At 64.4% G+C, this 115,343-nt stretch carries 99 protein-coding genes and 1 pseudogene (1 of these 100 running past the window's edge); 49 read left to right on the top strand and 51 right to left on the bottom strand.

Features of this window, described 5'->3' with window-relative positions:
* The 17 genes in view from tssA to PCJ21_RS18295 are tightly spaced (at most 40 nt apart) and all read left to right on the top strand, a layout consistent with a single transcriptional unit that may run on beyond the window.
* On the top strand, positions 1-1,119 hold the 3' portion of the coding sequence (gene tssA, locus PCJ21_RS18375) for a type VI secretion system protein TssA (protein ID WP_269932875.1). Its footprint begins 33 nt before the window's first position; 1,119 of the gene's 1,152 nt are visible here — the last part of the coding sequence; the start codon falls outside the window, past its left edge; its stop codon occupies positions 1,117-1,119.
* Positions 1,120-1,125: 6 nt separating this feature from the next.
* On the top strand, positions 1,126-1,665 hold the full coding sequence (tssB, locus tag PCJ21_RS18370) for a type VI secretion system contractile sheath small subunit (RefSeq protein WP_269932874.1): 540 nt from the start codon (positions 1,126-1,128) through the stop codon (positions 1,663-1,665).
* 3 nt (positions 1,666-1,668) lie between these two features.
* Positions 1,669-3,171, top strand: coding sequence for a type VI secretion system contractile sheath large subunit (gene tssC, locus PCJ21_RS18365; RefSeq protein WP_269932873.1), 1,503 nt, complete (start codon positions 1,669-1,671; stop codon positions 3,169-3,171).
* A gap of 27 nt (positions 3,172-3,198) precedes the next feature.
* Complete coding sequence (locus PCJ21_RS18360) at positions 3,199-3,663, top strand: Hcp family type VI secretion system effector (RefSeq protein WP_269932872.1); 465 nt, start codon at positions 3,199-3,201, stop codon at positions 3,661-3,663.
* Positions 3,650-4,399, top strand: a complete 750-nt coding sequence (gene tssE, locus PCJ21_RS18355; protein ID WP_442866042.1) for a type VI secretion system baseplate subunit TssE — start codon at positions 3,650-3,652, stop codon at positions 4,397-4,399. Before PCJ21_RS18360 ends, tssE begins: the two co-directional genes overlap by 14 nt.
* Before the next feature lie 2 nt (positions 4,400-4,401).
* The gene (tssF, locus tag PCJ21_RS18350) at positions 4,402-6,276 is read left to right on the top strand and encodes a type VI secretion system baseplate subunit TssF (RefSeq protein ID WP_269932870.1); all 1,875 of its coding nucleotides are present in this window, start codon (positions 4,402-4,404) and stop codon (positions 6,274-6,276) included.
* Positions 6,240-7,298 carry a type VI secretion system baseplate subunit TssG gene (tssG, locus tag PCJ21_RS18345; RefSeq protein WP_269932869.1) on the top strand — a complete coding sequence of 353 codons (1,059 nt, stop codon included), beginning with the start codon at positions 6,240-6,242 and terminating at the stop codon, positions 7,296-7,298. The genes tssF and tssG overlap by 37 nt, the downstream gene beginning before the upstream one ends.
* Positions 7,295-8,734, top strand: coding sequence for a type VI secretion system-associated FHA domain protein TagH (gene tagH, locus PCJ21_RS18340; protein ID WP_269932868.1), 1,440 nt, complete (start codon positions 7,295-7,297; stop codon positions 8,732-8,734). The genes tssG and tagH (PCJ21_RS18340) overlap by 4 nt, the downstream gene beginning before the upstream one ends.
* 3 nt (positions 8,735-8,737) lie before the next feature.
* On the top strand, positions 8,738-9,190 hold the full coding sequence (gene tssJ, locus PCJ21_RS18335; protein WP_269932867.1) for a type VI secretion system lipoprotein TssJ: 453 nt from the start codon (positions 8,738-8,740) through the stop codon (positions 9,188-9,190).
* Positions 9,191-9,230: 40 nt separating this feature from the next.
* Positions 9,231-10,565 carry a type VI secretion system baseplate subunit TssK gene (tssK, locus tag PCJ21_RS18330; protein ID WP_269932866.1) on the top strand — a complete coding sequence of 445 codons (1,335 nt, stop codon included), beginning with the start codon at positions 9,231-9,233 and terminating at the stop codon, positions 10,563-10,565.
* 4 nt (positions 10,566-10,569) lie between these two features.
* Positions 10,570-11,895 (top strand): type IVB secretion system protein IcmH/DotU, encoded by a 1,326-nt coding sequence (gene icmH, locus PCJ21_RS18325; protein ID WP_269932865.1) that lies wholly within the window; start codon positions 10,570-10,572, stop codon positions 11,893-11,895.
* A 3-nt stretch (positions 11,896-11,898) separates the two neighbouring features.
* Complete coding sequence (gene tssM / locus PCJ21_RS18320; RefSeq protein WP_269932864.1) at positions 11,899-15,429, top strand: type VI secretion system membrane subunit TssM; 3,531 nt, start codon at positions 11,899-11,901, stop codon at positions 15,427-15,429.
* Positions 15,411-15,950: a type VI secretion system-associated protein TagF gene (gene tagF / locus PCJ21_RS18315; RefSeq protein ID WP_269932863.1), complete on the top strand. Its 540-nt coding sequence runs from the start codon at positions 15,411-15,413 to the stop codon at positions 15,948-15,950. The genes tssM (PCJ21_RS18320) and tagF overlap by 19 nt, the downstream gene beginning before the upstream one ends.
* Complete coding sequence (locus PCJ21_RS18310) at positions 15,950-17,056, top strand: DUF2169 family type VI secretion system accessory protein (protein WP_269932862.1); 1,107 nt, start codon at positions 15,950-15,952, stop codon at positions 17,054-17,056. The genes tagF and PCJ21_RS18310 overlap by 1 nt, the downstream gene beginning before the upstream one ends.
* Entirely contained in the window at positions 17,053-18,078 is a 1,026-nt protein-coding gene (locus PCJ21_RS18305; RefSeq protein WP_269932861.1) for a beta-ketoacyl synthase N-terminal-like domain-containing protein, read from the top strand. Before PCJ21_RS18310 ends, PCJ21_RS18305 begins: the two co-directional genes overlap by 4 nt.
* Complete coding sequence (locus PCJ21_RS18300) at positions 18,075-19,157, top strand: PAAR-like domain-containing protein (protein WP_269932860.1); 1,083 nt, start codon at positions 18,075-18,077, stop codon at positions 19,155-19,157. Before PCJ21_RS18305 ends, PCJ21_RS18300 begins: the two co-directional genes overlap by 4 nt.
* A 12-nt stretch (positions 19,158-19,169) precedes the next feature.
* Positions 19,170-20,087 (top strand): hypothetical protein, encoded by a 918-nt coding sequence (locus tag PCJ21_RS18295; protein ID WP_269932859.1) that lies wholly within the window; start codon positions 19,170-19,172, stop codon positions 20,085-20,087.
* A 15-nt stretch (positions 20,088-20,102) separates the two neighbouring features.
* On the opposite strand, the gene PCJ21_RS18290 is transcribed toward PCJ21_RS18295, so the two are convergent.
* Genes PCJ21_RS18290 through tssI form a run of 3 tightly spaced genes read right to left on the bottom strand, consistent with a single transcriptional unit; the run spans position 20,103 to position 23,202 of the window.
* A complete protein-coding gene (locus PCJ21_RS18290) occupies positions 20,103-20,438 on the bottom strand; it encodes a hypothetical protein (protein ID WP_269932858.1) in 336 nt (111 codons plus the stop codon).
* Positions 20,438-20,863: a DUF6484 domain-containing protein gene (locus PCJ21_RS18285; protein WP_269932857.1), complete on the bottom strand. Its 426-nt coding sequence runs from the start codon at positions 20,861-20,863 to the stop codon at positions 20,438-20,440. The genes PCJ21_RS18290 and PCJ21_RS18285 overlap by 1 nt, the downstream gene beginning before the upstream one ends.
* An 11-nt stretch (positions 20,864-20,874) precedes the next feature.
* On the bottom strand, positions 20,875-23,202 hold the full coding sequence (gene tssI / locus PCJ21_RS18280; protein WP_269932856.1) for a type VI secretion system Vgr family protein: 2,328 nt from the start codon (positions 23,200-23,202) through the stop codon (positions 20,875-20,877).
* A gap of 154 nt (positions 23,203-23,356) precedes the next feature.
* Between tssI and tagH (PCJ21_RS18275) the strand changes: the two genes are divergently transcribed.
* The 6 genes from tagH (PCJ21_RS18275) (at position 23,357) to PCJ21_RS18250 (ending at position 33,368) form a co-directional block, all read left to right on the top strand.
* Entirely contained in the window at positions 23,357-24,472 is a 1,116-nt protein-coding gene (gene tagH, locus PCJ21_RS18275; RefSeq protein ID WP_333474408.1) for a type VI secretion system-associated FHA domain protein TagH, read from the top strand.
* 270 nt (positions 24,473-24,742) lie between these two features.
* Complete coding sequence (gene icmH, locus PCJ21_RS18270; RefSeq protein ID WP_269932855.1) at positions 24,743-26,176, top strand: type IVB secretion system protein IcmH/DotU; 1,434 nt, start codon at positions 24,743-24,745, stop codon at positions 26,174-26,176.
* Positions 26,173-29,721, top strand: coding sequence for a type VI secretion system membrane subunit TssM (tssM, locus tag PCJ21_RS18265; protein ID WP_269932854.1), 3,549 nt, complete (start codon positions 26,173-26,175; stop codon positions 29,719-29,721). The genes icmH (PCJ21_RS18270) and tssM (PCJ21_RS18265) overlap by 4 nt, the downstream gene beginning before the upstream one ends.
* 116 nt (positions 29,722-29,837) lie before the next feature.
* Positions 29,838-30,605, top strand: coding sequence for a PP2C family protein-serine/threonine phosphatase (locus PCJ21_RS18260; protein WP_269932853.1), 768 nt, complete (start codon positions 29,838-29,840; stop codon positions 30,603-30,605).
* Between the two features lie 31 nt (positions 30,606-30,636).
* Entirely contained in the window at positions 30,637-31,053 is a 417-nt protein-coding gene (locus PCJ21_RS18255; protein ID WP_442866041.1) for a DUF1036 domain-containing protein, read from the top strand.
* On the top strand, positions 31,050-33,368 hold the full coding sequence (locus tag PCJ21_RS18250; RefSeq protein ID WP_269932852.1) for a peptidoglycan DD-metalloendopeptidase family protein: 2,319 nt from the start codon (positions 31,050-31,052) through the stop codon (positions 33,366-33,368). Before PCJ21_RS18255 ends, PCJ21_RS18250 begins: the two co-directional genes overlap by 4 nt.
* An 81-nt stretch (positions 33,369-33,449) precedes the next feature.
* On the opposite strand, the gene PCJ21_RS18245 is transcribed toward PCJ21_RS18250, so the two are convergent.
* Positions 33,450-34,205, bottom strand: a complete 756-nt coding sequence (locus tag PCJ21_RS18245) for an SDR family NAD(P)-dependent oxidoreductase (RefSeq protein ID WP_269932851.1) — start codon at positions 34,203-34,205, stop codon at positions 33,450-33,452.
* Between the two features lie 548 nt (positions 34,206-34,753).
* The gene (torT, locus tag PCJ21_RS18240) at positions 34,754-35,836 is read right to left on the bottom strand and encodes a TMAO reductase system periplasmic protein TorT (protein WP_269932972.1); all 1,083 of its coding nucleotides are present in this window, start codon (positions 35,834-35,836) and stop codon (positions 34,754-34,756) included.
* Positions 35,837-35,985: 149 nt separating this feature from the next.
* On the opposite strand from torT, the gene torS reads away from it, so the two are divergent.
* Complete coding sequence (torS, locus tag PCJ21_RS18235; RefSeq protein WP_269932850.1) at positions 35,986-38,907, top strand: TMAO reductase system sensor histidine kinase/response regulator TorS; 2,922 nt, start codon at positions 35,986-35,988, stop codon at positions 38,905-38,907.
* Positions 38,908-38,921: 14 nt separating this feature from the next.
* Here torS and torR read toward each other — a convergent pair whose 3' ends face one another.
* Positions 38,922-39,647 carry a two-component system response regulator TorR gene (gene torR / locus PCJ21_RS18230; protein WP_269932849.1) on the bottom strand — a complete coding sequence of 242 codons (726 nt, stop codon included), beginning with the start codon at positions 39,645-39,647 and terminating at the stop codon, positions 38,922-38,924.
* A gap of 190 nt (positions 39,648-39,837) precedes the next feature.
* On the opposite strand from torR, the gene PCJ21_RS18225 reads away from it, so the two are divergent.
* The 4 genes from PCJ21_RS18225 to greA all read left to right on the top strand — a co-directional run bounded on the left by PCJ21_RS18225 (position 39,838) and on the right by greA (position 44,635).
* Complete coding sequence (locus PCJ21_RS18225; protein ID WP_269932848.1) at positions 39,838-40,791, top strand: ABC transporter substrate-binding protein; 954 nt, start codon at positions 39,838-39,840, stop codon at positions 40,789-40,791.
* 95 nt (positions 40,792-40,886) lie between these two features.
* Complete coding sequence (locus tag PCJ21_RS18220) at positions 40,887-41,915, top strand: quaternary amine ABC transporter ATP-binding protein (RefSeq protein ID WP_269932847.1); 1,029 nt, start codon at positions 40,887-40,889, stop codon at positions 41,913-41,915.
* Entirely contained in the window at positions 41,912-43,900 is a 1,989-nt protein-coding gene (locus tag PCJ21_RS18215; protein WP_269932846.1) for an ABC transporter permease, read from the top strand. The genes PCJ21_RS18220 and PCJ21_RS18215 overlap by 4 nt, the downstream gene beginning before the upstream one ends.
* A gap of 252 nt (positions 43,901-44,152) precedes the next feature.
* Positions 44,153-44,635 carry a transcription elongation factor GreA gene (gene greA, locus PCJ21_RS18210; RefSeq protein ID WP_269932845.1) on the top strand — a complete coding sequence of 161 codons (483 nt, stop codon included), beginning with the start codon at positions 44,153-44,155 and terminating at the stop codon, positions 44,633-44,635.
* A gap of 89 nt (positions 44,636-44,724) precedes the next feature.
* Here the strand turns inward: greA and PCJ21_RS18205 are convergent, their stop codons facing one another.
* Positions 44,725-45,834 (bottom strand): metal-dependent hydrolase family protein, encoded by a 1,110-nt coding sequence (locus tag PCJ21_RS18205; RefSeq protein ID WP_269932844.1) that lies wholly within the window; start codon positions 45,832-45,834, stop codon positions 44,725-44,727.
* The gene (locus PCJ21_RS18200) at positions 45,831-46,019 is read right to left on the bottom strand and encodes a hypothetical protein (RefSeq protein WP_269932843.1); all 189 of its coding nucleotides are present in this window, start codon (positions 46,017-46,019) and stop codon (positions 45,831-45,833) included. Before PCJ21_RS18200 ends, PCJ21_RS18205 begins: the two co-directional genes overlap by 4 nt.
* Positions 46,020-46,429: 410 nt before the next feature.
* Between PCJ21_RS18200 and PCJ21_RS18195 the strand changes: the two genes are divergently transcribed.
* The 3 genes from PCJ21_RS18195 to PCJ21_RS18185 all read left to right on the top strand — a co-directional run bounded on the left by PCJ21_RS18195 (position 46,430) and on the right by PCJ21_RS18185 (position 48,522).
* Positions 46,430-46,606: a hypothetical protein gene (locus PCJ21_RS18195; protein WP_269932842.1), complete on the top strand. Its 177-nt coding sequence runs from the start codon at positions 46,430-46,432 to the stop codon at positions 46,604-46,606.
* A gap of 233 nt (positions 46,607-46,839) precedes the next feature.
* Positions 46,840-48,009 carry a site-specific integrase gene (locus tag PCJ21_RS18190; RefSeq protein ID WP_269932971.1) on the top strand — a complete coding sequence of 390 codons (1,170 nt, stop codon included), beginning with the start codon at positions 46,840-46,842 and terminating at the stop codon, positions 48,007-48,009.
* A gap of 264 nt (positions 48,010-48,273) precedes the next feature.
* On the top strand, positions 48,274-48,522 hold the full coding sequence (locus PCJ21_RS18185; protein ID WP_269932841.1) for a lipoprotein: 249 nt from the start codon (positions 48,274-48,276) through the stop codon (positions 48,520-48,522).
* A gap of 143 nt (positions 48,523-48,665) precedes the next feature.
* On the opposite strand, the gene repC is transcribed toward PCJ21_RS18185, so the two are convergent.
* The 4 genes from repC to PCJ21_RS18165 form a co-directional block, all read right to left on the bottom strand.
* Positions 48,666-49,874, bottom strand: coding sequence for a plasmid replication protein RepC (repC, locus tag PCJ21_RS18180; protein ID WP_269932840.1), 1,209 nt, complete (start codon positions 49,872-49,874; stop codon positions 48,666-48,668).
* Positions 49,875-50,125: 251 nt separating this feature from the next.
* Positions 50,126-51,169 carry a plasmid partitioning protein RepB gene (repB, locus tag PCJ21_RS18175; RefSeq protein WP_269932839.1) on the bottom strand — a complete coding sequence of 348 codons (1,044 nt, stop codon included), beginning with the start codon at positions 51,167-51,169 and terminating at the stop codon, positions 50,126-50,128.
* Positions 51,170-51,179: 10 nt separating this feature from the next.
* On the bottom strand, positions 51,180-52,373 hold the full coding sequence (gene repA / locus PCJ21_RS18170) for a plasmid partitioning protein RepA (RefSeq protein ID WP_333474407.1): 1,194 nt from the start codon (positions 52,371-52,373) through the stop codon (positions 51,180-51,182).
* A 360-nt stretch (positions 52,374-52,733) separates the two neighbouring features.
* Positions 52,734-52,979 (bottom strand): WGR domain-containing protein, encoded by a 246-nt coding sequence (locus tag PCJ21_RS18165; protein ID WP_269932837.1) that lies wholly within the window; start codon positions 52,977-52,979, stop codon positions 52,734-52,736.
* Positions 52,980-53,200: 221 nt separating this feature from the next.
* Between PCJ21_RS18165 and PCJ21_RS18160 the strand changes: the two genes are divergently transcribed.
* Positions 53,201-54,193, top strand: coding sequence for an MDR family oxidoreductase (locus PCJ21_RS18160; RefSeq protein ID WP_269932836.1), 993 nt, complete (start codon positions 53,201-53,203; stop codon positions 54,191-54,193).
* A gap of 98 nt (positions 54,194-54,291) precedes the next feature.
* Here PCJ21_RS18160 and PCJ21_RS18155 read toward each other — a convergent pair whose 3' ends face one another.
* From PCJ21_RS18155 to PCJ21_RS18120, 8 genes are all read right to left on the bottom strand, one after another.
* Entirely contained in the window at positions 54,292-56,304 is a 2,013-nt protein-coding gene (locus PCJ21_RS18155; RefSeq protein WP_269932835.1) for a putative 2-aminoethylphosphonate ABC transporter permease subunit, read from the bottom strand.
* 1 nt (position 56,305) lies between these two features.
* Positions 56,306-57,484, bottom strand: coding sequence for a putative 2-aminoethylphosphonate ABC transporter ATP-binding protein (locus PCJ21_RS18150; RefSeq protein WP_442866040.1), 1,179 nt, complete (start codon positions 57,482-57,484; stop codon positions 56,306-56,308).
* Positions 57,485-57,561: 77 nt separating this feature from the next.
* On the bottom strand, positions 57,562-58,584 hold the full coding sequence (locus tag PCJ21_RS18145) for a putative 2-aminoethylphosphonate ABC transporter substrate-binding protein (RefSeq protein WP_269932834.1): 1,023 nt from the start codon (positions 58,582-58,584) through the stop codon (positions 57,562-57,564).
* Positions 58,585-58,811: 227 nt separating this feature from the next.
* Positions 58,812-59,648: a DMT family transporter gene (locus tag PCJ21_RS18140; RefSeq protein ID WP_269932833.1), complete on the bottom strand. Its 837-nt coding sequence runs from the start codon at positions 59,646-59,648 to the stop codon at positions 58,812-58,814.
* 163 nt (positions 59,649-59,811) lie between these two features.
* Positions 59,812-61,269, bottom strand: a complete 1,458-nt coding sequence (phnY, locus tag PCJ21_RS18135; protein WP_269932832.1) for a phosphonoacetaldehyde dehydrogenase — start codon at positions 61,267-61,269, stop codon at positions 59,812-59,814.
* A gap of 156 nt (positions 61,270-61,425) precedes the next feature.
* Entirely contained in the window at positions 61,426-62,682 is a 1,257-nt protein-coding gene (gene phnA, locus PCJ21_RS18130; protein ID WP_269932831.1) for a phosphonoacetate hydrolase, read from the bottom strand.
* A 126-nt stretch (positions 62,683-62,808) separates the two neighbouring features.
* Entirely contained in the window at positions 62,809-64,011 is a 1,203-nt protein-coding gene (locus PCJ21_RS18125) for a 2-aminoethylphosphonate--pyruvate transaminase (protein WP_269932830.1), read from the bottom strand.
* 128 nt (positions 64,012-64,139) lie between these two features.
* Positions 64,140-65,807, bottom strand: coding sequence for a Na/Pi cotransporter family protein (locus PCJ21_RS18120; RefSeq protein ID WP_269932829.1), 1,668 nt, complete (start codon positions 65,805-65,807; stop codon positions 64,140-64,142).
* A 322-nt stretch (positions 65,808-66,129) separates the two neighbouring features.
* On the opposite strand from PCJ21_RS18120, the gene PCJ21_RS18115 reads away from it, so the two are divergent.
* The 3 genes from PCJ21_RS18115 to PCJ21_RS18105 all read left to right on the top strand — a co-directional run bounded on the left by PCJ21_RS18115 (position 66,130) and on the right by PCJ21_RS18105 (position 68,308).
* Positions 66,130-66,999 (top strand): LysR substrate-binding domain-containing protein, encoded by an 870-nt coding sequence (locus PCJ21_RS18115; protein ID WP_269932828.1) that lies wholly within the window; start codon positions 66,130-66,132, stop codon positions 66,997-66,999.
* 253 nt (positions 67,000-67,252) lie between these two features.
* Complete coding sequence (locus tag PCJ21_RS18110) at positions 67,253-67,909, top strand: TerC family protein (RefSeq protein WP_269932827.1); 657 nt, start codon at positions 67,253-67,255, stop codon at positions 67,907-67,909.
* 228 nt (positions 67,910-68,137) lie between these two features.
* Positions 68,138-68,308: a hypothetical protein gene (locus tag PCJ21_RS18105; protein ID WP_269932826.1), complete on the top strand. Its 171-nt coding sequence runs from the start codon at positions 68,138-68,140 to the stop codon at positions 68,306-68,308.
* 28 nt (positions 68,309-68,336) lie between these two features.
* On the opposite strand, the gene PCJ21_RS18100 is transcribed toward PCJ21_RS18105, so the two are convergent.
* Positions 68,337-68,717: a YciI family protein gene (locus PCJ21_RS18100; protein WP_269932825.1), complete on the bottom strand. Its 381-nt coding sequence runs from the start codon at positions 68,715-68,717 to the stop codon at positions 68,337-68,339.
* 189 nt (positions 68,718-68,906) lie between these two features.
* Between PCJ21_RS18100 and PCJ21_RS18095 the strand changes: the two genes are divergently transcribed.
* Positions 68,907-70,529 (top strand): ABC-F family ATP-binding cassette domain-containing protein, encoded by a 1,623-nt coding sequence (locus PCJ21_RS18095; protein WP_269932824.1) that lies wholly within the window; start codon positions 68,907-68,909, stop codon positions 70,527-70,529.
* A gap of 12 nt (positions 70,530-70,541) precedes the next feature.
* Here the strand turns inward: PCJ21_RS18095 and PCJ21_RS18090 are convergent, their stop codons facing one another.
* Positions 70,542-71,450 carry a LysR family transcriptional regulator gene (locus tag PCJ21_RS18090; protein WP_269932823.1) on the bottom strand — a complete coding sequence of 303 codons (909 nt, stop codon included), beginning with the start codon at positions 71,448-71,450 and terminating at the stop codon, positions 70,542-70,544.
* 137 nt (positions 71,451-71,587) lie between these two features.
* Between PCJ21_RS18090 and gstA the strand changes: the two genes are divergently transcribed.
* The 3 genes from gstA (at position 71,588) to PCJ21_RS18075 (ending at position 73,476) form a co-directional block, all read left to right on the top strand.
* A complete protein-coding gene (gene gstA, locus PCJ21_RS18085) occupies positions 71,588-72,214 on the top strand; it encodes a glutathione transferase GstA (protein WP_269932822.1) in 627 nt (208 codons plus the stop codon).
* Positions 72,215-72,216: 2 nt separating this feature from the next.
* Positions 72,217-72,546: a DMT family transporter gene (locus PCJ21_RS18080; RefSeq protein ID WP_269932821.1), complete on the top strand. Its 330-nt coding sequence runs from the start codon at positions 72,217-72,219 to the stop codon at positions 72,544-72,546.
* 270 nt (positions 72,547-72,816) lie between these two features.
* Positions 72,817-73,476 (top strand): dihydrofolate reductase family protein, encoded by a 660-nt coding sequence (locus PCJ21_RS18075; protein WP_269932820.1) that lies wholly within the window; start codon positions 72,817-72,819, stop codon positions 73,474-73,476.
* 36 nt (positions 73,477-73,512) lie between these two features.
* On the opposite strand, the pseudogene PCJ21_RS18070 reads toward PCJ21_RS18075, so the two are convergent.
* Positions 73,513-73,677 (bottom strand): annotated as a pseudogene (locus PCJ21_RS18070) (GntR family transcriptional regulator); the annotation flags it as partial.
* A 362-nt stretch (positions 73,678-74,039) separates the two neighbouring features.
* Here PCJ21_RS18070 and PCJ21_RS18065 point away from each other — a divergent pair.
* From PCJ21_RS18065 to PCJ21_RS18040, 6 genes are all read left to right on the top strand, one after another.
* Positions 74,040-75,293 (top strand): sarcosine oxidase subunit beta family protein, encoded by a 1,254-nt coding sequence (locus PCJ21_RS18065; RefSeq protein ID WP_269932819.1) that lies wholly within the window; start codon positions 74,040-74,042, stop codon positions 75,291-75,293.
* Positions 75,294-75,301: 8 nt separating this feature from the next.
* Complete coding sequence (locus tag PCJ21_RS18060) at positions 75,302-75,571, top strand: sarcosine oxidase subunit delta (protein ID WP_269932818.1); 270 nt, start codon at positions 75,302-75,304, stop codon at positions 75,569-75,571.
* Entirely contained in the window at positions 75,568-78,444 is a 2,877-nt protein-coding gene (locus tag PCJ21_RS18055) for a sarcosine oxidase subunit alpha family protein (protein ID WP_269932817.1), read from the top strand. The genes PCJ21_RS18060 and PCJ21_RS18055 overlap by 4 nt, the downstream gene beginning before the upstream one ends.
* Positions 78,437-79,003 (top strand): hypothetical protein, encoded by a 567-nt coding sequence (locus PCJ21_RS18050; protein ID WP_269932816.1) that lies wholly within the window; start codon positions 78,437-78,439, stop codon positions 79,001-79,003. Before PCJ21_RS18055 ends, PCJ21_RS18050 begins: the two co-directional genes overlap by 8 nt.
* A gap of 162 nt (positions 79,004-79,165) precedes the next feature.
* Positions 79,166-79,291, top strand: a complete 126-nt coding sequence (locus PCJ21_RS18045; RefSeq protein WP_269932815.1) for a hypothetical protein — start codon at positions 79,166-79,168, stop codon at positions 79,289-79,291.
* Positions 79,292-79,488: 197 nt separating this feature from the next.
* The gene (locus PCJ21_RS18040; RefSeq protein ID WP_269932969.1) at positions 79,489-81,684 is read left to right on the top strand and encodes an esterase-like activity of phytase family protein; all 2,196 of its coding nucleotides are present in this window, start codon (positions 79,489-79,491) and stop codon (positions 81,682-81,684) included.
* A gap of 74 nt (positions 81,685-81,758) precedes the next feature.
* On the opposite strand, the gene maiA is transcribed toward PCJ21_RS18040, so the two are convergent.
* From maiA to hmgA, 3 genes are read right to left on the bottom strand one after another with little or no spacing between them, the layout of a single operon-like run.
* Positions 81,759-82,397: a maleylacetoacetate isomerase gene (gene maiA / locus PCJ21_RS18035; protein ID WP_269932814.1), complete on the bottom strand. Its 639-nt coding sequence runs from the start codon at positions 82,395-82,397 to the stop codon at positions 81,759-81,761.
* A gap of 5 nt (positions 82,398-82,402) precedes the next feature.
* Positions 82,403-83,419, bottom strand: a complete 1,017-nt coding sequence (locus tag PCJ21_RS18030; protein ID WP_269932813.1) for a fumarylacetoacetate hydrolase family protein — start codon at positions 83,417-83,419, stop codon at positions 82,403-82,405.
* Between the two features lie 13 nt (positions 83,420-83,432).
* Positions 83,433-84,731 carry a homogentisate 1,2-dioxygenase gene (gene hmgA / locus PCJ21_RS18025; protein ID WP_269932968.1) on the bottom strand — a complete coding sequence of 433 codons (1,299 nt, stop codon included), beginning with the start codon at positions 84,729-84,731 and terminating at the stop codon, positions 83,433-83,435.
* A gap of 134 nt (positions 84,732-84,865) precedes the next feature.
* Between hmgA and PCJ21_RS18020 the strand changes: the two genes are divergently transcribed.
* Complete coding sequence (locus PCJ21_RS18020; RefSeq protein WP_269932812.1) at positions 84,866-85,312, top strand: MarR family winged helix-turn-helix transcriptional regulator; 447 nt, start codon at positions 84,866-84,868, stop codon at positions 85,310-85,312.
* A 134-nt stretch (positions 85,313-85,446) separates the two neighbouring features.
* Here PCJ21_RS18020 and PCJ21_RS18015 read toward each other — a convergent pair whose 3' ends face one another.
* A complete protein-coding gene (locus PCJ21_RS18015) occupies positions 85,447-85,914 on the bottom strand; it encodes an Lrp/AsnC family transcriptional regulator (protein WP_269932811.1) in 468 nt (155 codons plus the stop codon).
* Between the two features lie 125 nt (positions 85,915-86,039).
* Here PCJ21_RS18015 and hppD point away from each other — a divergent pair, with 125 nt between their 5' ends.
* Positions 86,040-87,155 carry a 4-hydroxyphenylpyruvate dioxygenase gene (gene hppD, locus PCJ21_RS18010; RefSeq protein ID WP_269932810.1) on the top strand — a complete coding sequence of 372 codons (1,116 nt, stop codon included), beginning with the start codon at positions 86,040-86,042 and terminating at the stop codon, positions 87,153-87,155.
* Positions 87,139-87,750, top strand: coding sequence for a hypothetical protein (locus tag PCJ21_RS18005; RefSeq protein ID WP_269932809.1), 612 nt, complete (start codon positions 87,139-87,141; stop codon positions 87,748-87,750). The genes hppD and PCJ21_RS18005 overlap by 17 nt, the downstream gene beginning before the upstream one ends.
* Positions 87,751-87,756: 6 nt before the next feature.
* On the opposite strand, the gene PCJ21_RS18000 is transcribed toward PCJ21_RS18005, so the two are convergent.
* From PCJ21_RS18000 to PCJ21_RS17960, 9 genes are all read right to left on the bottom strand, one after another.
* Positions 87,757-88,020, bottom strand: a complete 264-nt coding sequence (locus tag PCJ21_RS18000; protein WP_269932808.1) for a hypothetical protein — start codon at positions 88,018-88,020, stop codon at positions 87,757-87,759.
* A 7-nt stretch (positions 88,021-88,027) separates the two neighbouring features.
* Positions 88,028-88,726, bottom strand: coding sequence for a hypothetical protein (locus PCJ21_RS17995; protein ID WP_269932807.1), 699 nt, complete (start codon positions 88,724-88,726; stop codon positions 88,028-88,030).
* A gap of 63 nt (positions 88,727-88,789) precedes the next feature.
* Positions 88,790-90,187, bottom strand: coding sequence for an APC family permease (locus PCJ21_RS17990; RefSeq protein WP_269932806.1), 1,398 nt, complete (start codon positions 90,185-90,187; stop codon positions 88,790-88,792).
* A gap of 10 nt (positions 90,188-90,197) precedes the next feature.
* Complete coding sequence (locus PCJ21_RS17985; RefSeq protein WP_269932805.1) at positions 90,198-90,365, bottom strand: hypothetical protein; 168 nt, start codon at positions 90,363-90,365, stop codon at positions 90,198-90,200.
* A 12-nt stretch (positions 90,366-90,377) separates the two neighbouring features.
* Entirely contained in the window at positions 90,378-90,761 is a 384-nt protein-coding gene (locus tag PCJ21_RS17980; protein ID WP_269932804.1) for a hypothetical protein, read from the bottom strand.
* Positions 90,762-90,772: 11 nt separating this feature from the next.
* On the bottom strand, positions 90,773-91,090 hold the full coding sequence (locus PCJ21_RS17975) for a hypothetical protein (RefSeq protein WP_269932803.1): 318 nt from the start codon (positions 91,088-91,090) through the stop codon (positions 90,773-90,775).
* Positions 91,091-91,368: 278 nt separating this feature from the next.
* Positions 91,369-92,016 (bottom strand): response regulator transcription factor, encoded by a 648-nt coding sequence (locus PCJ21_RS17970; protein WP_269932802.1) that lies wholly within the window; start codon positions 92,014-92,016, stop codon positions 91,369-91,371.
* An 83-nt stretch (positions 92,017-92,099) separates the two neighbouring features.
* Positions 92,100-93,404 (bottom strand): serine hydroxymethyltransferase, encoded by a 1,305-nt coding sequence (glyA, locus tag PCJ21_RS17965; protein ID WP_269932801.1) that lies wholly within the window; start codon positions 93,402-93,404, stop codon positions 92,100-92,102.
* A gap of 43 nt (positions 93,405-93,447) precedes the next feature.
* Entirely contained in the window at positions 93,448-96,141 is a 2,694-nt protein-coding gene (locus PCJ21_RS17960) for a phosphoenolpyruvate carboxylase (protein WP_269932800.1), read from the bottom strand.
* A gap of 369 nt (positions 96,142-96,510) precedes the next feature.
* Here PCJ21_RS17960 and PCJ21_RS17955 point away from each other — a divergent pair, with 369 nt between their 5' ends.
* Complete coding sequence (locus PCJ21_RS17955; protein WP_269932799.1) at positions 96,511-96,885, top strand: hypothetical protein; 375 nt, start codon at positions 96,511-96,513, stop codon at positions 96,883-96,885.
* Positions 96,886-97,091: 206 nt separating this feature from the next.
* Here PCJ21_RS17955 and PCJ21_RS17950 read toward each other — a convergent pair whose 3' ends face one another.
* The 15 genes from PCJ21_RS17950 to PCJ21_RS17880 form a co-directional block, all read right to left on the bottom strand.
* Entirely contained in the window at positions 97,092-97,724 is a 633-nt protein-coding gene (locus PCJ21_RS17950) for a sarcosine oxidase subunit gamma (RefSeq protein ID WP_269932798.1), read from the bottom strand.
* The gene (locus tag PCJ21_RS17945) at positions 97,717-100,731 is read right to left on the bottom strand and encodes a sarcosine oxidase subunit alpha family protein (RefSeq protein ID WP_269932967.1); all 3,015 of its coding nucleotides are present in this window, start codon (positions 100,729-100,731) and stop codon (positions 97,717-97,719) included. The genes PCJ21_RS17950 and PCJ21_RS17945 overlap by 8 nt, the downstream gene beginning before the upstream one ends.
* A 47-nt stretch (positions 100,732-100,778) precedes the next feature.
* Positions 100,779-101,087, bottom strand: a complete 309-nt coding sequence (locus tag PCJ21_RS17940; RefSeq protein WP_269932797.1) for a sarcosine oxidase subunit delta — start codon at positions 101,085-101,087, stop codon at positions 100,779-100,781.
* Positions 101,088-101,103: 16 nt separating this feature from the next.
* Positions 101,104-102,357 carry a sarcosine oxidase subunit beta family protein gene (locus tag PCJ21_RS17935; RefSeq protein WP_269932796.1) on the bottom strand — a complete coding sequence of 418 codons (1,254 nt, stop codon included), beginning with the start codon at positions 102,355-102,357 and terminating at the stop codon, positions 101,104-101,106.
* A gap of 80 nt (positions 102,358-102,437) precedes the next feature.
* Positions 102,438-103,781, bottom strand: a complete 1,344-nt coding sequence (gene glnT / locus PCJ21_RS17930) for a type III glutamate--ammonia ligase (protein WP_269932795.1) — start codon at positions 103,779-103,781, stop codon at positions 102,438-102,440.
* 28 nt (positions 103,782-103,809) lie between these two features.
* Positions 103,810-105,138 carry an FMN-binding glutamate synthase family protein gene (locus PCJ21_RS17925; RefSeq protein ID WP_269932794.1) on the bottom strand — a complete coding sequence of 443 codons (1,329 nt, stop codon included), beginning with the start codon at positions 105,136-105,138 and terminating at the stop codon, positions 103,810-103,812.
* A gap of 8 nt (positions 105,139-105,146) precedes the next feature.
* Complete coding sequence (locus tag PCJ21_RS17920) at positions 105,147-105,884, bottom strand: GXGXG domain-containing protein (RefSeq protein ID WP_269932793.1); 738 nt, start codon at positions 105,882-105,884, stop codon at positions 105,147-105,149.
* A gap of 4 nt (positions 105,885-105,888) precedes the next feature.
* Positions 105,889-106,785 (bottom strand): class II glutamine amidotransferase, encoded by an 897-nt coding sequence (locus PCJ21_RS17915; protein ID WP_269932792.1) that lies wholly within the window; start codon positions 106,783-106,785, stop codon positions 105,889-105,891.
* Between the two features lie 310 nt (positions 106,786-107,095).
* Positions 107,096-107,821, bottom strand: coding sequence for a helix-turn-helix domain-containing protein (locus tag PCJ21_RS17910; RefSeq protein WP_269932791.1), 726 nt, complete (start codon positions 107,819-107,821; stop codon positions 107,096-107,098).
* Between the two features lie 297 nt (positions 107,822-108,118).
* A complete protein-coding gene (locus tag PCJ21_RS17905) occupies positions 108,119-109,417 on the bottom strand; it encodes a glycerate kinase type-2 family protein (RefSeq protein ID WP_269932790.1) in 1,299 nt (432 codons plus the stop codon).
* The gene (locus PCJ21_RS17900) at positions 109,417-110,391 is read right to left on the bottom strand and encodes a 2-hydroxyacid dehydrogenase (protein WP_269932789.1); all 975 of its coding nucleotides are present in this window, start codon (positions 110,389-110,391) and stop codon (positions 109,417-109,419) included. The genes PCJ21_RS17905 and PCJ21_RS17900 overlap by 1 nt, the downstream gene beginning before the upstream one ends.
* A 161-nt stretch (positions 110,392-110,552) precedes the next feature.
* On the bottom strand, positions 110,553-111,452 hold the full coding sequence (sucD, locus tag PCJ21_RS17895) for a succinate--CoA ligase subunit alpha (protein ID WP_018430922.1): 900 nt from the start codon (positions 111,450-111,452) through the stop codon (positions 110,553-110,555).
* Positions 111,453-111,464: 12 nt separating this feature from the next.
* On the bottom strand, positions 111,465-112,649 hold the full coding sequence (locus PCJ21_RS17890; RefSeq protein WP_269932788.1) for a malate--CoA ligase subunit beta: 1,185 nt from the start codon (positions 112,647-112,649) through the stop codon (positions 111,465-111,467).
* A gap of 13 nt (positions 112,650-112,662) precedes the next feature.
* A complete protein-coding gene (locus PCJ21_RS17885) occupies positions 112,663-113,628 on the bottom strand; it encodes an HpcH/HpaI aldolase/citrate lyase family protein (protein WP_269932787.1) in 966 nt (321 codons plus the stop codon).
* A gap of 11 nt (positions 113,629-113,639) precedes the next feature.
* On the bottom strand, positions 113,640-114,830 hold the full coding sequence (locus PCJ21_RS17880) for an aminotransferase class V-fold PLP-dependent enzyme (protein ID WP_269932786.1): 1,191 nt from the start codon (positions 114,828-114,830) through the stop codon (positions 113,640-113,642).
* Between the last annotated feature and the right edge of the window lie 513 nt (positions 114,831-115,343).

Genomic DNA, 115,343 nt, shown 5'->3' with positions numbered 1-115,343 from the left:
GACGGTGCGAACCCGTCGGGAGAGGATTTGCGCAACGATCCCCGCTTCCACGAGCTGGAACGGCTGATCGACCCGCCCGACGAAGTCATCCACGACGACAACAACAAACCTACGAGCGAAGTCGCCGTCGCGGTGGACTGGCAGGCCGTGTTGCGCAAGGCCGAGGAGCTGCGACCGGCAGGCCGCGATTTGCGCCTGCTCATCATCGTCACGCGCGCGCTGACCAACGAACAGGGGCTGGCAGGCCTTACCGAAGGGTTGACGCTGATGGCGCAGACCTTTGACCAGCATTGGGAAACGATGCACCCCGCCCTGCGCCCGGCGTCGACGCCGCGCGACATGGCGCTGCGGCGCATCAACACGCTGCTCGACCTGCAGAACGCCAATACCGGTCTCTTGGGCAACCTGCGCCGGATGAAGTTTCTCACCCCGCGCGGCTTCGCGCCGATAAGTGGGCGGGACCTGGAGCAGGGGGCGCTCGACGACCGCCTGATGCTGCAGGAGGCAGCGCAGGGATTGAGCAATTCCGAGCGCTCGGCCTTGTCCGTCGCCCACGAGCAATTGCTCGCCCGGTTGCGCGGCGGCCTTGCGGCGCAGATCGACCAGCAGCCCGATGTGGTGGCGGCGCTGACGACGGACCTGCGCGGCGCAATCGCGGCACTCGATACCCTGGACAAGACTTTCAATGCGCGGATCGAAACATCAGGACCGGCAGTGCCCGTCCTTTCGCGGTTCCTCGAACGGATGCTGAGCACCATGCAGCGAGGCACCCGAACCGCGCCGGCCGCAGAACCGGCGGCTGCCTCGCCGGTTGTGCCGGCCCCGGCCGTCAATGGCCATGACCGCACCCATGCGCCCGCGCCCCAGGCGGCGGCCACACTGCCCGACCGGATCAATTCGCGCGACGACGTGGTCAAGTGCCTCGACCTCGTCATCGCCTTCTACGACCGCACCGAACCCTCCAGCCCGATCCCCCATCTCGCGCGCCGCGTCCGCCGCATGGTGCCGATGGATTTCGTCGAGCTGATGGAAGACCTCGCCCCCTCCGGGTTGAAGGAGTTCCGGCTTCTGGCCGGGGTTCCCGAAACGAAGAAGACGCCCCAGAAGGATGAAAGGTAAGCAGGCATGCCAGCTGAAAGCAAAGCTAAGGTCATCGAGCGCAATCGGGCACCGCGCGTGCAGATCGCCTATGATGTGGAGACCTACGGCAGTCCGACCACCATCGAGCTGCCTTTCGTCATGGGCGTGATGGCCGATCTCTCGGGCGCGTCGCAGACCAGGGAAGCCATGAAGTCGGTTCAAGACCGCAGCTTCGTCGACACCGACGCGAACCGGTTCCCGAAATTCATGGAAGCACTCGGGCCGCGGGTGAAGGCGCGGATCAAGAGCACGTTGCCAAGAGCCGAAGGACAGGAGGGTGAGGAAGAACTCGCCGTCGACCTTACCTTCGCCAGCATGGGCGATTTCGCGCCCGACAAGGTCGCCGAGCAGGTGCCGCAGTTGGCCGAGATCCTCAGGATGCGGCGCCAGCTCGTCGAGCTCCTCGGCTTCATGGACGGCCGGGTGGATGCCGAAAAGCGCATCGCCCAGCTACTGAACAACGAGCCGCTGCTCGGGCAGATCGCCGGCCAGGCCCTGTCCGGTGACGACAAGGCGGAGGGCTGAGCCATGGCCGAGCAACAAAAGAGCACCACGGTAGCCGAGGCCGAAGCCATCGATCTTGGCGAGTTTGGCGAACTCCTCGAAAAGGACTTCAAGGTCAAGAAGGACGACAGCGAGAAGCTGCAGCAGTTGGTCCGCAACCTTGCGCTCGCCGCCAAGTCTCGTTCCGACACGACGACGATCTCGTCCAACGCGATCAAGTCGATCAAGTCTCTCATCGCCGGCATCGACAAGGTGCTGACGAGCCAGGTGAACGAAATCCTGCATGCGCCCGAGGTGCGCGAGATGGAGGGCACCTGGCGCGGCCTCTGGTATCTCGTCAACAACACCGAGACCGACCAGAAACTGAAGATCCGGGTGATGAACATCTCCAAGGAGCAACTGGCCGACACGCTCGAGGATTTCGAGGGCCAGATGTGGGACCAGAGCCCCATCTTCAAGAAGGTCTATACGGACGAGTATTCAATGTTCGGCGGTGAACCCTTCGGCTGCCTCATCGGCGCCTACGAGTTCTCCAACCATCCGCGTGACGTCAGCCTCCTGCGCAACATCTCCGGCATCTGCGCCTCGGCGCACACGCCGTTCATCGCCGCCGCCTCGCCACGGCTGTTCCGCATGGACAGCTGGCAGGAGTTGCCCAATCCGCAGGACCTGCAGCAGATCGTGTCGAACCCGGCCTACGCGTCGTGGCAGTCGCTGCGCGAAAGCGAGGACGCGCGCTACATCGGCCTCGCCATGCCGCGCGTGCTGGCACGCCTGCCCTATGGCGCGGAGACGGTCCCGGTGAAGGGCTTTGCCTTTGAAGAGGAAGTGCAGGGCGACCATCACAAATATGTCTGGATGAACGCCGCCTTCCCGATGGGCGTCAACATCAACCGCAGCCACAAGCTGTTCGGCTGGGGCACGCAGATCCGTGGTGTCGAGAACGGCGGTTCGGTGATCAACCTGCCTGTTCACAACTTCCCGACCGACGACGGCACCGTCTCGATGAAATGCCCGACAGAAGTCGCCATCGACGACCGGCGCGAGGCGGAACTTGCCAAGCTCGGGCTGATGCCGATCCTGCACCGCAAGAACACCGACGTCGCCGCCTTCATCGGTGCCCATTCTTTGCAGGACGACGAAACACGGGCGGGACGGCTGGTCGATCCCGACGCCCAGTCCAACGAACGGCTGAGCGCCAACCTGCCCTATTTGTTCCCGGTCTCGCGCTTCGCGCACTACCTCAAGGCGATCGCCCGCGACAAGATCGGCTCGTTCAAGGAGCGGTCCGACATGCAGGTCTGGCTGACCGAGTGGATCAACCGCTACGTGCTGGCCAACCCCGCCTTCGCCGACGACAAGGCGCGCGCCAAGCGTCCTCTCGCAGCTGCCGAAGTCCAGGTGGATAGCGTCGAGGGCCGCCCCGGCTACTACAACGCCCGCTTCTACCTGCGGCCGCATTACCAACTGGAAGGAATAAACGCCTCGCTTCGGCTCGTGTCGGAGCTGCCTTCGGTCAAATCCTGATTTTGTCCTTGAGCCACGGAGAGCGAAATGCCTGATACCAGAACCAAGATCGACGGTTTCCTGAAGGTTCCCGACATTCCCGGCCCGAGCGTGCGCGACGGGCATGAGGAAGAGATCGAGGTCCATGGCGTCGACTACACCATGGTTGCACCGCACGATCCGAACTCGCTGTCGCGGCGCGGCCGCGTCGCACTCGGCATGATCGAGTTCACCAAGCACTACGACATGGCCTCGCCCTACCTGCAGAAGGCGTTGTTCGAAAACACGCTGATGGACGAGGTGGTGTTTTCCTGCCGGCGCACGATCGAAGGCGAGACCAGCGACTATCTGGTGGTGACGCTGAGCGATGCCTCGGTGGTGACCTATCACATGCATCCGAGCGAGGACGAACCTGACGTCATCGAGGACAGGGTGGCGTTCGCCTACAAGACCATCAAGTTCAATTACGACGACAAGCATGAGGTCGAGATGGATGTCCATATCGGCAAGTGAACCTCATGCACGACGCAATGCCGCGGCCACGGGCGGCAGCCCGCGAGCCAAGCGCGAGGCGGTCCAGCCGTCGCTCTGGGACCGCTTGGTCAATGACATACCTGGGCTCGCCTCCGAGATAGGCGAGCTGCAACGGGCATTTCAGGATGAGCTGGGGACGGAGCGTCTGGACGCGCTCGTCAGCGGTGGCCGGCGCGTGATCGATTCCGACCCGGATCTGAACTCAGAGCAGAAGAGCAGGCTCAATCGCCTCGTCGAACAGAACCTCCGCCGCGCCGAACTCGAGAGTCGCGGCGTGGTGGTGTCTGCACGCGTCCTGCGCGAGGCCGTGCGGCGCGACATCGAGGCGCTGTTCAACACCGAGCGCTTCGAGTCCTCGCCCCTGCTCTCCGACCTCGAACTCGACCATGTCTCCACGGGCCCGCCGGCCCTCGATGACTTCCCCGAGGTCCGGCGCAGCGTCGTCAACTATGGCGTACCTTCATTTTCTGGCCGCTCATCCCGCGACTTCGACCGCGACGTGTTGGCCCGCGAAATCCGCGCCGTGCTTGCCACTTTCGAGCCCCGCCTGAAGGAGAGCGCCACCAAGGTGACGGTCAATCTCGGCGACAAGACCGGCCTGAAGATCGAGATCGACGGCGTGCTGATCATGACGCCGACACCCGAACGGCTACGGCTGCGCACGACGATAAATCTCGACAACGGCGTCGCCCGCACGGACCTCAAGGACGGCTGAGCATGGATAGGGTCTTCCTGGAATATTACGAGGAGGAACTGACCCACATACGCAGCCTTGCGGCCGAATTCGCCGACATGCACCCGGCGGTTGCCCGCAACCTGTCGCTCGATACCGTTCCCTGCCCCGATCCCTATGTTGAACGCCTGCTCGACGGCGTCGCTTATCTCGCCGCGCGCACGCGGCTGAAGGTTGACGCCGAGCGCTCGCGCTTCGCGCGCAGCATCCTCGAAGTCCTTTACCCAGACCTGCTGACGCCAGCGCCAGCAACCACCATGGCCGTGCTGAAACCCGGCCAGCAGGTGCAGACCATGAATACGGGCCACGTCGTTGCCAGGGGTACGCGGCTGGTGTCCAGCCTGCAACCCGGCCTGTCCACGCGCCTCACCTTCACGACCGTCCAGGACGTAACCCTTTGGCCGATCGAAATCTCCTCCGTCGGCTATTTCCAGGATCGGAGCGCGTTGGCCACGGCCGGCATCGCGCCCGTCACCGGCATGGCAGGCGAGGCGGCATTCAGGATTACGCTCAAGCGCACCGGCAAGGGAAAGCTGTCCGAACTGTCCCTGGACGGGCTCGATCTGCATCTTGCCGGGCGCACCAAGGCGCCCGTGCTCTTCGACACCATCTTCGGCGTCTGCTCGGGTATTGCCGCTCGTCCGGAGAGCAAGACCGGAAAACTCTCGCCCCTGCCACAGCCAGAGATGGCCGGCATAGCCGACGCCGAAGCCCTGCTGCCGCGCACCCGCCCGACCTTCGAGGGCTACAGGCTGCTGCGCGAATACTTCATCATGCCGGAGCGCTTCCACTATGCTCGCGTGCGCGGCCTTGCGCCGGTCGTGAAGAGCTGCGAGGCAGGCCTCGAAATCATCTTCCTGCTGCGCCGCCCGGTTTCGGAACTCGCCGACCTGTCTCCTGCCGATATCGAGCTGTTCGCCACACCACTGGTCAACCTGTTCGAACGCGAATGCAACGTCATCGAACTGGACAACAGGCGAACCCGCCAGGTGCTCCACGCCGACCGCACCCGTCCGCGCGACTTCGAGATCTTTCGCGTGACACGGGTCGAGGACGCCGAGGCCGACGGTCCCGACGCCGAAATACCGGCCCTCTTCAGCCTCGGCCAGAACCGTGGCAATGGCTGGGTCTATTCGACCGAGCGGCGCCCGCGCCGCGCCACCGAGGACGAGCGGCGCGAAGGCATCACCCGCACCTCCTACTCCGGCGACGACGTCTTCATCGCCGTCTCGCGCCCAGTCGACTCCGAGACGGCGCGGCCTCTTCGCCGCATCGAAATCACCGCGCTTTGCACGAACCGCGACCTGTCCATTCTTGACGACACCCCGTCGCTGACACTTGAAAGCGGCGATCCGGTCGAAGCGGTCAGGCTTCTTGGTGTACTCAGGACACCGCAGCCTTCCATCCCCGCGACCCTTCCCGCCGGCACCGATGGCGAGTCCCGCGCCGACGATCTCGCCTGGCGGTTGGTGGCCCAGTTGTCGCTGAATTTCCTCAGCCTTGCCCAGGAAGGCCGAGGATCGGACCCTCTGCATGCGCTCCTCGACCTCTACGCCGATCGCGGCGATCCGGGGCTGGCACGGCATGTCCGCTCGGTCGTCAGGGTAGAATCCCGCCCGGTCGTCGAGCGCCTTGCGATCCCGGGGCCGATTTGTTTCGGCCGCGGCATCGAAGTCCTTCTTCACGTCGACCAGTCGGTCCTGTCGGGCCAGAGCAGCCTGCTTCTGAGCGCGCTCCTGTCTCGTCTCTTTGCCCGTCACGCGGGGATCAACGGCTTCGTTCGCACGCGCACGCGCCTGCTTCAGAGACAGGAGGAGGTGCTATGGCCAATGACGCCCGGCAATCGCTTCCTGATCTAGCGGCCCCGGTCTCCGAGGCCTATGACTTCTTCGAGTTGCTGCGCCGGCTCGAGAGGCAGGACAGGCTGTTGTTCGGCCATTCCGGGCGACCGGAGCGGGAGCCCGCCAGGCTCGGCCAGCATATCCGTCTCGGCTTCGCGACGCAGGACGTCGTCTCCTTCCATGCTGCGTCCGAAAGCGCGCCGGCGCGCGTGACGGTTGCCAACATCGGCTTGCTGGGACCTGAGGGACCGCTGCCGCTGCACATCACCCGCTGGGTGCTGGATCGTCTGTCGCAGCGGTGGTTCGCAGGCGCGGACGCACATGAGACGCGCGACACCACCTTCGTCGACTTCGTAAACATCCTGCAGCACCGGTTGATCGCACTGTTCTATCGGGCCTGGGCCGACGCGCATCCCGGCGTCCAGGTCGAGCGATCTGCCGGCGGGCGCGTGGTTTCGATGCTCGGCGCCATGGCCGGCATCGGCCTTCCGGGAACAACGAGTTCCGGCGAACCGGGCATGGACACGGTCAAGCTGCGCCAGGCCGCGGCGTTGGCCAGCCAGCTAGACGGACCCGAGCGCCTGACCCTGTTCGTCGCGGAGGCCTTCAAGGTGCCGGTCCGCCTCAAGGAGTTCGTGGCGGCGTGGCTGGCTGTACCGGCAGCGCTGCAGTCCCGCCTCGGTCAAGCCTATGCGAGCCTCGGCAACGGCGCCGCAATCGGACCGAGGACCTTCAGCCGCCAGGGCCGGATCGAGTTGCGCATAGGGCCGCTCGACATCGAGACATACCTGGCGTTCCTGCCCGGCAGCCGGAAGCTCGCCTTGTTGAAGCACGCCATCCGCGACCTTATCGGCGAAGGTCTCGACGTCGACCTCAGGCTTGTGCTCGCACGACAGGACGTACCCGCCGCGCGCCTCGGCTCCGCCCGGCTCGGCCGAACGGCGTGGCTTGCGCCTCCCGAGGAAAGGGACGATGCTGAGGACATGCGCCTTCGGACAATTGTCGGTTGGCGTCCCGAACTGGCGGGAGTCGGGGCATGAGCTTGCTTCTCACGCTTGAGCAGGGACCACGCGCACAAGCCGTGCGCCAGGCCCGGCTGGATACGGGTGAACTGGTGATCGGTCGCAGTCCGGAAGCGGACTGGCAGATCGACGATCCCGACATGTTCGTCTCGCGGGCCCACTGCCGGATAAGCTCCCGTCCGGGCGGCTATATCATCACGGACACATCGAGCAGCGGCCTGTTCATCGACGGTGCCGGCAGTCCCCTCGGGGCGGGCAACTCGGCCGAGTTGCACGACGGCATGCGCCTCAGGCTGGGAGACTATGTGGTCGGCGTCGAGTTGCCTGAAAGTGCTGCGTCGGTGTCAGTACTGCCATCGGCGTCGCGCGCGCCTGTCAGCATCGGCAGCGACGATTTCTTCGCAACGAAATCGGAGGAGGAGCCGCAGCGCCCGCGCCCTGCCGACCTGCCAAGCCCCTTCGAGCAACCCGACACGGGAGCCTTCCGGGCCTACGAACGCAGCGATGGACGGCAAAGCTCCCCGGCTTTCGACGACCCCTTCAGCCTCGACCCCGTCGCAACGCCTTCGCCGACCAGCATCGCCGAGCCCGAGGCAATGGCAACGGCAGCATTCAACGACCCATTCGGCCTGGGGTCACCCGAACCTGTCGGGCAAGCCCCCGTAGAGCCGCCTCGCCAGCACATCACTTTCGACGACGAACCGGCGCTGCGAGCACCACCATCTCCACCTTCGCCCGCGCCGACCTTCAAACCGGAGCCGGCCAGCGAGAGGCGCCCGCGCCCATGGGAACGGCCTGTCCGCCACGCCGAAAGTCCGTCTTCCCCACCGCAAGGGCAACCCCCACCAAAGCCGGTTGCACCACCCCGCAACCCGTCGCCGTCGGACGAGGCCCTGCGCGCCGCCTTCCTGCGCGGCGTTGGCCTCGACGACGCCTCGGCATCGAGCCGCGACCCGATTGCCGAGATGGAGAAATTCGGCCGCGAGTACCGGCTGATGATGGACGGCCTGATGCAGCTGTTGCGCAAACGGGCCGAGGAAAAGGGCAACGCCCGCATCGAGCAGACCGTGGTCGGCTCCTCCGAGGTCAATCCGCTCAAGTTCCTGCCCACCGTCGATGACGTGCTGGGCACGATCATGGCCGAGCGCAGCCCGGGCTTCCTGGCCGGCGAGCCAGCCATCAAGGACGCCATTCGCGACCTTGCCCATCACCATATCCGTGCCTGGCGCGGCTTGCAGGGCGCGCTGCGGCGCATGATCGACCGGTTCGATCCCGCTGCGCTCGAAGCCGAGCTCAAGTCGAGTTCCTCGTTCGAGACGCTGCTGGCTGGCGGCCGCAGCGCCAAGCTCTGGGACATCTACAAGAAACGCCACCGCGAGATCGCCCAGAGCGCTGAGACGCGTTTCATGGGCGAGATCGGCGCTGATTTCCGCAACGCCTACGAAGAGGAGTGACGCATGATCGACCGGCGCGACTTCATCCTTGCCCTCGGTGCGACAGGATTGCTTGCTGCCTGCCAGAGCGGACCGCCGAAACCCTCCACGGTAACGGTCAATATGAGCGGGCAGGCCGGCATGAACCCCGGCCCCGACGGCTCCGACCGTCCCGTCACGGTACTTGTCATGCGTCTCAAGGACACCGGAAAATTCAACTCGGCCGACTATTTCGCCCTGCAGGGCGATGCCGGGACAGCGCTTGGCGGCGACCTTATCGGCGTCGACCAGATAGCCGTCGCGCCCGGAAAAGGCGCGTCCAGGACCATCACGGTGGAACCGGAAGCGGCCGCACTCGGCTTCGTCGCGCTCATCCGCGAGCCGGGCGGACGCAACTGGCGGACGACGAAATCGGTCTCGCCGGGATCGACGATGACCGTCTCGGTGAAACTGGGCAGTGGAGGCATTTCGGCCTGACCGGGCCGCGTGCAAACCTATTTGACGCAGTGGGTGGCGCATGACCGACGCAAACAGAGTGCTCTGGTCCGAGGGACTGTTCCTGAGGACACAGCATTTCCAGCAGCAGGACCGCTTCCTCGAGGCGTCGGTCCGCGGCGCCCTGCAGGCCGGACAACTCCAGACGTTCGGCTTCCGGTCGCTGATGCTGGATCCTGCCCTGCTGGAGGCAGGACAGGTGGCCATCACGTCGGCACGGGGCATCTTTCAAGATGGCACGCCATTCGCGATCCCGGACATGATGGACCCGCCCAAGCCGATCGCGATCACCACAGAAATGGGCGCCGGGTCGATCCTGGTTGCGCTGCCACTCGAACCATCAGGCGGCGCAGGCTTCGACCCGGCCCATGCCGAGCCCAGCGGCGCGCGCTATCGCGGCCGCATCGTGACGGTACGCGACGCTGTCCAGGGCGGCGCCGATCCGGAAGAAATCGAGATCGCCCGTCCGCAGGCGATCCTGCTTGCCCCCGGCAAGGCCATCGGCGGCTACACGGCATTGCCCGTCACCGAGATCAAGGGGCTAAGGGCCGATGGCGGCGTGGCAGTGGACGAAACCTTCTTGCCGCCCACGCTGGCGACAGGTGCGGTCGCCTGGTACGCGCAACTGCTGCTGGAAGTTATCACCGGCCTCGACCAGATCGCCGAGGCTCACGCCAAGATGGTGCTGGGCGGGCCTGGGCGCAGCGTCGAAGACCTCATGATGCTGCATCTTGCCAATGCCGCGCGTCCTCGCCTGGCTCACATGCTGGCACAGGACATCTTTCACCCGGCCGATCTCTACATGGAACTGGCCGGCCTTGCGGGTTCCATGGCGACTTTCGGGTCAAGTTCGCGGCGGCTGGCCGAGTTGCCGGCCTACGACCACATGGCCCCGGGACCGGCCTATCTGGCGCTGGCGGAAACGCTGCGCTCGCTCATCCTCAGCCTGCGTTATGTCGAGCCCAAGTCACGCGCCCTGCCGGTGATGCGGCATTCGACCAATGTCTGGAAGGTGCGCATCGACAACCCCAAGGTGCTTGTCTCGAGCCGCATCGTGATCCGAGTCGGCTCCGAGCTGTCGGAAGACGCCCTGCGCAAGATCTTCGTCAACCAGGCAACCGTTGGCGCCGCCAGCGAATTCGAAGGCCTGTGGAAGTCGCGTCTGCCCGGCATCCCGTTGAAGCCGCTGCATTCGCAGCCCCGCGAAATCCCCTATGACGGCGACCGGCTGTGCCTCGAACTCGACCAGAAGAGCGAGCACTGGGCCTCGCTGCTCGACGCACCGGGTTTCGTCATCGGCGTATCCGGTGTGCTGCCGAGCGAGCCGCAGGTCGACTGCTACTCGGTGAACAGGTGACGCGATGAGCCAGGACGATCCTTTCGGCCTGTCGGAGGATCGTGAGCGGACCCGCATCCGCATGGTCGGCTCACCCATGTCGCGGATGGCTGTCACACCCGGCTCATCGGTGCCGCTGCAGCGGGCCCGTGCCCACCCCAACAAGCTGGTCGATGCGTTCTCCGCCCTGCTCGAATTCGCGCCCGAACTCGAAAACGCGCTGCCTCCCGATAACCCCGAGACCTTGCGCACCCGCCTGCTCGAAGAGCTGGTCAGGGCCCGCGACGCGGCTGTTGCGTCCGGTTCATCGCTTGAACGGGCCGACCAGGCGGCGTGGTCGGTAGCAGCCCTGCTCGACGATCTTGCCCTTAACACGCCCTGGGGCGGTGCGAGCGCCTGGCCGCGCCAGCCGCTGGTGGTGATGCTGCGCGGCGACGTCGATGCCGGCTCGCAGTTCTTTTCCCGCCTCGAGGAACTCGAACGGCATCCCAACCGCGACAGGGAATTGCTCGAGCTTCAATATCTCTGCATGGCGCTCGGCTTTCGCGGCAAGTTCCGCATCCCGGGTCGGGCCGGTGACCGGTCGATCAATGCTGTCAGGGTGGCTGCCGCCCGCTTTCTGCGCGACGCCGATGCCGCGGACGCGCCCTTGTCGCCCAACTGGAAGGGCGTCGTTGCCTCCGACGAGCCGCAGCGTTTCGTCATCCCGATCTGGGTGATGGGCGTCATCGCTGCGGTACTCGCCACAGGCATCTATGTTGCCTTGTCCATGGCATTGAGCAACCAGGCGACGCAGCTGCCGGCGCTGGTGCGCGCCCTGCCGCCAGCCGACCGCGCGGAGATCTTGCGCACCGCACCCCAGCCCGAAACGCCGGCGCCGGTGCAGACGGTGGATTTCGCGCTGCTGCCGGAATTCGCCGCCGCAGCCCCTGAAGGCCTGCGACCGGCGCTGAAGGGAGCCGAAAGCGTGTCGCTCGCCCGGCTGGTCATCCAGGCAACCAACCCCGAGCTGTTCCAGTCGTCGCGGGCGGAGCTGACCGAAGGCTTCGAGCCGCTCATCGTCTCCATCGCCAAGGTCATCCGCGAAAACGAGGAGCTGATCGGCAATGTCACGGTCGTCGGCCACACCGACGGCATCCCCCTGCAGCGAACCAATCCGCTGTCGACGAACCAGCGGCTGTCGGAGGCGCGCGCGGCCACCATCGCCGACCTGCTGGTCCAGAACGGCGTGCCGTCCGACCGCGTGCGCTCGGAAGGGCGCGCCGCCACCGATCCGGTTGCCGACGACGGCACCCGCGAGGGTCGCGCCCTCAACCGGCGCGTCGAAGTGCTGGTCGAAAAGAGGCTGTGACAGATGTTCATCCTGCGCTTCCTCTGGTCGGTGCTGACGTCGAGATGGCTCTGGACGCTGATCGGGCTGGCGCTGCTTTCGCTCATCATCTGGATATTCGGGCCGATCGTCGCCATCGGCCGCAGCTTCCCCTTCGCCTCCGAGACGGTCCGCATCGGCATCATCGCGGGACTCGTCATTTTCTGGCTGGTCTGGCTCATCATCGCCCAGCGGCGGGCCATCCGCGCCAACAGGATGTTCGTGGCCGAAATCGCTGCTCCGCCTATCCAGCAGCTCACGCCCGGCGAGGAAAGCGTGGCTGCCGTCGGCGCCAAGTTCCAGCAACTGATGGACGAATTGAAGCGGCGCAAGCTCGGCGGCCGCAAGTTCCTGCGCGACATGCCCTGGTATGTCATCGTCGGGCCACCGGCCACCGGCAAGACCACGGCGCTGCGGCAGTCCGGCCTCAACTTCCCGATCGACCTCACCGACGACCTGCATGGCGTCGGCGGAACCCGCAACTGCGACTGGTTCTTCGCCGAGAATGCGGTGCTGATCGATACCGCCGGCCGCTACGTGCAGCAGGAAAGCCAGCCCGACGTGGACGCCGTCGAGTGGCTCGGCTTCCTCGACCTGCTCAAGAAGCATCGCGGCCGCCGCGCGCTGAACGGCGTCATCGTGACCCTTTCCATCGACGCGCTGTCCGAAGGCGACGAGGCGATCAAGGCGCATGGGCGCAAGATCCGGCGACGGCTGGCCGAGCTGAACGAACGGCTCGAGATCCGCCTGCCCGTCTACCTGATGCTCACCAAGGCCGACCTGATCAAGGGTTTCGAGGCCTATTTCGGCGGGCTGTCGACGACGGCGCGCGAACAGGTCTGGGGCGCTAGCTTCGCGCCTGACGCACGCGTCGACAGCAAGATGGTGGCGACGGAAATCTCGACGCTGGCGCGAGCGCTGGAGCAGCGCATGGTGCCCCTGCTCGAGGGCGAGGATAGCCTCGCCCGGCGCGCCGAGATCTTCAGGTTCCCGGCACAGGTGAACAGCCTGGCCGAGCCGATTCGACTGCTTGCCGAGACCATCTTCGGCGAAAGCCGCTACGAGGACACCGCCTGGCTGCGCGGCATCTACCTGACCTCCGCCACCCAGGAAGGCGCGCCCATCGACCGGCTCACGGCGGCTCTGTCCTCATCCTTCGGCCTGCCGCCACAGCGAGCCATGGCGCAGCCACGCGTCGAGCGGCGCAGCTTCTTCCTCAAGAACCTGCTCACTGAAGTGATCTTCAAGGAGGCCGGCCTCGGCGTCTTCGACCCGTTCGCGCAGCAACGCCGGACATGGATATGGCGCGGCGCGGCGGCGGCGGCGGCGGTGGCGGTTCTGGTCGCCGGAACGATCTTCGGCCTGTCCTATCATGACAGCCGCAACGCCATCACCGCCCAGGCCAGCCAGTTCGAGGCACTGCAGGCGCCGCTCGCTCCTTTCGCGACCAGCCCGGCGCCAGTCGACGCCCCCGACATCGACGCAGCGCTCGCGGCCATGACCGAGGTCGTCAACAGCAGGACTGCCCCACCCGCCGGCCTGCGCGACCTGATTGGCCCGACCGCTTCGCCCGAACTGCTGCGCGCGCAAACCGACGCCTACAACCATGCCCTGCGCAACATACTGGAACCGCGGATGGTGGCCCTGCTGGAAACCACCATGTGGCGGCAGGTGCGCGACCCCGAATTCATGCTCGGCGCGCTCAAGACCTACCGGATGATGACCGGACTGTCGCAGATGGAAACGGATTTCGCCCAGGACTGGTGGGTCAACAAGCTGCCGGAGTTTGCGCCTGTCGCCGCCTTCCCGACACCCGACGCCGAAGAGCACCAGCTTGCCGCGATCAGCCGGATGGCGGTCGACGACAGCTACGTCCAACCCGACCAGGCGCTGGTCGCCGAGGCGCTGAAGAGCGTCTGCACCATCTCGCTGCCGGCACGTGCCTACAGTCAGCTCTTGGCCGATCCGGCAGTCAGCGAACTGAAGGAATGGATCCCCGCCAACTTCGCCGGGCCAAATGGCTCGAAGGTCTTCGCCCGCCGCTCCGACAAGACCTTGCGCGTCGGCCTGCCGGGCGCCTTCACCTATGCCGGCTTCCATGGCGCGGTGCTCGACCGGGTCGAGGAAGTCGCCGGCCAGGCGGCGCTCGACCGGGCCGTCTTCGCCGGTGGTTGCGAGGAGAACGCCGAGACTTCGGTTTCGGCTCTCTCCGAAGACATCCTCAAGCTCTACTACGAGGATTTCATCGCCCAATGGGACAGCCTTCTTCGCGACATCCGCCTTTCCCCGCTGACCGACCTCAACGTCGCCAGCCAGAACCTGAAGGACCTGTCGAGTGCGGACTCCGCGCTGAAACGCCTGGTCACGGCCGTGGTCCACGAGACCGACCTGACGCGCTCCGACGAGCCCGCTGACGACAAGGCCGGCTCCAAGGGCGCGTCCAAGCTTCTCGGCAAGCTCGGCAAGGTCGGCAAGCTGGCCAAGACCGGGGCCAAGCTGTTGCCGCGGGCCGGTTCCGCCGACGAGGTCGACATGACCGGCTCGCTGGTCGCCGAGCACTTCAAGCCGCTGAAAGGCGCGGTCGCTGAGGTTGACGGCCAGCCGCCCGCGCTTGACGCCGCGGTCGTGGCGCTGACTGCCTTGTCGAACGTGCTGCAGACGGTAACCGCCAATCCGGACCCACAGGACGCGATCAAGAAGCAGGGTGGCTTGGCCGAACTCACCGGTGCGGTGGCGCGCCAGGCCCAGATCCTGCCCGATCCGATCGACGACTGGCTCGGCGGCATCGCCGGCGACACCAGCGGCCTCACCGAAAAAGCCGTCACTTCGGAACTCAACGCCATCTGGCGCGCCGACGTCTTGCCGTTCTGCCAGGCGGCGCTGGCCGACCGCTATCCGTTCAGCCCTGCCAGCGCCGTCGACGTCAACGTACGCGACTTCGCCCGCCTTTTCGGGCCGGGCGGCCTGATCGACGCATTCACCAACGACCACCTGATCGCCTATGTCGACACCGCCACCCAACCGTGGAAATGGCGCGCCGACTTCGGCCTCGATTCCTCCGCCCTTGCCGCCTTCGAACAGGCAAGGCGCATCCGCGACGATCTCTTTCCTGGCGGCAGCGGCCCGGTGATGAACTTCACCCTCGAGCCGAAGGACCTCTCGCCGTCGGTGTCGCGCATGACGCTCAACCTCGATGGCCAGACGCTCGCCTATTTCAACAATGCCACGCGCCCGCAACCCATGACCTGGCCGGGCAAGGATGGCACCGGGGCGATCTCGCTCGCCTTCCAGCCGATCGATGGTTCGCCCGAGGTGATCGTCAACGAGACCGGGAGTTGGGCTTGGCTGCGCCTGCTGATGAATGGCCGCTTCGCCGCGACCCCGCTGCCCGACGTCTACAAGCTGCGGCTCGGGGCCAAGAATTTCTATGCCGATTTCGAGCTGAAGGCATCGAGTGTCGAAAACCCGTACAATCTGCAGATGTTCAAGAGGTTCACATGCCCGCCGAACATCTGACCACCGGCTTCTACGGCAAGATCCCCGCCACCGGCGACTTCGTCGGTCGCGGACTGCCGGGCGGCTTCGTCCGTACCTGGGACCGGTGGGTCGCCGCGAACCTTGCCCCGCTGCAATCGTCAGGCACCTGGCCCGACCATCTCGGCCTGCGCTTCATCATCGGCCCCGACGCCAATGGGCCCATGGCCGGCATCGTCATGCCGAGCCGGGATCGCGCGGGCCGGCGCTTCCCGTTGACCGTCGCCTCTCCCGTATCCGTGCCTGCCACCGGCCTGGCGTCGACCGCATCGGAATGGTTTGCCGCAGTCAAGGAAGTTGCCGACCTGGCGAGACAGGGAGAACTCACGGCCGACGAGTTCGGCAGGGCGCTGGCCGAATTGCCGTTTCCCGATGCCGACGCAGAAGGCAACACCGTCTTGGGCATCGCGCTCTGGGCCGAAGGGACTGAACCGGTCGAAGTCGCCCCGGACGCTCCGATCAGTGCGCTTGAGCCGTTGCTCGTCAGCCGGGGTGCCGCCTGATGGAAGTACTCAACCAGACAGGCTATCCGCACCAGTTCACCGCAGCGACCGATGTCGCGGGGCACGACTGGCTGGTTGTCGTGGTGAAGGGGACGTTCGACTTTCCCGACAAGCCCGGCGGCGAACTCCGCAAATCGAGCGAGCAGGTTCCGCTGGTCTTCGCCGACACGCAGACGGGCGAGCCGGGCTATTCGGCGACCCTGTGGGAAACCGATTTCGCCTTCCGCAAACCGCGCTGCGACGTCATCGCCAATGGTTGCGCCTATGCGCCGGGGGGCCGCCCGGCAGAGCGCGTGCCGGTCGGCATCAGGGTCGGTAACTGGTCGAAACTGTTGGAGGCGGTGGGTCATCGCGAATGGCGCGCCGTTGGCCCGGTCTTCACTGCCACCGCGGCTCAGCCGTTCCTGAAGATGCCGATCACCTACGACAACGCCTGGGGAGGCGTCGACAAGCTGGACCCGGCAGACAAGATGCCTGGGGTCTACGCCACCAATCCCGTCGGCACCGGCTGGTCGCGCACGAGGAACCAACACCTCGTTCCCGGATTGCGTTTGCCCAACACGCAGAAGGTGGGCGAGGAAATCCGTTCGCCCTTCGGCGACTACGCGCCGATGAGCTTTGGCCCCATGGGACGCGGCTGGCCAGGGCGCATCGAATTTGGCGGCACCTACGACGACAACTGGACCAGGAACATATTTCCGTTCCTGCCGCCGGATTTCGACGAGCGCTACTTCCAGATGGCCCCGCCGGACCAGCAGATCGACAATCCGCGCGGCGGCGAAGAGGTGCAGCTGGTGAACCTGACGCCCGACGGCCGCGTCAGCTTCCGTTTGCCGGACACGTCGCTGCCGATGGCGCTGTTCGAGAACGACGCGAAGGTGGTCGATACGCGCGTTCTGCCCGACACGATCCTGCTTGATCCCGAACGCCGCAGGTTGTCGCTCGTTTGGCGCCTGTCGCACAGGCTGCACCGGACGATCCTGGATTTCTCAGAGTGCTGGGTTGGCGTGCCGACCCCCGGCATGTTGCTGGCCCGGGCGACCGGCAAACGCTACATCCGCAGGTTCGACATGCCATTGCGCGACGACCGCTCGGAGGCTGCATGAACGCCGGCCTCGAGATCGTCTCCATAGGCATGGTGACAGCCGTCGGGCTGGATGCGCCGTCGAGCTGCGCTGCGATGCGGGCGCGATTGGACGGCTTTCAGGAGACACGGTTCCTCAGCACGCCCGAAGGCTGGTTGACAGGTGCGCCGGTGCCGCTTCCCCGCAACTGGATCGGCGAAAAGCGTCTCGCACATCTGGCGGCAGGCGCCATCGTCGAGGCTTACGAAGGCGCGCCGGGGGCACGTGGACAAACCGCGCTCCTCCTCTGCCTGCCGGAAGAGGGCCGGCCCGGCCGCTCGGTGCGTGACAATTCGACCCTGATGCGGCGCATCGGCGAGATCATCCAGATCGCGCCCCACAGCCAGTCCCGCATCATAGCGCATGGCCGGCCATCGGGGCACGTCGCCTTCGATCATGCCCGGCGGCTGCTAGCGTCCGGCGATGTGCCTTATGTGATGATCGCCGGCGTCGACTGCTACCTGACCGCCCCGACGATCTCCCATTATCTCAAGGAACGCCGCATCCTGACTGCGGACAACGCCAACGGTTTCATTCCAGGCGAAGCTGCCGCTGCGGTGCTGTGCAGACGGTCGGGCAGCGGGGGCTTTCAACTGTTCGGACTTGGCCTCGCGCGTGAACCGGCCTCCATCTACAACGCGAAGGACCTGCCCCTGCGGGCGGACGGGATGACGGCCGCCTATGACGCCGCCTTTCGCGAGACGGGCATCGACATGAGCCGGCTCGGCTATCGCATCTCGGACCTTGTCGGCGAGCAGTACTGGTTCAAGCAGACGGCGCTCGCCTCCATCCGGCTGCTGCGCGGCCGGCACGCGTTCCAGGATCTGTGGTCGCCGGCGGAGTCGCTGGGCAATATCGGCGCGGCGGCGGTTCCAATCATGGTGGGCATGGCCTGGACGGCGGCGGCCAAGGGCTACGCCGCCGGCAATCCGGTGCTCATCGAGGCCTCCTCCGATGACGGCGCGTGCGGCGCCGCGGTCTTCGCCTCGAGGAGGGCGGCATGACGGTCTATGCCAACGGCCTCGAGGTGGCCTGCAAGGTGCAGGCCAACAAGATCATCGCCGCCTTTCCGTATGTCTGCTTCACGCCACCCCAGACGCCCGCGACACCGCCCGGCGTGCCGGTGCCCTACCCTACCTTCAGCATGGACGACGACACCGACAGCGGCACAAGCACGGTCAAGATCGGCGGCAAGACAGTCACCCAGAAGAACAAGTCCTACTACACGAAGTGTTCGGGCAACGAAGCCGGCTGCGCGCCGAAGAAGAACATCATCACTTCGGTGAACCGGGGCAAGGAATACGCCCACGCCTGGTCCGGCAACGTCAAGATGGATGCCGAGCCGATCAGCCGCTTCTCCGATCTGGGCTCCAACGACCACGCCTCGCCGATGGCCGGCGGGATGCCCATCCTGAGGGTCGCGACGGCAACGGCGGGTGACTTCAAATGCAGCATGCTCGGGATAAAGCCGTACGACCAACTGGAGTGCGATCCGGGCTACGAGAAGGAACATACCACCGAGGTCCGGTTCTTCACCGTCCAGGGCGTGCGTGACCTGACGCTCGACTGCTGCAAGGACTACGACGAGCAAAAGGCGCCGTGCATCTGCATGAAGGCCAAATGGATGCCGGGCGAGGCCGCGAAGGCCAGGAAGGCCGGCTACAAGGGCCAGAAGGTCATCGGCAAGAAGGGCAAAACGGGACACAATCTCAAGACCCAGGACGCGGCCAAATGGATCAAGGACAACGACAGCGGCAAGCTGGGGGACTTCAACGACGTGTGCGCGAAGGCCACCGTGAAGCACATGAAGGACCCCGAAATCCCGAAGGAGATCCATAGCAAGGTCGCGCAATGCCTGAAGGACAAGAATGCCGACTACCAGAAGAAGAACATCAAGTCCAATGATGTGAAGGAAAAGACGCGGTGCCACGGGTCGTGCCCGAAGGCGCAGGACCAGGCGAAGAAAGCCTCGAAAGCGCGCAAGAAGCTGAAGGATGCCGCCGTGAAGGCCGGCAAGGATCCGAAGAACGTGACTGTCACGGCAGCCGATGTTGGAGAATCCAGCAAGGAATGCCCCAAATGAGGTGGTTGCGAGATGGCCGGAAAGCTGACCATGACCAAGGACGAGCTCGAAGACTTCATCGATGACGAGGACACTACGATCGAATGCATCCAGGTCGCCCCGATGGGCGACGGCAAGGTCGCGATCCTCTTCCTGCTGAGCAACTCCGACTACGATCCGACGGTGTCGGTGATCTTCACCGTCGACGACTTCAACCCGAAGACCGCAAAGGGCGTCCTCGTGACTTCCGAATGGCTGACCTCGCTTTCGGCTTCGCCATCGGGCGAGCTGTTTGCGCTCGAGGCGACTGTCTGGGTGTGGCGCTATGCCGGCAGCGAATGGACCCGGGACCGGGTTGGCGATGTGAGCTTCCGCCAGGTGTGGGCGGCCGGCCCGAGCGGCCCGATGATGGCAGGATCCGAAGGCGGCGCAGTCCGATTGGTGGGGAGCGACTGGCAGCGCATCACACCAATCAACGACGCCGAGTACATGGACCTTCACGGCGACGCCAGGAACGGCGTCTGGGTGTGCGGCGATTCCGGCAGCGTTCACAAGCTGGCGGGCTCGACGTGGGAAGCGCTCGAACTGCACCGCCAGGACCACTTCTACGGCATCGACGTCGCCAGCGACGGTACGATCAGGGTCGCCGGCGGGGATGGCGTGTGCCTGCGGATCGTCAACGAAGAAGCCATCGAAATCGAACCTGTCGACAGGACCACTCACCTCGCGGTGCGGACCTTCAAGGGCAAGGCCTATTGGGGTGACGAAGGCGGCCTGGGCGTCGAGGACGGCGAGTCGATCGTTCTCCTGGACGCGGAGATCGGCACCGCCTCCGATCTCAGGACAGACGGCGAGTTCTTGTATGTGGCCGGCGTCGACGCCTGGCGCTTCGACGGCAAGAAATGGAAGACGCTGGCCCTCGAATATCGCAACGGCTTCAGGCTGGTCTGATCGAACGCTGTCCTGTCAGACGCCATTGGCGGCCAGGTAGGCCCGCACCTTCTCGACATCGAGTTCCCCGATGGTCCTTGGCGCACCGGTCTGCAGCATTCTCAACACGAACAGTTCCCCGGCTTCGGGGTACTCGGCGTAGACCTCCTCGGCGATTTTTTGTCCCGCCTCGCCAGCAACGCGCAAGCCGTCGATATGGGCGTCCAGCCGTTCGACCAGTCGAGCCAGACGCTCCTCGTCCATGTCGGGATTCTCGTTCGGGTGCAGCAGATGATGGTCGTAGACCGTCCACAGGAACGCTGCCATTTCCGCATGCTGCCGCACGATTTCGCGCAGAACAATCTTCGGCATCAGTTTAGATTGATCGAGCCGCCACGGATGCGGTTCGCGGCGCTGGCGTGGCTGGTCACATAGGTGCCGCGAATTGTGATGTGGCCGTCCTTGTCCATGATGATCGTGGCCTTGCCGCAGCGCAGCTCTATGCGCTCTTCGCCGATAATCTGGACCTTCTTGCCGTCCCGAATGACCTGTGGCGCTTTTGGCCGGCGGATCGGATCGACGATGCGCCCAACAACTAGCGGGCGGCCGACATCGCCATTTTCAAAGAGCAGCGCCACCTCCGCGCCAATCATCTCGGAGTTCATCTCGGTCAGGCTGCGCGCCCTTATGGCGGTGTCCTTGGCATTACCGGGAAAGACGACAAGGGGCGCCTCGCCGTCGAAGCCCAGGAGTATGCCGATCACCACGCCTTCGACCCGCTTCAATGTTTTGGTCATCGCAACCGCCCTCAGTTCTGCTTGATTTCCGAGCCTTTCATGGTGATCACGCTCGACGCCTTGACGTTGATCTTGCCCGATCCCTTGATGCTGATGTCCTTGCCTTCGATGGTGATCGTTCCATCCTTCTTCATGGTGATGGTCGACGAGCCGCATTTCAGAGCAATCGCGTCGCCGGCCTCGATCAGGAACGTCTTGCCGACGTTCATCTTTCCGTCCTCGCCGATCTGGACCATGCTCGCCTTGGCAATCCTCAGTTCGAAAGCTCCTCCGATCTTGGTGCCGTCGTCCTTCGCGATTTCCGTGCGCCGCCCCGCGCCGATCTGGCTCTTGTGATCCTTCGCGATGTTGAACGTCTGACCGCCGCCGACCGTCACATCCTGGTTCGATGCGATGTTCCAGCTGTCGCTTGCCCCGATCTGGTGGGTCTGGGCCGCACCTACGGTGACCGCGCGCGTCGAGCCGATCGTATTCGTCTGGGCCGCGCCCACCGAACGCGTCTCCGTCGCCCCAACGGTGTCGACGCGCGCGCCACCCACCGTGATCGCCTGGGCGATGGCGACCGTCTGCGCGTGGTTGGCGCCGATTGTCTCGGTCGAGTTGGAGCCGATGCTGATCGTCTCGTTGGAGCCCACCGTCAGCGCCCTGTTCTTGCCCACCGTTTCCGTATCGTTCGAACCGATATTGGTTGTCTGGTCGACGCCAACCTTGACTGTCTTGTTGTTGCCGACGTCCTCGTCGAGGTTGTGGCCGACGGAATGCCTGGCGTCGTGGTCGATGCGGTCCGACTGGTCGTGCTGCACGAGCTTGGTGCGGTCGTTCTTGATCAGCAGGTTGTGATCCTTCTGCGCCTGGAAATTGACCAGTTCCGAGCCGGCCTTGTCCTCGAACATCAGCTCGTTGTAGCCGCCTCCACCCTTCGAGGAGTTCGACTTCCAGCCGGACTGCGTGGCGCTCCCCGGCAGGCCGTAGGGCGGCATCTGGGAAGCATTATAGACGCGGCCGGTAATGATCGGCAGATCTGGATCGCCCTCGATGAAGTCGACGATCACCTCCTGGCCGATACGTGGAATCTGGATGAAACCCCAGCTGCTTCCGGCCCAGGTCTGCGACACACGCACGAAGCAGGAGCTGTTCTGGTCCTTCTTGCCTTCACGGTCCCAGTGGAACTGCACCTTAACGCGGGCATACTTGTCGGTGAAGATCTCCTCGCCCGACGGGCCGACAACGGTTGCCGTCTGCGGCCCGCGCATGATCGGCCTCGGCGTGATCCGCGGCGGGCGATAGGGCAGGCCGGTCGGGGCGACGCCCAGGACCACCGTAAAGCTCTCGCCCCCGGTCTCGACACCGCTGTGGTAGCCGGGATCGAACACCCGGTACTCGGCGCTGACCACCAGGTACTCTTCGTTCTGGTCCTCGCGCGGAAAACCTTCGAGCTTGAACGTGCAGCCCGAGAACAGTCCGCGCACGGTGCCGGCCGCGGCGATGCGCCGATGCACGGCCTGCAATTCCTCGCGACGGACGAGCGCTATGGCGTCGCCGCGCCCGACGTCGAGATGCGCGCCCGGCTGGCGATAGTTCTCGCCCGACGCCTGCTTGTGGCCAAAGGCCTGGTCGGACTTCGCCATCAAGTCGGCGCCCGGCTTCTGGAAATCGTAGTCGGTATGGGCATAAGCGCCTGGGCGAACCGAACTGCCGGGCACCCATTCGGTAATGTACTCGACGTCGCGGCGCGCGCCCCGCCCCTCGAAATGATAGGGCACCTTGTCGTAGCCCGGCGCGGGCTTCAGCTTGTTCATCGCATCGGCGAGGATCAGCTTGTGCTCGCCATCGCCATGCTCGAAGAAATACATCACCCCTTCGTGCTCGAGCAGGCGCTGCACGAAATCGAGGTCGCTCTCGTCGAACTGCACGCAATATTCGCGCGACGGATAGGAGCCCTGCAGCCGCTTCTCGAACTTTGCCACGCCATATTTTGAAAAGATCTTCTCGACGATCTCGATGGCCGTCATGTTCTGGAAGATGCGGCAGTCGGTGGTGTTGCCAAGGAACCAGAGCCAGGGCCTGACAGTGGCCTCGTAATAGGCGAGCCTGTCCTCGATGCGGGTGAGCCGGAAATCCGAAACCAGGCCGCTGAACCAACGCGCCGGCTTAGACTCGCCCTCCACCGACACGGACCCGCCCAGCATCTTGAGCGGATCGATGTCGGGATCGCTGCTGGCGAACCCCACAGTATAGGCAAAGCAGCGGCTGATCTCGTCGCGCCCGGCAAGATGGGTAAAGGTCAGCGCATCGCCGCCGAGCGGTGTCCGAACGACTGTCGCACGATCGTTAGCCATGGCGTCGTGCCTCTCCAGGGGATCGCCGGACCTTCGCGCGGAGAGCTTAGCATAAGTCCTTTGACCCTCCCAAGTCCTGCTTCGCCAGGCTGGTAAACATGCCTTCTAGAAATCGCGCTGTGCTCGACTGGCCGCAAGCTGCTAGAATAACAGCGTGAATCTGACCGAGGCTGCTTGCGAGCCGGGATCTGGCGGGCAATTCCTGATGCTCATCAACCTGACCATCGAGAATGTCGACAGGCTGCCGAATGGCGGGCCGATCACCTTCAGTTCGAATGCCCGTGGCTTCGCCATCGGCCGCGACAAGCGCGACTGGAACCTGCCCGACCCCGATCTGTTCATCTCCGGCCTGCATTGCGAGGTGCGCTTCGACCGCGGCGCCTTCTGGCTGCACGACGTGTCGCGCAACGGCACGTTCCTCAACGGCTCCGACCAGCGCATGAGCTCGCCCTATCGCCTTGCCGACGGCGACAGGCTGTGCATCGGACGCTACATCGTGGCGGTGTCGCTGGAAGGCGGCGAGCCGGCACGTCGCGCGCCTGACGCATGGGGCTTCGAACAGGCGCCGCCCCAGCGGTCCGACCCGTTCTTCGGCGTGGCGGCAGAGCAGGTCGCGCCAAGGGCACGACCGCAGGAGAGCCGAAGCATCGACCAGGAACAGGCAATGCGGCCGGCCCCGCCTGCCGTCGGAAAGCAGGCCGATGCGGCAGAATTGCTACGCCTCATCGCGGCCGGCGCAGGTGTCTCGCCCGATGTCTTCCAGCAACGCGATCCACGCGAGGTGGCAGCCGAGATCGGATCGATCCTCCGGCTCATGGTCGATGAGCTGTCCCAGATGCTCAAGGCGCGGGCGGCTGCAAAGGCTTTGGCCAGGACAAGCCAACGCACCATGATCGGCGGCGTGGACAACAACCCGCTGAAGTTCGTGCCACGCGCGGACGAAATCCTCGACATCATGTTTGCGAGACATCGGGCCGGATATCTGGATGCGCGCCAGAGCGTCGAAGAGGCATTCCGCGACCTCAAGGCGCACGAGATCGCGACCTACGCCGCCATGCAGGCCGCACTGTCGCGCCTGCTTTCCGAGCTTTCGCCCGATGCCATAGAGGCGAAATCCCCGGGCGGCTCGTTCGTCTCCAGGAAGGGACGAGCGTGGGATACGTTCGTGGCGACCTGGGACGCGCGGGAAGCTGCGCATGAGAACGGAATGCTCGACGTGTTCCTCGCCTATTTCAGCGAGGCCTATGCAAAATCGTCGAACAAGAAATAAGCGAGCGTTGGGCTTCCGTTAGAGCGCCGTGCGTCCGAATGGACGCACAAAGGACGCTCTTACACTTACTGAGTTGGCGCATCGTGCTTTCCGAAAATCGGGTCCGATTTTCGGGCCGATGCGTTAGCCGTTCCCCGGCTCGACCGGTTCCCTTGGACAAGGCCTTGCACTACCATGCCGGCTTCAGCAGCCGGGCGCGGAAAAGCTGCCGCGCGCGACGTGACAGCGACGGTGCGGTTGCGTTGCCGGCGCGAGGGCGGGTGAGCGGCAATGGGTTCGAAGGACAATCCTTCCGGCTCTGGCGGCAGAACGATCGTCCGCGGTTCCGCGCGCCGTGACGACACGCCCGATTCTGTCCCGGCCGCGGACCCGACGGTCGTCTATGTGGCCGGCACGACGCCCCCGATCGGAACCATCATCTCGCAGGCAAGGCCCCCGACCGGACGGCCACCAGCCAACGGCTCCTCCCCTTCGCACGCCAGGAGCGACCTGCTGGAGAGCCTGCTCGACCTCGACTACCCGGCGTCCAATGGCATGTTGGCAGCTGCCGCGCCGCTGCTGATGCTGATCGGCCATCTGCGCGTGCAAGGCACCAAGACAGAAGTCGGCGAAGTCGCGCGGCAACTGGCCGCCGCCATCGACGAGTTCGGCTGGAGGGCCGCCGAGCTGGGCCTCGACGACGACATCGGCATCGCTCGATACGTGCTTTGCGAGACCGCGGATGACATAGCCAGAAACCTTCCGGGCATCGGCGCCGCCGCGTGGGCGCCGCACAGTCTGTTGTGGCGGCACTACCAGGTCGAAGCGCCGGGAAACGGCTTCTTCGACGCGCTGAACACGGTGCTGGCCAACCCGCAGGAACGCTGCGACCTGCTCGAACTGATCCATGCCTGCCTTTCGCTGGGCTTCGAAGGGCCGTATCGCGGCACGACGCGCGGCGATACCCTCGAGCCGGTACGACGCGACGTCTACGAGGCGATCCGATATTTCCGGCCGCACCAGGGGGGGCTCTCGCCACGCTGGCAGCCCATGTCCGTCGGGCCAGCACGCCCACCGCGAAGGGTGCCGGTGTGGGCGTTCGCGGCAGCAGCCATCGCACTGGTCGCGGGCACTTTTTTCTGGATGCGAACCATTGTCACCGACCGGGGCGAAGCTGCCGCACAGCAGCTGCTGTCGCTCGTCCCTTCTGGCCCGATCACCATCGAGCGAGCCCAGGTCGCGGCTCCAACTGTGGAAGAAGCGCCAGCCCCTCGGACGTCGCAGATAGAACGCATCCGCTCCGCCCTCGCCAAGGATATTGCCAACGGCGCGCTCAGCGTCGCCACCCGGGGCGACTTCGTCGTCATCGACATCGACAACAGCCTGCTGTTCGACCCCGGCGCCGTGGACACCAAGCCTGATTTTGCGGCCGTCGCCAGTCGCATAGGCGCAGCCCTCGATGGCGAGCGTGGCCCGGTCGAGATCGTCGGCCACACGGACAACATCAGGCCGCGGCCGTCTGGACCCTTCAAGTCGAACCATGACCTGTCCATGGCGCGGGCGGAGGCGGTCAAGGCCGTGCTCGCCCCGACCGTGCAGGACCCTTCCCGCATCGGTGTCGACGGCAAGGGACAGGACGAGCCCATCGCCGACAACTCGACTCCGGAAGGCCGGGCAAGGAACCGGCGGATCGAGGTAATGATCCCCAGGGAGGAAACCCTGTGAGCCGGCGCGCGGTCCGGCAGCGCAGCCCGGCACCGTCGGCCGGCATCCTGCCGCTCGTCGTCAGCGTGGTCGCCTTCGCTGGCTTGGCGGCAGCGGTCTGGTATGCCGGGCCACTGCTCGGGCCGGGCGACCAGCGACCGCTGTCTTCTGCCGGCGCCCGCGTCGCACTCATTGCTTTGGTCGCGGTTGTGGTCGCCGGCTATTACCTGCGACAGCAGCTGCTTGCCAGCCGGGCCCAGAGGGCCATGGCAACCGCCATGTCCAGCGGCGCTCAAGGCACCGACGCCGCGCTGCTGGAAAAGGGTATGCAGGACGCTCTCGCCGCGCTCAGCCGCTCGGGCGGCAGGCGCAACTTCCTCTATGAGGTGCCGTGGCACCTGATCATCGGGCCGCCGGGCGCGGGCAAGACAACCGCAATCGCCAATTCCGGCCTGCCCTTCCCGCTGGCCGTTTCCGGCGCCGCGCAATCCGTTCCCGGCATTGGCGGCACGCGCAACTGCGACTGGTGGTTCACCGATAGGGGTGTCCTGCTCGACACGGCCGGCCGCTACACCACGCAGGACACCGATGCCGACCGCGACCGAAAAGGCTGGCTGGAATTCCTCGCACTGCTCAAGAAGCACCGCGGCGTCCAGCCGATCAACGGCGTCATCGTCGCCGTCAGCGTGGCGGATCTGCTGACGTCCGGCCAACGCGAACTGGACGTTCTGGCAACGGAGATCCGCAATCGCCTGGGCGAGCTGCACGAGCGCCTGAAAATCGACTTCCCCGTCTATGTGCTGTTCACCAAGGCCGATCTCGTCAGCGGCTTCATGGAGTTCTTCGGCGAATGCAGCGAGGCCGAGCGCCAGGCGGTGTGGGGCGCGACGTTCCAGCCGGTCGACAGGACGCGCAATCCGGTGGGCGATGCGCCGGCCGAGTTCGACGAGCTGATCCGGCGCCTGTCGCAGGGATTGCCTGACAGGCTGCAGGAGGAGACGGACCCGGCCGCACGCATCGCCGCCTTCGGATTCCCGGCGCAGATGGCGTGCCTCAGACAGCGTAGCATTGCTTTCCTCGAAGCCGTTTTCGGTGGCGACAACCCTGCCGGCTACGTGCCCCGCGGCTTCTACTTCGCGTCCGGCACCCAGGAAGGCACCCCCATCGACCGCATTCTCGGCGCTATCGGCAAGAGCTTTGGCCACGACACAAGCGACCAGCTGTCAGGCACCGGCAAGAGCTTCTTCCTGCACGACCTGCTGGCCAGGGTCGTTTTCGCCGAGGCCGGCTGGGTGACCCGCGACCGCGGCGCCGACCGCAGGTTCCGCCTGGTCAGGCATGCCGCTATCGGCGCGGTCGTGCTTGCGACGCTGGCGACACTTGGTGTCCTGGGCATCAGCTTCAAGGCCAATCGGGACCTGGTACGGGCGACCGCCGAGGGGGCAGCGGCAGTGCGCGCAGCGGCGGCGCAGCGACTCGAAGCAACCACCGTGGCCGACAGCGACCTGGCAACCGTCCTGGACGGTCTGGAGGGGATCCGAGGCTTGCCTGCCGGCTATGACACCACCAATCAGCCTGCCTCGCTGCGCGAAACCCTCGGGATGGACCAGCGCTCGCGGCTCGCTTCAGCGTCGCAGGAAGCCTACCGGCAAGCTCTGGAGCGGCTGCTTCGACCGCGCCTGATGCTGCATCTCGAACAGAGGATCCTGGCAAACCTTGGTGATCCGACAGGCCTCTATGAGCTGCTGAAGGTCTACCTGATGCTGGGCGGGAAAGCCCCCAAGGCCGACGACGAGATGATTGTCGCCTGGATGATGCGAGATTGGGAGCAGAACCGTTATCCCGGCCCGCAGAACCGTGATGGCAGGCAGGCGCTTGAAAAGCACCTGCGGGCAATGCTTGCGCTCGATGACGCCCATGATCCGTCCGTGGACATGGACCGCTCCCTCGTCGAGGCCGCACAACGCTCCCTCGGCCGCATGACGGTCGCAGATCGCGCCTCGGCGCTCATCGCCGCCGCGGTATCGGCCAAGCGGCCACAGGACTTCGCCTTTGTCACTGCGGGCGGCCCCGAAACCAAGCTGGTCTTCGACATGGTCGACGGCAGCGACCTCGGTTCGCTCCGCATACCGGGCATCTACACAAACAGCGGCTTCAACAACGTTTTCCTGGCGCAACTGGCAGGAATTGCCGGCCGGCTCACCGACGACCAATGGGTGGTCGGCACAAGTACCGAGCAGGAAGAGGTCGTGCAGGAACTGCCGCGGCTCGGACCCGACCTGCTCGAGCGCTATGACCGGGAGTTCGCCGCAGCCTGGAACAGTGCGCTCGACCGGCTGAAGTTCCAGCCGATGGTGGCGGACAAGGCGCAGTTCCTGGCACTCTCGGCGGCAGGCGCCCCCAACTCTCCCATCGCGCAGCTTTTCGAAGCCATAGCACGGGAAACGGCGCTGACCCGTAGCGGTGATCCTGCTTCCACCGATCCGGCGCGATCCGACGGCCTTGCCGCAATCGGCATCGAGATGCCGGGCCGCAAATCCAACACCCGCGCCGGGTCGGCGCCGGCGAGCGGAACGGCGGTCGTTCCGGGAGCCAGCATCGAGGCGCAGTTCCGCGCTTTCCAGTTGTTGGTCGACGGTCGTCCCAGCCAGCGCCCGATCGATGCCCTGGTTCAGAATTTCCGCGCCATCCATCAGAGCCTCACAATTGCCGCCGCCGCGCCAACCCAGGCAGACCGGGTGAACACCAACCTGCAGCTCCAGATCTCGAACCTGCGCGCCAACGCTTCGCGCGTTCCCAAGGCTCTGCAGCGTATGATCCTCGCAGCGGCAGACGAATTCGAAGGCGATGCCGCCCGGGCCTCGCTCGAGCAGATGCGCAAGTCGCTGGCAGAACTAGTGGCCGCTCCCTGCGAAGAGGCGCTCGCCAACCGCTATCCGTTCTCCGCCGGAAGTGCTGACGACCTGCCGGTCGCCGACTTCACGCGCCTGTTCGGGCCGGCCGGGCTGTTGGATCGCTATTTCGCCCAGAACCTCGCTCCCTATGTCGACGTCTCCGGTGAGAACTGGTCGTGGAAGCAGGGCAACAGCCTCGGCCGCGATGTCTCAGCTAGCGCACTGAGACCATTCCAGCTGGCGGCAACAATCCGCGAGGCATTCTTCCCGCTGGGTGGAACGACGCCGGTTGTCAACATCACCGTCACGCCGTTCTCGCAGCACAACGATGTCGACATGGCCCTGCTGAACGTCAACGGCCAGGTCGTGCAGAGCTACCAGACCGGCAACAGCCCGGTCGTCATCGTCTGGCCCGGCGGGACAGCAACCGGTCAGGCGAGCATCAGTTTGACGCCCGAGCTCGCCGGGCGGGACTCCTCGATAAGTTTCGAGGGGCCCTGGGCGTTGAAGCGGCTTTTGGACACCGCCACGACATCCGCCAAGGACGACAAGGTCGAGCTCCGCTTCGTCATCGGCGGTCGCGACGTCGCCTACACACTGCAGGCAAATTCGCCAGGAAATCCGTTCTCGCTGCCGGCGTTTTCGGCCTTCGTCTGCCCCCGGACCCTTTGAGCAAAGGCCGGTAATGGGCGTTTGATTTCGGTGTTCTAACGTCCGCCCCTGTGGCAGACTGAAGGACGGTAACAGGCAGCTACCGCAGAGGGGCGCCAGGCTGGCGCCAGAGGCAATTGGCTGATGTCGCGCTTGCCTTCGACAGTTACGGCGTAACCCACAAGGGTTGCGTGCGCCAGACCAATGAAGACAGCCTGCTGCTCGAGCCCGGGAGCGGGGTCTGGGTAGTTGCCGACGGGATGGGGGGCCATGACGACGGCGAGTTTGCCTCGGCAAGCATAGTCGAACATCTCGCCACCATCGGCATTGCCAGTTCCCCGCCGGATTTGCGCGCCCGCTTCGAAGACCGGCTCGAGCGCGCCCACGACCAGATCCGCCTGATCTCCGCCGAGCGCGGCGTCACCATCGGCTCCACGCTTGCGGCGCTGCTGGCGATGGACGGCAAGTTTGCCTGCCTCTGGCTCGGCGACAGCCGCATCTATCTCGTGCGCGACAAGGCCATCTCGCAGCTCTCGCACGACCACACGGAGGTGCAGGAGCTGGTCGACAAGGGCGCCATTTCGGCCGAGGAGGCGCGCACCTGGCCGCGCCGCAACGTCGTCACCCGGGCCATCGGCGTCAACGACGAGATCGCCCTCGACTTCCATCAGGGCGACATCAAGCCGGGCGATGTCTTCGTCCTGGCGACGGACGGTCTCACGGCCCACGTGCTGGAGGAGGAAATCGAAGCTGCGGCGGCGACCGCATCCCCGCAGGCTGTCTGCGCCGAGCTTCTGGAGAAGGTCCTCGCCCGCGGCGGCACGGACAACGTCACCATCGTTGTGGTGCGAATAGTGGGGGCGACGGATGGCGCGGCTCCGATGTCCTTCGCAGAAGGCCGCTAGCCGTCCGCGCCTGCTGTCGGCGCGCCGGTGGGTGCTCAACCTTGCCTGTGCCGCAGCGAGCGCCGCGTTCCTGACCGTCCTGTCGCCCGTCCAGGCGCATGCCGAGTTCACGGTCTGCAACCAGACCCTGGATGTGGTCAACCTGGCCGTAGGGCAGCAGAGCGACGGCTCTTTCCAGACGGAAGGCTGGTGGACCGTCGGGGCCAACCAATGCGTCAACGTGATCCGTGAAGAGCTCGCAAACCGCTACATCTACATCTACGCCACCGACGTCTTCGGCAACGCGGTTCTTGATGGCTCCACCGACATGTGCGTCGAGCGCCGCCGCTTCGTCATCCGCGGCACCGACGACTGCTGGGTGCGCGGCGAGGTGGCAGCGCGGTTCTATGAGGTCGATACGCTCCAGCAGGCGCGCTGGACATTCTTTCTGACCGCCCGCGCGCCATGACGCACGGCATCGACACCAGTTTCCGGCGGAGAAAGCTCGAGCGGCAGGCTCAGCTCAAGAAGTCGCGGTCGAAGAAGATCGTCGCGGCGGCCGGGCTGCTTTGCCTGCTCATCTTCTCCGCCGGAGCTTATCTCGGCTACGGCTACTGGTTCGCTGCCGACTATGAAGGAGACCTGCAGCCGACCGAGGAAGCCGATGTGGTGCCCGCAGACGCCGGCGTCTACGTTCCCGCCATCCTCGACCTGGCCGGCGATCCGATGTGGATCAACCTGTCGCACGAGGCAGGTACCGGGAGCAGGCGCCAGTCGGTGGCGAGGCCGCTGGAACTCGGCGCCGACGGTGTTTCCCCCCAGGTCGCGTTTCTCTCCGACACCATGCTGTCGACCAGCGAGCGCTTCATGACGACGATCCCCTCGTCACAGGAAGACTTCGCCTTCTTCCAGGCCCAGCGCGGCACTTCCGTTGCTCCTGCCGAGGAGCCGGCGGTGCAGGCACCGGAAGCGACTGGCGATGAAACAGCCAGCGGCGATGCCGATCTAACCGACGATGCCGGCGCCGGCTGGGGCGAGACCATCGACGAGGGCGAGGCTCCCCTGCCGGCCTTCGAGAAGACTGCGGTCGAAGACAACACGAGCATCGCAACCGTCACGCCCCAGGTCGAGCGGTTCGAGCCGACGCAGGACATCTTCGTCAAGGTGCTGACCGCGAGAAGCCTCGAGAGTGTCGCGCTTGAGGCGCATTTCGCCGCCGACGAAGCCAAGCTCGCCGCCGACGCCCTGAAAACCCAGTTTGCGTTGACCGGCCTCCAGCCCGGCTATGTCGTCGCCATGCGCGGCTTCATGCCGCGCCGCGATGCATCAGGCTTCGCCCTGATGCAGGTCTCGGTCTATGCCATGAGCAAGTATGTCGGCACCGTCGCGCGCAACTCCAGCGGGCTGTTCGTCTCCGGCGTCGACCCTTGGGTACGCGATGACCTGTTCAACTATTCGGGCCGCCCCGAGACCGGCGCGCACAAGCGCCAGTACCGGCTGCTCGATGCGATCTATTCAACCGCGGCCCGCAACGACGTGCCGACGAGCGTGCTCGGCGAGGCAATCATGTATCTCTCGCGCGGTCACGACCTGAATGCCTTCGCGACAGAGAAGCAGCGTCTGGTGCTGCTTTATTCGGAAACGCCGCGCGGCAAGGATGGCCTCGGCGGACGGGTTCTCTATGTCGGCGTGCTCGGCGGCGGAACGAACCTCGAATGTTTCGTGTTCCGGGAAGGCGAAGGCGACTTCGCCTGCGTTACCCCAGACGATCAGGTACGTTCGCCGGCTGCGGCCAACGGCATGATGACACCCGTCAACGGGGTCATGACGTCGACTTTCGGTCCGCGCATGCACCCCATCCTCAAGACGGTCCGCATCCACAAGGGCGTCGACTGGGCGGCCCCCGTGGGCACGCCGATCGCCGCCGCCTTCGACGGCCAGATCGTCTTCGAAGGCGACGGCAAGGGCTATGGAAACCTGATCCGCATTTCGCACGCCAACGGGCGCGAGACGCGCTATGCCCATATGCAACGCTTCGCGGCAAACATCACCGTGGGAATGACGGTCAAGGCAGGCGAGGTCATCGGCTATATTGGCACGACGGGTCTCTCGACCGGCCCGCACCTGCATTTCGAACTCTACCAGGACGGCCAGGCGATCGACCCGCTGGGAACCGTCACCGTCGTCGTCTCCTCCGACGATTCAGCCATCGAGCTGCTGACAAACCGCATCGTCCATGTCGAAAGCGGCGGCAGCGCGACGGCCAAGAACCCGCTGTCGTCGGCAACCGGGCTGGGCCAGTTCATCTCGAAGACATGGCTGCGCATGATGAACACCTACAGGCCCGACCTGGCGCGGTCGCTCTCGACCGAAGAGCTTCTCGCCCTGCGCTACGACCCGACCATCTCAAGGGAAATGGTGCGCAACCTGGCGCGCGAAGGCGAGGCCTATCTCAAGGAGCGCGGTCACCAGATCACCGCGGGACGGCTGTATCTTTGCCACTTCCTCGGGATGGAGGGTGCGAACCAGGTGCTCTCCGCCTCGAGCGGCGCGATGCTCGTTGACATATTGGGCGTCAGCGTCATCAAGGCCAATCCCTTCCTGACAGGCAAGAACGCCAGCTATGTCGTCTCGTGGGCGGAACGGAAAATGACCGGCAAGGTCCCGGTCATCGCAGCCCAGCCAACCGCCCCTCAAATCCCGATACGACAGGCGTCGCCGGAATTCGAACGGTACAAGGCTGCCATCTCGCGCCTGCTCGAGGCTCAGGCGGCCAGCCTGTAGCGCGCGCCTCAATCCCCCGCCGTTTCGCTCATACGCAGAGAGGCGCGGCAGGGCCTTTGATTGTTGCCCTTGCCTGCAGCGTCAGAGCATCCAGTTGCCACCGTTGACGAGAAGCGTCTGGCCGGTAACGTAGTCACTCTGGTCGCCCGAAAAGAAAGCCACGGCATTGGCGATGTCTTTCGGCAGGCCCATGCGGCCGGCGGGGATGCCCTTGCTGATGCGCTCGATCAACTCCACAGGGAGTTGGTCGATTGCGCGGGTGCGCGTCGCGCCCGGACCGACTGCGTTCACAGTGATGCCGAAGGGGGCGAGCTCCCTGGCGATCGAACGCGTGAACCCTATCACACCGGCCTTGGCTGCCGAATATTCCCAGGTCTTGAGCGACCCGTTCACAGCCGACTCGGAGGTGATGTTCACGATCTTGCCGTACTGGCGCTCCTTCATGCTTCCGACGACCTGGCGGGAGCACAGCACGCAGCTCTTCAGGTTCACGTCGAGGATGAAGTCCAGCACATCCATGTCGGCATCGGCGAAATCCGACATGCGGCCGCGAGCGCTCTGCCCGACATTGTTCACGAGGATATCGACGGGTCCAAGCGTGGCGACAATTTCTTCAAAGGCATTTTCGATCGCCGTGCGACTGGTGCAGTCGACGCCGAGGCCAAGGGTCTTGACGCCACCCTTTCCGATGTCGGCGGCAACGGCCCGGGCCGCTTCCGTGTCAAGATCGATGACGGCGACGGAAGCGCCGTCTGCCGCGAGGCGCGCCGCGCACGACTGCCCAATGCCGTTGCCACTTCCGGTTACGACAGCCACCCGGCCTGTGATTCCGTTCATTGGGGTTCCCTCTCGACACTGCCTCGCCTGCACGGAATTGCTATGCCGTAGGCGAGTTGTTGTCCTAGTCCCTTCGGACGACCGCGAGGCGGTATCCTACCGCGACGAGACGCAGCGAATGCCGGGCAATCGGCGACGACCGGCGCTGCAACGGTGAACAGGAAGTCTTTTCCCGGTCTTTCTTCCTGGCCAACGAAACGGCAGACGAACGTCAATCCCGTCCCGCCCGCGGCAGCTTTCGCCGGTCCAATTGCCTTCTTCCGGGAACGATGGGCTGCGCCCCGCGTTCGGAAGGCAACATCAAGGGGAAGGTCCCATGCTACGTCTTCTGGCACTGCTTCTGTTCGGATATTGCACGTATCGTATCGGCCGTGAGTTCATCGAAAGCGTCCCGAGCGATTTCGACCTCGTAGGGGAGCCTCATCCCCTGCTCCCTTCACCCGAGCGACAAAGGCATGACGCGCATGTGGCGCGCAAAGACCGGGTAATCCTCAGGAAGCGGGTCCGGCGCGCTTAGGCGTTGCGTCGCTTCTGCTTGCAATAAGCTGCTACTGGACCTCGAAGGTCGGCTTGAACCAGGCCGGTGCAAGACTGCGCTCCAGGTCCAGCGACCGCACGTTTGTCCGGTCGATCACTTCGACAGGCGGCCCGACATGGCGGTAGCGCAGGGTGCCCTCGATTGCCCGGATTGCCTGGTCAATGGCGATCCGGCCTTGCAGAGGCGGCGAGTCGGTCGGCGCTGCGACCACCTTGCCCCTGAATATCTCCCGATAGGTACCGTGGGTGAAATAGTCAGCCAGGATCTGGACGTGATTGGCGCGACCCTGTGCCCGCAAGATGCTGACGGCGGCATCTGCGGTTGGCGCGCTGCCGATGATATAGTCGATATCGGGTTTTGCCTCGAGCAATTCCTCGATCAGCAAGAGCTGGATCTCGACACCGGTATCGCCCCATTTGACTGCGGAGATGTTGGCCGAACTCTGCTCCAGCGCGCCACGGAAACCGGACTCGACGAACTTGACCCACCCCGCCCCCTTGGGCCCGGGAAACCAGGCGACGCTGACCGGCATCGAGCCAACCGGATGCATTCGTGCCAGATAGGCACCGATCGACTGGCCCATTTCCTCCCATGAAACGCCCGACTTGGCCGCGATGCCGGCGTCGTCGATGTCGTTGACGGCAGCGATAACCGGCATGCGTTTGGCGATTTCCCGGATGGTCGGCGTCAGCCCTTCATAGGACACAGTACCGACGATCAGTGCATCGGCATCGGCGCTGCAGTTACGGATCTGCTCGATCTGGCGGTCGAGATTTGGATAGCCACCAGCCTCGACCACCGTCAGGTTGACACCTGCCGAACGCGCCTGCTCGACCATGCCGTAGTTCACGCTGACCCAGTAGGAATCCTTGAGATGCGGATAGGAGGCACAGATGCGCCATGGCTTTGCCGCCCTGGCGACCGGCTGGTAGTCGATAACAGTCGGTTTCCTGGAATAGTCGAAGGGCGGCTCCCAGGCGTTGAGTTTCCAAATCGTCACTGCCTCGGCCGCAACAGTGGAATGGCTGCTGCCAAGCGCCAGGCACGCGACGGTCAGCAAGTTCAGGCACTGATGTCGGAAGCGGGAATTCATCGCCATACGCTAATGCACGACCTCGAAAATCGAAATCGATTTTCGGAAAGGACCAATTCAACATGCTGCCGCGTCCATTGCGCGTCGACCTGAACGCGCTGCGCTGCAGACGGCTTCCGCTTGCTGCGCGAACCATGGTTATATGAGCCATGCTTCATAGGTTCGGCATCGGCGGGAGGCTGTTCCTCGCCTTCCTGTGCATCACTGGCTTGTCCCTGACATCCGGCATCGTCAGCTGGCTGATCCTGCGCAACATTGCCGATGCCCAGGCCGTGGTGAACGCGCAGGCGCTGCCCGCGGTGGCCGCCACCCAGCGCACCGCCGAACTCAGCGCCAAGCTGATTGCTACCGCACCCGCCCTGGCCGCCGTGCGCTCGCGCGAGGAGCTGCAAGCCGAGCAGACCAAACTGGCGGGCCTGTCGCAGGAGATCGTCCGGTCGCTCGCCGAGGTCCAGCGCCTGTCGATCGATCCCGAACTCGTCACGGCATTTGCCGGCTCGGTCGAGAAGATGCTGGCCAACCTCAAGCAAAACAACGAGCTGGTGCGGCAGCGGCTGGACGAGGACAAGGCCTATCGCGCCGCAGCCGATGCGGCGGCGACAGCCGCCCAGTCGATCCTGCTTCTGTCGGAAACCCTGATTTCCAATGCCTCCGCCGGCGCATCGGCGGTGACGGCAAGCCTCTATGGCCTGATCGGCGATCCGGCACGCCGCGAAGATGCCTACGTGGCGCTCGACCGGCTCGTCGAACACGACATCTACCTGATGGAGCGGATGTACGAGCTGCGCCACCGCAGCGCCCAGGTCAGCCTTCTGATCAACCGGCTGAGCCGCGCCGAATCGAAGGCCGAGATCAACGAGATCAGCAACATTTTCCAGGACCATGTGAAGGTGATCCGCCGGCGTGTCCTCAGTATCGACGACCCGGTTCGGCGCAAGCAGGGCATGGAGTTCTTCGGCGCCATCGAAGCGGCGGTCGGCGACGCGCCGGTGGCGGCAACCGTCTTCGGCCGCCGTCAGCACGTCATCGATCTGGCCAGCAGCCTCGAGGCCATGGCCCAGGCCAACCGCGACCTCGCCGTGACCCAGAACCAGGTCGCCAGGAACATCCTCGACCGATCCGACGAATTTGCCAGGACGACGGCGGAACGTGCCGACAACGCCGTCCGCATCGGTGTCGTCGTCCTCGTCGCAACGCTGTTCGGCGCCATCCTCGCCTCGGGCGCCATCGTCTGGTTCTATGTCGAGCGCAATCTCGTCCGCCGCCTCAGCGGCCTGTCGCGAGCCATGCAGCGCCTGACGGCAGGCGATCTCGACGTCACCGTCACCGACAGCGGCGACGACGAGTTGCGCACCATGGCGGTTGCTGTCAACCAGTTCCGCGACGAGTCGCGCCGCCGGCTCGAGCTCGAACAGGAGCGGGAGCGCATCACCGACGAGCTCCGCCGCCACCGCGAGGAACTGCAGCATCTCGTCGAGGAACAGACAGAGCAGATCAGGCTGGTCAACACGCGCCTGCGGCACGAGGCGGTTGAGCACGATGAGGCGCGCGCCCGCGCCGAACAGGCGAACAGCGCCAAGTCGGCCTTCCTGGCCACGATGAGCCACGAAATCCGCACGCCGATGACCGGCATGCTGGGCATGATGCGGCTGCTCTCCGAGACGAGGCTGGGTCCGAAACAACGCGAACACCTGTCGGTCGCGGCGAGTTCGGGCGAGGCGCTGCTCGGCATCCTCAACGCCATACTCGACTATTCCAAGGTCGAGTCGGGCAATGTCGCCCTCGACAAGGTCGATTTCGATCTCGCCAAGCTGGTCAGCGGCGTGGTCGCCTTCATGCGTCCGATGGCGACCGAAAAGGGGCTCGAGCTCAGGCTCGTCCTCGACCGCAAGCTTTCGCCCGCCTTCAGCGCCGATGCCGGCAAGATCAGGCAGATCCTGTTCAATCTGGTCAGCAACGCGATCAAGTTCACCGAACGGGGCGATGTGCTGGTCGACGTCAAGGTGGCGTCCAACCGCAAGGAGGCGCAGGCCGTTCGCCTCACCGTCAAGGACACGGGCATCGGTGTTTCGCCGGAGCGGCAGCAGGACGTCTTCCAGCCTTTCACCCAGATGGACGCTTCGATAACCCGCCGCTTTGGCGGCACGGGCCTCGGCCTCGCGATCAGCCGCGACTTCGCCCGCCTTATGGATGCGGAGCTGAGCGTCGCTTCGCAGCCGGGCAGTGGCAGCGTCTTCACGCTCGACATCACGCTGCCCAAGGCCAAGGCTGCCCTGCCGGCCGACAATCACAGCGTGCGCGCCAGCATGTCCGCGCCGTGCAGGATCCTGGTGGTCGAGGACGACGACGCCACGCGACTTGTCTCGACCACGGTCCTGTCCAATGCAGGGCACGACGTGAAGGCGGTGAGTTCAGGCTATCTTGCGCTCGCTGCGATCGGCGCCTTCCGGCCCGACGTCGTCGTCATGGATGTCAGCCTGCCCGGCATTGACGGCATCGAGACGATGAACCGCATTCGGGCGAAGCTTTCGGCGCCCGATCTGCCAGTCGTGGCGATGTCGGCGCATGTCTTCAAGACCGATATCGAACGTTATCTCGATGCCGGCGTGGACGCGTTTGTCGCCAAGCCGATCGTGCACGAGCAATTGCTCGACGCCGTCGCTACCCTGTCGGGCCGTTCCTCCAAGCCTGGCGATCAGACCTTGCCCGCGCTTGACGCGACCGCCTGCCAGGCGGATTTCGACGCATTGGGCTCCGATACGGTACTGCGGTTGCATCGGATCGCCCATGACAGCATGCCCCGGCGTTTCCAGTCCATGCACGACGCCGTGAAGGCGGACGACCGCGAAGCCTTGCGCGACCTCGCCCACGCCACCCGCAGCACAGCCGGTTCTCTGGGCTTTCCAAGGCTGCTGAAAACTGCGGAAAAACTCGAAGCCGTGGCGGTGGACACGCCTGCAAGTGATCTGCGACAGCTCGTCTTCGCTTGCGAGGCAGCCTTCGCCGAGGGATCGCGGCAATGGGCGAAACTGCTGCAAGTTGCTGCCGCCGACGCCCCCCATTCGGCATAGCGGGGCGGGAAACCTTACGCTCCTGGCATCGGTTGGTTGGCGCCCGGGGCGAAGAAATAGCCCTCGCCATGCGCGGTGACTATGATGCGGGGCGTGCGCGGACTGTCGTTTAGCTTCTGCCGCAGGCGCCTGACCAGCACATCCACGGTGCGGTCGCTGGCATCCCACTCGCGCCGCGATATCTCGTGCAAGAGACGCTCTCGTTCCAGCACCTGGCCGGGGTTGGCGGTCAACACCGACAGCAGCTTGTACTCGGCGCCGGTCAGCTCGACGAACGTGCCGTCTGCAGCCTGCAACGTGCGGCGCGCCACCTCGAAGGTCCAGCCATGGAACTGGCGCGTCCCAGTGGGCAACGCAGGTTGCCGGCCCTTGCCGACACGGCGCAGCAGGCCCTTGACCCGGGCCAGCAGTTCCCGATGCTCGACAGGCTTGGTGACATAATCGTCGGCGCCGATTTCGAGCCCGACGATGCGGTCGATGGTGTCGGTCCTGCCAGTGACGAGAATGATGCCGACGTCGGAGCGCTCACGCTGCTCACGGGTCAGCTTGAGTCCATCCTCTCCAGGCAAGTTGATGTCGATCATCAGCAAATCGGCCGGATGCCTGCCCAAGATGGCGCGCATCTGCTCGCCATCTTCAGCCTCGCTGACCTTGTACCCCTCGGCCAGGAAGTAGCCGGCCAGCTTGGCTCGCGTGACCGGGTCGTCCTCGACGATCACGATGTGATGCTGAACCCGCATGCCATCCTATCCTCCCGCTTCCATTAACATTTTTTCACAATTCGGACCACGACTTTTACACGCCGGCCGACACCGGTTCACTTCTCGCCGCTATCTTTGCGGGGATGGAGCGGAAATCCAACCGGCCCGCAGAGGCCGACATTCCTGCGCTCCATGGGAACAATCGCAACACAAAGGAACGGGAGGTTCAATGACCAATTTCGCCAAGTCCGCATCGGTAGCCACGATCCTGGCATTTACGGCCGGCACGGCATTCGCCGAGGATTCCACCGACGTCATCAAGATCCCGACCCACAACTGGTCGAGCCAGGTCGTCGGCGCGCACATCGTCGGCAAGCTGCTTGAGAAGGGCGGCGCCAAGGTCGAATATGTCTCCGCCGACAGCCAGGTCGTCTACACGGCACTGTGCGAAGGCGACGTCAGCCTGGTGCACGAAGTCTGGGAAGGCGCCTTCGGCGTGGCGTTCCAGAAGGTGGTCAAGGAAGGCTGCGTCGTCGATGCCGCCACCCATGACGCCAAGACCCGAGAGGAATGGTGGTATCCGACCTATGTCGAGGAGGTCTGCCCCGGCCTGCCCGCATGGGAGGCGCTGAACGCCTGCGCCGACAAGTTCGCAAGCGCCGAAACAGCACCCAAGGGGCGCTTCCTCGGCGGTCCCGTCGACTGGCTCAAGCACGACTCCGAGCGCGTCGAAGCCCTTGCCATGAACTTCGAGGTCGTCAACGCCGGTTCGGCCGCAGCCCTGTGGGCGGAACTCGAATCCGCCGTCAAGCGCAAGGAGCCGATCGTCCTGTTCAACTGGACGCCCAACTTCGTCGAGGCGCTTCATGACGGCAAGTTCGTCGAGTTCCCGGCCTTCGATCCCAAATGCAAGGACGATCCGGCCTGGGGATCCAACAAGGAACTGAGCTACGACTGCGGCAACCCGAAGGACGGCTATCTCAAGATCGCCGCCTGGAAGGAATTCCCGACCAAGTGGCCCAAAGCCTACGCCATCCTGCAGAAGATCAACTTCTCCAACATGGACATCGCCGTTCAGGCCAAGCTCGCCGACATCGACAATATGGAGCCCGACCAGGCCGCCGACAAATGGCTGGCCGACAATGAAGGGCGCTGGAAGACCTGGCTCGGTTCCGCCAGCTAATCGCTTTTCCACACGTCTTGTCATGGCATCGTGACGCCCGCGCATGAGGGCGCCACCTTGCCGCGCTTACCCACCGCCCTCGGCGAGAGGCAGACATGTCCGAACCCAAAATCGCATGCCGCAACCTGTGGAAGCTCTATGGCTCCGATCCGGCCGGTTTCCTCAGCCGCCAGGGCGGTTCACCCTCCATCGAAACCATCCGAGCCGAAGGCTACATTCCAGCCGTCCGCGACGTCTCGTTCGAGGTGATGCCGGGCGAGATCCTCGTCGTCATGGGGCTCTCCGGCTCCGGCAAATCGACGCTGCTGCGCTGCCTGGCAAGATTGATCGAGCCGACATCGGGCGAAGTGATGTTCGAAGGCCGCGACATCCTCGCCGCTTCCGAACGCGAGCTGATCGACCTCAGGCGCCACAAGATGGGCATGGTGTTCCAGCACTTCGCCTTGCTGCCGCACCGCACGGTGCTCGACAATGTCGCCTTCCCGCTTCAGGTTCGCGGCACCGACCGCCAGAAAAGGGAGCGACGCGCCCGCGAAGTCATCGAACTGGTCGGGCTGAAGGGCCGCGAGGGCTACTATCCCCGTGAGCTCTCCGGTGGCCAGCAGCAGCGCGTCGGCATCGCTCGCTCGCTCGCCGTCGGCCCGGACGTGTGGTTCCTCGACGAACCATTCTCGGCGCTGGACCCGCTGATCCGCCGCGAGATGCAGGACGAATTCCTGCGCCTGCAGCAGGTGCTCAACAAGACGATCGTCTTCATCACCCACGACTTCGACGAAGCGATCCGCGTCGCTGACCGCATCGCCATCATGAAGGACGGCGTCGTCGAGCAGCTTGGCACCGCCGAAGAGCTGGTGACCTGCCCGGCCACGCCTTACGTCGCCGAATTCACCCGCAACGTTTCCCACGACCGGCTGTTGTCGGTGCGCGCCGTCATGGCGCCCGCATCCTCCCGTACGCCCGACGCCGCAGCCGTCCAGGCACAGGCACTGCTTGCCAGCGTCGCCCGCCAGGTGCTGTCATCGGAACGCCCGGTCGACGTGATCGACGACGGCGGCGCGCTTGTCGGCACGCTCAGCCGCGCCAGCCTGATCGACGCGCTCTATGGCAAGGAACAGTGCGCATGAGTGCCGCGACGCTGACCCGGCCGGAAGAGATCGAGGTACAGAAGCCGTTGGCGTCGATGGCCAGGCCATTGCTGGTCGTCCTGCCGTTCATCGTGCTGCTGCTTGCCGCCTCGCTGCTGCCGGATTGGGCGGTGCAAGTGCCCAAAGCCTGGACGATCCCCTTCGTCGACTGGACGAACACTGTCATCGACCACCTGCGCGACGACGCTATCTTCGGGCTGTTCTCGTTCCGCGACCTGACGCGCGGCATTGCCGAGCTGATCACCTGGCCGCTGGCCTTCGTCGAGGGCTTGCTCGTCTCCGGTTTCCCCAAGCTCGGCATCGCGGCGATGCCGTGGGTGATGACCGCGGGATTGTCGGGCGTGCTCGGCTGGTATCTCAAGGACTGGCGGCTCGGGCTTCTGTCCACCGGATGCGTCGCCTACATGGCGATCTTCGGCAAGTGGGAGCTGTCGATGATCACCTTGTCGGTGGTGCTGGTCGCCGCCCCCATCGCCGGTCTCATCGGTTTCGGCATCGGCATTCTCGCTGTGAAGAAACAGTGGTTCGAAGCGCTCATCGTGCCGCTGCTCAGTGTCCTGCAGTCGCTGCCGCATTTTTCTTACCTGATCCCGATCGCCGTGTTCATCGGCGTCGGCCACAAGGCCGGCACCATCGCCACCGTCATCTTCGCCATCCCGCCGATGGCCCGCCTCACCATCCTCGGTCTCAAGGGCGTCGCCGAAGAGGTCCGCGAGGCAGGCAAGATGGCCGGCTGCACCCGTTTCCAGACTTTGTGGATGGTCGAGATCCCGTCGGCCCGCCAGTCACTGCTCGTCGGCGTCAACCAGGTCATCATGCAATGCCTGGCGATGGTGGTCATCGCCTCCTTCGTCGGCGCCCGCGGTCTCGGCCATGACCTGTTGTTCCGGCTCCAGGCGCTGAAGATCGGCCAGGCGCTGGAAAGCGGCGTGGCGATCGTGCTGATGGCGATCACCCTCGACCAGTTGAGCCGGGCGGCAGCCTACAGGGAGCCATCGCATGTCGCGCCGGACGCCACCCTGTTGCAACGTTTCCCGTTCCTCGCCGCGTCGCTGGCGGTCATTGTCGGATCGCTGCTGTTGGCCTCGCTCACGCCCTATGCGCAGGCCTGGCCTTCCGAGCTCGCGCTCAGCACGGCACCCTTCTGGGACGCGCTCGTCGACTGGGTTACCGTCACGCTCTACGACCCGCTGCAATATCTGCGCAACGCGATGCTGCTCTACGTGCTGATCCCCATCCGCGACCTGTTCCAGACGATCCCCTGGACGGCAATGGTTGCGCTGGTTGCCGCGGCGGGCTGGTCGCTCGGCGGCCTGCGCCTCGCGCTGACCGTATCCGGCTTCGTGCTGTTCATCGCCTTCGCCGGCTACTGGGAACGGTCGCTCATTACCGCCTACATGGTCACCGTCGCCGTGCTGCTCTGCATCATGATCGGCCTGCCGATCGGCATCTGGGCGTCGCGCAGCGAGCGCCGCACCGGCATCGTCAAGCTGTTGTGCGACACCTTCCAGACCTTCCCGTCCTTCATCTACCTGATCCCTGTCATCATGCTGTTCAAGGTCGGTGACGTGGCGGCGATCTCGGCGATCATCATCTATGCGATGATCCCGATCGTCCGCTACACCATCTTCGGGCTGCGCAACGTGCCGTCCGAAATCGTCGAGGCGGGCATCACCTCGGGCTGCACCAGGCGCCAACTGTTGTGGAACATCCGCATGCCGCTGGCCTTCCCCGAGATCATGCTCGGCATCAACCAGACCATCATGTTCGCGCTGTTCATGGTCATCATCGCCGCCTTCATCGGCACCAAGGACATCGGCCAGGAGATCTTCCGGGCGCTGACCTTCAACGATGCCGGCAAGGGACTGGTCCTCGGCCTCTGCGTCGCCTTCATGGGACTGACCGCCGACCAGCTGATCAACGCATGGGCGACGAGGCGAAAACAGCGGCTCGGATTGGCCTAGGCTATCTGCGGGAGCGCGCGCTGCGTTCGACGGCGTATCCAGGCCTGTTCCTTTGGCCTCTGCCGCCGCCTTCTGCCACTATTGCGAGGGTTTCCAGGCATCCGCCATCTTACCACCGCCTTGTCCCGATAGCGGCGTCGAGGCCTGCCAGCGGGCGCCGAGTTTCTGCCAATCCGCCAGATTTGTTGCAGCTTGATCGCCGACTGTGAGCTATCAGAATAGCAACCGTCTTTGACAAGGAGTGACGACCAATTGAGCGTAGCATTTGCCAAGGAGGAAAGCGCCGAGGCTGCATCGGAAACCATCCTGCCGGCTCGCCCCATCTCCGATCGGATCAACCTAGTCACCGAAGCGGGCCTGAAGATGCTGCAGGATGAATTGGCCCGCGCCCAGCAGGCGCTCGGAGCCGCCAGCACACTGGAAGATGTCAACGAGAGGCGACGGCAATCGGCGGTGCCTGTTCGCGACATGCGCTATTATGCCGAGCGCGTCCGTACGGCCCAGCTGATGCCGGCGCCGACCTCCAATGAAGTCATTGCCTTCGGCCACACCGTAACCTTCGCGCGTGACGACGGCCGCAAGCAGACCTTCCGCATCGTCGGTGAAGATGAGGCCAACCCGCCACAGGCCAGCATTTCACATGGATCCCCGGTTGCCGTCGCGCTGCTTGGCAAGAGCGTTGGCGACATTGTCCTGATGGGCCAACGCGAACTCGAGATCCTGGACATTTCCTGATTGGTCTTGCGCCAGGAGCCCCGCCACCTGGTCGATTGAAGCGGCGGGCAAATCGCCGCTTCAATCGTTTTTTCAAAGGTGTCTCAGTACTACCGAACACCGGTCGACACGATCACAGTCCCCGCCTTCATTACGAAGTCGACTTCCTCCATGACGGAAATATCCGCCAGGGGGTCTCCGGGAACTGCGATGATGTCCGCATAACGTCCTCGCTGGATGGTGCCTACATCCTGACTACGCCCGAGCAGATCGGCGGCATTGCGGGTGGCTGCCAGAATCGCATCGCTCGGTGAAATCCCCACGGCAACCAACAAGGCAAATTGCTTCGCATTATCGCCATCACTGGTATCAGTCCCGAATGCAAGCTTGACACCTGCCTTATATGCGCGGGCAGCACTCTCATTCGTCAATGGAGCAACTTGCTGCACCTTGGCAGCGACGGAAGGGGTTACCGTCTCTGGTTTTTCACGCACACGCCGGAGGAACTGGTCTGCGACCAGCAAAGTGGGCACCAGATACGTGCCTTTCTCCCGCATCACCGCGATCCCGGCATCATCAATGTATGTTCCGTGCTCGATCGAATCCACCCCCAGGCGCGCAGCACGCTCTATTGCATCCGTACCGTGGCCATGTGCCGCAACCTTCATGCCAAGAGCATGGGCGGTGCTTATCGCTGCGGATATCTCTTCATCCGTCATGAGCGTCTGTTGAGGGTCGTCATGATCTGAAGTCACACCTCCGCTCGGCTGGATTTTGATCAGATTGACCCCCTCCCGATGCAGCGTCCGCACTCTGAGAGCGACCTGATCAGCCCCATCGGCCACTTCATCGTCCCAGCTCGGATGCTCGAGTTGCGGATCGATACCATTGCGAGAATCGTAATGACCACCGGTCGGCCTTATTGGCATTCCCGACACAAACATACGCGGACCTTCGACCAAGCCCTTCTTGACGGCACGCTGCAGCGCCAGGATCACTTGAGTATTGTCGCCAACGTTCCGAACGGTGGTGAAGCCGGCACGCAGCATGGCCTGATAGCCAGGAAGCGTCTGGTAAGCAGTATCGAACAAGGTGTTCGTCATGCGGCGAGCATAGGGATTGCCTTCCCTGCTAACGCTCAGGTGAACGTGGGCGTCGATCAAGCCCGGCAAAACTGTCCGGTTGGACAGATCGATCAGTTCAGCCCCTTGTCGAGTCACAAAACCAGGTTCGACCCAACGATACGATCATCTTGGACAAGTATGGACACCTTTTCGCGCGGCTTGTCCGTAACGCCATCAATCAGACGCCCAGCGTGAACTACCAGATCCCGGGCGTCTGCGCTGACTGTGAACACCGGTGTGGCAATAACCAATCCAAGAACTGCGACTTTCAAAAACTTCATTCCAAATCTCCAATGTGTAGCGCGACAATTTTGATGAGAATGATGCTGATCCTCAGGGGGCTACGATCAGCGTTCAGGTCAGCGAGTGCCCGGCGTCCACAAGACCGTCGATGACAATGAAGTGATGTTTGTCCGTTCGACAAAGGTCGCCGTGGTCAACCCGAGCCTGGTCTAGATAGGACGTCCTGGCGCAGGAATGCCGCCAGCCGGCCTAACCCATGCCTCCGGCCACCGATCGCCCCGCGCGATGTTCGAGCCGATGGAATAGGTGTCGTTCAAATTGGAAACACGGTACCCCAGCACCGATGCGATCCTCCCTTTGACATCCCCCTGAAATAGGACTCTCCCGCTCCATCGAAAAACACAATACCGTCACGCAAAAAAACTTTGAGCTTGAAGTATTTTTTGAATTGGATGAAGCCGAAGGCCTGATCGCTGCAATCAGCAATCGCGGTTTTGACGGCGTCGAGACCGTCACCAGCGAGCCCACTCACAAAGCGCGGTCCATCCTTGGCACGCAGCCGCCGGTCGGCACGATTGCCCGGCAAGGCGCCATTGCCACCAAATCCACCCCGGTTACGACTTGAGCCCCATCGCCGTTTTCTCAGTGCATTCCGTAAATCATTGATTAACCATGCGGTGTTCCTGCATCCTATACCTAACGACCTCTTCGCTTTCATCATCGATGGCGGGCCAGTTGTGTGTTTTCACTATTGATAATGACTTCTTATCGATAGTGATTGATTTCAGAGTCCAGAACGCTAGACTCCGGGCAAATCCCCCTCGCGACGTCGCGGAAACCACCGAAAGATCGTTCCCGATGGCCAGAGATTTGCCAGCCCCTGCCGACGGCATCGACCAGCGCGCCGAACAGCTCGACGCCCTCGATGCGATCCTGCCGTTCGGGCGGCGCACGCAACTTGCCGAACTTTTGACCGACGAAGATGTCGCGACCCTGAAACATCTGGCCCGGCAAGGCATCGGCGACAACTCGCTGCGGGCGCTCGCCTCCGATCTCTCCTATCTCGAGGCCTGGTCTCTCGCCGCGACCGGCACTGCCCTGCCCTGGCCGGCGCCGGAAACCTTGCTGCTGAAATTCGTCGCCCATCATCTGTGGGATCCGGCAAAACGCGAAAGCGATTCCTCGCACGGCATGCCCAATGGCGTGGCAGCGTCGCTGCGGGACCTGGGCTTGCTGCGGATGGCAAACAAACCGCATGCGCCATCGACCGTGCGCCGTCGGCTGTCGAGCTGGGCGACGTTGACCAATTGGCGCGGCCTCCAGGGCACGTTCAACGCTGCTGGGCTCAAAAGCACGCTGAAGCTCGCCGTGCGCGCTGCCGCCCGGCCGCGCCTGCGCAAAAGCACGAAAGCGGTGACATCGGACGTTCTCACCGCCGTGCTCAAGACCTGCGCCGGCGACAGCCTTGTCGACTGTCGCGACAGGGCGCTGCTGCTTGCCGCCTTTGCCTCAGGCGGCCGTCGCCGCAGCGAGATTGCATCCCTGCGGCTCGAACAATTGGTCGACGAGATGCCGGTTCCCATGGATGTAGACGAACCTGACGGCAAAAAACTGCCTTGCCTGACGATCAGGCTCGGCCGGACAAAAACCGCCGATGCCTACGCCGGCCAAAGCGCCCTGCTGATTGGCCGGCCGGTCATCGCGCTGAAGGACTGGATCTTGCGGGCAGGCATCGGCGACGGGGCCATTTTTCGCGCCATTGATCGCTGGGGCCATGTCCAGCGCCGCGCCCTGACCTCGCAAGCCGTCAATCTGATCCTGAAACGCCGCATCGCCGCAGCGGGGCTCGATCCGGCGGAATTCTCCGCCCACGGCCTGCGCGCCGGCTACCTGACCGAAGCGGCCCGCCGCGGCATTCCGCTGGTTGAGGCCATGCAGCAGTCGCAGCACCGCTCGCTCAACCAGGCCGCCCGCTACTACAACGACGCCGACCGCAAGCTCGGCAAAGCCGCCAGGCTCGTCGTCTGAGGACCGCGCCGTCGTCCCGTAGCGCGACCGGCCAGCCGCGCGCCCGTGCGACCATCTGCAAGGGGCGGTTTCGCCCGTCACTGACATTCAGTCGATGAGCGATCGTACAGCCGACCGGCCATTTTTGGGACGTCGTGAACAGCCGCGGGATTCAGAGCACATCACAGCCAATCCGCTATCGGCTAGATTTTCACGGTTTTCAGGCGGATCGGGCAGCGTTTTCGCCCGGCTTTCGCTCATTTGCCCCAGACAGGAACCGTTCGCATGAAGAAAATCATACTGGCCATCGCAGCAGTCGTCGCCGTTTCCGGCTGCACCACCACCGAACGCGACGTCGCCACTGGCGCTGCCATCGGCGCAGCCACCGGAGGCGCGGTCTCCGGCAATGCCTCTGGCGCCGCTGTTGGCGCAGCCGCGGGCGCGGCGGGCGGGCTTCTGGTGCGCAATCTGCGCAATGGTTACTGCCAGTACCGCAATCCCCGCACCGGTCACATCTACACCGCTCGCTGCTGATTTTGCGGCCCGGCATCCGGCAAATCCGCGAAAAGTAGACGGGATTTGCCGGAATTCCGTGGGTATCAGCCTGTATTCCAGCCCAGGAACATTGAAGCGGCGCAGCCGGGCATGCCGGATCGTCATCATCGTCGCAACGCCCCTCACCCTGCCCTCGCCTGGGCGCCTCCCCTGCCCCGCAGCAGCGCCATCAGCACCGGCCCGACCGAGAACTCGCCAGCCCGCGCCTTGGCCGTGAGGCTGCGCAGATAGCCGCCGGGGCTGGAAATCGCCTCGCCCTTCTGCAGCATCGCCGCCACCATGATCGCGGCATCCACCGCCCCCATCGCCTCGCAGGCCTGGTTCCACGCATCCGGGCTCACGCCGAGCGCGCCGCGCACCAAATTCGCCGTTTCCAGCAGGTCGCCCCAGCCGGAAATGCCGTTGCGGGCATAGTCGGCAATATCCGGGCAGGCGCGCAGCACCATGCCAAGCGGGTATCCCACCGGTGGCGGGCTCCTGGTCTCCAGCTTTTGCACCACGCTTGCCCCCTGGTCTTCTCCAAGGCCGGGTTCAACTTCAAGATGGTCTGGATTTGAATTCTGTATGTGGCGCTCGAAATGAGACTCATTGGCGCTTGGATTCTCGGTTTTTACATGATTTTCCAGTGTCTTGCGGACTTCCTCGGCGAGCGATGCCAGTTGCGCCGCGATCGGCTCGAGCTCCAGGCGACTGGCGGTGCGCGGAATCTGCGCTACAACCTCACGGTATTCGAGGTGCAGGCGCTGCCAATCGGCGGCAATGCCCTCTTCCAGACCAAAGGAAATCATCTTGGCGATGTCGCGCCGCAGGATGGTGATCCGTTCGCGCACCAGCTGAAGCTGCCGACGCTCTGCCCTGACGCTTTCCGCCATGCGTTCGAACTCGGCCGCGCGCGCCAGAAGCGGCGTCAGATCGAAACCGAAGGCCTGCTCGACCTCGCCGTCGCCCCCCTTGCGGGCGTAGCGCTTGCCATTGGGGCTGTCGCGGCGCACGACGAGGCCGCACTCGACCAGTACGGCCAGATGCCGCCTGAGCGTCGCCGGCGCCATGCCATGGGCCCGCAGCGCCAGCTGGATGTTGGACGGAAACACCACCAGCCCCTCCCCTTCCACGAGATCCGTATCGGGATGGAAGCTGAGCAGCGCATTGAGCACTGCAAGGGCGCGATCGCTGGCGCCGAGAAACAGCTTGGCTTCGCAGACGGCGCGAAACACCTGCCACTTGTTGGCGCTTGCGCCAGGCACGCAATTGTCAGCCGCCAACTGTGCTGCCACCATGGCGCGTGTCAGCGACCGCCGCCCAAAGGGCGTCGTCGAAATATGCTCGATCATCCTCGTTTACCTCACTTGGAGGCAAGCCAAAGGCATTCCGGAACGCGTCCAGCGGTTGACAAGTCAGCCCGGAAATGATTCTCTCACAATTGCTACATTGATGAGGGCTTCCGGAATGGCGACGTTTCGGGGGCCTTTTTCTTGCCAGCTATCCTTCTTTTCCCAGTCCTCTACGCTTTTGACGCTTACGCTCCCCGCCCGTCCGGCTGACCCAATGAGGCGGCCGATTCGCGGTGCGTGGAAAACATCTGCTATCTGGCCGTTCCCGTACGGGCCTGGCTGTACCTCTCCAGCAACTTGGGCAGTTCGGTTCCCAAGAAATCCTCGAACTCGCCGTCATATTTCTCGACAAAATCGACACGCGCCTTGCCCTTGGACATGACAAGATGGGCGACTGCCCTACCCTGCCCGTCCCTGATTTCACGCGGGCCGGCAGCTGCCGCTTTGCGCTGTAGCCGCGTGAACAGCAGATTGAAGCGCTCGTCGCTTGAGGCCTTGAGGAAGCGCGCACTGGTGACTTCGTCATAAGCCTTGACCTGCGCCGCGTCGCCGCGGAGCAATTCGGCCAGCGCCATCCAGCGCGGGCGCCCGATCTTGGGCGCCGCGCCGATGGCGCGTGCGATATCCATCGGAACGGCTTCCGCCACCTGCAGGAAGCGCGTCATCTCCGCCTTGTGCAGCGACAGCGCATCCTGGACGACGCCGCGTTCGAAGCCGCGCGAGATCAGCTCATGCGCAAACAACGCCCGCTCGATGAAGGACAGGTCACGGCGTTCGCTGTTTTCCTTGCCCTGGGCCAGCACCAGCTCGATGTCGGACAGCGGCCTGACGATCGCCAGCACCGGAACGCCAATGCTGTGTGCCGCGCGCACGCGACGATGGCCGTAGGCCGTCTGGTAGCGGCCCTGCTTTTCCGGGTGCGGCCTGAGCAGGACCGGCACTTGCTGCCCCGATTGCTCGATGCTTGTCATCAGCGCTTCGAAGTCCGCATCCTGCGGACCGTGGTCGAGGCGGTCGCTGACAAACGAAGCTTCGACGAGCGCCGTGTCGATCTTGCTGACACGCTCGGAACTTTCCAGGCTTTCCCGGAGCCGGCGTGCCTCTTCGATCTCCTTCGACAGACCGCCGAGCGACAGGCCCATGGCCTTTACCGCGCCGGAAGCGCTGCGCGGCCGCGCCAGCTCGGACTCGGCCGACTTTGTCTCAGGCGCGCGCTCGACCGGCGCTGGCGGCACCGCTGGCGCCTCGCCTGCGCCGAACAGAGCCCTGAGCTGATCCTTGCGGTTCACTGCCATGCCAGCCTCCTTACGCCGCCCTGTTCCAGGCCTTGAGGACAAGGCTTTCGATCTCGCCGTTGACAGCTGTCAACGACTCCATGGCGCGGTCGTAGGTGGCGCGGCTGAAGCTTTCGCGCGCCACCTCGTAGAGCGTCTGCTTGGTCAGGCCGGCGTCGGAGAACGCCGTCGACTTGACCAATGGTGCGGTCAGCACACGATCGCCGAACAGCGAGCGCAGGAAGCCGACGATCTGCGTCTGCGGGCCGTCATTGGGCTCGTAGCGGGTGATCAGGTAGCGCATGAAATCGAAATTGAGCTCGCCGCCAGCCTCGCGCACCACCGACAGCAGATCGGCCGTCATGAACAGGAACTGGCTCATCGAGGCGACGTCCAGCATCTGCGGGTGGATGGTCACCAGCACCGACGTGGCCGCGCACAGCGCCGACAGCGTCAGGAAGCCAAGCTGCGGCGGGCAGTCCATGACGACGACGTCGTAGTTGTCGGCCACCGTCTGCAACGCCGCCTGCACACGGGCGAAGAACATCGCCTTGCCGTCGCCGGCCTGGCGCGCCGCCAGCATCTGCGGCGTCGTGTGTTCGAATTCCTGCAGCTCAAGATTGCCCGGCACCAGGTCGAGGCCATCAAAATAGGTCGAGCGAATGATTTCCGACAACGGCCGACGTTCATCGTCATAGCGGATCGCGCCGTAAAGCGTGTCGTTGCCGTTGAGATCGAGTTCGGGCTGATAGCCAAACAGCGCCGACATCGACGCCTGCGGATCGAGGTCGATCGCCAGCACGCGATAGCCGGCGAGCGCCAGATGCTGGGCGAGGTGGGTGCTGGACGTGGTCTTGCCCGAGCCGCCCTTGAAGTTGGTGACGGCAATGACCTGCAGGTGCTCGCCGCGCGCTTCGTCGCGGCGCGGCAGATAGTGACGACCCTTGGCCGGATTCTGCTCGGCGAGGTGGCGGCGCAGGGCATTGATGTCGTCGAGCGCATAATAGCGCCGGCCGCCCGCGCCGGTCTCGGGCTGGGGGCCTTCGCCGGCGATCGACAGTTGGCGCAGGTAGCCATCGGAGACGCCGATCAGCCGCGCCGCCTCACCGCTGGAAAACTTGCGCAGCGCCTTCCGCGAGGTCGGCGAAAACAGGCGATCGCGCATCGCCTGCAACTGCGCCGACAGCATTTCGGCATCGAGCGCGATGGCACGATCCGTCGCCACGCTTCCGGCGGTCTCGGTCGGTTTTTGTACGGCTCCTAGCAACGTCTCAGTCCCCTTATGGCCAACCGGCGCGCTTTCGCGACATGCCGGAAGGGCCTTGCTACAGTTTATGCGCCGATTCGCTTCCGAATCCGAATCCGGGGTTACGCCTTCGTTAGTTTTTACGAAATGCAGCGTGGATAACGGATCGGGGAGGCGGTTACGCTGAACGCATCGAATTACGATACCTTACCGTAACAAGGTGCTGGAGAGCCCGCGCCAAGTCAAATTGTTTATAGTTAACGGAAATTAACCATTTGGGCCGACGCCGAAGCCATCCGTTGCTGTTCGCCGGCTCCAGACGGACTGCGTTGACACCTGTCAACCGATCGCGCGGTAGCCGCGCCGCATCTTGGCCGCCGCAAGCTTGGCCATCGCCACTTCCGCTTTCGCAGTGTCGCCGAACAGGTCGAGCCTGCGCTTGCCCCGCGTGCCGATGCGGCCCCATTCCCGCACCAGCGCGACCTCGCCGAACAACGAATTCTCGACCGACAGGCAATAGAACCGCGCCATGTTGCGGCCAGGATCGAAACGGCGGAGGTGCAGGGGAGGGGAGGGCGTTCGCATGAACGCAGACTCGCCCGCAGCCGATGCATACGTCCAATGAAAGTGGCGAATCGGTCATGCCCCGTCGATTCAGCGCGTTGATGGATCGACATGCCGAACAGCGGCTTTGCGCCGAGGCCACTTCCCCGAAGGGGATTTCAGTGCACTATGACGGGGGACAGACCATGCCTGGCCCCCGGCAGGGCAGCCAGGCAGGCGCGACGCGGCACAAGGAGTATCCGATGAGCCAGACATTCACAGCGATGGTGATCGACGACGCCGACGGCAAGCCGCTCGCCGGCTTTCGCGACATTTCGCTCGCAGACCTGCCGGACAACGACGTGCTGGTCGAGATCAGTCACTCCAGCCTCAACTACAAGGATGGCCTCGCCATCACCGGCAAGGGTCGCATCGCCCGCCGCCTTCCGATGGTCGCCGGTATCGACCTCGCCGGCACGGTCGTCGAGTCGCGTTCGCCGGCATGGAAACCCGGCGACAGGGTGCTGGCAAACGGCTGGGGCATGTCGGAGACAGAGTGGGGCGCCTATTCCCGATTCCAGCGCCTCAAGCCGCAATGGCTGATGCGCCTGCCCGAGGCTTTCAGCATGGAGCAGGCGATGGCCATCGGCACCGCCGGCTACACCGCCGCGCTCTGCGTCGACGCCCTCGAGGCCTGGGGCACGATCAGGCCGGGCGAGGGCGACATCCTGGTGACCGGCGCTGCCGGCGGCGTTGGCTCGACAGCCGTCGCCTTGCTTTCGTCGAAAGGCTACGCCGTCACCGCCTCGACCGGCCGGTCCGAAACGCACGACTATCTCCGCGGTCTCGGTGCCAGCGCATTCCTCGACCGGGCGGAGCTCGCAAGCGAGGTGCGCCCGCTGCAGAAGGAACGATGGAGCGGGGCCGTGGATTCGGTCGGGTCGACGACGCTGGCCAATGTGCTGGCCCAGACCGTCTATGGCGGCGCCGTCGCGGCCTGCGGCCTCGCCGGAGGCCATGACCTGCCCGGCACGGTGATGCCGCACATCCTGCGCAGCGTCGCCCTGATCGGGGTCGATTCCGTGCATGCGCCGATGCCGAAACGCGAAAAGGCCTGGCGGACGCTCGCCCAACATCTCGACACGGCCAAGCTCGCGGCGATGACCGAAGTCCATCCGATGCGCGACCTGCCCGAACTCGCCAGCCGCATCGTCGCCGGCGCGATCCGCGGCCGCGTCGTGATCGAGATCGGCTGAGGCAAGACCGCGCGCCACCGTTTCGGACCCGCAACGAATTGGCCGTCTCTCGCATGGGCAAGAGGCGGCCATGACGTGGTCGCGACAGGGCAGGGGCCTCAGCGCATCCGCCAGGCCTGGGTGCGTGCGATGATCCCCTTCGACAGCAGCAGGTGGATCAGGCGGGCGCCGGCGTTGGTGTAGAAGATCATCATCGCCATTGCCGCCGCGGGCGCGACGTCGCCGGCGTCATCCATGTTGAGCACCGCAACGGACGCCAGCGCCGTATCCTTGGAGTATAGGAACACCACCGCCGACACCGTCGTCATGGCATTGACGAACAGGTAGATCGAGATGTCGAGGATGGCCGGCAGGCAGACGGGCACGGTAACCCGCGCGAACAGCTTGTAGAAGGGCTGCTTGAGCGAGGCCGCCACCGGCTCGAACTCCTGATCGATCTGCTTCAGCGCCGTCAGCGCGGTCAGGTGGCCGACGGTGTAGAAGTGGGTGATGGTGCAGATCACCAGGATGGTCATGGTGCCGTAGAGCGCGTGCAGCGGGTTTCCAGGATCGTTGAAGAAAAAGATGTAGGACAGGCCCAGAACCATGCCCGGCACCGCCATCGGCAGCATGGCCAGGAATTGAAACGCCGACCGCCCGGCGCGGAAGCCTTCGGTCTTCTCGACCATGTAGGCGCCGACGAAAACGATGATCGTGCCGACGATGGCGGTGATCCCGGCAAGCCTGATCGAGTTGTAGTAGGACGCCCAGCCGCCGCCATCCATGCGATCGAAAGCGTAGTGCTTCAGGCTCAGGCTTAGATCGTATGGCCACAGCTTGACCAGGGCCGCGAACTGGCTGGTGACCATGATGCCGAGGATGAAGACGGCGATCAGCGAACACCAGGCAAGGCACAGCGCGTCAAAGCGCCGGTCGGGCTTCGGCTGGTAGGCAACCGAGCGCGCAGACAACAGCGCCACCTGCTTCTTCTGCACCATGCGGTCGACCACGAAGGCAGCGATTGCCGGGACAAGAAGGATTACCGAGACCACCGCGCCCATCTCGAAGTTCTGCTGGCCGATGACCTGCTTGTAGATGTCGACGGCCAGCACGTTGAACTGGCCGCCGATCACCTTGGGCAGGCCGAAGTCGGTGATGACGAGGGTGAACACCACGAACGCCGCCGAGATCAGGCCGTAGCGCGCACCGGGGATGGTCACGGTCCAGAACGTCCGCCAGCTGCTGGCGCGCAGCGACGCCGCCGCTTCGTAGTGGCGCTGGTCGGAAATCGCCAGCGCCGTGGAAATGATCATCATGGCGTGCGGGAAGGCAAAGAACACCGAGCCGACGACGATGCCGAGCGGCCCGTAGATGGGCACGCCCATCAGCAGTTCCTTGAGCAGGCCCTGATTGCCGAACAGATAGATCAGCGCGATGCCCGGCAGCAGCGACGGCACCAGGATCGGCACCATGGCGACCAGCTTGAAGCCGTCCTTGAAACGCATGCAGCTGCGGTTGAGGGCATAGGCGAAGCCGAATGCCAACCCGACGGTGGCGATGGTACTGATGAAGGCGATGAACACCGAGTTCCCGATCGACCGGAACAGCGTCGGCGTCGAGAAGTAGGTGGTGTAGTTTTCAAAACCGATCGCGCGCGCTGGCCTGAGCATCACGCGGCGGAACTCGTTGGAGCTGAATTCCTGCCACTCGGTGCCACTGTGCAGCTGCAGGCCGACGAGGTAGCTCGCATCCGCCGATGTGCCGCGGATCCTGTATTTCACCGGGCTGCGGAAGCTGAAATCGGGGAAGAACACCGTCGCCTGCAGGCGGCCGTCGGAATTGGTCGCGAGCTTCTCCGCCGAAACGACGCCGAGCCTGTCGTTGAGTGCGACTGCCGAGACCGGCTCGCCCCAGTTGCCGGCCTTGTCGCTGACCTGGAACTCGAACCTGGCAAGATCGAAGCTGTAGGTCGAAAACGACTTCGACAGCATGACGTAGAGCGGAGCGGCCAGCGCGACGACGAGATAGAGCGCGATGACCACCATCAGGGCGCGCTTGATCAGCTCGTCCCGGTCGAGCGAAAGCTTCAGCTTGCGGCCTGGGGGCAGGGCGGTGTCGATTGCCATCGCCATGTCAGTGCCCTCCCGGGTAGACCAGGAGGCGTTCTTCCGGCAGCTCGACGGTGAGGGCTGCCCCTTCCGTCAATGTCAGGCGGCGGGCGGCATTGATCGAGAAGTCGGCGATCAGCGTCTCATTGCCAAGGTCTGCGCCACGCAGACGGGTGCGCCAGAACGAGCCGAGGAATTCCATCTCGCCGATGGTCACGTCGAGCAGGTTTTCCGGCTGGCGCACGATGTCGGGCGCGCCGGGGGAACGCGCACCGGGACCGTGCGGGATGACGTCCTCCGGCCGGATCGCCGCGACAATGGCCGTGCCGGCGTCGAAGCCATGCGGCACACAGCGGAACGTCTTTTCGCCGAAGCGCACCGCGTCCTTGGCCGCAGTCGCGCTGAACTTATTGGCCTCGCCGATGAAATCGGCGACGAACAACGTCGCCGGATGGCGATAGATCTCGGTCGGCGTTCCGATCTGCTCGATGACGCCGTGGTTCATCACCACGATCCGGTCGGCCATCGACAGCGCTTCTTCCTGGTCGTGTGTGACCATGATGGTGGTGACGCCGAGCTTGCGCTGCAACTCCTTGATCTCGTGGCGCAGATGCGTGCGCACCTTGGCGTCGAGCGCCGACAGCGGCTCGTCGAGCAACAGAAGGCCGGGTGAAATGGCAATCGCCCGGGCAAGCGCGATGCGCTGCTGCTGGCCGCCGGACAGCTGGGCCGGATATTTGTTGCCCTGGTCGGGCAGGCCGACGAGCTTGAGAAGCTCGGTCACGCGCTGTTCGATCTCGGCGCGCGGGCGCCTGGTGTTTTCGAGGCCGAAAGCGATGTTCCTGGCGATCGTCAGGTTGGGAAACAGCGCGTAGGACTGGAACACGATGCCGTAGTCGCGCTGCGACGGCGGCAGCGTCGAAACGTCCTTGCCGCCCTGGTGGATGGTGCCGCGCGTCTGCAGGTCGAGGCCGGCGACGGCGCGGAGCAGTGTGGTCTTGCCGCAGCCCGACGGGCCGAGGAAACAGACAAATTCACCCTCGCGGATGTCGAGCGAAATATCCTTCAGCGCATGGAAGTCGCCGAAGGCTTTCCAGACGTTTGCGATCTTGAGATAGGCTGGCTTCACGTTCAGGCTGGCGGCGGTCATGGCGCTCACATCAGTCGGAGTTCGCGGCTGCCCGGCGAGGGTTTCGTGTCTCATCGTGATCATCCGGCTTGGGGGCAAGGAAGGCGGGCGCCACCACAGGCGGCGCCCGGTTCGACTGGCAAAAACCGCTATCAGCTCTTCGGCTCGGACTTCGAGTCGTAGCGCTTGGTCCATTCCTCGAGGATGGCGCTGCGGTGGTTGGCCGCCCATTCGAAGTCGTTCTTGATCATCCTGGCTTCAATGTCGGTGGGCAGGTGCGGCACCGGTTTGGCGACACCGGGAAATGCGACGACCGCATAACCGACATTGTACATCTCGTTGGCCTTCTTCGAGACCGACCAGTCGATCAGCGTCTTGGCCGCGTCCTCCTTGGCGGTGCCGGCAACGATCGCCGAGGCTTCCATGTCCCAGCCGATGCCTTCCTCGGGGATGATGATGTCGATCGGCGCACCCTCTGCCTTCGACTTCGCGGCGCGGAACTCGAAGGAGATGCCGATCACCGTCTCGCCTGCGGCCGCCATCTTACAGGGCTTGGAGCCGGAATGGGTGTAGGCGGCGACGTTCTGGTGCAGGCCGTCCATATAGGTCCAGCCGTCCTTTTCGCCGAACAGTTGCAGCCAGCTCGAGACGTCCAGATAGCCGGTGCCCGACGAAGCAGGGTTCGGCATCACGACATGGCCCTTGTATTCAGGCTTGGTGAGGTCCTTCCAGCTCTTCGGCGCGGGCAGGCCAAGCTTCTGGCCCTCGACGGTGTTGAAGCAGATCGAGGCTGCCCAGGCGTCCATGCCGACCCAGCTTGGTGGCGTGTCCTTGTCGATGAAATTGGGCTTGAGTTGCTCCACGCCCTTCGGGGCATAGGCTTCGAGCATGCCTTCACTCTTCAGCACCAGCAGCGAAGTTGCCGCCAGTCCCCAGATGACGTCGGCCTGCGGGTTGTCCTTTTCGGCAAGCAGCTTGGCGGTGATGACGCCGGTGGAGTCGCGGATGAAGTTGAGCTTGATGTCGGGATGGTCCTGGCTGAAGGAATCGGCGTAGCGCTTGAGGTCTTCCGCTTCGATCGCCGTATAGACGGTGAGCTCGGTCCCCGCCCACGCAGCCGACGACATCATCATCGCTGCGAAGGCGGCGAGCGCAAAGGATTTCTTCTGGTTCATGAATGTCTGGCTCCCATTTGAATCGCTTAGGCACGTTCTGATTGGGAGAGGTCTGGGCAGGGATGCGCGTGCCGCGATTGCCCCGATTGCGCCTCGTCCAGGGCTGATAGTGGGAATCGGAGGTCAATAAGTAAAATCTATTCTTTTTATGATACTGTCGGCTACGCTTATGAACTGCATGGATGTGCGACGGGCTTGTGACAGGCCTGTTTCAGGCCCGTGAAGTCTCAGGAAAAGGCGAGCGCGACAACGCCGCAGGCGACGATGACGGCCGAAACGATACGCGCCGGCCATGGCCTCTCGCCGAAGATGAACAGCCCGATCAGCGCCGCGATGATGACGCTCGATTCCCGCACGGCGGACACCGCGCCCAGCGGCGCGATGGTCTTGGCGTAGATGACCAGGCCGTAGGCGGCGACCGCGCCGAGCCCGCCGACCAGGCCGAGCATGACGGTCTTGCCGTCGATGGTATGGGTCGCGCCGCGCCGGCGGAACAGCACGAACAACGTAACTGGAAATTCGAGCAGGAACAGCCAGCCCATATAGCCGAACGGGCTGTCGGACAGGCGCACGCCGAGGCCATCGACAACCGAATAGGAGGCGATGAGCACGCCGTTTGTCGCTGCCGCTGCCACGGCACGCGGATCGGCATTCGCAGCGCCGCGCTGGAAGGCGAGGAAGGCGATGCCGAAGGTGATGGCGCCAAGGCCGGCCCAGCCAAGCGGTGGCAATGTTTCGCCGATCATCACATAGGCGCCGAAGGCAACGAGCGCCGGCGCCAGTCCTCGGGCAATGGGATAGACCTGGCTCAAGTCGCCGAAGCGGTAGGACTGGAACAAGAAGATGTAGTAGCCGAAGTGGATGACCGTCGACAGGACGATGTAGGGCCAGCTTTCCGGCGACGGCGACGGTGCTGACAAGACCAAGACAGTGCCGAGCGTGACATGGGTGGCCGAGACGGCGGCGAGCACGACCGCCCGGTCGGTGGCTGCCTTGACGACGGCATTCCAGCTTGCGTGCAGGAAGGCCGCGGCAAGCACGATTGTCAGTGCGAAACCGGACATGCGATCAAGCTACCCTGCGGCGAAGGGGCAAGGTCCGTGGCGCGCAAGCCACTGGCCACGCAAGGGCATTGAACAGGTACATTTCCCCTCCAGACGCAGACGAGGGAGCGCAAGCGCTCCCTCGTCGAAACTCATCTGATTTGCCGGCTCAAGACAAGTGCGCTCAGGACCACGGCAAAGAGAAAGTCTTGACGTTGGTGAAGCTCTTCATGGCTTCGATGACGCCTTCCTTATAGCCGTTGCCTGAGTCCTTGATCCCGCCAAATGGCGACATCTCGATGCGGTATCCGGGGACTTCCCAGATATTCACCGTGCCGACCTGCAAGCCGGCGATGTATTTCTGCATGCGGCGGAAATCATTGGTGCAGACGCCTGACGACAGGCCAAACGCGGTCGAGTTGGACAGTGCGATGAGCTCGTCGTCGTTGTCGGGCGCGCGCACGATCGGGATGACCGGCCCGAAGGTCTCTTCCATCACCAGTTCGGAGGTGTGCGGCACGCGGTCGACGACGATCGGCGGCAACAGCGCGCCCTTTCGGCCGGGATCGTAGAGCACTTCGGCACCCTGCTCGGCGGCCATATAGACTCTGCTTTCGAACAGGGCCGCCGCCTTTTCGTGCACCACCGTTCCGAGGTCGGTCGACCGGTCCATCGGATCACCGAACCTGAGCTTCTTCGCCCGCTCCAGCACCATCGGCACGAAGCGGTCGGCGACGCTTTCCTGGCACAGGATGCGCTTGACCGCCGTGCAGCGCTGTCCCGAGTTCTTGGTGGCGCCAGCCACCGCGAGATCGGCCGCCTTGGCGAGATCGTCGTCGGACAGGTCGTTGAGGATGATCAGCGGGTCGTTGCCACCGAGCTCCAGCACCTGGCGCTTGTAGCCGGCGGTGCGGGCGATCAGCTTGCCCACCGGCACGCCGCCGGTAAAGGTGATCAGCTCGATATTCTCGTTGGTGATCATCTCGGCGCCGATATCGGCCGGCATGCCCGTCACCACCGACAGCATCTCCGGTGGCAGGCCGGCCTCGTAGAGGATATCGGCAAGGATCAGCGCCGTCATCGGCGTGAGTTCCGTCGGCTTGACCACCACGCAATTGTTGGTGGCGATCGCCGGCGCCACCTTGTGCGACACCATGTTGAGCGGATGGTTGAACGGCGTGATCGCCGAGATCGCCTTCAGCGGCTCACGCGTGGTGAAGATTTTCCGCGCCTTGCCATGCGGGGTCAGGTCGCAGGAAAAGATCTGGCCGTCGTCCTGGATGCACATCTGCGCCGACAGCGTGAACACGTCATAGGCGCGGCCGACCTCATAAAGCGAGTCGGCCTTGGAGATGCCGAGTTCCAGCGTGATGACGTCGGAGATTTCTTCCTTGCGCGCCGCCAACGCTTCCGCCGTGCGGAACAGGATCTGCTGGCGCTCGTAGCGCGTCAGCTTCGGCTTGTAGTTGGCGGCGATCTCGAAGGCCTGGCGGGCGTGCTCGGCCCGCCCCGCCGGCACCGTGCCGATGACGGCATCGGTGTAGGGGTAGTGGACGTTGACGACGCCGTCGGCGTCGACCTTGCGTCCGGCGATGCGCATCGGTTCGTGGCGGACATTTATGGAAGTTTCGATCTTGGTCATCGTGGCTCCTTCACCCTCCCCCTTGTGGGGAGGGTCGGCGCGAAGCGCCGGGGTGGGGGTCCAATCAGGTCGAACCGGGCACCCCCACCCCGCCTCGCGAACTTCACTTCGTTCGTTCACTCGTCGACCCTCCCCACAAGGGGGAGGGTAGCGCGCCTAGACCAGCGCTGCCGCCATGGCGGCATAATAGAACGCATCGAAGTTGCGCAGAACCGGCTCGTTGGGCAGCGACGGCAGCTTGCGGTTGACGATGAAGGGCACCGCCTGCTCGGTCAGGCCACCATGCGAGCGCAGCGGCTCGTTGAGGGCGGCGAGGTCGTGGCGATGTTCGCTGGTGCCGATGGTCTTGTTTTCAGTGGACACCAGAACGATGTCGCCGATGCGGTCGGACGGCAACTCGAAGCGCTCGCAGGCGGTGGCGTTGTCGATGACGACGTCGATGCCTTCGATGGCGGCGAGGCGCTTCATGATGTCGGCCTGGTTAGCCCCCTCGGGCAGATAGGCGGTGGCGAACGAACCGAGCGCGCCGTGGTGGACGACGTAAGGATCGGTGATCGGCAGGATGACGCGAGCGGCGTCCTTGCCCAGCCACTCATCGAGCAGGTCCTGGACGTAGACCACGTCGGGGCTGCCGTCGGCCTTGTGCTTGGGCTTCATGCCGTGGTCGGCGGTGATGACGATTGCCGCACCGAGCGCATCGAGTTCGCCGAGATACTTGTCGAACATCTCGTAGAAGGCATTGGCCTGCGGCACGCCGGGCGCATATTTGTGCTGCACGTAGTCGGTGGTGGTCAGGTACATCACGTCAGGCTTGAATTCCTTCAGAAGCTTGACGCCGGCGGCAAAGACGAATTCCGACAACTCCGCCGAATAGACTTCCGGCACCGGCTTGCCGAGCCAGGCCGAGGCATTGTCGATGCCGTGCTCGGCCTTGGTCGAGACATCGGACTTTTCCGACGAGAAGCAGATGGCGCGGCCTTCGTCGAACTTCAGGCCGCTGCCGAGCAGCGCGCGCAGCTTGTCCTTGGCGGTGACCACGGCAACGCGGGCGCCGGCATCATGGAAGGCCTGGAAGACGGTCGGCGCGCGCAGGAAGCGGGGGTCGTTCATCATCACTTCCTTGCCCGTCTCGCGCTCGTAGAGATAGTTGCCGCAGATGCCATGCACCGCAGGCGGGCGGCCGGTGGCGATCGACAGATTGTTGGGGTTGGTGAAGCTCGGGATGACGCTGTGGGCGGTGCGCTCGGTGCCCTTGGCGCGGATCTTCACCAGCGAAGGCATCAGGCCGACCTTGATCGCCTCGTCGAGGTAAGCCGGCTCGCAGCCATCAAGGCAGATCGCAATCGCCGGCACGCGCGGCCATTCGTAGGTGCGGCCGTTGGCGCTGACGTTGATCGTGGTCATCTTGTTCATGGGGGAGGGTCCTTGTGATCTCTAGAGCCACTTCCATCCCGAAGGTCGGGATGGGGCTCTAATTTTTTGTTTGAGCATGATCTTAATCCGAAAACCGGCTTCCACTTTTCGGGATCATGCTTCGTATCAGGCGGCGAGCTTGGCGCGCTCGGCGATGGCTGCTGCGGGGGGAGCCGCGGTGTCGACGCCCATCTCGCGCAGCGACTGGCTAGCGGCTTCGACCACCTTGCGTATGACGTGCTCGTCCATCCGCCCGATGCAGCCGACGCGGAAGCTGTCTACGACCGTCAGCTTGCCGGGATAGATGATGAAACCCTTTTCCTTCATCAGCTCGTAGAAGCGGTCGAAGGCAAAGTCCGGATGGGCCGGGTTGAAGAAGGTGACGATGATCGGCGACAGCCAGCGGTCCTTGAGCAGCGTCTCGAAGCCGAGCTCGCGCATGCCTGCGACCATCACGTCGCGGTTCCTGACGTAGCGGGCGCCGCGGCCGGCAACGCCGCCTTCCGCCTCGTGCTGGCGCAGCGCTTCGAGGAAGGCCGCGACCACATGCGTCGGCGGGGTGTAGCGCCACTGGCCGGTCTTGTTCATGTGCGCCCACTGGGCATGCACGTCGAGGCTGAGCGAGTGGCTGCGGCCCTTGGCGGCCTCGAGTTCGCTCTTGCGGGCGATGATGAAGCCGAAGCCGGGCACGCCCTCGATGCATTTGTTGGCCGACGAGACCATTGCTTCATAGCGGATTTCGCCGACATTGAGCGGGATCGCGCCAAAGGCGCTCATCGAGTCGACCAGGAACTTGCGGCCCTTGGCGTAGACCGTCTCGGAGATTTCGGCGACCGGGTTGAGGATGCCGGAGCTGGTTTCGCAGTGAACGAGAATGACGTGGGTGATGGTTGGGTCGGCGTCGAGCGCTGCGGCAACCTCGTCGCCGCGCGGCGGCATGTAGTCACCCTTGTCGATCGCCACGTGGTCGCGGCCGAGATAGCCGAGCGTCTGGACTATGCGCTGGCCGTAGGCGCCGTTGACGAGCACCAGCGCCTTGCCGTCGCGGGGAACGAATGAGCCGAGCATTGCCTCGACGGCGAAGCTGCCTGAACCCTGCATCGGCACGCAATCGAACTCGTCGTTTTCGTCGCCGAGCATGGCGAGGAGACGCTGGCGCATGTCTGATGTCATCGCCCTGAAGTCACCATCCCACGAACCCCAGTCGCGCAGCATCGCCTGCTTGACGGCATAGGAGGTGGTCAGCGGGCCGGGCGTCAGCAGATAGGGTTCGCCGAGTGCCGGTGCGGGGAAGGGGGCCTGAGCCGCGAGCTTGTGTTCGGACAGCATTTCTTTCTCCTGGCCGTCTTCGGATGTCTTGTTCGGCTTCACATTGCTGACAGGCAATCCATATGTAAAATCGTTATTTTGTATTCATCCATAAGTCTGATCGATGGTGCTTTTGTGACAGCATTTCGTCATGCCGTCTTGGCCAGCCGGCTTTCGAGAAGATCGCCGCTCTGGGTCAGGATCGGATAGGCGACCGAGACCAGGAGCGAGTTGAACTCCTTGAGCGCACGCACGGCCTCAAGATGGATGTCGCTGGTCTCGATGCTCACCAAGGTACCTGATTGCAGGCGCTTGAGGTGGCGTTCGTGGCTGTCACGCTCCAGCTTGCGCATGCGTTCCTTCTCGACGACCAACTGGCGCGCCGCTTCGAGGTCGCCCGATACCAGCACATTCATGGCGATCTGCATGTTGGCGAGCACCCGGTCGTGCAGCGCGGTCAGCTCGGACCAGCCTTCCTTGGAAAAGCTCAGCCGCTTGTCGTTTTTCTCCTGCGCCAGCACCAGAAGGTTCTTGGCGATGATGTCGCCGGCATGTTCGAGATTGATGGCAAGGTCGGTCAGCTCGATGCCGCGCCTCGCCTCTTCCTGGCTCATGGTGCCGCGGTTGACCTCGGCGATGTAGAGCTTGATGTCGGTGTGGGCGCGGTTGACCTCCTCGTCGAGTTTGCGCACCTGCTCGACGCGAATACGGTCGCCCGAATCGAAAAGATCCATCACCGGGCGCAGCATGATCTCCACCACCTCGGCCATGCGCAGCACCTCGCGTGTGGCGCTGGCGAGCGCGACGCTCGGCATCTTGATCACCGTGCGGTCGAGCGCGCTGACGCGCCGCGACATCAGGTCGAAGCTTTCCGCGCCTGCCGGCGCATCGGGCAGGACCAGAGCCACAAGCCGCTCCATCAGTCCAGTGAAGGGCAGGCAGAGCACCAGCAGCGCCAGATTGAACGCAAGATGCAGGTTGACCACCTGGCGCGCCGCGCTTTCGCCGAACCAGGCCATCGGCAGTTCGACCAGTTGCAGGGCAACCAGGATCGCGATCGCAGCGGCAGCGCGAAAGATCAGGTTGCCGACCGGGATGCGTTGGGCCTCGATCGCCTGGCCGCGCGTCAGGCCGACGGCGACGAGCCCCGCGCCGAGATTGACGCCGAGGATCATTGGCAGCGCCACCTCGGCCGGCAGCACGCCTTGCGCTGCCATCGACATGAACAGCAGCACCGAGGCGACACTGGAGTGGATCAGCCAGGTGAAAAGTGCTGCCGCGCCAAAGGCGGAGACCGGATCGCCGCGCAGATAGTCGATCGCCATTGGCAATAGCGCGCTGTGACGCATCGGAGCCGTGGCTTCGCCGACCATGCGCAGCGAGATCAGGATGAAGGCGATGCCAAGCAGCGTGCGTCCGGTCTGCTTGACGATACGCGCTTCGAACTTGAGGAACATGGTGGCGCCGGAAAACAACAGCAGCGGCACCAGCCAGCTGAGGTCGAAAGACAGCGCCTGCACGACCAGCGCTGAGCCGACATCGGCACCCAGCATCACGGCGAGCCCGCCCGAGACGGTGAGGACGCCGGTGGCGGCAAAACCTGCGGCAAGCACGGCGACCGCTGTCGCGCTCTGCAACAGGATGGCGAGCACCGTGCCGGCCGTCGCCGCCTTCACCCGCCCCTTCGTCGCGCCGCGCAACGCCTCGCGCAGCACAGCGCCATGAGCGCGCTCGACGCCGGTGCGGACCATGCGCACCGCCCACAAAAGCAGCATGATGGCGCCAGCCAGTTGCAGCAGGATCAACATGAAATGCATGGCCGCGAGCCTCCGATTGCAAAGCGCGCAGCTGTGGCGCCTGCCTTATCCTCGGCGGTTCTGAATATAATTCAAATCGTTAGATTTGATATTTGTATCGTCGGAGTTTATTGTTATTCTGCCGTCGCGTCACAAAGGTCGGGAGGGGGTTCGCTCCTTCATACCCCCACCCCTAACCCCTCCCACAAGGGGGAGGGGGACTCGGAGGCCTCCGCTCAGATCGTCATTGGTTGGGGCTGACGGGCAATGCAGAGTTCCTTTCCCCCTTGTGGGGAGGGGGTTGGGGGTGACCTCGAAGGCGCGCCAACGTCAGGGAGCAGGCATGCGGTACGTACAGCTCAGGGCTTTCCATTTTGTGGCGATTTGTGGTGGCTTTTCGCGCGCCGCCGAGACGCTGTTTCTCACCCAGCCGGCGATTTCCGACCAGGTCCGCAAGCTCGAGGAAGAATACGACGTCCTGCTGTTCAACCGACACAAGAAGCAGGTGACGCCCACGGCAGCCGGCCAGCAGCTGCTCGAAATCACCCGACGCATGTTCGATACCGAGCAGCAGGCGCTGGAGCTTCTGTCGGAATCGCGCGCGCTGCGCTCAGGCACATTGCGCATCGTTGCCGACGCCGCCCACCATCTGCTGCACATTCTCGGCCAGTTCCGGCAGAAATATCCCGGCATCCAGGTGTCGGTGCGCGCCGGCAACACCGAGACCGTCATATCAAGCCTCTACAGCTATGAAGCCGACATCGGCGTGCTTGGCGAAATCCCCACCGGCCGTGACTTCGAGGTGGTCAATCTCAACTCGACGCCGATCGTCGCCTTCGTGTCCACCGACCATCCGCTGGCCTCGGCCAGGTCGCTGTCGCTGCACGAGCTATCGTTGCTGCCGCTGGTCATGCGCGAGCGCGGCTCGAAGACCCGGGCCAAGCTCGAGGACCTCGCCGTCAAGGAAGGCTTCGAGTTCAAGCCGGCGATCGAGGCTGAAGGCCGCGAGGCGGTACGCGAGATCGTGGCGTCGGGCGCCGGTGTCGGTTTCGTTTCGGCGGCCGAATTCGGCCAGGACGCGCGGCTGGTGCAGATCCCCATTGCCGCGCCCGAAATGCTGATGGACGAGGCGCTGATCTGCCTCAAGGAGCGCAGCGGCGGCAAGCTGGTGCGGGTTTTCCTCGACATCGCCAGGTCGATGGCGACGGCTTGATCGCGGCTTTGCGTGGATGCTGCACCCGCACATTCAGTCTTGAATTTCGCAAGCCGCTCGACTAGGAAACTGGCACCAGGCCGGGCCCCTCTGGCAGCTATCCAGGCTGCGATGTCGGACTGGGATTATCAATCCGGCGGCCTGGCTTCGACAATGCATATCAGCTGACAGCACCTGACGGTCGACGCGTGCGTATTGCGCGCTGCCGAACTCGTGCAAGCCACGCCGCCCCAGCTTCCGCAAAGGGTGCCGCATGACAGAATTCTTTACTCCGGAGGCCATGTCGGCCCTCCTGCAGGTCATCATGATCGACCTGGTGCTCGCTGGCGACAACGCCATCGTGATCGGCCTGGCCGCCGCCGGCCTGCCCAAGGACCAACGCGCCAAGGCGATCCTGATCGGCATCATCGCCGCAACGGTGCTGCGCATCGGCTTCGCCGCCGCCACCACGCAACTGCTGCAGATCGTCGGCCTGCTGTTCGCCGGCGGCGTGCTGCTCTTGTGGGTGTGCTGGAAGATGTGGCGCGAACTTCGCCACAGTCACTCCGAGGAAACCCAGGGCATCGAGGCGCTGGAAGGCGAAGACATCGACGGCGACGGCAAGGTTGCCGGCAAGGCGCCGCGCAAGACCTTCGCCCAGGCCGCCTGGCAGATCGTCATCGCCGACGTGTCGATGTCGCTCGACAACGTGCTGGCCGTCGCCGGCGCTGCCCGCGACCACCCGAACGTCCTGGTCTTCGGCCTGGTGCTGTCGATCGCCCTGATGGGCGTCGCCGCCAGCTTCATCGCCAACCTGCTGCAGAAGCATCGCTGGATCGCCTATGTCGGCCTGGTGATCATCCTCTACGTCGCCGGCGAGATGATCTATCGCGGCGCACTGGAACTGCTGCCTTATCTCTCGCGGTCCTGAGATTGAACGACGTGTGGGCCGGAGCACTTTGCTCCGGCCCACCGTACCTGCCCTCGAGGCAAATTTCGAAATTCCTCTGGAATGAAACAAATATTCATGTTATGAATTGGCATCATCCGGATACGCTCGCCTGGCCGACCGCATCCGAGCATTCGCAGACTCAATCGACAGAACCCACGCGCTGAAGCGACCACGCTGCAGACGGCTCGTTATTGACTGGCGACGGCTATGAAGACGGCTTCGACTCTTTTCCACCTCCTGGCCCTGAGCGCCTGCCTGGCGGCGCGTTTGCTCTGCGGCGACATGGCGATGCCAGGGGTGCGCCGGGCGATGCAGACCATGGCGGGCGCAGGACAGGCGGCGGCCACCGAACTGCTGGGCCAAGCGTCGCCAGCATGAGCCTGCGCCCAGGGGCGTGTGACAGTCGCTAGTCCTGCTGCGCTGCAATCGGGGCGCCCGGGAGGTAGAGCATCACAGGACGGATTTCGTAGACGGCGGTCGGATTGGCCGAGCGCAGTTCGCGCGCGGCGGCAATCGCTCCGTCCATCGTCGGATAGTCGACAAGGTACAAGCCGAGCAACTGCTCCTTGGTCTCCGCGAAGGGACCATCGGTGACGATGCCCAGCCCCGGTCCCCTGAGCGTGACGGCGCTGTCTGTCGGCCCGAGGCGCGCCGCCGGCCCGAGGCGCTTTTCGCTGACGAGCCTGTCGTTGATGTCGAGCAGGTCCGTCATCAGCGCGGCATCCTCTTCCTCGGTCCAGGATTCGACCACGCCTTTGGCGTGATATGCCAGGATTGCGTACAACATTCGCTGCCTCCCTCGGTGGATCTCGGTTCCGCGAGACGACAGTATTGGCTTGGACCGCCGGCCGGCAAGCCTGGATTGCAGGCGCGGCCCGCGTGCGCCGTGCGCTGCTATGCCCCGTCCGAGACCACTCGCATTGGGCGCGCCGTCATGCCATAAGCCGCCGCAACTCCCTTCCAGGCCCTGGTTTCCATGATCCGTATCGAGAATGTCAGCAAGCAGAACAGCCATCGGCTGCTCTTCATCGAAGCGTCCGCAACGCTGCAGAAACAGGAAAAGATCGGTCTTGTCGGCCCCAACGGCGCCGGCAAGACAACGCTCTTCCGGATGATCACCGGAGAGGATCTGCCCGACGAAGGCCAGGTCTCAACCGAGCGCGGCATCACCATCGGCTATTTCAACCAGGATGTCGGCGAAATGGCGGGCCGCAGCGCCGTTGCCGAAGTGATGGAAGGCGCCGGACCGGTGAGCGAGGTCGCGGCCGAGATGCGGGAACTCGAGGCGGCGATGGTCGACCCCGACCGCGCCGACGAGATGGACGCCATCATCGACCGCTATGGCGAGGTGCAGGCCCGCTACGAGGAACTCGACGGCTATTCGCTCGACGGCCGCGCCCGCGAGGTGCTCGACGGCCTGAGCTTCACCCAGGAAATGATGGATGGAGACGTTGGTGCGCTGTCGGGCGGCTGGAAGATGCGCGTGGCGCTGGCCCGCATCCTCTTGATGCGTCCCGACGTCATGCTGCTCGACGAACCTTCCAACCATCTCGACATCGAAAGCCTGATCTGGCTCGAGGATTTCCTCAAGGGCTATGACGGCGCGCTGCTGATGACCTCGCACGACCGCGCCTTCATGAACCGCATCGTCAACAAGATCATCGAGATCGATGCCGGTTCGCTAACCACATACTCGGGCGACTACGAGTTCTACGAACAGCAGCGCCAGCTTGCCGACAAGCAGCAGCAGGCGCAATTCGAACGCCAGCAGGCGATGCTTGCCAAGGAGATCAAGTTCATCGAGCGCTTCAAGGCACGCGCCTCCCATGCCGCCCAGGTGCAGAGCCGGGTCAAGAAGCTCGACAAGATCGACCGCGTCGAACCGCCCAAGCGCCGCCAGACCGTGGCCTTCGAGTTCCAGCCGGCGCCGCGCTCGGGCGAGGACGTCGTCACGCTCAAGAACGTGCACAAGCGCTACGGCAGCCGCAGCATCTATGACGGCCTGGACTTCCAGGTCCGCCGCAAGGAACGCTGGTGCATCATGGGCATCAACGGTGCCGGCAAGTCGACGCTGCTGAAATTGGTCGCCGGCGCGTCCGAGCCCGACGAAGGCACGGTGGCGCGCGGCCCGAGCGTCAAGATGGGCTACTTCGCCCAGCACGCCATGGACCTGCTCGACGGCGACCGCACGGTCTTCGAACAGCTGGAATATACCTTCCCGCAGGCGGGACAGGCGCCGCTGCGCGCGCTCGCCGGCTGCTTCGGCTTCTCCGGGGACGAAATCGAAAAGAAGTGCCGTGTGCTCTCGGGCGGCGAAAAGGCGCGGCTGGTGATGGCGATCATGCTGTTTGACCCGCCCAACCTGCTGGTGCTCGACGAACCGACCAACCACCTTGATATCGCCACCAAGGAAATGCTGATCGAGGCGCTGGCCCAGTACGAAGGCACAATGCTGTTTGTTTCACACGATCGCCACTTCCTGGCTGCCCTGTCGAACCGGGTGCTGGAGATCACACCCGAGGGTGTCCACCAGTATGGCGGCGGCTATCTTGAATATGTCGAGCGCACCGGCCAGGAAGCGCCCGGCCTGCGGCACTGACGACTACGTGACCTAGCTGGCGCGGCCTTCGAACAGGTCGCGCTCGCGCGCCAGGCCGTCGCCAACGACGTCGAAGAAAGCGCGCACGCGCGCCGTGCCCTTCAGGTCCTGATGGGTGACTATCCAGAGTTCGCCGGCGAGTTCCTCGACCGGCTTGGCCAGCGCACGCACCAGCCCGGGAACGCCATCGCCGAGATAGCAGGGCAGGAGCGCGACACCGATGCCGGCACGCGCCGCCACCGACTGGTTGACCAGGCTGTTGGTGCGGTAGGCGAAATTTTCAGCCGCGACGTTCCGCTCCAGCCAATCGGCGGCCATGATGCCGCCGGCCGTCTCCTCCCAGCCGATCAGGGCGTGCGGGCCGAGTGCTGAGGTGTCGGCAATCGCACCTTCATGAGCGTCGAGATAAGCCGGCGCGGCAAAAAACGTCCAGGCGACGCCAGCGAGCTTGCGGCCCCAGAGATCGCCTTCCCTGGGCCGGATCGGCCTGAGCGCCACGTCGGCCTCGCGGCGCGACAGGCTGAGGACGCGATTTTCGATGGCCAGTTCGACGACGATGCCGGGATGCACGGCGCGGAACGCGGCAAGGTGCTTCGTCAGCCTGCTATAGGCGAGCGTTTCCGACGAGGTGACGCGCAGGCGCCCCGACAACCGGCCGTCTGCGCCGGCGATGTCGCGGGCCAGCGCCAGCGCCTCGTCCTCCATGCGCTCGGCGGCGGCCGCCATGCGTTCGCCAGCCGGCGTCATCTGGTAGATGCCGCCGGGCAGGCGTTCGAACACGCGCACCGCCAACCGCTGTTCGAGCGCGTTGAGCCGGCGGAACACCGTCGAATGGTCGATGCCGAGCAATTCGGCGGCTGCAGTGAGGCTGCCGGCGCGGGCCACCGCAAGCACCAACCTGAGATCGTTCCAGTCTTCCATTACCGCCTTCTAGCATGATCTGCGTTTGCAATCATGCAAACGCTATTGGCAAAGAACCAAAGAGCATTGCGACTGCGCAAACTCTACATTGTCCCTGGCAGCAACGACCGTCAGGTCAGAACCCAAGAGGACAGATCATGAAACTCTACTACGCAACCGGCACCTGCTCGCTCTCGCCCCACATAGTGGCGCTCGAAGCCGGCATTCCGCTAGACATCGAGCGCGTCGACATCTCCAGGAAGCCGCATGTCACCAGCACCGGTCGCGACTTCACCAAGGTGAACCCCAACGGCTACGTGCCGGCGCTCGAACTCGATGACGGTTCGCTTCTCACCGAGGGGGCCGCGATCGTCCAGTATCTCGCCGACCTCCGTCCCGCATCCAAGCTGGCCCCGGCTGCCGGCACGGGCGAACGCTACCAGTTGCAGTCCTGGCTCAATTTCGTCGCCACCGAACTGCACAAGATGTACAGCCCGTGGCTGTTCCATCCCGAATATGGCGCCCAGGCGCAGGAGGTGGCGCGCGGCAAGATCGCAGAGCGGCTGGCCCATGTCGAAAACCATCTGGCGGACAGCGGCTCATATTTGATGGGCGAGACCTTCACCACAGGCGACGCTTATCTCTTCACTATCGTCGGCTGGTCCGCCTTCGCCAAGGTCGACCTGTCGGCCTTCCCAAGGCTGCGTGCCTACATGGAACGCGTCGGTTCGCGGCCCAAGGTGCGCGAGGCGATGCAGGCCGAAGGCATGAAGCGGGCCGCCTGACCATGAGCCAGGGACTTGCCTGGATCCTGCTGGTGGTTGCCGGGGTCCTCGACATCGCCTGGGCGGTGTCGATGAAATATGCCGAAGGCTACACCCGCCTTGGCTGGTCGGTCGTCTCGGTGCTTTTGCTGGCGGCGTTCGTCTATCTGCTCGGCAAGGTGCTGGAGGCGCTGCCTGTTGGCACCGCCTATGCGGTGTGGACCGGGATCGGGGCCGCCGGCACGGTCATCATGGGCGTCGTGCTGTTTGGCGAGACGCTTGGACCGCTGCGGCTGGGCGGGGTCGTTGTCGTGCTGGCCGGCATCGCCATGCTCAAACTCGCCGACGCCTGACGCCCGAAAAGCCCCTCCCTTAGCGGGGAGGGGCAGTCGGGGGAGGGCCAGGAGATATCAGGCAGCTTCGCGCAATTCCGTGCTGTCAGCCTTCACGCGTTCGGACTTCGGGTCATAGGGCGCCTTGAGAGCGCGGGCGGCGGCGATGACGGAATGTGTGTTGCCACGCTTCGTCGTGCTGGGCGCAGAATTTTGCGGCAAGCTGTCGGAACGAGTCACGGCCGAGCGTCTTCACTGCGTAGAGCCAAAGCAGCGGCGAAGGAGAACGACATGCGAAAGATCGTTGTAGGAGCATTCATGAGCCTCGACGGCATCATGCAGGCGCCGGGCGGACCGGACGAGGATCCGATCGGCGGCTTCAAATATGGTGGCTGGGCCGCGCCCTATTTCGACGAGACGATGACCGGAGCCGTGGGCGAGATGTTCGCCAGGCCGTTCGACCTTTTGCTCGGGCGCAAGACCTGGGACATCTTCGCCGCGCACTGGCCCTTTGTCGACGCCGACGACCCCATCGGCCCGCTGTTCGACCGCATCAACAAGTATGTCGCGACGCGAAACCCCGACCTGAAGCTCGGTTGGCAAAACAGCCATTCGCTCGGCCCGGATGCGGTAGCTGCCGTGCGCAAGCTGAAGGCCGGGGACGGGCCGGACCTTCTCACCCAGGGCTCGACCGATTTCCTCAAGACCCTGCTCGCCAACGACCTCGTCGACGAGCTCAACATCTCGATCTTTCCGCTGGTGCTCGGCAAGGGCAAGCGCCTGTTCGGCGATGCCGCCCTGCCGTCGAAGCTGAAGCTGGTGTCGTCGCAGGTTTCCGGCACGGGCGTGACGGTCAACAAATACATCCGCGACGGCGACATCGTCACCGGCTCGTTCGAGTTCGAGACGCCAACTGCGGCGGAACTGGAACGGCGGCAGAAGCTGACCTGAGGAGGGTCGGGAGCTACGCCTTGCCGTCGCTTGCGACTATTCCCCGACGATAACCTTCGGCCCCTTGCGCTCCAGCGCCTCGACCATGGCTGCGGGGGGAGGTGCGTCGACGATGACGCCGGCGGCAAGCTCGAAGCGGGGCATGCGCGGCGGCGTCAGCCGGCCGAACTTGGAACTGCCGAGGACAAAATAGGCGCGGGCGCCCGCGGCCCCGAGCAAGCCGCGCGCGGCCCGACCGCATTAGCGATGCCCACTAGACATTAGTGTACATTTCTTTAGTCTCCGCCCGGTCTGGGAGGACGCCACCGAGTCTTGCGCGAGGACGGAAGCGGCATGGCCGCCGCTTTGGCTGGCGAAATCCGACTGGACGGAGTCGTGCTGATCGAGCGCGACGGATCGCTGGACAGGCGGGACTGACAAGGTGGGGCACAAGTGATGCAGATTACCGGCTTCGACCGCGCAACGCGGACTGTACCCCGCTTTGGCCAAGGCCCCGCCAAGTCTCGGGACGGCCAACAGCGCCCTGAACGACCAAACAAGGGGAACTCCGGGAAAATGTCGCAATGACCCGCCGCTACTCCGCGCTGTCCCTGATCAAGGAAGGCCTTGCCGGCCAGAAGGGCTGGCAGCCGGCCTGGCGCTCGCCGGAGCCGAAAAAGAACTATGACGCCGTCATCATCGGCGGCGGCGGCCATGGGCTGGCGACGGCATATTATCTCGCCAGGACCCACGGCATCAGCAACATCGCCGTGCTGGAAAAGGGCTGGATCGGCGGCGGCAACACCGGTCGCAACACGACTGTCGTGCGCTCCAACTACTACTATCCCGAGAGCGTGGCGATCTACGGCCTGGCGCATCGGCTCTACGAGGGCCTGTCGAAGGAGCTGAACTACAACGTGATGCTCTCGCAGCGTGGCATGGTGTTCCTGTGCCACAGCATTGGCGAGATGGAGATCGGCGCGCGCACCGTCAACGCGATGCAGATCAACGGCGTCGATGCGGAAATGTTTTCGGTCGACGATGTGCGCCGTGTTGCCCCGGCGCTTAATTTTGCACCCGATGCGCGCTACCCGGTCTTCGGAGGCGTGTGGCAGGGCAGGGCGGGCACGGCCCGCCACGATGCGGTGGCCTGGGGCTATGCGCGCGCCGCAAGCGCTCTCGGCGTCGACATTATCCAGAATTGCGAAGTCAGCGACTTCATCATCGAGGGCGGGCGCTGCCGTGGCGTCCAGACGTCACGCGGCACCATCCGCACCGACCGCATCGGCATGGCTGTGGCCGGGCATTCCTCCGTACTGGCAGCCAAGGCCGGCTTCAGACTGCCGATCAACTCCTATGCGCTGCAGGCCTGCGTGTCCGAACCGGTCAAGCCAATCCTCGATACGGTTGTGCTTTCGCCAGGCACAGGCGTCTATGTCAGCCAGTCCGACAAGGGTGAGATCGTCATCGGCGGCGCGCTCGACCGCACCCCGTCCTATGGCCAGCGCGGCAACCTGCCGACGCTCGAGAACGTGATCTCCGGCCTGCTCGAGATGTTCCCGGCGTTCGGCCAGCTCAAGCTGATGCGCCAATGGGCCGGCATCGTCGACGTCGTTCCGGATTCGTCGCCGATCATCGGCGAGTCGCCGCTGCCCGGCCTGTTCCTCAACTGCGGCTGGGGCACCGGTGGCTTCAAGGCCATTCCCGCCGGCGGCACGCTGCTCGCCAATCTGCTGGCGACCGGCAAGCACAACGACATCAGTCGTCCCTTCGATCTCGACCGCTTCGTCACCGGCAGGCTGCTCGACGAGGCGGCCGGTTCCGGCATCGCGCACTAGAGGAAATCATGCAGCTTTTTCACTGCCCGTTCTGCGGCCAGCGCGACGAAACCGAGTTCCATTTCGGCGGCGAGGCCGGCAACATCCGGCCCGACGGAGCCGATGTCACCTCCGAACGCTGGGCCAGCTACCTCTACTTGCGCGACAACCCCAAGGGCGCGGTCCGCGAGGTCTGGGTGCACATGACCTGCGGCGAGTTCTTCGTCATGGCACGCGACAGCGTCTCCCACCATGTCGCCTCGACGACCTCGCTCGACTGTGCGGAGCACGCCCAATGACCGCTATGCGACTTGCCTCCGGCGGCAGTGCCATCGACCGCGCGCGCCCGGTCACGTTCAGTTTCGACGGGCGCACGGTTTCGGGTTTTGCCGGCGACACCATCGCCTCGGCGCTGCTTGCCAACGACGTCGCCGTCGTTGCGCGCAGCTTCAAGTATCACCGTCCGCGCGGCATCTGGGGGGCGGGCGTCGAAGAGCCGAACGCCCTGGTCGATGTCAGCGGCAGCGTTGCTGTAACGCCAAACACCCGCGCCACCACCGAACCGGCCGTCGAAGGAATGGCCGCCAGAAGCGTCAACGCGCAGCCGAACGCAGCGTCCGACCGCAATGCCTTCATCGACCGCTTCGCACGCTTCATTCCCGCCGCCTTCTACTACAAGACCTTCATGTGGCCGGACTGGCACCTGTTCGAGCCGCGCATCCGCGCGGTTGCCGGGCTTGGCGCGGTCGACAGGGACTGGCAGTCGCCGGGTCCTGCCGATCAGCTCAACCGCCACTGCGATCTTCTCGTCGTCGGAGCGGGTCCTGCCGGTCTCGCCGCAGCCAGGCTGGCTGCTACCGCCGGGCAGTCGGTGATGCTTGTCGACGACCAGCCAGCACCCGGTGGGTCGTTGCGCCATCGCGCGAGCGAAATCGACGGCAAGCCGGCGTCGCTGTGGATCGACGAAACCGTCGCCGCAATCGCCCAGCACGGCGGCCTCGTGCTTTCCTCCACCACCGCCTTCGGCATCTACGACCACAATCTGGTCGGGCTGAACCAGCGTCATGGCGATGGCAGGCCGGACACGCTTTGGCGGGTGAGGCCGCGCCGCATCGTGCTCGCCGCAGGCGCGATCGAGCGTCCGCTGCCTTTCGCCAACAACGACCTGCCGGGCATCATGTCAGCCGACGCGGCGCTGAGCTATCTCCGGCGCCATGCCGTTCTCGTCGGCAAACGCGTTGTCGTCGCGACCAACAATGACAGCGCCTATGAGGTCGCCGGAGCGCTGGCCGGGGCCGGCGCGGACGTGACATTGATCGACATGCGCAAGGACGCGCTGCCGAGGCTTCCCGGCGGTGTCAGGCTGGTTGCCGGACGCCTCATCGCTTCGGCTCGCGGCAAGATGCGGGTCGAGGGCGTGACCCTCGACGACGGTACGTTGCTCGACGCCGATTGCGTCGCCGTATCGGGCGGCTGGACGCCGACCATCCATCTGTTCTGCCAGGCACGAGGCAAGCTCGCCTGGAGCGAACAGCGCGCCGCGTTCCTGCCGGGCGATCCGGTCGAGGGCATCGCCGTCGCCGGGGCCGCCGCCACGGGCATCGTCCCGCTCTCGGAGGCGTTCGAATCTGCGGCAAGCGCTGTGGCGGCCGACGCCAACGAGGCCACCCCGCGCAGCACCGGCGCGGAAGCGACCGGTGGCGTCATGGCTGCCTGGCCTATTCCCGGCGCCAAGGGGCGCGTCTGGATCGACTACCAGAACGACGTCACGGCCAAGGATGTCGAGCTTGCGGCGCGCGAGAACTTCATCTCGGTCGAGCACCTCAAGCGCTACACCACACTCGGCATGGCGACCGACCAGGGCAAGACCTCCAACCTGGCCGGGCTGGCGCTGATGGGCGCGGTAACCGGCCGCACGGTGCCCGAGGTCGGCACCACCACCTACCGGCCTCCCTTCACGCCGGTTCCGCTGGCAAGCTTTGTCGGTGTCCGCACCGGCGAGCTGATGTCACCGGTGCGCAGGCTGCCGATCGAAAACGCCCATCGCCAGCAGGGGGCCGTGTTCCAGGAATATGGCGGCTGGCTTCGGCCCGCCCACTACGGCGCGGATGCCGACCGGGCGATCCAGGACGAGGCGCGGCGTGCCCGCCAGTCGGTGGCCCTGTTCGACGGCTCGACGCTCGGCAAGATCGAGGTGATGGGCCCGAAGGCGGCGGAGTTCGTCGATTTCATCTACTACAACACCATGTCGACGCTGAAGCCCGGCCGCTGCCGCTATGGCTTCATGCTGTCGGAAAACGGCGTCGTCTTCGACGACGGCATCCTGGTGCGGCTGGGCGTGAACCGCTTCGTCGTTTCCTGCTCCAGTTCGCATGTCGCCTCGGTGCATGCCCGCCTCGAGGAGTGGCGCCAGGACCGTTTCGGCCGTGACGCGGTCTACATCCACAACGCCACCGCCGAAATGGCGACGCTGACGGTGTCCGGCCCCAATTCGAGGACGTTGCTCTCGGCGCTCGATCTCGGGCTGTCGCTCGACGATGCCGAACTGCCGCATATGGCGATCGGCGAGGGGCGCTTCGAACAGGATCCGGTGCGGGTCGCGCGGGTCAGCTTCACCGGCGACCGCAGCTACGAAGTCTCGATCCGAGCCGACCGGGCCGAGCGCCTCTGGGCGCGGATGCACGAAGCCGGCAAGGCGCTCGACGCCGTGACCATCGGGCTCGAGGCTCTGATGATCCTGCGCGCCGAAAAGGGCTACATCGTCATCGGCAAGGACACCGACGGCACCACCATGCCGCACGACCTCGGGGTCGAAGGGCCACGCAGCAAGCGCGCAGGCGAGTATGTCGGGCGGCGCTCGCTGTTCACCGACGTCGCCGTTTCGGGCAGCCGCCAGCAGCTGGTCGGCCTCGCGGTCGCGCCCGGCGAACAAGCGCTGGCCACCGGCGCCCATGGCATCACCCGCGAGGGCGGCAGGATCAAGAGCCAGGGGTTCGTGACGTCGAGCTACTTCAGCCCGACGCTCGACCGGCCGATCGCGCTTGGCCTCATCGAGCGCGGCGCATCGCGCCATGGCGAAACCATCGACATCCAGCACCTCGGCATGCTCAGGCGCGCCACGATCACCGCGCCATGCGCCTTCGATGCTTCAGGAGCGCGCCTCAATGCGTAACCTCGCCGAAAAATGGGCAGTCGTCCCCGATTGGAACACCGCGGTCATCGGCAGGCCGGATCTGGCGATCCGTTCGTTGCAGGGTCTGCACCAGTCTTACGTCAGCGGCGATCTCGCCGCATGGAGCGACGTCTCGGGCATCGCGCTTCAGCCCGTGGGCGCATTCGGCGTGGCTAGCGGCGACGCCTATGCCGTCCGCGTGGCGCGCGACCGGTTGCTGGTCGTTTCAGCGAGCCCGTCGGCCGTGGCGCCAGGCTGGCACGAGGGTGGTTTCGCCGTGACCACCGTCAGCGCGGGGCTGCAGATATTCGAGGTCGAGGGTGCCTGGAGCGAAATCGTAGCACGGGCAACGCCGCTCGATCCGGGCGCAACAAGTGCTTCTGCCGCAATGGCCTTTGCCGGCATCGACGCTGTCGTCTATCGGCACGGCGAGATGCTGCGCGTTCATGTCGATCGCGGCCTTGCGACCTATTTCTGGACCTGGGCGGCGGCGGTCATCGGCAACATCGTCGGCGCGGCCAGCAAGTCGCAAATGGAGACCCTGGAAAGCACCGGTTGATCTTGCCGAAAGAGCGATATCAAGCCCCGCCATTGGCGATCCAGTCGTCTCCTTGTTCCATAATGTTTGTTATGCGACAAATCCATGCGGCCGGGGTGCGTTCTACCTTGACCTGCGACTTTGCAGCGATGCCAATGGGTTATCGCACGCAAGGAACCGCAGATGAAACGCACCTACGCGCAGATAGATCTGGATGGGCGAGCGCGATCCGCATCGGATCAAGATTTCATCGAGGGATGTCGCGAGCGGCCCGGAACCGCTGCGGCGGTAATGCTCTCCACCGGCTAACGCGAGCTCGTCAACCAGGTCGTCACTGGGTTGAGTGCCCTTGGCGCTGATCGCCATTGATCTGTGGATGTCGCTGCACACCGACAGGAGGCAGCCGTCACAAAACCATCATCCAGATGTCATCGCGCTGAAATCTCGCTGCCGCAAACGGAGACCGCAATTCGTTCAGGCAAAGAGGATCACCCATGTCAGCCAAGATGCCCCGCAAACTGCTGTTTCTGACAACCGCCCTCACCGTCTCGGCAGGCCTTCCGGCCCATGCCGCGGACGTCTTCAACCGCATCGCCACCTTCCCGGTCGCCCAGAATCTGCCCGCCGACGCCGATCCGGCGACGCTGACCTCCTCGGAGATCATCACCGCCAGCGACGACGGCATGACGCTGGTCTATTCCGACAGCCCGCTCGGCGGCGTCGGCTTCATCGACATCAGCGACGCCAAGGCACCGAAGGCCGCCGGCTTCGTCAAGATCGACGGCGAGCCGACCTCTGTCATCGTCGCCGGCCAGAAGGTGCTTGCCGGCGTCAACACTTCGAAGAGCAAGCAGGAGCCGTCGGGCAACCTGACGGTCATCGATCTCGCCAGCAAGGCGATCAATGCCTCGTGCGACCTCGGCGGCCAGCCGGATTCGGTGGCGCTCAGCAAGGACGGAGCGTTCCTTGCAGTCGCCATCGAGAACGAGCGCGACGAAGAGCTCAACGAAGGCGCGCTGCCGCAGCTGCCGGCCGGCAACCTGAAGATAATCGCGCTCAAGGACGGCGCGCCCGACTGCGCCTCGATCAAGACCGTCGACCTGACCGGCATCGCAACCGTTTCGCCTGAGGATCCCGAGCCGGAGTTCGTTTCGTTCAACGACAACGGCGAGATCGCGGTCACCCTGCAGGAAAACAACCACATCGCCATCGTCGACGCCGCAACCGCCAGGATCGTCTCGCACTTCCCAGCAGGCGAAGTCACGCTCGAAAACGTCGACACCAAGAAGGACGGCGCGCTCAAGTTCTCAGGCAAGGTCGAGAACGCCCCGCGCGAACCCGACGCGGTGAAATGGCTCGACACCGACCGTCTCGTGGTTGCCAACGAGGGCGACTACAGGGGCGGCGCGCGCGGCTTCACCATCTTCTCCAGGACCGGCGACGTGCTCTACGAATCCGGCCCGTCCTTCGAATACCAGGCTGCCGCCGCCGGCCACTATCCCGACGCCCGCAACAAGAAGGGCATCGAGCCGGAAGGCCTGGAGTTCGCGACCTTCGGCGAGCGGAATCTGATCTTCGTTGCCGCCGAACGCGCCTCGCTGGTTGGCGTCTACCAGGACACCGGCAAGGAGCCCGAGTTCCTGCAGCTGCTGCCGTCGGGCATCGGTCCGGAGGGGCTTGTCGCCATCCCGCAGCGCAACCTCCTGGTCACGGCCAACGAAACCGACCTCGGCGAAGACGGCCTCGCGCGCTCGCACGTCATGGTCTACGAACTCGGCCAAGGCGAAGCCGCCTATCCGCAGATCAAGTCGACCTTCAGCGACGACGGCACGCCGCTTGGCTGGGGCGCGCTCTCGGGCCTCGTTGCCGATCCCAAGGAAGCCGGCAAGCTCTATGCCGTCTCCGACTCGGTCTACCGTTCGGCTCCGGCGATCTTCACCATCGACGCGACCAAGACCCCTGCCCTGATCACGGCGAAGACCATCGTCAGCCGCGACGGCCAGCCTGCCCAGAAGCTCGACCTTGAAGGCATCGTCACCGACGGCAAGGACGGCTTCTGGCTGGCCTCGGAAGGCCGCTCCGACAAGCTGACGCCGCATGCCGTCTACAACGTCAACGCCAAGGGCGAGATCAAGGAAGAAATCGCGTTCCCGGCCGAACTGCTCGCCGGCGAGACCCGGTTCGGCCTCGAGGGCATCACCACGCTTGGCGAAGGCGACGACCTGACGCTGGTCATGGCGATCCAGCGCGAATGGGCCGACGACCCCAAGGGCCAGGCCAAGCTCCTGGCCTACAAGCCCAAGAACAAGGAGTGGTCGGCGGTGCGCTACCCGCTCGACGCCACCGAAAAGGGCTGGGTCGGCCTGTCGGAGATCACCGCCCACGACGGCAAGCTGTTCATCGTCGAACGCGACAACCTGATCGGCCAGGAAGCCAAGAACAAGCGCGTCTATGCCGTTGCGCTCGACGGCTTCAAGCCGGCCAAGCTGGGCGGCGAACTGCCGGTGGTCGAAAAGACCCTGGTCCGCGATCTCGTGCCGGACCTCAAGGCAGCGACCAATGGCTATGTCGTCGACAAGGTCGAAGGCTTCGCCATCGACGCGGCAGGTAACGCCTTCGTCGTCACCGACAATGACGGCGTCGATGACTCCTCCGGCGAAACGCTGTTCCTGCGCCTCGGCAACATCGCCGCAATCAACTGAGCCGCAATCTCGACACGAAAAAGGGCCGCGGTGGCAACATCGCGGCCCGTCTCATTGCTGGTGCAGATACGCTCTCAGTGTGCTGTCGGCGGGTTGGGACGCGCCTTGGCAAAGGCCGCGATTGCTTCGCAGCGGCCGGCGATGTCAAGCACACGCGGCAGGCCTGAAACGTCGACATTCCAGCGCCGCGCATTGTAGACCTGCGGCACCAGGCAGAAGTCGGCCATGGTGGGGGCATCGCCGTGGCAGAATGTGCCGGTCGCGGGATGATCGAGCAGCTTTTCGAACGCTGCCAGGCCATCGCCGATGAACTTCCGCATCCAGGCGTCGCGCGCGGCCTCGCCGTCATCGACCAGCGTCATCAGCTCGGCGATCACCCCGGTGTTGCAGACGGCATGGATTTCCATGGCGATGGCATAAGACAGCTGGCGGACGCGCTGGCGGCCGACCGGATCGGCCGGCAGGAAGCCGGGATGCCTGGTCTCATCGAGATATTCGATGATCGCCAGGGACTGGGTGAAGACGTGGCCGTCGATGTCGAGCACCGGCACCAGCCCTTGCGGGTTGCGCGCCAGGTGTTCCTCCGACTTCTGGCTCTTGGCCAAAAGATCGATGGATACCGCGCGAAAATCCTCGCCCAGCATGTTGAGCGCGATGCGCACGCGATAACTCGCCGACGAGCGCCAGTAGTCGAACAGGACCGTGTCGCTCATCGCACTCACGCTTTCTCGTACTTGGTTACGGTCTGCTCGATGGCGCCGAAGATCGAGTGGCCCGATTTGTCGTGCATCTCGATGCGGACCTGGTCGCCGAACTTCAGGAACGGCGTCTTCGCCGCCCCCTGCTCGATGGTCTCGATGGTGCGGATTTCGGCGATGCAGGAATAGCCCGCCCCGCCCTCGCCGATCGGCTTGCCCGGCCCGCCGTCGAGCTTGTTCGACACCGTGCCCGAGCCGATGATCGTGCCTGCCACCAGCGGCCGTGTCTTCGCGGCATGGGCGACGAGCTGGCCGAAATCGAAGGTCATGTCTGTGCCGGCATTGGCCCGGCCGAACGGCTTGCCGTTGATGCTGGCCAAAAGCGGCAGATGCAACTTGCCGCCGTCCCAGGCATCGCCCAGCTCGTCGGGCGAGACGGCCACCGGCGAAAACGCCGTCGACGGCTTGGACTGGAAGAAGCCGAAACCCTTGGCCAGCTCGGCCGGGATAAGCCCGCGCAACGACACGTCATTGACCAGCATGACAAGGCGGATTGCCTCGCGTGCCTCTTCAACCGAGGCGCCCATCGCCACGTCGTCGACGATGACGGCGACCTCGCCTTCCAGATCGATGCCCCAGGCCTCGTCGGCCATGACGATGGCATCGCGCGGGCCGAGGAACGAATCCGAGCCGCCCTGATACATCAGCGGGTCGGTCCAGAAGCTTGCCGGCATCTCGGCGCCACGCGCCTTCCGCACCAGCTCGACATGGTTCACATAGGCCGAGCCGTCGGCCCACTGGTAGGCGCGCGGCAGGGGCGACGTGGCAGCGTGTTCGTGGAAGCGGATGGTCGGTTGGCTGCCGGTCTCGATGCCCTCGGCGACATTGGCGAGGCGCGGGCCGACATGGGCCCAGTCGTCGAGTGCCGCCTGCAAGGTACGGGCGATGTGGCCGACTTCCGAGCACAGCGTCAGGTCACGCGACACGACGACAAGGCGGCCGTCGCGGGTGGAGTCTTTCAGTGTTGCGAGCTTCATGTCTTCCCTGTCTTCACTTGATGCCAGGCGTTCCGTCGAACTTGCGTTCGAGACCATCCCAGCAATCGATGTAGTTGTCCTGCAGAGTTTCGAGTTCGGCGGCGAATTTCGTCAGCTGCTGGGGAAAGCGCGTCTCGAACATGAAGGCCATGGTATTGTCGAGCTTGACCGGCTTGAGCTCGCCGTTCGACGCCTTCTCGAAGCCCATCGCATCCGGCCCGTGCGGCAGCATCATGTTGTGCAGGCTCATGCCTCCCGGCACGAAGCCCTCTTCCTTGGCGTCGTACTGACCGTAGATCAGCCCCATGAACTCGCTCATGATGTTGCGGTGATACCAGGGCGGACGGAAGCTGTGCTCGGCCACCAGCCAGCGCGGCGGGAAGATGACGAAATCGACATTGGCCGTACCTGCCTCCTCGGTCGGTGCCGTCAGGACGGTGAAGATCGACGGATCGGGATGGTCGAACAGGATCGCGCCGACCGGCGAGAAAGTGCGGAGGTCATATTTGAACGGCGCGTAGTTGCCATGCCAGGCGACGACGTCGAGCGGCGAGTGGCCGATCTCGGTGACATGGAATTTGCCGCACCATTTGACCAGCACGCGACAAGGCGTCTCCTTGTCCTCATAGGCAGCCGTCGGTGTCTTGAAGTCGCGCGGATTGGCGAGGCAATTCGCACCGATCGGCCCGCGATCCGGCAGCGTGAACTTGGCGCCATAGTTCTCGCAGATGTAGCCGCGCCGCAGCTCGCCATCGCCTGATCGAGCGACCTTGAACATCATGCCGCGCGGGATCAGGCAGATCTCCGACGGCTCGACGTCGATAACGCCCATTTCGGTGAAGATGCGGATCGATCCGACCTCCGGCACGATCAAAAGCTCACCGTCGGCATTGAAGAAGTAATCGTCGACCATGTCGTCGTTGAAGGCATAGACGTGAGCGGCCATGCCGACCTGGGTCATCGTATCGCCGGCCGTCGTCATGGTGCGAATGCCCTGGACGAAGTTCACCTTACCCGTTGGTGAAGGCAGCGGCCCCCAGCGCAGTTGGCCCAGCGCCAGCGAATGGTCGTCGAGGCACGGCGCGGTCTTCCAGTGCGGATAGCTGGCGGCGGAAAAGCGCTTGGTGTGGCGCACGCTCGGACGGATGCGGTAGAGCCAGGAGCGCTCGTTGGTGCCGCGCGGCGCGGTGAAGGGCGAGCCCGACAGCTGCTCGGCGTAGAGGCCGTAGTTGCACTTCTGCGGGCTGTTCTGGCCCTGCGGCAAGGCGCCGGGCAACGCCTCGGTCTCGAAGTCGTTGCCGAAGCCGGGCATGTACTTCACACCAGAATTCGAAGTCACCTGCTTGTCGGTTTTGTCGAGCACGGCTTGCACCTCCCGTCAGCGCATGAGATCGTCGATTGGTTGCAAGTGTAACCGTCGATTTTGTAACTATCAAAGGCTGTACGATGTCCGAGGCATTCGATCTCGAGAGTTTCCTGCCCTACAGGCTGAACCGGGCGGCGGAACTCATCAGTGTCAGCTTCTCGAAGGAGTACAAGCAGCGTTTCCAGATGACGCGGCCGGAGTGGCGCGCGCTTGCGGCCCTCGGCAGCGCCGGCCGGATGACCGCGACCGAGATCGGCATTCACTCCAATATGCACAAGACCAAGGTCAGCCGCGCGGTGCGCGATCTCGAGCAGCGCCGCTGGCTGAGGCGCCAGGACAACGAGACCGACCGCCGCGTCGAACATCTCGAACTGACGGCGCAGGGCCAGAAGGCTTATCGCGAGATCGCAGACCTCGCCCACGCCTATCAGGCAGGCATTGAGAAGGCGCTCGGCCCTGGTGCCATCGAGCGCATCGAAGCCGGGCTGGCCGATGTCGAGCGGGCTCTGCTCACGAAGCGGCGATAGTCCCCCTCCCCCTTGTGGGGAGGGGTTAGGGGTGGGGGTATCGTATCCCGCAATCTCGCTTCCGCGCCGCACCCCCACCCTTTATCCCTCCCCACAAGGGGGAGGGAGGGCGTCTGCGTCGCGCTTTGCGCACCCTACCCGATCGGCAGTGGGCCGAACTGCTTCAGCGTATTCAGCACGATCGCCGTCTTCACATGCTGCACGGAATCGTGCGGCAACAGAACCTCGTTGACGAAGCGCGACAAATCCGACAGCCCGCGCACCGCGACCTTGATGTGATAGTCCATCTCGCCGGTCAGCGAATAGGCCTCCAGCACCTCGGGCAGATCATTGACCAGGCGCGCGAAACGCTGGGCGTTGTCGCGGTTATGGGTGGCGAGCGTCACCGAGATGACCACCAGCAGGTCGAGCCCGAGCTTTTCGCGGTCGAGCATGGCCTGGTAGCCGCAGACATAGCCGTCCGCCTCCAGCCGCGCCCGCCGGCGCGAACATTGCGAGGCCGACAGCGCGATCTTTTCCGACAGCTCGTTATTGGTCAGCCGGCCGTCGCGCTGCAACTCGCGCAGGATCTTCAGGTCAAATTGGTCGAGACCGTCAGGCATTGCATACTTCCCCACATTCATGCGCGCTTTGTGCATAGATCGTCGCATTTTGAGTCAGAATGCAAGCACATTGCATCGGATCGGGAGCACAATATGCACCACCTAGAAATCGAGGAGGATTTGCCATGGGCCCGTTTCCGCACGATGCGCCGCCGGCCAGGATAAGCGCCGACAACCCCGCCGGCACCGACGGCTTCGAATTTGTCGAATTCGCGCATCCGGAACCGGAAAAGCTCGAGGAGCTGTTCGCCCGCATGGGCTACGTTCCTGTCGCGCGTCACAAGACCAAGAACATCACCGTCTGGCGCCAGGGCGACATCAACTACATCGTCAATGCCGAGCCGGGCAGCCACGCCATGCGCTTTGTCGACGAGCACGGCCCATGCGCCGCCTCGATGGCCTGGCGCGTGGTTGACGCCAAGCACGCCTTCAACCACGCGGTATCGAAGGGTGCCGTGCCCTACACCGGCAATGACAAGGCGCTCGATGTGCCGGCCGTTGTCGGCATCGGCGGCTCGCTGCTCTATTTCGTCGACAAGTACGGCGCCAAGGGCTCGACCTACGCCGCCGAATTCGACTGGCTCGGCGAGACCGATCCCAAGCCTGCCGGCGTCGGCTTCTATTTCCTCGACCACCTGACCCACAACGTCTATCGCGGCAACATGGACAAATGGTGGGACTTCTACCGCGAGCTGTTCGGCTTCAGGCAGATCCACTTCTTCAACATCGACGGCCGCATCACCGGCCTCGTCAGCCGCGCCATCACCTCGCCCTGCGGCAAGATCCGCATCCCGCTGAACGAGTCCAAGGACGACACCAGCCAGATCGAGGAATATCTGCGCAAGTACAAGGGCGAAGGCATCCAGCACATCGCCGTCGGCACCGACGACATCTACGGCTCCACCGACCTGATCGCCGACAAGGGCCTGAAGTTCATGCCCGGCCCGCCTGACACCTATTATGAACTCTCGCACACTCGCGTGCATGGCCATGACGAGCCAGTCGAACGGATGAAGAAACACGGCATCCTGATCGACGGCGAAGGCGTGGTCGATGGCGGCATGACCAAGATCCTGTTGCAGATCTTCTCCAAGACGGTGATTGGACCGATCTTCTTCGAGTTCATCCAGCGCAAGGGCGACGAGGGCTTCGGCGAAGGCAATTTCCGCGCTCTGTTCGAATCCATCGAGGAAGACCAGATCCGCCGCGGCGCGATCTCCAAGGATGCTGCCGCCGCCTGATCGGCGACGGTACGGGCAAAGGCTTCCAGTCGGGCGGTTTCTGCGCAGGCGGGCCGTCCGATTTTTTTTGCAATACAATATCCAGGCGTTTGATCCAGGACAAAGTGCCCTGCCGCCTCGCCGTGTAACCATCGTTTCCGGAACGGGCATCGTGTCCGTCGGAGGCATCCAGGAGGCGGGAATGGGCATTTCGCAAACGCATGGTTTTTGGCATTCGGCAGTACTGACCGTCCGGGACTGGCGGCGGCGCCGCGCCGCTGTCAACGAGATCGCGGCACTCGCTCCCGCCGAAGGCGACAGGGTGCTTGGCGAATGCGGGCTTTCCCGCCCAGACTTCCAACGGGCGATGCGGCATGCCTTTGCATCGACGATCCTGTTGCCCGAAGCAATGAAGGCGAAGGGCGTCGACCCGATCGCCTTCGAGCGCCGGCAGCCGGAGTGGAACCGCGACATGCGCCGCACCTGCATGCTGTGCGCGCAACGCAGCCGCTGCAGCGCCCAGCTCGCGACGGCCGAATTCAACGACACCTATCAGGATTTCTGTCCGAACAGCGCCAGTCTCGATGCGTTGGCGGCCGATACGCCCCGGCCGTAACAGGTGTCAGGCGCCGCGGGCGGTGACGGCGCGGATGCGCGCACGGCGATAGGCGTCGGGGATCGACAGCGCCCAGACGAACAGCCCACCGGCGTGGCGGCCGATGAACGAGGTTTCCGGCGTGGTGGTGACGTAGGAGATCACCGAGAACAGCACCACGAAAAAGGCGAAGGCCAGGCCGCGTGTCGCGTCGCGAACGGCGACATGGCCTGCCCCCGGCAGCACGATCGCCAGAGCCAGCACGACATAGGGGTTGATCGGCTTTGCCATGGGAACCTCAGGCTGCTTCGTAAGCGGGAACTGCGATATCTTCCTCGGCCAGCAGCGCGCTCAGCGCCACGGCCTCCGCGACGGCCATGCGCACAAGCTCCCGCGGGATCGACTTCAGCGGAAAGCGCACCTGTCGCAACACCTTGTGGGCGCCGGGATCGCCTTGCGCGGCCTGGCGGATGATGCGCGTGCCGAGCGGCGTGATCACCGCCTCCTTGACCGCCCGGTCTTCGAACAGCCCGGCGAACATTGCCGAGGCACGCTCAACCTGCCAGGCGCTGGCGTCGCCGTCGCCGCGCATCAACAGCGATGCCTCGGTTTCCGGCGGCGACAGCCACTCCGGCATGTCATGAACGAGCGAATAGAATTCGGCTCCCGTCGGACGCGCCAGCGCGCCGATTGTCGGGCGGGCGCAACGGCAGGCTTCGCTGAGCGTCACCCGGAGCCAGAGCTGCGGCAGGCGGCGGGTCACCATCGTGTCGGCGATGAGCTCGACCTTTGCCCGCCGGCCATCGGCGATGCGACCGACAAGGACCGGAAAATGATCTGGGCCGAACGTGATCTGCGGGTCGGCGAACAGCGGGGCGGCATCATCGAGCAAACCATGGCGGCCCGCCAGCGCGCTGCGGTGGTCGCCCAGGGCGCGTACGCCCATCCAGCTGCATGACGCAGCGAGGAATGCCGAAAACGCAATGGTTGTGAACATCTTGACGCCCTGTCCGCAAAAAGGAGGCGGCGCGAGGAACCCGCGCCGCCCAAGGTAGTCTGGTCAGTAGCCCACCGGCTTCGGCCACGGCATGGTGAACTGGTCGCCGCGGCGCACGAACTGATAGCGCCGGAAGTGGAACCACAACGATGCGACGATATAGAAGCACATCATCGCGCTGAGCTGCGTGCCATAGCCGAGGAACACGGCGAAGTAGGCGGTCGAGCACAGGATCAGCAGGACGATCGTCGGCAGCGGGTGGAACGGATGCACATAGCCGCGCTTGATCGTGTCCAGCGGCCACTTGTTGCGGAACATCACCATGTTGAAGGTCATGAAGGTGTAGCCGAGCAGGCCCGACAGGATCGAGAAGGTGACGACCTGGTCGAGCGGGGCGCCGAGCGCGAAGATCAGCGCGATCGGAACCAGGAAGACGATGGCGCGGTACGGCGTGCGGTAGACCGGATGCACGGCGCCGAACCAGCTCGGCAGGTAGCGGTCTCGGCCCATCGAGAACCAGGCGCGCGAGGCGTCGTTGATGCAGCCGTTGGCCGAGGCGAGCGTTGCGAACGCGGTGCCGACGAACAACAGGATCATCAGCGGCGTGCTGCCGGTGACGCGAGCGGCGTCGAACAGCGGCGTTCCGGCCTGGCCGAGATATTCCCATGGGATCAGGCCGGAGCAGACGTACCAGGTCATGGTCGCGGCGATCAGCAGCGTCATGATGCCGGCCATGGTGCCGTAAGGCAGCGAGCGCGCCGGCGAGCGCACTTCCTCGGCCGCCTGGCAGGTGCCCTCGATGCCGAGATAATACCACAGCCCGAAATGCAGCGACGCCACGATGCCGACCCAGCCATAGGGCAGCGGATCGGTGGTGATGGCCGAGAAGTCGAGCGGCACGTTGGAAGCGCCGAACTGCACCGAGATGAAGAGCGTGATGATGGCCACGAAAGCGATCGCGGTGATGACCAGGTTGAAGGTCAGCGTCGCCAGCACGCCGCGATAGTTGAGCCACGCCAGGAACATGATGGCGAGGATGATGAAGGGTTGCTGGTTGAGGCCGGAGTGGCCCTGCATGCCGGCCACCGTGTCGAGCAGGAAGCCAACGGTGATCGCGTTGGCCGCTTCCAGCATGGTGTAGGCCATGACCAGGAACAGGCCGACATTGAAGGCCATCAGCGGGCCGACGATGTGCTTGGCCTGGGCGTACTGGCCGCCGGCGGCGGCGACCGTCGAGGTCACCTCGGAGTCGATCATGGCGACGCAGGTGTAGAGCAGGCCGGCGACCCAGCAGGCGACGAGGCCGGCAATCATGCCGCCTTTGCCGACCGAGAAGTTCCAGCCCATATATTCGCCGACGAGCACGATGCCGACGCCAAGCGCCCACACATGGGCCGGGCCGAGCACGCGCAGCAGCTGGAGCCGTTCCGGCTCGGCTGCGGTTGAAGTCACATTTGCCATCGTCGTCCCCTCAGATCTCGTGGCGTTCCGCCGTCGCCTCGATCTCGCCTTCGCGAGAGGAGATCAGCAGCTCGTTGTCGTAGGTCGTATCGATGCGAATGAGATCGATGAGCATCAGGACGCCAAACATGGCCGACAGAGCCCAGGCTGCGTATTCCAGGATGTTCCAGGTATCCATTTCGACCTCCCCTTAGCGCTTCTTGTTGCCGAAGCGTTCTGCGATGACTTCGCGGTACTCCCTGTCGGACAGGCGCACGACCAGAACGAAGTAGCCGATGACCAGCACGGCCATGACGATCAGCGCCGCCCAGCTGAAACTGTAGTCGAAGCGGGCGGTGATGATGTCGTTGGCGGCCGCCGGATCGGTGATGCCGAGCGCCGCCCACTGCTGCTGTTCGGTGGCGTTCTGGCCGAGCGCTTCCCAGGTCGGATTGGCGATCGGGTTCGGCACCTTGGCTGCACCCGCAAGGCCAAGATAGAGCGGCACGTAGAGCGCGCCGACGGTCAGCACCAGCAAAGTCAAGACGTCGAAAATCTGGCCTGCGAGGCCCTGTTTCGGAGGTTTGTAAGCCATTGTTGCTTTCCTCAGCCCCTGCGCCGGTGCATCTCGTCGAGATGCTTGAGGTCGAGGCCATAGATAAAGTGTTTGTCCTCGGTGTAGTGACGCAGCATGGCGACGATCGCCGCCGTGTTGAACGTCAAGACAAGCCCGCAGGCGACCGAAAGAATGATGCGGATGGCCGGGATCGAGATATAGGACCAGACGCTGAACAGCGCGAACAGCAGGGTGCACCACAGCACCACTATGAACACGATCAGGCCGGCACGATCGCGGGCATGCATCTTGTGAATGCGTGCGTCGAGGCTCGCATCGTCGCTTGGATGAACTAACGCTGCTTCCATTTTCCTCCTCCTCCTGGCCGTTTTCGGCTTCATTGTGCGGGAAATTAATTTCCCCTGAGGAATGTCAGGCAAAGTCAATTTTCTGTCAAGCGACCGATGCGCGCTCGTGTCGCACTACGACTTTGGGCGAATCCGGAATGTGTTGATTCCGTTGGCTTTTGAGACGCCGACAAGGCGTCGGAAATTTTACACAGGCAGTCGCAGATCGACGCGGGAACGGTGATTCCGGCCCGATTTGGCTGTCTGGGATGTCGAGTCGCGTTGGCGAGCCTTGCGGGCTAGCGCTGAACCGCCTGGGGGCCGCGCTTTTTCTCGCTGGCGTAGAGAGCCACCGCCATGGCGCGGTTGCGCACGCCCAGCTTGTCGTAAAGATTCTTGAGGTGGTACTTGACCGTGTTCTCCGAAATGCCGGTGCGCGTGGCGATCTGCAGGTTGGTCCAGCCATCGGCCAGCACGCCCAGCAGTTCGAGTTCGCGCGTGGTCAGACGCGACAGTGGCGTCTCGTTGATCCTGGCGACGTCGATATAGGGAATGCAGATACGGCCGTTGGCGACCGCAAGCAGCGTGTCGAACAAAATGCACGGATCGTCGAACTGATAGCAGAAGCCTTGCACGCCCAACCGCACGCATTGCTTCAGAATGCCGATATCGTGGTCGTTGGAGAAGATGACCATCCGTGCGACGAGTTGGCGGCGGTGCAATTCGGCCAGCACCTCGCTGGCATCCATGTCGGACAGCTTCCAGGCGACTATGGCGACGTCGAATGCGGGCTGGTTCGCCGCGACGGCCTTGACGAAGGCCTCGCCGCTTTGCACGCCCTCGACGAAGGCGAAACGCTCATCGCGGCTGATCATGTCGCGCAAAGCCGATATCACCAGCGGGTTGCGCTCGGCTATCAGGACATTCAGCTTTTTTTGTTGCGCCATCTGCCCGCCATCGAGATCGGCATCATGCCTTGGCGCATTCCAACCGAATTCGCCAAGGCATGCCTGTTCTTCCGCGACAAAAATCAGTCGTAGATTCGGAATCGGCCGACCAAATCGTGCGTTTCTTCGCGAACGGCCGCCTCGATCTTGGCGTTGCCCTCCTCGCCGTTGGCGGCAAGGCCATCGATGACGGCCATGGTCATGCGCCCGACCTGACGGAACTCCTCGGCGAGGAAGCCGCGCGTGGTACAGGCCGGCGTGCCGAGCCTGACACCCGATGTCACCATCGGACCCTCGGGATCGAACGGAATGCCGTTCTTGTTGCAGGTGATGTGGGCGCGCCCAAGAGCCGCCTCCACCGCCTTGCCGGTCAGCTTCTTGCGGCGAAGGTCGACCAGCATGAGATGCGTGTCGGTGCCGCCGGAAACGATGTCGACACCGCCTTCCTGCAGCGTCCCTGCCAGCGCCTTGGCGTTGGAAACGACGTTTGCGGCATAGACCTTGAAGTCGGGTGTCAGCGCCTCGCCGAAAGCCACCGCCTTGGCGGCGATGACATGCATCAGCGGGCCGCCCTGGAGGCCCGGGAAAACAGCCGAATTGATCTTCTTGCCGATCTCCTCGTCATTGGACAGGACCATGCCGCCGCGCGGACCGCGCAGGGTCTTGTGGGTGGTCGTCGTCACGACATGGGCGTGCTCGAGCGGGTTGGGGTGCACGCCACCGGCAACCAGGCCAGCAAAGTGCGCCATGTCGACGAACAGCTTGGCGCCGACTTCGTCGGCGATCTCGCGGAACGCCTTGAAGTCGATGATGCGCGGATAGGCCGAGCCGCCAGCCAGGATCACCTTGGGCTGATGCTTCCGGGCGAGGTCGCGCACCTCGTCCATGTCGATGCGGTGCGTGTCGGGCTTGACGCCGTAGGAGACGACGTTGAACCACTTGCCGGACTGGTTGACCGGTGCGCCATGCGTCAGGTGTCCGCCCGCTGCCAGGTTGAGGCCGAGGAAAGTGTCGCCCGGCTTCATCAGCGCCATGAACACCGACTGGTTGGCCTGGCTGCCCGAATTGGGCTGGACGTTGGCGAAGCTGCAGCCGAACATCGTCCTGGCGCGCTCACGCGCCAGATCCTCGATCTCGTCGACATAGGCGCAACCGCCGTAGTAGCGGCGGCCGGGATAGCCCTCGGCATATTTGTTGGTCAGCACCGAGCCCTGTGCTTCAAGCACCGCCTTGGAGACGAAGTTTTCCGATGCGATCAGCTCGATCTCGTCACGCTGGCGCTGCAACTCGCGTCCGATCGAAGCGCTGACCGCTGGATCCGCCTGGGCGAGCTCGGTGCGGAAGAAGTGCCGGGCGCTGCCGATACCGGGTCTGGTGGGAATGTTCATGAGGTTCCTCCCTTGTGGCGCATCGCAGCGCCGGTAAATGTGGTCATCCGGTCCAGCCGAGGCCGGCGGAAATGCAGTTGATCGAAAGCAGCAGCGCGTTGACGGCGCGCTTGGGGTTGGCGGTGGCGCCGTCCTGGGCGCGAACTTCGCGCAGCAGCTGCACCTGCAGCCGGTGGATCGAGTCCATCTGCGGACGGATGCGGTCGAAGTGGCGCTTGAAAGCGGGAAACCGCTCGGACAGCTTGAGCCCGCCATTGACTTCGGAGATCATCCGTCGCGTCAGGGCGTATTCGGCCGAGATCTTGCGGAAGATACGCTCGCCAACTTCCCGGTCCTGCACCAGCCCCGCATACAGGCAGCCGATGTCCATGTCGGTCTGGTAGAGACCCTTGTCGACTTCGTCGACGACGAGGTGGAAGAAGCGCGAGCGCTCGAACATCTGCCTGAGCAGTTCCAGCCCGGCATCGCCGCGCACGTTGACGAACGAGTTCAGCGCGCTGCCGATGCCATACCAGTTGGTCATCAGATGACGATTCTGGCTCCAGGCGAAGACCCATGGAATGGCGCGCAGGTCGGAGATGTCGCGCGCGCCGAAACGGCGCGCCGGGCGCGAGCCGATCTTCAGCAACGACAGCTCCTCGACCGGGCTCGCCTGGTTGAAATAGTCGATGAAGCCCGGCTCGTTGATCAGGCCCGAATAGGACGCCTGCGACATGCCGGTCAGCGCTTCGAGCGCCTCGCTGAACTCGGGATTGTCCTTCAGCTCGGCCTCGTTCTGCGACTTGACCGAATGGGCAAAGACGCTCGCAGCGAGAATTTCCAGCTGGTAGAGGCCGGTGCCGCGATTGGCGAATTTCGACGACACGACCTCGCCCTGCTCGGTGACGCGCATGGCGCCGCCGATGGTTCCTGCCGGTTGTGCCGCAATGGCCCGTCCGGTCGGTGCGCCGCCGCGGCTGACCGAACCGCCGCGCCCATGGAAGAAGCTGATCTTGACCTTGCGCTTGATGCCAAGCGCCGTGATGCGGCGTTGCGCCTTGTTCAGCTCCCAGTTGGAGGCCAGGAAGCCGCCATCCTTGTTGGAGTCCGAATAGCCGAGCATGACCTCCTGGGCGTTGCCGAAATCGCGCACCGAACGGCGAACGATGGAAACGCCGAACAGCTGGTCGAGGATTTCGGGGGCGGCGCGCAGGTCGGCGATGGTTTCGAACAGCGGCACGACGCGAAGGGCAATGGTTCCGCTCCCGTCCATGGCCGTCGCAAGCCCCGAATACTGGGCCAGGAGGTAGACCGCCAGCAGGTCGTCGCTGGAGCGTGTCATCGACAAGATGAAGGCGCCGACCGCCCCGCCATTGAGCCCGGCGGAGGATTTGCGGATGACGTCGAACAGGTCGAGAAGCTCCTGCGCTTCCTCCGACAGTGCCAGCCGGTCCACCTCCAGTTGCTCGCCGGAGTTCAGAGCTGCTCGGATGCGCGCCGTCCATTGCGGCGTGTCGGGCGCCGGTGCGGTGGCCGGGTCGGCCAGTTTGAACAGTTCGCCGAGCACGCGATTGACGACAGTGGAATTCTGCCTGATGTCGAGCGAAACGGTACGGAAGCCGAAGGTCTCGACCTGCTGGCGCAAGGGCCGCACGAAACGCCTGGCGATAAGCTTGCCGCCAAGCTGCGCGAGCACGTTTTCAAGTTCGCGAAGGTCAGCCTTGAAGGCATCCGAGCGGGCATAGGGCTTGGCCGACGCCTCGCCGCGCATTGCCTCGAGCCGGTCGAGCATGGCGCCGGCAAACTGGCGCAGCGGCTCGTCCGGATTGCGCGCCACGATCTCGGAAGCGTTGCCGCTGCGATGCAAGGCATGGCCGAGCGCCTTGGTGAAGGTCTCCGGCACGTTGACCACGTTGGCGCTGATGCTGAGCACGGTGACCAGCTTGCGCACCTGCCCGATGTACCAGCCGACGACCGCCTGGCGGCACTCGTTGAGCGCGTAGGCGGTGGTCTTGGCGGTGACGTTGGGATTGCCGTCGCGATCGCCGCCGATCCATGACGCATAGCGCATGAATGACGGCACCTTGACGTCATGCTTCGGGTAGTGACGCGCCAGGGCGTCTTCGACGCTGTCGTAGAGCTTGGGGGTCGCCTCGAAGATCACTTCGCGGAAGAAATGCAGGCCCCAGGCGATCTCGCGCTCGACCGAGGGCCGCTCGAGCCGCAATTCGCCCGACATCCAGAGCAGCTCGATCTCGCTCTTGAGGTCGTCGATCAGCTGTTCACGCTCACGTGGCGCCCAGCGCTGCTGTTCCAACTCGGTCAGCTTGCGGTAGATGCGGCGGTGGATCTCAAGGACGGTGACGCGCTTGGCCTCGGTGGGATGCGCCGTCATGGTCGGCCCTACGCTGAACCCGTCGAGGGTGGCCTGGATCTCCTCGGCCGGGTAGCCGGCGGCGGCGATCTCGCCGATCACATTGGAGAAGGAACCGATGACATCGTCGGCGCCGCCCATCTGCTCCAGTTCGCGGCGCGAGCGCATGGCCAGCAGTTCGTTGGCGATCGCCACCAGTTGGAACCAGATGCCGGTCGCCTGCAACGCTGAAATCCGATGTTCGGCGACGAGTTCGTCCAGGCTGACGCGTCCGGTCAGCACGTCCGCGAGGCTGGGTTCACGTTCGCTGACGACAGAAACCAGCAACCTGAACAACAGGCTGCGCACGTCCTCGCGAAAGCTGAGAGGTCTGCTCTCCTGCAAAGCGACACCCGATCATCTTGTGTTGCTCCGGGTGCCGCACAACCGTGCCAGCCATCCCGAAATGCTGTTTTTCCGACAGCGAGCAGAACGGGTTTCCGTCACTTTGAAAACGCCCGGATGGGTAGATTTCCCATTCGTTCGGGTGGTCACTTCACTGGCCGAACGATGATCGAAAAGCTGCAATTCGGCTGCATGCAAACAAGTTGCCCGCAGGCATTGATCCAGCACGTTTTGCAGTGGACGAGTTTTAACTCTTGTGCAAATATCTTGCATGATAGGCAAATACGGGAGGTGCAACGAAGTGGAGCCCAGTATCGTAGTACGCATCGCCGCAGCACGATCAATCAGAGCTTGAAGAGGAACACGCACATGCACAAAGTGCTGCCGGAACTCTATGAGGGCCACGCCCCCATCACCCTCCAGAACGCCTTCCATGACGCGCTCGAGGCGCTGGAGGAATGGAAGGAAGGCAACGAGGAACCTCTCGTGGCGGTGGAAGCCCTGAACGTCCCCATCAGCCACGTCTTTGCTCGCATGAGCGCGTGCACCGACCTGCTGCCGCTCAGAACGCGCGACGTCCTCGAAACCATCGTTGACAAAGGCTCGTTCCGCGCCTCGGGCGGCTCTCTCTATGCCGACGGCGCCAAGCTGGTCATGCCGATCTGTGTCGAACGGCTGACGCTGTCCTTGTTGCGTCCGACGGCATCAGCGATCCAGCTGCGCAAGGCCTGCGTCGAGGCCTGATCGCTCTCAACAGCGACCTGCAACGCCGCGTGCGCCTTGCGCCGCGGCTTTTGTCGTTTCTAGCGCATCGGCCCGAAAATCGGACCCGATTTTCGGAAAGCACGATGCGCCAACTCAGCAAGTTAGAGCGTCTGGTCATCGCCGACAAAAATAACCCCGCCGGAATGGCGGGGTTATGTCTTGATGCGGCAATTCACGATGGCGTGTCAGGCAGCGCGGGTGCTCGATGTATCGACGCCATATTCCAGTGAGGAGTCCACGATGGTGTGCCACAGGCTGTCGGCGAAGCTGGTGAACACCAGCATGGCGTAGACAGCTTGCCCATCGGCGCCATCGGCTTCGCGCCAGAGATTGACCGCTGTGTGGTCGACCGAGGTGTTCGCCGCGGTTCCGACCGGAAACACGTCGCCGTGCAGGTCGAGCGACGAGAACTTGGCGATGGCGTCACGCGCGCGCGGCCCGGTCATCCGGATCAGGCAGCGGCCGTCCGACTGCTCGGACAGCGAGGCGCTGCCGGCAAAGGCCTTGCTCATCGCGTCGAGCTGGGACGCTTCGTCGGCACGCGGCGCAAACACGGTGAACTGGTCGGGGCCCGACCACACCAGCGTCGCCGACTTGCCGAAAGCGGCCTTCGGGCTGTTCGGCGGTTCGATGCCGAACAGCTTCTTGGCCGCCTTGGCGGTGTCCGCCGCCTTGCCGCGGCGCGCCATGACCTGGACCAGCACGATGTTGCGAACCTCTGTCAGGACGACGCCCGCCTGCAGTGCGGGGACGCCGTGATGACCGGCGACAAGCGCCCTTTGCAGCGGCGATTGGGTGTTCCAGGAAAAATCAGCCACGCTGGCGCACTCCCTCGGGATCGTAGAAGACTGGGTTGCAGATCTCGGCTTCGTAGTCCTCGTTGCGCAACGGATCGTGGATGCGGACGATTTCGCCTGAGCGCTCGCGGCCACGCTCCACCAAGCCGAGTCCGATCCACTGCTGGAGCATCGGCGAGTAGCAGACCGAGGTGACATAACCCTGATCGGTGTCCGGCCCGGGGATAGCTCCCCTCGGGACGACATGCGCGCCCGAGCGCAGGCGACGTTTGGCGTCGAGCGGCTTGATGCCGACCACCACCTGGCGGTCCGGCGCCGTCAGCGCCTCGCGGCCGGCCATGACGCGGCCGATGAAGTCCTTCTTCTTCGACATCATCTTGCCGAGTCCGAGGTCGTCCGCCGTCGTCGTGCCGTTCAGTTCGGGACCGGCCACGTGGCCCTTTTCGATACGCATCACACCGAGCGCTTCAGTGCCGTAGGGCGTAACGCCGAACGGCTTGCCGGCGATCATCAGGTTCTCGGCCATCGCCGCGCCGTAGCGCGCCGGAACCGAGATTTCGAAAGCGATCTCGCCGGAGAACGAAATGCGGAACAGGCGGGCGGTGACGCCGCCACGCAGCTTGACTTCGCGAGCCCCCATGAACGGGAAGCCCTCGTTGGACATGTCTTCGCTGGGATCGACCAGCGCCTGCAGCAGCTTGCGCGTGTTGGGTCCGGCGATGGAGAACTGCGCCCACTGGTCCGAGGCCGACGACAACTGCACGTCGAGTTCGGGCCACAGCACCTGGCGGCAGAATTCGAGATGCGCCATCACGGGTCCGGCCTTGGCCGTCGTGGTGGTCAGGAAGTAGTGGTCCTCGGCCAGGCGCGACGTCGTGCCGTCATCCATCACGATGCCGTCTTCGCGCAGCATCAGGCCGTATCGCGCCTTGCCGACCGCCAGCGATGAGAAGGCGTTGATATAGACCCGGTCGAGGAAGGTGCCGGCATCCGCGCCGCGCACATCGACCTTGCCGAGCGTCGTGACGTCGCAGAAGCCGACGCCGTTGCGCACGGCAAGCACTTCGCGCGTCACCGATTCCAGCCAATCCTTCTCGCCCGGCTGCGGATACCATTGCGCGCGCTTCCACAGGCCCGTATCGACGAATACCGCGCCGCGTGCCGCGGCCCAGTGATGCGACGGGGTCAGCCGCCAGGCATGGAAGTTCTCGTCGCGGTGGTGGCCGGCGAGCGCGCCGATCGCCACTGGCGAATAGGGCGGGCGGTAGATCGTCGTGCCGGTCTGCGGAATGCTGCGGCCGGTGGCTTCGGCCATGATGGCGAGGCCGGTGATGTTGGAGGTCTTGCCCTGGTCGGTCGCCATGCCAAGCGTGGTGTAGCGCTTGAGATGCTCGACGCTCTCAAAACCTTCGCGCTGCGCCAGCGTCACGTCGGATGCGGTGACGTCGTGCTGGAAGTCGACGAAGGCCTTGCCCTTGGCCTTGACCTGCCACAGCGGCGAGATCGCGTAGACCTCGTCGCCGGCTTCCGATGCCTCGCCGGCATTGCCGGAAGCGCCGCATTGGGCAGCCGCCGCCGCACCGGCGGCATGGCCGTCGCGCAGGCAGGCGCCGAGCGAAAACTCGCCACGCGCGGCACCCGCCATGACCATGCCATTCGGCGCCTCGCCGGGAATGAACGCGGCAATGTCGTCACGCCACACCGGCTTGCCGCGATGGAAGCACGACAGGCCGACATTGGGGTTCCAGCCGCCTGAAACGGCAAGGCAGTCGGCCTCGATCTGCTGCGTGCGGCCATTGCTGTCGGTGACGACAACACCGCGCACGCCGTCGACGCCACCCTTGACGTCCGAGACGCCGCCCGAAAGCACGCGCAGGTCTGACAGTTCAGCCACCGCCTGGTATTCCGCCGGCACCTTGCCGCGAGGGTCGATGACCGCAGTGATATCTCCGCCGGCCTGCTGGATTGCCTCGACAGTGCGCCAGCCGTCGTCGTTGTTGGTGAACAGCGCCACCTTGCGTCCCGGCATGGCCGCGAAGCGATTGACATAGGTGCGAACGGCGGACGCCATCATCACGCCCGGACGGTCGTTGCCCGGGAAGACGATCGGCCGCTCGATGGCGCCGGCGGTGACGACCGAACGCTTGGCGACGATGCGCCAGAGGCGCTGGCGGACCTGGTGCGGACCCGGCACCGGGACATGGTCGTTGACGCGTTCGAGCGCCGCATAGACGCCGCCGTCATAGACTCCGAACAAGGCGGTTCGGACCATCATGCGAACATTCGGAAGCGAGGCGAGTTCGTCGGTCGTGCGCCGCACCCACTCCTCGGCATGCATGCCGTCGATCTCGCCGCCGTCGCTGAGCAGGCGGCCGCCGAGGCGGCTGTCTTCCTCGACGAGGATGACGCGTGACCCGGCGCGGCCAGCCGCGAGCGCCGCCGACAGACCAGCGGGACCGGCGCCGACCACCAGCACGTCGCAATGCGCCCAGGCCTTGTCGTAATGATCGGGATCGGGCAGTTCGGCACTCTTGCCGAGACCGGCGGCGCGGCGGATCAGCGGCTCATAGATCGCTTCCCAGAACTTCGCCGGCCACATGAACGTCTTATAGTAGAAACCAGCGACGAAGATCGGCGAGAACAGCTGGTTGATCGACAGGAAGTCGCGGCGCAGCGACGGCCAGCGGTTCTGGCTCTGGGCGATCAGCCCATCGTAGAGTTCCTGCGTGGTGGCGCGCGTGTTCGGCTCCTTGCGGGCACCGGTGCGCATTTCGACCAGCGCGCTCGGCTCTTCCGATCCGGCGGTGATGATGCCGCGCGGGCGGTGGTACTTGAACGACCGCGCCACCAGCTTGACGCCGTTGGCGATCAGCGCCGAGGCCAGCGTGTCGCCGGCAAAGCCGGTCATGCTCTTGCCGTCGAAGGAAAACTCGAGCGGCGCCTTGCGATCGATCAGGCCGCCGCTGCGCAACCGATGCGACTGCGTCGCCGCCGCTGCGTTGCCGCGCGCATTGGTGTTGCCTTCCATGGTCGCTGTCCTGCCGAGCGGTTCTGTTTGGGAATAGCCCGACATGGTCACTCTCCTGCCTGCACCGGTCTGGACGCGCCCACACCGGGCGCCGCCGTCACCGATTTGAATTCGTGCGTCACCGTGTTGCGCTCGGCGATCAGCCAGGAGCGGCAACCGCCGCCGTGGTACCAGTACTCGCGCATGACGCCGGCGACGTTGTCGCGCAGGTAGACGTAATCATGAAAAGCGTCTTCGACGCATTCGGGGCTTTCGCCGCCGTCGGCAGCGAAGTTGGGCCGCTTGGGCGAGGCGTCGCCGAGATAGGTGAACTCGCCGTTCTCGCGTTCGCCGCAGAAAGGACATGCAATACGCATTCCGCCAGTCTCGCTTTCAGTGCAGGTTGGGTTGGGCGCCCTGGCCCTTTTCGTCGATCATCGCGCCGCGGCGGAACCGGTCCAGCCGGAAGCGCGCGGCTTCGGGGTGCGGCTCGTCGCGGGCCAGCAGATGGGCGAAGACGAGGCCGGAAGCAGGTGTCGCCTTGAAGCCGCCGTAGCACCAGCCGGCATTGAGATAGAGGCCGTCGATCGGGGTCTTGTCGATAATCGGCGTGCCGTCCATCGACATGTCCATGATGCCACCCCACTGGCGCAGCATGCGGACGCGGCCGATCATCGGCATGACCGCCATGCCGCCTTCGCAGACATCCTCGATGACAGGCATGTTGCCGCGCTGGGCATAGCTGTTGTAACCGTCGAGGTCGCCGCCGAAGACCAGGCCGCCCTTGTCGGACTGGCTGATGTAGAAGTGGCCGGCGCCGAAGGTGATGACGCCGGGGATCAGCGGCTTGATCGCCTCGGAGACGAAGGCCTGCAGCACGTGGCTTTCGATCGGCAGCTTCATGCCCGCCATCGCAGCGACGCGCGAGGTGTTGCCGGCGACCGCCATGCCGACCTTGCCGGCGCTGATCTTGCCGCGCGACGTCTCGACGCCGGTGATCTTGCCATTGTGGTCGCACACGAAGCCGGTGACTTCGCAATTCTGGATGATGTCGACGCCGCGCTGGTCGGCGGCGCGGGCATAACCCCACACCACGGCATCGTGGCGGGCGGTGCCGCCGCGGCGCTGCATCAGGCCGCCCATGATCGGGAAGCGCGGGCTGTCGTAATTGAGGAACGGCAGTTCCTTGCGGATCTGCACGGCGTCGAGCAGTTCGGCGTCGATGCCGTTGATGCGCATGGTGTTGCCGCGGCGGGCAAAGGCGTCGCGCTGGGCATCGGAATGGTACAGGTTGATGATGCCGCGCTGGCTGACCATCGCGTTGTAGTTGAGGTCCTGCTCCATGCGTTCCCACAGCTTCATCGACATCTCGTAGAAGCCGGTGTTGCCGGGAAGGCCGTAGTTGGAACGGATGATGGTGGTGTTGCGGCCGGCGTTGCCGGAGCCGATCCAGCCCTTTTCCAGCACCGCGACGTTGCGGATGCCGTACTCGTTGGCGAGGAAATAGGCAGTCGCCAGTCCGTGGCCGCCGCCGCCGACGATGATCACGTCATAATGGCTCTTTGGCGCCGGATCGCGCCACGCCCGGGTCCAGCCCTTGTGGCCGGACAATGCAGCCTTGGCGAGTGAGAAGATCGAATATTTCATCGCGTGTGTTCCGGCGAAATTTGACAAATGTCTGGCCGGCGCCCGACCTGATGGCCGGGCGCTGGGCCGTCGCTGGCGTCTTAGACGTCCAGCGTGTGGTCGCGTTCCCACTGGGTGAAGTGCGACGCGTAGGAGTTCCACTCCTGGTTCTTCAGCTTGATGTAGGCGGCGGAGAAATCCTCGCCCATCGCAGCCTTCAGTTCGCTGTCCTCGTCATAGGCCCGCAGCGCGTCAAGCAGGTTGAGCGGCAGCTTGGCGCCGTGCGTGACCGTATGTCCATCGCGGTACATGTCGACGTCGCTGCGCGGGCCGGGATCGGCCTTCGAGCGAATGCCCGAGAGGCCGGCCGCGATGATGATGGCCTGCATCAGGTACGGGTTGGCAGCGCCGTCTGGCAAACGCAGCTCGAAGCGGCCGGGGCCGGGCACGCGCACCATGTGGGTGCGGTTGTTGCCGGTCCAGGTCACCGTGTTCGGCGCCCAGGTCGCGCCCGAGATGGTGCGCGGGGCGTTGATGCGCTTGTACGAGTTGACGGTCGGATTACAGATCGCGGCGAGCGCCGACGCATGCTTCATGATGCCGCCGAGGAAATGGCGGCCCTTTTCCGACAGGCCGAGCTCCATGCTCTTGTCGGCGAAGGCGTTCGACTTGCCGGCGAGATCCCATACCGAGATATGCGCATGGCAGCCCGAACCGGTCAGTCCCTGGAACGGCTTGGGCATGAAGGTTGCGCGCAGACCGTGCTTTTCGGCGATCGAGCGAACCATGAACTTGAAGAACGAGTGCTTGTCGGCGGTCTGGAGAACGTCGTCATACTCCCAGTTCATCTCGAACTGGCCGTTCGCGTCTTCATGGTCGTTCTGGTAGGGCTTCCAGCCGAGGTCGAGCATCGCGTCGCAGATCTCGGCGATGACGTCGAAACGGCGCATCACCGCCTGCTGGTCGTAGCAGGACTTGGCCGCGGTGTCGTACTCGTCGGCGATCTGGTTGCCATCGGGTGTCGTCAGGAAGAACTCCGGCTCGACGCCGGTCTTGACCCGCATGCCTTCCTTGGCGGCTTCGGCGACGAGGCGCTTCAGCGTGTTGCGCGGCGCCTGGGCCACGCCCTTGCCTTCCATCAGGCAGTCCGAAGCGAGCCATGCCACTTCGGGGCGCCACGGCAGCTGGATCACCGAGGTCGGGTCCGGCACGGCCAGCATGTCGGGGTGGGCTGGCGTCAGGTCCAGCCACGTGGCGAAGCCGGCAAAGCCGGCTCCTTCCTTCTGCATGTCCGATATGGCCTGTGCGGGTACCAGCTTCGCGCGCTGGCCACCGAACAGGTCCGTATACGAGACCATGAAGTACCTGATGTTGCGAGCTCTTGCGAACTCCCTGAGATCAGTCACCTCCGACTGATCCGTTTTGGCTTCAAAGGCCGTACCCATATGAATTGCTCCTCCCAATCCGTTGGTTTTAAAAGGCACCCTTCCCAGGTACCCAGCTCGTTCCCGCTAGCGGCACGCCAGCCATGGCTGCTGCTTCGATCGAAAGAGCGCAGAGATCCTCAGGCTCGAGATTGTGCAGGTGATTCTTGCCGCAGGCACGGGCGATGGTCTGTGCCTCGAGCGTCATGACCTTCAGGTAATTCGCCAGTCGGCGACCAGCAGCGATCGGATCGACGCGCTTCATCAGCTCGGGATCCTGCGTGGTGATGCCGGCCGGGTCCTTGCCCTCGTGCCAGTCGTCGTAAGCGCCGGCGGTTGTGCCGAGCTTCTGGTATTCTTCCTCCCAACGCGGGTCGTTGTCGCCGAGAGCGATGAGAGCCGCAGTACCGATGGATACTGCATCGGCGCCGAGGGCGAGTGCTTTGGCCACGTCGGCACCATTGCGTATGCCACCGGAGACGATCAGCTGAACCTTGCGGTGCATGCCGAGGTCCTGGAGCGCCTTCACTGCCGGACGGATGCAGGCGAGCGTCGGCTGGCCGACATGCTCGATGAACACTTCCTGCGTCGCGGCGGTGCCGCCCTGCATGCCGTCGAGCACGACGACGTCGGCGCCGGCCTTAACCGCAAGCGCGGTGTCGTAGTAGGGGCGCGCGCCACCGACCTTGACGTAGATCGGCTTTTCCCAGTCGGTGATCTCGCGGATTTCGAGGATCTTGATCTCGAGATCGTCGGGACCGGTCCAGTCGGGGTGACGGCAGGCCGAGCGCTGGTCGATACCCTTGGGCAGGGTGCGCATCTCGGCGACGCGGTCGGAGATCTTCTGGCCCAGAAGCATGCCGCCGCCGCCCGGCTTTGCGCCCTGGCCGACAACGATTTCGATGGCGTCGGCGCGGCGCAGGTCACGCGGGTTCATGCCGTAGCGCGACGGCAGGTATTGATAGACCAACTGCTTGGAGTGGCCGCGCTCTTCCTCGGTCATGCCGCCGTCGCCAGTGGTCGTCGAGGTGCCGGACAGCGTTGCGCCGCGGCCAAGCGCTTCCTTGGCCGGGCCAGACAGCGAGCCGAAGCTCATGCCGGCGACGGTGATCGGAATCTTCAGCTCGATCGGCTTCTTGGCGAAACGCGTACCCAGCACGACAGAGGTGTCGCACTTTTCGCGGTAGCCTTCGAGCGGATAGCGCGAGATCGAGGCGCCGAGGAACAAGAGGTCGTCGAAATGCGGGACCTTGCGCTTGGCGCCCGAGCCGCGGATGTCGTAGATGCCCGTCGCTGCGGCGCGACGGATTTCGGACATCGCGTATTCATCGAACGTGGCCGACTTACGTGGCGTCGTCGGAGGATTGTGATAGCTCATTTTGTTCCTCAGTAAGCGTCGGCGTTGTCGATGTTGAAGTTGTAGAGCGTACGCGCCGAACCATAGCGCGAAAACTCCTCCGGCTTGACGTCGGTGATGCCGGCGCGGTCGAGCAGGTCCTTCAGGATGGCGATGTGCTCGGGGCGCATCTCCTTCTTGATGCAGTCGGCGCCGAGGCTCTTGACCGAGCCGCGCACGAACAGGCGGGCTTCGTAGATCGAGTCGCCCAGCGCATCGCCGGCGTCTCCGAGCACGACGAGGTTGCCCGACTGGGCCATGAAGGCCGACATGTGGCCGATGTTGCCACGCACGACGATATTGATGCCCTTCATCGAGATTCCGCAGCGCGACGAGGCGTTGCCTTCGATGACCAGCAGTCCGCCTTTGCCGGTAGCACCGGCATACTGGCTGGCGTCACCCTTCACGATGATCGTGCCCGACATCATGTTTTCGCCGACGCCGGGGCCGGCCGAACCGTGCACCGTGATGGTGCTGAGCTGGTTCATGCCGCCGCAGTAGTAGCCGACCGATCCCTGCACATCGATCGAGATCGGATGCTCGGCGCCAACGGCCACCGCATGGCTGCCCTTGGGGTTGAGAACTTCCCAGTTCGGTTCGGTGGACGCGTCCGTAACCTGGTGCAGCGCCTGGTTGAACTCACGCAGCGTGTTCTTCGAAAGATCGAACACCTTGGGCGTGTAGTTGACCTGGTGCAGCGGGGACGTCGCAAGATTTGTTGAATGCATAATCTTAGTGCTCCCAGAAGTAGACGGTGGACGGCTCGGGCTCCCACACCCTGGCGTCTTCGATGCCAGGCAGATTGGCGAGGGCGCGATATTCGGAACCGAAGGCGACATACTGGTCGGTCTCGGCCATGACGGCGGGCTTGCAGGAGATCGGGTCACGGACGACGCCGAAGCCATTCTTGGTGCCGACGACGAAGGTGAAGAAGCCGTCTAGGTCGTTGAGGCTGCTTTCCAGCGCCTCGCCGAGATTCTGGCCATGGGCGATCTTCGACGACAGGTAGGCTGCCGCCACTTCGGTGTCGTTTTCGGTCTCGAAGCGCATGCCGTCGCGGATCAGCTCGCGGCGCAGGTTGTTGTGGTTCGACAGCGAGCCGTTGTGCACCAGGCACTGGTCGGGACCGGTCGAGAAAGGATGGGCGCCGAGCGTGGTGACGGCGGATTCGGTGGCCATGCGGGTATGGCCGATGCCGTGGCTGCCGCCCATCGAGGTTACGTCGAAGCGCTTCACCACTTCGACCGGCAGGCCGACTTCCTTGTAGATTTCGATCGCTTCGCCGGCGCCCATGACACGGACGTCGGGGCGCAGCTCGGCAAGTGCCACGCGCGCTTCCGCCACCTTGTCGGTCGGCACGTCGAGCACGGCATGGGTGGACTTCACAGTCGACGAAACCTTGGCGCCGATCTTCTTGCCGAGTTCGGCGTCGAGACCCTTGAAATCCGAGTCCGGGTTGGCCGACTGGATGGTGACCTTGGCATGACCCTTGGTGCCGCCGCCGTAGATGGCGATGCCCGCGCTGTCGGGGCCGCGATCGGTCATGGTTACCAGCATTTCAGACAGAAGGGCGCCGAGTTGCGGCTCCAACGACTTGTCCTTCAAAAAGAGTCCTACAATTCCGCACATCCCAGTTTCCTCACCTGATTGGCTGCCTGTGACAAAAGCTAGCAGGTTCCCGAACCCAATTCAACTCACATGAATTTTTTATTCCTGTAGAAAAACACTGGGCGGGTGCTCGACCCGAGGCGGCGCCTCGCCGGGATTCCGCAATGGTTTCCGCAGTCCGGCGGCGAGAAGCACGGCAGACATTGCAAACGATATCGGGAATTTGAGCGCCGACGCCAAAAAGCCGGCCCAACGGTTGGGCCAGCGCTCATAAAACCATGACTGCAGATGGATCGGGCGGGCGATAGCGCCCTGCCCTGTCGCTAGACTATCAGTCGCCGCCGCGGCCGCGCGGGTAGGAGATGATCGACAGATACTTGATCGGCAGACGGGTCAGTTCTTCGGGGCCGTGCGGAGCGTCGGCATCGAAGAACAGGCTGTCGCCCGCGGTCATGCGGTAGAGGTTGTTGCTGTGGCGATAGACCACCTCGCCTTCCAGCATGTAGAGAAATTCCATGCCGTCGTGCTGGAAGGTCGGGAAGACGTCCGAGTCTTCACTGAGAGTGATGAGGTAGGGCTCGACCGTCACGCCCGACGTGTCGGAGCCGATGTGGCCGAGCAGCGTGTATTGGTGGCCGGCGCGGGTCCCCCGGCGTTCGACGTCGACGCCCTCGCCCGCCTTGACGAAAACCGCGTTGCGCTCTTCTTCGAAGCGCTTGAAGAAAGCCGTCAGCGGCACGCCCAGGGCGCGCGACAGCGCCTGGAGCGTGGTCAGCGACGGCGAGGTGATGCCGTTTTCGATCTTCGACAGCATGCCGAGCGAAATGTCTGTGGTGGCGGCAAGGTCGGCGACGGTGATGCCGAGCTTCTTGCGGAAAGCGCGGACCTCGTGGCCGATGGCCACCTCCAGCACCTTTTCACGGGTGTCGCGGGTGGCATGCGGATCCTGGGTCAGCGGTGAAACGCGCGCCAGGGCTGCCTTGGCCGCACCACTGGTCACGGCAGCCGGGCCAGCGTTGCCGTTCTTCTTTGCCGATGCCGCCTTTTCCTTCGCCATGCCTACCTCGTTGAATCTATTTCACCGAGAGTAAACATTTCTCACGATTTTCACAACAGTCGCGGCAACAATGTCGTGGACAGCCGGCCGGCCTGAATCGGCCCGCGGCGCGGCGTATCAAGCCTTGCACGGGACATCCCGAATCCACGCCAGAACGATCTCGGTGAACACCGCGACGGCGCCGACGTGGTGCAGCCGTCACCCTCGTCCGAGCGAAAGCTCGCGCGTTCGCAGCATCAGGCTTCGGCGATGCAATCGCAGACTATTCAAATATCCTTCACAACAGAGACTTGCGGGTCACTGCATCAGCAGGATTTGCAGATCGGCGACGTTGGTGCCGGTGGCTCCGGTCATCAGCAGGTCGCCCGATGTTTCCAGCGCGTGGTAGGAATCGTTGTTCTCCAGCAGCGCCACCGGATTGCAGCCGAGCTTGCGCATCCAGGCCGTCGAGCCCGGATCGACGATGCCGCCGGCGGCATCGGTGGGGCCGTCGCGGCCGTCGGTACCGCCGCTGAGAAACACCCATGGGCGCTTGATCGAGGTCCATTCGTTGAGCAATGCGAAGCGCAGCGCGAGCTCCTGGTTGCGGCCGCCGATCCCGTTGCCGGCGACGCGCACCGTCGGCTCACCCCCGGCGACGATGGCAACCGGGCCGCGCTGGCTCGACGCAAAGATCGCCATGCGATGCAGGGTCTCCGCCACGTCGGAGACATCTCCGCTCAGCCAGTCATCCGCCTTGACCACCACCGGATAATCGGCGCCGGCGCTGTCCATCACCTGCTGCAGGCTGATGCCATTGGATCCGACGATGACGTTTTCGACATGCGCGAAGCTCGTCTCCGGTCCGCGCAGCGAGAGATTGTCGATATGGCCACGAAGGGTGGCGGGCAATCTATCGTACAGGCCGTAGCGCGAAATGATGCCGAGCGCGTCGGAAGCGCTGGCGGACGGCCGGGCGGTTGGCCCGCTGGCGATGATGCCGACATCGTCGCCCGGCACATCGGACAGGATCAACGACAGCACCTTCGCGCCGGATGCAAGCTGTGCCAGCCGGCCGCCTTTCAGTCGCGAGAACTGCTGGCGCACGGCGTTGATCTCGTTGATCTCGGCGCCGCAGCGGATGAGCGCGCTGTTGAGCGCGATCTTGTCGGCCAGCGATACGCCGGGCGCCGGCGCACAGATCAGGGCGGAACCGCCGCCGCTGACCAGCACCAGCACCAGGTCGCCCGCTGCAGCCGAACGCGCAGCACGCTCGATGGCGTATGCGCCAGCGATGCTGCCTTCGTCGGGCAACGGGTGGCCGCCGGCAATGACATCGACACCGTCGATAGCGGCCACGTTTTCGCTATTGGTGACCGCACAGGCGATATGCAGCTTGCCGCCAACGTAGGGTAGAGCCGCGCGGGCCATCGGGCACGCCGCCTTGCCGAGGGCGATCAGGATGACACGGTTTGCCGCCGCGATTTCGCCGACCCGGCTTTCGAGCGCCGCGATCACCGCCCGCTCGGGATCCGATGCAGCCACGCCTTCCCGAAACAGGCTGACTGCCTGTTCACGGAGCATGGTCACAGCGGGAGCCGAGCGGTCGAGGATCATCACACCACCTTGTCTGGCAAAGCGCGGCCTTCGAAGAAGGCGGTCAGGTTGTCGACCGCCTTCATGCCCATGGCGACGCGCGTTTCTTCAGTCGCGCTGCCCAGATGCGGCAGCAACACGACGTTCTGCATTTCGATCAAAGCGGAGGGCACATCGGGTTCGCCGTCATAGACGTCGAGGCCGGCGCCGGCGATCTGGCCTTCGCGCAATGCGGCCACCAGGGCCTTCTGGTCGACCACGTCGCCGCGTGCCGTGTTGATGAGGAAGGCGCCGCGCTTCATCGCGCCAAGCCGGTCGGCGTCGATGAGGTGACGGTTCTCGGCCCCGCCGGGGCAATGCAGCGACACGAAGTCGGCCGCCGCCAGCACCTCCTCGATGCTGCTGAGCTGGCGCGCGCCCATGGCACGGGTTTCCGCGTCGTCGACCTTCGAGCGGTTGTAGAAGACGACGTCCATGTCGAAGCCGAAATGGGCGCGCCTGGCCATCGCCTTGCCGATACGGCCCATGCCGATGATGCCGATGGTCTTGCCAGTCACCTTGGTGCCGATCATGTGGGTCGGGCACCAGCCAGCCCACTGGCCGGCGCGCAGCTGGCGCTCGCCCTCGCCGGCGCGCCGGGCGACGGAAAGCAGCAGGCTCATGCCGATGTCGGCGGTACAGTCGGTCAGCACGCCCGGCGTGTTGGTGACAGCGATGCCGCGAGCCTTGGCGGCGGCGATGTCGATATGGCTGAAGCCGACGCCGAAATTGGCGAGAATCTGCGTACGGATCTCGGCATCCGGGAACACCGCAGCCGGCAGCTTGTCGCTGACGGTCGGCAGGATGGCGTCAAAATTCAGAAACGCGGCCTTGAGTTCGGTCAGGCCCAAGGGGGCATCGCCCTTGTTGAAGGTCGTGTCAAACCGTTCAGCAAGAACTTGCTCGACTGCCGCAGGCCAGCGCCGCGTGACGATTACGCGAGGTTTCATGGTCATTTCCCAGTCTCATTTCGAAGCGTCGCGGGCCGGATGGCCGCGCCAGGACGCCCAGCATTCGCATATTGCGCCCCGTGCCAAGTCACAATCGTGGACGACTTGGCGGTCCGGGGCCGAAAATTGGGGGAGCCGACCGGGGCCAGCTCCCCCAGAAGGCCGGGTCAGGCGGCCTTCTTCTGCTGCTCGAGGACACCGGCGACGGTCGGGCCAAAGGCGGCCGGGGTCGGCACGATCGTCACGCCTGCCTCGCGCAGGATCTCGACCTTTTCCTGGGCGGACTCGCCGAAGGCCGAAATGATGGCGCCGGCATGGCCCATGCGCTTGCCCTTCGGCGCCGACAGGCCAGCGATGTAGGCGATCAGCGGCTTGCGCATGTTGTGCCTGGCCCATTCGGCGGCTTCGGCTTCCTGCGGACCGCCGATCTCGCCGATCATGACAACGGCATCGGTGTCGGGATCATCCTCGAACAGCTTGAGGATGTCCTTGAACGACGAACCATTGATCGGGTCGCCGCCAATGCCGACCGAGGTCGACACGCCGATGCCGAGCGCCTTCATCTGCGAGGCGGCCTCATAGCCGAGCGTTCCCGAACGGCCGACGATGCCGACCCGGCCCGGCAGGTAGATGTTGCCGGGCATGATGCCCATCAGCGCCTGTCCGGGCGTGATGACGCCGGCGCAGTTGGGGCCGACGAGACGCATGCGGTCCTCGTAGCGGAAGCGACGCATGTAGCGCTTGACCCGCATCATGTCCTGAGAGGGAATGCCGTCGGTGATGCAGACGCAAAGCTTCAGGCCGGCTTCGGCCGCTTCCATGATCGAGTCGGCCGCAAAGGGCGGCGGCACGAAGACGATGGAGGCTTCGGCGCCTGTTTCGCGCACCGCGCCCCGGACGGTGTTGAAGACCGGGATGCCCTGGTGAACCTGCCCACCCTTGCCGGGGGTCACGCCGCCGACCACGTTGGTGCCGTAGCGCTTCATGTCATCGGCATGGAACGAGCCGATCTTGCCGGTGAGGCCCTGGACGATGACGCGCGTCCGGCGGTTCAAGAGTACTGCCATTTCGACCTCCCCTCAGTTCTTCTTCGACTTGGAATAGGCACGCATTGCCTCGACAGACTTCTCGGCCGCTTCAGCCAGCGTCTCGGCGACGATCACTTTTTCGCCGGACTCGGCGAGGATGCGACGGCCCTCCTCGACGTTGGTTCCGGCAAGGCGGACGACCAGCGGCACCTTCACCCCGACCTCGCGGATAGCCTTGATGACGCCCTCGGCAACCCAGTCGCAGCGGTTGATACCGGCGAAGATGTTGACAAGGATGGTGTCGACATTCTTGTCGGCGAGCACGGCTCGGAAAGCCTTGGCAACACGCTCTGGCGAGGCGCCGCCGCCGATATCAAGGAAGTTCGCCGGCTCGCCGCCCGACAGTTTGATCATGTCCATCGTCGCCATGGCGAGGCCGGCGCCATTGATGATGCAGCCGATATTGCCGTCGAGGCCGACATAGGACAGGCCGCGGTCGCTGGCGAAGGTTTCACGCGGATCTTCCTGCGACTTGTCGCGCAACTCCGAGATTTCGGCGCGGCGGAACAGCGCATTTTCGTCGAACGACATCTTGGCGTCGAGCGCGATCAGGTTGCCGTCCTTGGTGACGACGAGCGGGTTGATCTCCAGCATCGAGGCGTCGAAATCACGGAACACGCGGTAGCAGCCGAGCAGCGTATCGACGGCCTTGCCGATCAGGCTGTTTTCCAGCCCGAGGCCGAAGGCGATCTCGCGGGCCTGGAACTGCTGCATGCCGGCGCCCGGGTCGACGATGGCGCGGATGATCGAATCCGGCTGCTTTTCGGCGATCTCCTCGATCTCCATGCCGCCCGAGGCTGAGGCCACGATCATGACGCGCTCGGACTTACGGTCGAGCACGATGCCGAGATAGAGTTCCTGGCGGATGTCGACGGTTTCCTCGACATAGAGGCGCGACACCAGCTTGCCCCTGGGGCCGGTCTGGTTTGTCACGAGCTTGCGGCCAAGCATGGACTCGGCTGCATCGGAGACTTCGTTGTCGGTGCTGCAGATGCGGATGCCGCCGGCCTTGCCGCGTGCGCCCGAATGGATCTGCGCCTTGACCACCCACTTGCCGCCACCGATTTCGCTGGCGCGATAGGTCGCCTGTTCGGGACTGTAGGCAAGGCCGCCGCGCGGGATCTGCACCGAGTAGCGCGAGAGCAGTTCCTTGGCCTGGTATTCATGAATATCCATGTCGCACTCCTCCTCAGTTCGGCAGGCTCGTGCGCGACCGCGCCGACTGCTCGATTGCCTCGTGCATGACCAGCACGTTGCGCGCCATGCGCTCCGACGCTGCGTCGATCATCTTGCCGTCGAGGGCAGCGGCGCCCTTGCCCTGCTCCTCGGCTTCCTTCAGCACCTCGATGATGCGGCGGGCGCGGGTGACTTCCTTTTCCGGTGGCGAAAACACCGCATTCGCCAGCTCGATCTGCGAGGGGTGGATAGCCCACTTGCCCTCGATGCCGAGTGCTGCCGCTCGCTTGGCCGCGGCAATGTAGGCCTCCGGATCGGAGAAGTCGCCGAAGGGTCCGTCGATCGGGCGCAGTCCGTAGGCGCGGCAGGCGACCGTCATGCGCGACAGGGCGGCGTGCCACTGGTCGCCGGGATAGTCGGGGTTGAGGCCGCCGATGCTGACGGTGCGCGCCTTGCAGCTGGCGGCGTAGTCGGCGACGCCGAAATGCATCGCCTCGAGCCGGCCGCCATAGGCGGCGATCGCCTCGACATTGGCCATGCCAAGTGCGGTCTCGATCAGGGCTTCGAGGCCGACACGGGTCTTGAAACCCTTTGCCATCTCGATCTGGCTGACCATGGCGTCGACCGTGTAGAGATCGGCGGGGACGCCGACCTTCGGCACCAGGATGGTGTCGAGCTTGTCGCCGGCCTGTTCCATCACGTCGACCACGTCGCGGTACATATAGTGGGTGTCGAGGCCGTTGATGCGGACCGAGATGGTCTTGCCCTTGGCGCGCCAATCGATCTCGTTCAGCGCCTGGATGATGTTCTTCCGCGCCCGCTCCTTGTCAGGCGGCGCCACCGCATCCTCGATGTCGAGGAAGATGTAGTCGGCGTCGCCGTCGGCAGCCTTGCGGATCATCTCCGGGTTGGAGCCGGGGACTGCCAGTTCCGAGCGCTGCAAGCGCAGCTTGCGCAGATGGTGGAGAGTATGGCTCATGCGATCCTCCCTCAGGCCGCTTTGGCGACGGCTGGCTGAGCCGACAGGCGATAGTGCTCGAGGGCGGCGCCCACGCCGGAACCCGGCTGCACCTTCACGCCGACGTCGCGCAGCGCCATTTCGGCGGCCGAGATCGCGCCGCACATCATCACTTCGTTGACCCAGCCGAGATGGCCGATGCGGAACACCTTGCCGGCGACCTTGTTGAGACCGACGCCGAGCGAGACCTGGTAGCCATGGTAGGCGCGGCGCACGACCTCGGCGCTGTCGATGCCCTCAGGCACCAGGATGGCGCTGACCGTATCGGAGTTCCACTTGGGTTCCTTGGCGCAAACCTTCAGGCCCCAGGCGTCGACCGCCTTGCGCACGCCCGTTGCCAGACGGTTGTGGCGCTCGAAGATGTTGTCGAGGCCTTCCTCCTGGATCAGGTCGAGGGCAGCGCGCAGGCCGCGCAGCAACTGCACCGCCGGCGTGTATGGGAAATAGCCGGTGTCGTTGGCACGAATCTGGTCCTCGAAGGAGAAGTAGCAGCGGCTGAACTTGGCGGTCCTGGCAGCGTTGAGCGCCTTCTGGCTGACCGACAGGAAGCCGAGGCCGGGCGGCAGCATGAAGCCCTTCTGCGAGCCTGACACAGCGCAGTCGACGCCCCACTCTTCCTGGCGGAAGTCGATCGAGCCAACCGACGACACGCCGTCGACGAACAGCAGCGCCGGGTGCTTGGCGGTGTTCAGTGCTGCGCGAACCGCGCCGACATCGCTGGTGACGCCGGTTGCGGTTTCATTGTGGGTGACGAAGACCGCCTTGATGCGGTGCTCCTTGTCCTTGGCGAGACGCTCGGCGTAGATCTCGACCGGAACGCCCGTGCCCCATTCGGCGTCCACCACGTCAACGTCGAGGCCGAAGCGCTCGGCCATGTCGACCCACAGATGCGAGAACTGGCCAAAGCGCGACATCAGCACGCGGTCGCCGGGGCTCAAGGTGTTGGTGATCGCCGACTCCCAGGCACCGGTTCCCGACGATGGGAAGATGAAGGCGCGGCCGGTCTCGTTGCGGAAGACCTTCATCAGGTCGGTGAACAGGCCACGCGTGAAAGCAGGATAATCCGGCGCGCGCATGTCCTCCATCGGCATGTTCATAGCCTGCCGGACCGTCTCCGGAACGTTGGTCGGTCCTGGAACAAAGAGCTGATTGAAGCCGGCCATGAAAAGTCCTCCCGAAGACTGTTGCGGCGTAGTGCCTGTCTGTGGCTTTCGGGAAGATGATCGGTTTTGCCCCCGACCCTCACAACACCTGTCGGGATAGATTCGCGGACCTTTGGGCGTTGGCCCGCACCTACTCGTTAAGAGGTGCAGGCAACCCTTCGGATAGGCCTGAGCCTACCCGATACCTGGTGAATGGCAGGCAACGAACTCCACCTGATGCGGTCAGGCCGGAACCGCCAGCGCTGTGCAGCACAGGTCGACCCCATGCGGCTCGTTCCTGCGGAGATGTCAGCTACCGTTGGCCGTCGCTGCGCCCAGATGGAGTGTATCCATCGGAGCCACTCTAGACGTTTGGCCGACGGAAGAGCTGGCCTTGGTGACCTAGTTGTGAGCTTTCAGGAGGTTGTCCATTCGGACCGGACCGAGGAGACTGGAGTTACCAAGCTACAGCACTCTCCGGAGGGTCCGAATGAACATCCACAAGAATGCCCGCCTCACGCCGCTGCGTCGAGA

Source organism: Aminobacter sp. HY435, from assembly GCF_027568395.1.
Taxonomy (GTDB): Bacteria; Pseudomonadota; Alphaproteobacteria; order Rhizobiales; family Rhizobiaceae; genus Aminobacter.
This window is presented reverse-complemented; position numbering and strand designations above follow the sequence as displayed.

What these genes read in the sequence shown, in the direction of transcription:
- PCJ21_RS17990 (WP_269932806.1), bottom strand. Translation starts at nt 90,187, where the DNA reads ATGGCAAATGTGACTTCAACCGCAGCCGAGCCGGAACGGCTCCAGCTG.
- PCJ21_RS17925 (WP_269932794.1), bottom strand. Translation starts at nt 105,138, where the DNA reads ATGAGCTATCACAATCCTCCGACGACGCCACGTAAGTCGGCCACGTTC.
- PCJ21_RS18150 (WP_442866040.1), bottom strand. Translation starts at nt 57,484, where the DNA reads ATGAGACACGAAACCCTCGCCGGGCAGCCGCGAACTCCGACTGATGTG.
- PCJ21_RS18045 (WP_269932815.1), top strand. Translation starts at nt 79,166, where the DNA reads ATGAAACGCACCTACGCGCAGATAGATCTGGATGGGCGAGCGCGATCC.
- PCJ21_RS18050 (WP_269932816.1), top strand. Translation starts at nt 78,437, where the DNA reads ATGCGTAACCTCGCCGAAAAATGGGCAGTCGTCCCCGATTGGAACACC.
- PCJ21_RS17935 (WP_269932796.1), bottom strand. Translation starts at nt 102,357, where the DNA reads ATGAAATATTCGATCTTCTCACTCGCCAAGGCTGCATTGTCCGGCCAC.
- PCJ21_RS18125 (WP_269932830.1), bottom strand. Translation starts at nt 64,011, where the DNA reads ATGCTGTCCGAACACAAGCTCGCGGCTCAGGCCCCCTTCCCCGCACCG.
- tssB (WP_269932874.1), top strand. Translation starts at nt 1,126, where the DNA reads ATGCCAGCTGAAAGCAAAGCTAAGGTCATCGAGCGCAATCGGGCACCG.
- PCJ21_RS18080 (WP_269932821.1), top strand. Translation starts at nt 72,217, where the DNA reads ATGAGCCAGGGACTTGCCTGGATCCTGCTGGTGGTTGCCGGGGTCCTC.
- PCJ21_RS17915 (WP_269932792.1), bottom strand. Translation starts at nt 106,785, where the DNA reads ATGTGCGGAATTGTAGGACTCTTTTTGAAGGACAAGTCGTTGGAGCCG.
- PCJ21_RS18095 (WP_269932824.1), top strand. Translation starts at nt 68,907, where the DNA reads ATGATCCGTATCGAGAATGTCAGCAAGCAGAACAGCCATCGGCTGCTC.
- PCJ21_RS18310 (WP_269932862.1), top strand. Translation starts at nt 15,950, where the DNA reads ATGGAAGTACTCAACCAGACAGGCTATCCGCACCAGTTCACCGCAGCG.
- PCJ21_RS18055 (WP_269932817.1), top strand. Translation starts at nt 75,568, where the DNA reads ATGACCGCTATGCGACTTGCCTCCGGCGGCAGTGCCATCGACCGCGCG.
- PCJ21_RS17985 (WP_269932805.1), bottom strand. Translation starts at nt 90,365, where the DNA reads ATGGATACCTGGAACATCCTGGAATACGCAGCCTGGGCTCTGTCGGCC.
- PCJ21_RS18060 (WP_269932818.1), top strand. Translation starts at nt 75,302, where the DNA reads ATGCAGCTTTTTCACTGCCCGTTCTGCGGCCAGCGCGACGAAACCGAG.
- PCJ21_RS18075 (WP_269932820.1), top strand. Translation starts at nt 72,817, where the DNA reads ATGCGAAAGATCGTTGTAGGAGCATTCATGAGCCTCGACGGCATCATG.
- PCJ21_RS18360 (WP_269932872.1), top strand. Translation starts at nt 3,199, where the DNA reads ATGCCTGATACCAGAACCAAGATCGACGGTTTCCTGAAGGTTCCCGAC.
- PCJ21_RS18015 (WP_269932811.1), bottom strand. Translation starts at nt 85,914, where the DNA reads ATGCCTGACGGTCTCGACCAATTTGACCTGAAGATCCTGCGCGAGTTG.
- PCJ21_RS17900 (WP_269932789.1), bottom strand. Translation starts at nt 110,391, where the DNA reads ATGACCATGAAACCTCGCGTAATCGTCACGCGGCGCTGGCCTGCGGCA.
- PCJ21_RS18245 (WP_269932851.1), bottom strand. Translation starts at nt 34,205, where the DNA reads ATGAACGGAATCACAGGCCGGGTGGCTGTCGTAACCGGAAGTGGCAAC.
- PCJ21_RS18000 (WP_269932808.1), bottom strand. Translation starts at nt 88,020, where the DNA reads ATGGCAAAGCCGATCAACCCCTATGTCGTGCTGGCTCTGGCGATCGTG.
- PCJ21_RS18300 (WP_269932860.1), top strand. Translation starts at nt 18,075, where the DNA reads ATGACGGTCTATGCCAACGGCCTCGAGGTGGCCTGCAAGGTGCAGGCC.
- glnT (WP_269932795.1), bottom strand. Translation starts at nt 103,781, where the DNA reads ATGGGTACGGCCTTTGAAGCCAAAACGGATCAGTCGGAGGTGACTGAT.
- repB (WP_269932839.1), bottom strand. Translation starts at nt 51,169, where the DNA reads ATGGCAGTGAACCGCAAGGATCAGCTCAGGGCTCTGTTCGGCGCAGGC.
- PCJ21_RS17885 (WP_269932787.1), bottom strand. Translation starts at nt 113,628, where the DNA reads ATGAGCCATACTCTCCACCATCTGCGCAAGCTGCGCTTGCAGCGCTCG.
- PCJ21_RS18155 (WP_269932835.1), bottom strand. Translation starts at nt 56,304, where the DNA reads ATGGCGATGGCAATCGACACCGCCCTGCCCCCAGGCCGCAAGCTGAAG.
- torR (WP_269932849.1), bottom strand. Translation starts at nt 39,647, where the DNA reads ATGCGGGTTCAGCATCACATCGTGATCGTCGAGGACGACCCGGTCACG.
- PCJ21_RS17975 (WP_269932803.1), bottom strand. Translation starts at nt 91,090, where the DNA reads ATGGAAGCAGCGTTAGTTCATCCAAGCGACGATGCGAGCCTCGACGCA.
- phnA (WP_269932831.1), bottom strand. Translation starts at nt 62,682, where the DNA reads ATGAACAAGATGACCACGATCAACGTCAGCGCCAACGGCCGCACCTAC.
- PCJ21_RS18005 (WP_269932809.1), top strand. Translation starts at nt 87,139, where the DNA reads ATGCTGCCGCCGCCTGATCGGCGACGGTACGGGCAAAGGCTTCCAGTC.
- PCJ21_RS17995 (WP_269932807.1), bottom strand. Translation starts at nt 88,726, where the DNA reads ATGTTCACAACCATTGCGTTTTCGGCATTCCTCGCTGCGTCATGCAGC.
- PCJ21_RS18030 (WP_269932813.1), bottom strand. Translation starts at nt 83,419, where the DNA reads ATGAAGCTCGCAACACTGAAAGACTCCACCCGCGACGGCCGCCTTGTC.
- repC (WP_269932840.1), bottom strand. Translation starts at nt 49,874, where the DNA reads ATGATCGAGCATATTTCGACGACGCCCTTTGGGCGGCGGTCGCTGACA.
- PCJ21_RS18215 (WP_269932846.1), top strand. Translation starts at nt 41,912, where the DNA reads ATGAGTGCCGCGACGCTGACCCGGCCGGAAGAGATCGAGGTACAGAAG.
- PCJ21_RS17945 (WP_269932967.1), bottom strand. Translation starts at nt 100,731, where the DNA reads ATGGAAGGCAACACCAATGCGCGCGGCAACGCAGCGGCGGCGACGCAG.
- tssK (WP_269932866.1), top strand. Translation starts at nt 9,231, where the DNA reads ATGACCGACGCAAACAGAGTGCTCTGGTCCGAGGGACTGTTCCTGAGG.
- PCJ21_RS18145 (WP_269932834.1), bottom strand. Translation starts at nt 58,584, where the DNA reads ATGAACCAGAAGAAATCCTTTGCGCTCGCCGCCTTCGCAGCGATGATG.
- PCJ21_RS18090 (WP_269932823.1), bottom strand. Translation starts at nt 71,450, where the DNA reads ATGGAAGACTGGAACGATCTCAGGTTGGTGCTTGCGGTGGCCCGCGCC.
- tssC (WP_269932873.1), top strand. Translation starts at nt 1,669, where the DNA reads ATGGCCGAGCAACAAAAGAGCACCACGGTAGCCGAGGCCGAAGCCATC.
- PCJ21_RS17905 (WP_269932790.1), bottom strand. Translation starts at nt 109,417, where the DNA reads ATGATCCTCGACCGCTCGGCTCCCGCTGTGACCATGCTCCGTGAACAG.
- PCJ21_RS18190 (WP_269932971.1), top strand. Translation starts at nt 46,840, where the DNA reads ATGGCCAGAGATTTGCCAGCCCCTGCCGACGGCATCGACCAGCGCGCC.
- gstA (WP_269932822.1), top strand. Translation starts at nt 71,588, where the DNA reads ATGAAACTCTACTACGCAACCGGCACCTGCTCGCTCTCGCCCCACATA.
- tssG (WP_269932869.1), top strand. Translation starts at nt 6,240, where the DNA reads ATGGCCAATGACGCCCGGCAATCGCTTCCTGATCTAGCGGCCCCGGTC.
- PCJ21_RS17940 (WP_269932797.1), bottom strand. Translation starts at nt 101,087, where the DNA reads ATGCGTATTGCATGTCCTTTCTGCGGCGAACGCGAGAACGGCGAGTTC.
- PCJ21_RS18295 (WP_269932859.1), top strand. Translation starts at nt 19,170, where the DNA reads ATGGCCGGAAAGCTGACCATGACCAAGGACGAGCTCGAAGACTTCATC.
- PCJ21_RS17920 (WP_269932793.1), bottom strand. Translation starts at nt 105,884, where the DNA reads ATGCATTCAACAAATCTTGCGACGTCCCCGCTGCACCAGGTCAACTAC.
- PCJ21_RS18140 (WP_269932833.1), bottom strand. Translation starts at nt 59,648, where the DNA reads ATGTCCGGTTTCGCACTGACAATCGTGCTTGCCGCGGCCTTCCTGCAC.
- hmgA (WP_269932968.1), bottom strand. Translation starts at nt 84,731, where the DNA reads ATGCCCGGCTTCGGCAACGACTTCGAGACCGAGGCGTTGCCCGGCGCC.
- torT (WP_269932972.1), bottom strand. Translation starts at nt 35,836, where the DNA reads ATGAATTCCCGCTTCCGACATCAGTGCCTGAACTTGCTGACCGTCGCG.
- PCJ21_RS18220 (WP_269932847.1), top strand. Translation starts at nt 40,887, where the DNA reads ATGTCCGAACCCAAAATCGCATGCCGCAACCTGTGGAAGCTCTATGGC.
- PCJ21_RS18115 (WP_269932828.1), top strand. Translation starts at nt 66,130, where the DNA reads ATGCGGTACGTACAGCTCAGGGCTTTCCATTTTGTGGCGATTTGTGGT.
- phnY (WP_269932832.1), bottom strand. Translation starts at nt 61,269, where the DNA reads ATGACCAAGATCGAAACTTCCATAAATGTCCGCCACGAACCGATGCGC.
- PCJ21_RS18165 (WP_269932837.1), bottom strand. Translation starts at nt 52,979, where the DNA reads ATGCGAACGCCCTCCCCTCCCCTGCACCTCCGCCGTTTCGATCCTGGC.
- PCJ21_RS18305 (WP_269932861.1), top strand. Translation starts at nt 17,053, where the DNA reads ATGAACGCCGGCCTCGAGATCGTCTCCATAGGCATGGTGACAGCCGTC.
- PCJ21_RS17970 (WP_269932802.1), bottom strand. Translation starts at nt 92,016, where the DNA reads ATGGCGCAACAAAAAAAGCTGAATGTCCTGATAGCCGAGCGCAACCCG.
- PCJ21_RS18290 (WP_269932858.1), bottom strand. Translation starts at nt 20,438, where the DNA reads ATGCCGAAGATTGTTCTGCGCGAAATCGTGCGGCAGCATGCGGAAATG.
- PCJ21_RS18100 (WP_269932825.1), bottom strand. Translation starts at nt 68,717, where the DNA reads ATGTTGTACGCAATCCTGGCATATCACGCCAAAGGCGTGGTCGAATCC.
- PCJ21_RS17980 (WP_269932804.1), bottom strand. Translation starts at nt 90,761, where the DNA reads ATGGCTTACAAACCTCCGAAACAGGGCCTCGCAGGCCAGATTTTCGAC.
- PCJ21_RS17910 (WP_269932791.1), bottom strand. Translation starts at nt 107,821, where the DNA reads ATGGCGAAGGAAAAGGCGGCATCGGCAAAGAAGAACGGCAACGCTGGC.
- PCJ21_RS18225 (WP_269932848.1), top strand. Translation starts at nt 39,838, where the DNA reads ATGACCAATTTCGCCAAGTCCGCATCGGTAGCCACGATCCTGGCATTT.
- PCJ21_RS18110 (WP_269932827.1), top strand. Translation starts at nt 67,253, where the DNA reads ATGACAGAATTCTTTACTCCGGAGGCCATGTCGGCCCTCCTGCAGGTC.
- PCJ21_RS17955 (WP_269932799.1), top strand. Translation starts at nt 96,511, where the DNA reads ATGCACAAAGTGCTGCCGGAACTCTATGAGGGCCACGCCCCCATCACC.
- PCJ21_RS18105 (WP_269932826.1), top strand. Translation starts at nt 68,138, where the DNA reads ATGAAGACGGCTTCGACTCTTTTCCACCTCCTGGCCCTGAGCGCCTGC.
- sucD (WP_018430922.1), bottom strand. Translation starts at nt 111,452, where the DNA reads ATGGCAGTACTCTTGAACCGCCGGACGCGCGTCATCGTCCAGGGCCTC.
- PCJ21_RS18285 (WP_269932857.1), bottom strand. Translation starts at nt 20,863, where the DNA reads ATGACCAAAACATTGAAGCGGGTCGAAGGCGTGGTGATCGGCATACTC.
- PCJ21_RS18120 (WP_269932829.1), bottom strand. Translation starts at nt 65,807, where the DNA reads ATGCATTTCATGTTGATCCTGCTGCAACTGGCTGGCGCCATCATGCTG.
- tssI (WP_269932856.1), bottom strand. Translation starts at nt 23,202, where the DNA reads ATGGCTAACGATCGTGCGACAGTCGTTCGGACACCGCTCGGCGGCGAT.
- PCJ21_RS18250 (WP_269932852.1), top strand. Translation starts at nt 31,050, where the DNA reads ATGACGCACGGCATCGACACCAGTTTCCGGCGGAGAAAGCTCGAGCGG.
- glyA (WP_269932801.1), bottom strand. Translation starts at nt 93,404, where the DNA reads ATGAACATTCCCACCAGACCCGGTATCGGCAGCGCCCGGCACTTCTTC.
- icmH (WP_269932855.1), top strand. Translation starts at nt 24,743, where the DNA reads ATGGGTTCGAAGGACAATCCTTCCGGCTCTGGCGGCAGAACGATCGTC.
- tagF (WP_269932863.1), top strand. Translation starts at nt 15,411, where the DNA reads ATGCCCGCCGAACATCTGACCACCGGCTTCTACGGCAAGATCCCCGCC.
- tssF (WP_269932870.1), top strand. Translation starts at nt 4,402, where the DNA reads ATGGATAGGGTCTTCCTGGAATATTACGAGGAGGAACTGACCCACATA.
- maiA (WP_269932814.1), bottom strand. Translation starts at nt 82,397, where the DNA reads ATGAGCGACACGGTCCTGTTCGACTACTGGCGCTCGTCGGCGAGTTAT.
- PCJ21_RS18020 (WP_269932812.1), top strand. Translation starts at nt 84,866, where the DNA reads ATGTCCGAGGCATTCGATCTCGAGAGTTTCCTGCCCTACAGGCTGAAC.
- PCJ21_RS18160 (WP_269932836.1), top strand. Translation starts at nt 53,201, where the DNA reads ATGAGCCAGACATTCACAGCGATGGTGATCGACGACGCCGACGGCAAG.
- PCJ21_RS18040 (WP_269932969.1), top strand. Translation starts at nt 79,489, where the DNA reads ATGCCCCGCAAACTGCTGTTTCTGACAACCGCCCTCACCGTCTCGGCA.
- torS (WP_269932850.1), top strand. Translation starts at nt 35,986, where the DNA reads ATGCTTCATAGGTTCGGCATCGGCGGGAGGCTGTTCCTCGCCTTCCTG.
- PCJ21_RS18065 (WP_269932819.1), top strand. Translation starts at nt 74,040, where the DNA reads ATGACCCGCCGCTACTCCGCGCTGTCCCTGATCAAGGAAGGCCTTGCC.
- PCJ21_RS18200 (WP_269932843.1), bottom strand. Translation starts at nt 46,019, where the DNA reads ATGAAGTTTTTGAAAGTCGCAGTTCTTGGATTGGTTATTGCCACACCG.
- PCJ21_RS17890 (WP_269932788.1), bottom strand. Translation starts at nt 112,649, where the DNA reads ATGGATATTCATGAATACCAGGCCAAGGAACTGCTCTCGCGCTACTCG.
- tssM (WP_269932864.1), top strand. Translation starts at nt 11,899, where the DNA reads ATGTTCATCCTGCGCTTCCTCTGGTCGGTGCTGACGTCGAGATGGCTC.
- tagH (WP_269932868.1), top strand. Translation starts at nt 7,295, where the DNA reads ATGAGCTTGCTTCTCACGCTTGAGCAGGGACCACGCGCACAAGCCGTG.
- PCJ21_RS18185 (WP_269932841.1), top strand. Translation starts at nt 48,274, where the DNA reads ATGAAGAAAATCATACTGGCCATCGCAGCAGTCGTCGCCGTTTCCGGC.
- PCJ21_RS17880 (WP_269932786.1), bottom strand. Translation starts at nt 114,830, where the DNA reads ATGGCCGGCTTCAATCAGCTCTTTGTTCCAGGACCGACCAACGTTCCG.
- tssJ (WP_269932867.1), top strand. Translation starts at nt 8,738, where the DNA reads ATGATCGACCGGCGCGACTTCATCCTTGCCCTCGGTGCGACAGGATTG.
- hppD (WP_269932810.1), top strand. Translation starts at nt 86,040, where the DNA reads ATGGGCCCGTTTCCGCACGATGCGCCGCCGGCCAGGATAAGCGCCGAC.
- icmH (WP_269932865.1), top strand. Translation starts at nt 10,570, where the DNA reads ATGAGCCAGGACGATCCTTTCGGCCTGTCGGAGGATCGTGAGCGGACC.